Source organism: Pedobacter nyackensis, assembly GCF_032678475.1.
In the GTDB taxonomy this organism is placed as follows: domain Bacteria; phylum Bacteroidota; class Bacteroidia; order Sphingobacteriales; family Sphingobacteriaceae; genus Pedobacter; species Pedobacter nyackensis_A.
Window position 1 is genome coordinate 57672 of sequence record NZ_JAVTSF010000008.1, and the last position, 115343, is coordinate 173014.

Genomic DNA, 115343 nt, shown 5'->3' on the forward strand with positions numbered 1-115343 from the left:
AGCGCGTACTATTACACGGTGCAGTACGGTATGATTACGGGCAAATCAGGATGTTTAAATATGCAGACTGGTTTGATTCTGAATTAACGGCAGGGGGAATAACAACATCTGAAAAACTCATCAGGGCGAATGATCTGAAGCGCAGTTTCAACAGCCTGGTATGGTCGGCCGGCATCAACTACAACCACCATAAATTCCTGTTGAAGGCTAATATTGGCAAAAGTTTCAGAATGCCAATTGCCAAAGAATTAGGTGCGAATGGTGTCAATTATCATTATTTCAGTTATGAAAAGGGAGATCCTACGCTTTCGCCTGAGCAATCGTACCAGCTGGATTTAAGCTTAGGATGGAACGAAGATCGCTGGTCTGTATTGATCAGTCCTTTTTACAACTACTTTCCGAACTACATCTACCTGAACCCTACAGCAAACCATGATTTTTATTATGGCGCCGGCAATCAGATCTTCCAGTATGCCCAAAGCAAAGTAATCAGGTATGGTACTGAGTTACAACTAAAGTATAAGGTATTGAAGAATCTGAGTGCAGAATTATTAGGGGAATACTTATTTGCTAAACAAGTATCTGGAGATAAGAAAGGTTATACACTTCCCTTCTCTCCACCGGCATCTGCGTTGATTAACCTGACCTGGTCGTCCGCACCAGAGTCTGCGCTTAAACATGCTTATTTTTCCGTCGACTACCGACTTACCTCAAGGCAAAATAACATCGTTCCACCGGAAAAGAAAACACCAGGCTACGGTCTTATTAATCTTCAGGCAGGTACAAAGTTCAATATTTCCGGACACCAGTTGATGTTTAGTTTACAGGCGCAGAATCTGCTGAACACCCGTTACCTTAACCATACCAGTTTCTACAGACTCATTGAACTTCCAGAACAAGGCAGAAATATAGTCTTGTCCTTAAAAGTCCCCTTTAATATTCCATTAAAACAAAAAACCTATTAATACATCAAGAAATGAACACAAATAAAATTTCAATTAAAAATATACCACTAGCTATGAAAACAAAGAAAATCATCCTTGCGCTACTACTTTTTGGCACGGCTTTCCAGGCCTGTAAAAAAGATAAAGAAGCTGAACCAGAAAAACCTATACCTACGGCGACTAATGTAGAGATCGGATCGGGCAACAAACTGGCGTTAAGGGGAAGGGATTTCCATTTCAATGCAGATGTGGTTGCTGCCAGTAAAATAAAAGATGTTCAGGTAAGAATATTACAGAAAAGCGGCGAAAAGTATACCGCAACCTGGAAATTTGAACTGAACTGGGCAGAGTACAACAGCGCTAAAAATACCAATGTGCACAAGCACTTCACCATTCCAAAAGAGGCTCCTGAAGGCAAGTATGATTTCTTTTTTATTGTACTTGATGAAAATGGAACGAAGCTTGAAATTAAAGAAGAGCTGAGCATTATTGATCCTGCAAATGTTGCCGTTGACCCTAAATTTGACCGGGATTATGTCTTCCGTAACGATGTCATGATTTACTCCATGAATAAGTTTATCGAACCTGAACTGATTGTTAAAAAGGGTGAAGAATTGAAGCTGCATGTACAAGTGAATGACATTAAAGGTGATGGGATCTTATACTCTGTACTGATCAAGAAGAAAGCCAATTACAATCCGGAAAGTATCGATAAACTTGACCTTAGTAAAGTGATCGTGGTTACCAAAGTAGAACACACAGGACTTGCAGCGGCTTCAAAAATCACGACATTAAAAAAGATAAATGGCGTGTATGGTGGCGAAGCTATTGTCATTGGTGCCGACAAAGACAATAACGAACCGACAGCTAACTCAATTAACGGAGAGAAAACATGGGAATCGGGCAAATACAACTGGGTTATCCTTTATAAAAACACCACACATAACATCAGCTCTTACAAAGTAATACCCATCACAATCGACTACAAATAAATGAAGAGATTAAGTTTATTAAGCTTATGCCTGGCATCAATGCTGGTGCTGAGCAATTGTAGTAAAGATACTGCTAAACCGATCGATACCGCTTATCCTGAGATCAACACCAGCGCAGATGACACTTTCCCTAAACAATGCAGTATAATTAAACGGGGAGAGAAATTTATATTCCGGGCATCAGTTAGCGATAACGCTGAACTCGGATCACTCAACGTGGATATCCATCATAATTTTGATCATCATACACATAGTACCGAGTTGGAAGAATGCAATATGGAAGCCATCAAACAACCGGCGAAACCATTTTTGTTAATCCGAAACATCACTATTCCTACGGGGCAAAAAACCTTTCAGGCAAGTGCAGAAATCCAGGTACCGGCAGATATAGATCCCGGAGATTATCATTTTATGATCAGGCTAACAGACAAAGAAGGCTGGCAGACCATCAAAGGTTTAAGTATTAAAATTCAATAACAATATTCATCAATAATTAAATTCAAAAACAACAATGACAAAGCAATTTAAATCAGCAGCAATCATCCTGGTCGGTGCAGCAGTACTTTTCGTAAGTTCTTGTAAAAAAGATAATGATACACCGACAGTAAAAGAAGGTATTGAGCGCTCGGAGATCATCCTCACAGAAATGAGCGGTGCAGCGATTGAGGCACATGGTGACCATTTCCATGGATTAACAGATCTGAAAGCAGGAACACCAATTGTTATCAAATTTGATGAAAAGGGCAATGCAACTGCAAATGGACATTTACACCTGGAGGCCGATGCTGTTTATAAAATGGAGCTGAAAGCCTGGGACTACAATGGAAAAGAAGTACAGAACCAGTTCGTTGCAAACAAAGCCGTTGCTGATCAGTTTAAGGCTTTCCTTGTGGGCGGAAATCTGATTCTGAACAAAGACTCTCAGCATGAAAGCGGAGCAATCTTCCAGCCCAGAGAATCAACCTACGCAGATGGTACCGCAGTGACCGGTCAGTATGAAACTACCGGTGTACTGACTTACCTCACAATAGGGCACGACAATGAAGGACCAACAAAAGAATTAACTTTTGTAATGCGCAAACTGGAAAAAGATGTGAAAACTAAAATTACCAGGAGTGACTGGAATCATTCCGACTACGCGGCCAAGTTTGCGGGACAGGACGTGCTGAAACTGAAATTTGCGATACATGTAGAAGAAGGACACGACCATTAACTTCTTTTTAACAACTGATTTGCAGAATATATTGTAGCGTTTTGCCGAATCATTACGTTTATCTTTAAAACCAATAAACGATGAAAAAAATAGTACTTGCATTATTGCTGATCAGTGCCATGCTATCCTGTAAAAAAAAGTCAACTGATTCTGAATGTGGAAAGATGAACTGTACTTATGAATTTCGCTCAATAGGTATAAATTACGTAGACAACAAAGGTCTTCCAGCTGTAGTAAAGGACTTTAGTGCAGTTAACCAGAGAACCGGACAAAAGGTTGTACCAAATGTCACCACTATTACAACAATAAAAGGCTCGTACATTGTAATAGATGACTTGAATACGAGAACATTATCAGAAGCAGGTGACGATTTAAAAGTTACTGCAACGTCTGTTGAAACGAATCAAACTAAATCTGTTACATTTAAAGTAAAAGGTGGAAAATGTACATGCCATGTAGAGAAGGTTTCCGGACCTGAACTGGTTACATTCGACTAGCTTTCTTTTAACCTTGATCAGCCAAACAAGCTGATCAAGGTTAAATCAAATTGCAGCTCCTGTCCAGGAATTTTAGTATCGTACTGAAACTGAAATTTGCGATACATGTAGAAGAAGGACACGACCATTCACTTCTTTTTAACAACTGATTTGTAGAATATATTGTAGCGTTTTGCCGAATCATTACGTTTATCTTTAAAACCAATAAATCATGAAAAAAATAGCACTTTCATTATTACTGATCAGCGCCTTGCTATCATGTAAAAAAAAGTCAACTGATTCTGAATGTGGAAAGGTAATCTGTACTGAGGAATTTCGCTCAATAGGTATTAAATACGTAGATAACAAAGGTCTTCCAGCCCAGGTCAAGGACTTTAGTGCAGTTAACCAGAGAACCGGAGAAAAGGTTGTGCCACGTGTCACCGCTATTACAACAATAAAGGGCTCTTATATTGTAATAGATGACTTGAATACGAAAACACTATCCGAAGCAGGTGACGATTTAAAAGTTACCGGTACATCCGTAGAAACAAATCAGACTAAATCTGTTACGGTTAAAGTAAAAGGCGGAAAATGTGCCTGCCATGTAGAGAAGATCTCTGGGCCTGAAATGGTTACCTTCGACTAACTTTCTTTTAATCTTGATCAGCTTATCTGGGCTGATCAAGATTAAAAATCAAATTTCACTCTTGCACGTATACCCCAGCTTGAAACCCCAGGATTATCCAGGTAACTGAAACGTTTCACAGCATCCACCCTAAGTACTTTAAAAATGTTACCAACGCCTACACTTCCTTCCATATATGGGCCATTATCTAAAGCATAAGTAATCGGTAATCCATCGTCATTACGGACAAATTGCATGGCATCAGAATTTTTCTCCGGATTATTTTCATTTCTCAAACCTCCGTACAATGCCTTAAATGACATTACCTCTCTTAACTTCAATTTTTGAAGCAAAGGAATTTTGTTAAAAAAGAAACCATTGAAGTTCTGATCTATATTAATACTCGCATAATGATCACTTACAAACTCCATGAAGTTCATCAGGTTATAAGACTGCAGCTGATAAGCATACGTTTGGTTGGCGCGATGAATTGATAACAGTGGGAAAGGCAGTTTGCCCACATTATACCCTCCCTCAACTGTTACATCGGTATAGCCCAATTGCGATAAATAAAACCGCTTATCAACGCTACCCATAAAATTGTGGTAATTATAATCACCTCCTAAAACTCCTTTTAAGCCTGCCGTATAGCGTAGGTTAAACACCGGGTATTTATCAACCAGTGGTGTACGGTAAACTTTACCCTGATAAAATTTTTCATGTGGTGCATACCTCAAATTCACACTAACTTCAGAAGTATTAATCTGGTTTGTCCGCGAAAAGAGGTTTTGTGCAGAATTATTGAAATACAAAGACCCACCTGGAGTTTGACTCCATTTACGCAAACCTACACTATAAGAGAAATGGTTTTCATATTCATGTACGTAGTCAAATCTGTAAAAGTCGTTATACAGGAGCATGTCGTTCTCTCCCCTTTTAAAGGACAACAGAAAGTTGTCTTCCTGAACAAATTGCAGCTCCTGTCCGGGAATTTTAGTATCGCGCTGAAAACTTGCACGTAAATAATTCTGAGGAAATGCGTAAATAGATTTATTGTTTAAAGAATAAGTTCCGCTTAAAAAGTACTTCCACTTCTGATCATCAAAACCATAAGCTGCATAAGTTTCAAAATAATACCTTTTACTTAATTTAGGAGTCGTTCTTCCCCCTAACCTTGCCCTAAAGCCTTCTACACTATTAAAACTATAGAAAGTATTTACGGGTCCCATCTCAAAAGGACCAAAATCTTTATAACCCGCGAAAAATAGCGTTACGATATCCATCGTTCTTTTAAAAGATGGAATAGTTTGTAAAGTATCTAAATTATGATAAATCCTATTGCTGTTGGCACTAAGTGATTCCGGACGAATACTTGCCCAGTACTGCTCATTTTTCGTGTTCGCACCGGGAACTACAACCAATGTCTCGGAACCTTTGTACACATTTTCAGCTGGTGGTTGGTTAACTGTATAATCCTTAAAAGTTACCGTACGTTCGCCGGTAAATCCTGTGCCTCCCTTTTTCGTGATACCAAAATCAACAATCAGGTTACTTTTACTCAGGTGATAGCGACGATCAGGATTTTGCTCAAATTCAAGTTTTGCCTCCAGCCCTCTTACGAAATTCAGGTTAATATCTTTGTTAACGGTAAGGTATGCATTTTGCACAGCGTAATTGCCATCCATTGTTACATACAGCTTACCTTCAAACAACATATCCATCTTATTTCTAGGTGTAAAAGACAGCTCTATCAACTGGGGCTGATGTGTTGTAACCGTATCGGTAATAAAAAACTTATAGAACCCAGGGGCACCGTCAGCTATAGGACTCAATAAAAGGTTACTCACCACAGAGATATTGTTATCATAGATATCAATATCCTGGTACATCCTTTCGAAATACGAACTTAAACCTTTGTTGTCTATAAAACGTTCGTCAAAGTTGACTTGTTTATCGGCCACAACCACCGTTCTCATTTTCTCAGGATTTTTGCGGAAATAGTTCTCAGAAAGTTTCTCCTGCTGGTATACCGGCAAAAGGTTTTTACCTCCAATTTTACTAGAGTCCTGTTCCTGGAAAAGGAACTGATAATTGCGGAATACTTTTTTATTTTTAAACTTATCGGAAAGGTTGCTCATAGAAAAAAGCATTCTTTCATATTTTTTATACTCCACATAATCGTAGCTCTCCATCCGGTTTTTCGACTTATTAGCGATAACCTTACGGATCAGTTCTACTGCAGGATTTTCCTTATTGCGATATGGGGGCTTTTTTCCACCTTTGATAACTACTTCGTTCATCTGCATCGCTTCACTTTGCAACTGAACATTGATGACCTGGCTAGTTCCTGGCTTAATAGTCTTTACCTGCGCTTTATATCCCACATAACTAAATTTAAGCTGGGTGTAATTGCCTTCAATAGTAATATTATATTTTCCGTCAAGATCCGTTCGTCCCCCTTTACCTGTACCCACAACTACAAAAGAAGCATATGGGATGGTTTCTTTTGTAACAGCATCTGTTACCACGCCCTTTACAGCTGTTTGCTGTGCAAATGTTGGTAAGGCACCAAATATAATGATGAAAGAAAAAATATATTTTAATATAGCGTATGGATGTGATTTATACATCTGCGGTTTGCTTTAATGTTTAGCTTAAAACTGATTAAGCTCCGCAAAGTTAATACTCAACTTTTGAATATCTTAGTAATAAAGTCAGGAAAAAGTCTATAATCAAATGTTATGACACGAAAATGAAAAATGAATTTTACCTATTGATTTTTATGGAGTTATAGCGACAGAAAGCGGGTGATATTTGCCTGCACATGATCGTTCTTTTTATGCTCACCTCTATTTAGCTGAATAGCTCTTATCATTACACCATTTCTTTCCAGCAAAAGCTCCTCATAAAAGCCTTTATAATAAACATCTTTAACTTCGAAACGCCTGCTATTCCATGAACTTTTCAATTCTACCCATTCCGGATAAAATACTGCTGTACCGGTTTTTATATCCAGGCCAAGCTTCCCGGCATTGGTAGCGTTAATGGCTACCGCATTACCCAAAAGTTGTGCAGTATATATATCATCAGGATGATTGTATACATAAGCAGGTTCTCCGGACTGCAACAATTTTCCATCTTTCAGGATCAACAGTTCATTGGCAAGAAATAATCCATCTGCGGGGTCGTGAGACACCATAATTACCGTAACCCCTGTTTCTGCAGCTATTCTTTTAATATCGGCACGCAGTTGATTTTTCAATAAAGCATCTACCTGACTAAAAGGCTCATCGAGTAACAATACGGTAGTATCACTAACCATTGCCTTAGCAATGGCTACCCTTTGTTGCTCCCCACCACTCAGCTGGGTAATCTTCTTATCCTTTAAATGTTCAATATGCAGATGTCGCATTATTTCCAGGGTTTTCTCCTGTTTAGCCTGAATATTGGTATTGGAAAGCATAGATGCGATATTATCGTACACTTTAGCATAGATATTCAGAGAAAAATCCTGCGTAACCATTTTCATTTCTTTATGCCCGGGAATCAATTGTTCATCAGGGCCTAAAATACGTTTACCGTTAAAAGATACTGTTCCTTCATCAACCTTTAGCAAACCGTAGATACATTTCAACAGCGTTGATTTACCGCTTCCACTCTCACCAAGGATCGCCACCACGTTTCCTTTTTTGATGTCGAAACTAACATCACTAACGCCTGAAGCCTGTTCGGCCTGATGTTGTTTGGTTAAATGCTTTACAGATATGATTGGTTCTTCCACATCCGCAAAGATAGAAGAAAATGGGGTTTTAGTTTAATCCAAACGTCAGTCCGAATGACATATTTGTCAAGCCTTTTTGAGGAGCACTGGCAAACATATCGTTGAAATAAACTTTTGTAAACAATCCAATACCGTTGTAGCCAAATCTTAGCGATCCGCCATACCTAAAAGTCTGAAAACGATAATCATCACTAAACTTTTGCTTTCCACGCTCATCGCTCACTTGTTTAACCTTTCCATTTAAAAGGAAACTAACTTCTGGTCCTGCTATAAAATAAAAGCGGTTACCATTCTTATTTTCTGAAGTTCGAAGTTCGAAGTTTAAAGGGATGTGAACATAACTGCTGGAGAACCTGTTTTTAGAAAAATGTACATCGTCCTCTGCATAGGTCAACTCTGGTGTGTTTTTTTGAATGGTAATATCTTTACGCAAGCGAATATGCGTCCAATCAAAACCACCAGCGACATAAACTTTAAAATGCTGATTAAAACGATAGCCCATCTGTACGATATCGAAAGAGAATGTACTTGTTTTTCCGCCTTTGTAATCCAGAAATTCATTTTCAGGTGATAAAGTAAAACTACCGTTATCCACTAACTTGCTGAATCCTAAATCCACCCGTGTAAATGTAATCCCTCCAATAAATTTACCTTTGTTAGCATTAACCTGATTGGTACTGTCTTTCTTTCCACGATCGTCTCCCCCAATACTTAGAGTCATAGAGAGTGCTTTAAATTCTCTTCTCTTTTTAACATTCGTAGCAGTCGTTGTCGTGGTAACTGTATCTTGTGCAAATGCATTTTGGATTGAAGGCCAGGCTAATCCGCTTACCAAAATGGCTGTAACTATTAATCGTTTCATACTGTGGTTTATTTGTGTCGTTTTGAATTCAGTTTTATAAATCCGATGTTAATTCCTATCAAAGATGAATTATCTTCATCGGTGTTAAATTTTAAAAATTTCCTTTCTCTTTTGTCTACTTTATCTACTACATAATTTACAAGATCGCCAACGTTTCTTATTCCTTTATAGACAGCAGGATCAGCTTCTGTAATCACCCCGTTGTTCGTATCATCAGCTACATATGCCTTTGCTATCACTACACTATTATCCCCGATTACAGACGCTTCTACTGGCTTGGGATCAATGATAATGTCATCAGCTTTAACAACTGGACGTGTGGCAATTAACTTTGGTTGCTTTGCCTTAAATTCTTTTTCTGCAGCAGCCTCATCTAAGCGCGGCGCAATAACCAATGGTGTACTTTTATATGTTCTTACTTCATTTTCAACTACTGTTTTAACGCTGGAAAGAGCAGCAACTTGAGGCCCAGTTAATGCGGAAGACTCATTTACTGTTGAAGCAGTTCCCTGAAGTCTGATTTTTTCCTGGTCAGGAGCAATCAATACCACAGACAAAATCATTAAAGCCACTGCAGCTGCAGCCCAATAGAACGGGAATGCGCGCTTTTTAACCGGTTTCAGTTCGGCAGCGATATTATTCCAAAGGCCGGCAGAAGGCTGCACCTCCAGATCCTCAAACTTGTCTTTAAATAACTGATCAAACTCCTTATCCTTCATGTGTTGCATAATTTATGCCCTCCATTTTAATTATTTCTGCTCTTAATATCGATCTTGCCCTCGACAATTGTGATTTACTTGCACCTTCAGAAATCCCTAGTGTTATCGCGATTTCTTTATGAGAATAACCTTCAATAGCGTACATGTTAAATACGATCCGGTATCCATCTGCAAGTTTTTGTACTACTTTCATTAAATCCTGTATGCCCAACCTGCTAAAATCAAAACCTGTGGACGGTTGATCATAAGCATCTTCAATCGGGACGACATTCATCGTCTTAATATTTTTACGATAACTCTCAATTGCGGTATTCACCATAATTCTTCTAATCCAGCCCTCAAATGCACCATCACCGCGGTATTCTTTTAACTTTTCAAACACTTTTACATAAGCAATCTGCAATACATCTTCTGCCTCCGTTTTATCCCTGGTATAACGCATACAAACAGCCAGCATTTTAGCGGCAGTATGTTTATACAGCGCTTCCTGCATCTGCCGGTTACCAGCTTTGCATCCATTTAGTAGCTCATCGATCCTATATTGCGTCAATTCCATTGTGTGTTTGGTATATAGAAGATGAAGGTTTTAGACAAATGGTTGCATGGTGATTAAAAAAAATAAAAATAGGTATAAAATAAAAATAGCCCCTATTCAGGAGCTATTACAATATGCTTTGATTTATTTAACAATCATGTTTTTTACGGTAATGTTTGTACCATTTTACCGCCATCATAATCACAGCAGCAAAAACAATTAGGCCTATTAACCCATAAACCCAATCTACTGCACTTTTTAGAACCACAGTAAACACGATGGCAACCAACAAAATGGTAGCCACCTCGTTCCATAATCTTAACTGAAAGGAGCTGGTTCTACATTTACCCAGTTTAAGTTGGTTCATAATACGCTGACAAATAAAATGATAAACCAGCAGTGCTACTACAAATCCAAGTTTTACATGAAACCAGGGCGCCAACAACAATCCCGGTCTGATACAAACCATCGTTACACCAGCCAGCACAGTAAGTGCCATTGCCGGCGTAGTGATAATGTACCAAAGCTTTCGTTCCATTTTTTCGTATTCCTTTTGCAGGATATTACGTTCAATTTCAGGCCTGTCGTTGGCTTCCGTATGATAGATGAATAAACGTACACTATAAAACAATCCTGCCATCCAGCTTACCACAAAGATAATATGGACAGAAAGGACGTATAAATAGTATTTATCCATAACAGACTAGTATTTAAATTCCTTGATTACTTCAATTGCATACTTAACATTATCAAAAGGAATATCTGGCATAATACCATGACCAAGGTTGCATATAAAACCATTCTGACCACGCATGCGCTCAAATAACCTAAGGATTTCCTTTTTAATTACTGGTTTATCAGCATATAAGATATGTGGATCCAGGTTACCCTGAACAGCAATACCTGCCGGCAAACTATTTTTAATATTTAAAAGGTCTGCATTCCAGTCTACCGAAATAACATCTGGTTTTGCTTCGGCCATAATTGGCGCAAATACAGAACTACCTTTACAGAAAGAGATCACAGGAACATCTTTTCTATTCAGGTTAGCAATGATCTCCTGGATATAACGATGCGAAAACTCCTGGTAATCGTTCCATGATAATGCCAATGCCCAGCTATCGAAGATCTGAAGTGCATTTACACCAGCCGCAATCTGCAGATTCAGGTAATCAGCAGTCACCTTTGCAATTTTAGCCAGTAATTTATGTGCAAGCTCAGGATGGTTATGGATCAGCAATTTCGTTAATTTAAAATCTTTGGATGAACCACCTTCAACCAGGTAACTCATTACAGTAAATGGTGCACCGGCAAAACCGATTAAAGGAATGCTTCCATTTAAACGTTGCTGTATTACCTTAATTGCATCAGCAACATACTGCAACCTATCCAATACATCAACCTCCAGAGCGTCTATATCTTTCAATGTACGTACCGGATTGGCAAATTTCGGCCCAACACCTTGTGTAAAACTTAGTTCTCCCCCCATCGCTTCACCTGTAACCAGAATATCTGAAAACAGGATTGCAGCGTCAATACCTAACAAATCAACAGGTAACATGGTTACATCAGCAGCTATTTCAGGTGTTTTACACATTTCCAGAAAGGAGTATTTATTTTTAATCTCCCAATACTCTGGCATAAAACGACCTGCTTGGCGCATCATCCATACCGGTGGACGTTCTGTTTGCTTTGAAAATGCTGCATCTAAAAATAACGTGTTCATTTGTTCTTAATTTATCCTCTATTTCTTTTATAAACTGTTTACTTCTTTCTCTATCTTACTAATTATGTCCAGCGCTTTAGGGGTTACCGCAAGCTCTTTTGCTTTTTCCAGATAAGCAGTGCTACGCACCTTATCCTTCTTTTTCAGTGCCAGATTCGCCAAATGGATCATCACAAACCCCTTGTCATTTTTTCCGCCTAATGGAAATCTGCTGGCAATTTGAAAATGAAATTCCGCGGCTTCATAATCTTCTTTTTTCAAAGCGATATTTCCACGCATAAATTCATAATACCCTCTTCTGTTCCGGGCTAACCCATTAACATTCGGCACCTCATTCAACAACCGTTCGGCTTTTTCATGATCACCGTTTTTAAAGTATTTCGAGGCCAGTACTATGGAGCTCTGTTTAAAGTGGCTCCATAAAACCAAGACAAACAAAAAGCCGGCAATAGCTGCCAGCTGGTATTGATCGTAAAAAAGACATGCCAACACTGCGACGGCAAAAACCGCCATCAGGGCATACCTGCCTTTTGAATTATACATTAATGAATATCTGTGAATTTATAACCTACACCTCTGATCGAATGAAAATACACAGGGTTTTTCTGATCTGGCTCAAAGTACTTGCGGAAAGTCAAAATGAAGTTATCTATTGTTCTTGTAGATGGATAAACATCATAATTCCAAACTGTTTCCAGAATCTGCTCACGTGAAACCGCTTCGTTCTTACGCTCTATCAGCAATTTCAAAAGCATAGTTTCCTTCTTGGTCAGGGGTACAATAACCCCATCATCTTGTTTCAGCTCAAATGAGTTGAAATAAATGGTTTTGTCCCCAATTTTATAAGAATTGATTTCTTTTAAATCATCAGCTTTCATACTGCGTTTAACCAGGATACCTACTCTTAAGATCAGTTCTTCCAGGTTGAATGGTTTCACCAGGTAATCATCGGCACCTTTTTTAAGGCCCATTACGCGGTCTTCACTTGTATTTTTGGCTGTTAAGAAAAGTATCGGCACTTCAGTATTCTCGAGTCTGATGGTTTCACATACCTGGAATCCGTCCATTTCCGGAAGCATTACGTCCAGAATGATCAGGTTAAAACGTTCTTCCTTAAAAACCTTTAAGGCAGTTTTACCGTCTTTTACAGCATGTACTTTATAACCTTCAAGCTCAAGGTTTAATTTAATGGCATCTAATAAATGGTCTTCATCTTCAACCAGCAGTATTCTTAATTTCTGTTGCATAATCAACTAAATGTTATTTCAAAAATAGCACCTTGCGGTACGTTATCTCTAACGCTGATATCAGCGTCGTGGCTTTGTAATACTTCCTTAACAATAAACAGGCCTAAACCTGTTCCTTTTGATTTTCTGACATTCTCATCACCAACTCTGTAGAATTTATCGAAAATAAGCATCTTTTCTGCATCAGGAATACCAGGTCCTTTGTCAGATACCCGCAAAAAAGCATGACCATCTTTCTCTGCCAATTCCACAACTACATCCGCACAAGGTCCCGAATACTTCACTGCATTCTCGACCAGATTAGTCACTACCGATGACAATGCAAACTGATCGCCCATCACTTTAATACCTGGTTTGATTACCGGAGTAATCAATTGCTCACAACCACAAGAATGGACCTGCAGCCTGTCGGTAATTTTTGTTACCAGCTCAGAAAAGTCAAATTCCTCCTTTGGAAACGAATAAGAGCGGTTTTCGATCTTAGTAGCCAGCAACATATTTTCTACCAGATCATCTAAACGCTCAATATCTTTTAATGAATTACTCAATAAAGAAGTTTGTCGCGCTTTATCCAGATCGCGCTTTACAATCGTTTGGATAGACAACTTTATAGCAGCCAAAGGCGACTTTAATTCATGGGTTACAGACAGTAAAAAATTCTGCTGCTGTTCACGAAGTCGTTCTTCTTTCTTGATAGACTGGTGTAAAAAATAAGCTCCTATACAAAGTAAAAATAAAAACACAGACCCCTCTCCCATAACCATTGCCATTCTGGCAGGTTCCAGCCTTACTACCAAAGATCCCCATGAGATCAGTTGCACTAAAGCATACAGGAGCATGAAATAAAATATAATGATCGACTTCTTCAAGATTATCAGTATTTTACTTATAAATATACCATTATTTACTTGTTCCTGAAAACAACATCAAGGCTGTCAAAGATTGCCCTTTTAGCTTTTTCAAGTTCAATTTTTGTATGCGCAGCAGATACAAAACCTACTTCATAGCCCGAAGGCCCTAAATAAATCCCTCTGTTCAACAATTCTCTGTGCATCACTTTAAATTTCTCCATGCTGTTGTGATCAATATCCTCAGCAGTCTGGATTTTATCTTTATCCGTAAAGGCTATCCAGAAGATAGAACCTACATAAAACACCTTTACTTTATAATTCCTTGCTGTTGCAAAACGTTGGATACTCTCGGCAAATTCGCTGGTTTTATTATTCAGGTCTTTATAAAATCCTGAACGCAGCAATTCTGTCAGTTGCGCGATGCCCGCGGCCATAGCCACCGGGTTTCCTGAAAGTGTTCCAGCCTGGTAAACTCCCCCATCAGGAGAAATATGTCCCATAATCTCAGCCGAAGCGCCATACATACCTACAGGCAAACCACCACCTATGATCTTACCATAGGTAACAATATCAGGTTTAATACCATAATATGCAGCAGCTCCTTCAAAACCTATCCTGAAACCAGTAATAACCTCATCAAATATCAACAAGGTTCCATTCTCTTTACAGATACCTTGTAAAAACTCAATATAAGCAGTATCCTGCATCAACAATCCGTTATTTGCCGGTATGCCTTCTATAATAACCGCAGCCACCTGATCCTTAAATTGTTCAAAAGCCTGTTTAAGTGCTTCAGTATCATTCAATGGAAGAACAATGGTTTCCTGGGCAAAAGCTTTAGGTACACCAGCAGATGACGTCTCACCAAAAGTAACCAGGCCAGAGCCTGCTTTTACCAATAAAGAATCACTGTGACCATGATAACAGCCTTCAAACTTAACGATCTTGTCTCTACCGGTATAACCACGCGCCAACCTGATAGCAGACATAACAGCTTCTGTACCGGAGCTGGTAAAACGTATTTTTTCGACGAATTTATTATTCTTAATGATCAGTTCGGCCAATTCATTTTCCAGGGCTGTTGGCGCACCGAAGCTCATGCCATTTTGCATCACTTCTGTAACTTTCTCTCTTACCTTAGCATTGTTATGCCCCAGGATCAATGGTCCCCAGCTAGCGCAAAAATCGATAAATTGATTCCCATCGGCATCCCATACAAAACATCCATCTCCTTTTTGAATAAAAAGTGGAGTGCCATAAACAGATTTAAAAGCTCTTACCGGCGAGTTTACACCTCCGGGAAAATAGTTCTTAGCCTTTTCGTACAGTTCTGCTGATTTCTCTCTGGAAATATCCGGTTTACTGCCTGTATTTACAGGTACTTCACCTTCATTTCCTGAAAACATTTTTTTTAAAGATTCTAACATAATTTTTTATTTCAATGGAACCCGCCTCTTACATCCAATTATTTTCAACAATATCCCTTATATGGTAAGTAGTAATGATACTTGCTCCGGCACGTGCAAAAGCATGCATGGTTTCCATTACAACTTTTTGTTCATCGATCCAGCCCTTTTGCGCAGCAGCTTTCACCATTGAATACTCGCCTGAAACATTGTAACAGGCAATAGGTAAATCCGTATGCTGTTTAAGATTATGCATAATATCAAGGTAAGCCAAAGCAGGTTTAACCATTAACACATCGGCACCTTCACTTTCATCCAGCAAAGCTTCACGAAGTGCTTCATTACCATTCCTGAAATCCATCTGATAAGCTTTTCTATCCCCCTTACTTGGCGCACAGTCTGCAGCTTCCCTAAACGGTCCGTAATAAGCAGAAGCGAATTTGGTAGCGTGCGACATAATTGCTGTATTTACAAAACCAGCACCATCTAAAACACTTCTCATAGCTGCGACACGTCCGTCCATCATATCAGAAGGAGCCAACATATCAGCACCAGCCTGAGCATGTGTAAGTGCCATTTTTGCAATAACTTCTACAGTCTCGTCATTCTGCACATAATCTTCCTTCAATATACCACAATGTCCATGCGTAGTATAAGAACATACACAAACATCAGTTACAATATAAAGGTCGTCACCAAAGTTCTTTTTCAGTAAACGCACAGCTGAAGGTACCAAAGAATGGTTATGATAAGCAGAAGCTGCATTTTCACTTTTCTCATCGCCAACACCAAAAAGCATGATTTTGTTGACACCAAGTTTCAACCCTTTTTCGACATCCTTTACCAGCGTATCTTCAGAAAAATGACTGATACCAGGCATTGCTTCCAATGGATGAACCAGATCTTTTCCAGGTACAACAAAGTACGGATAAATAAACATGTCTTTAGATAACCGGGTTTCGGCTACCATCTCTCTCACAACTGGATTTTTTCTTAATCTACGCGGACGGTGTAACATATCAACCTCTTTTTTAAATATCTATTCCGAAAACAGCTTCAGCAAGGCCGATTTCGTCAGGGGCATAAGGCAAAATGCACTTAACGCCCATTTCTTCAAATTTCTTAGCTGTAGAATTGCCAATTGCAATTACTTTTTGTCCAGGTTCCAGCAAGTTGTCTACAAAATATGCATCTACATTAGACGGACTTGTAAAAATCAACACTTCTGCATACGTCTGATCAACATCTTCTTCGATCACAGTTTCATAGATCGGTAGATCTATTACTTTCGTACTTGGTTTTAACGCTTTTTGAATGCTCAATAAAGAGTCTTGCGCTCTCGGAAACAATACAGTTTTCCCATCAACCATTTCAGCAAACAGCTCACCAACTTCATCAATATCACCACCTTCACCAACATAGTCGGCCAAATGACCTGCTTTTCTCAATGAATCTTCCGAACCTTTTCCTGCTACACCAAATTTCACGTGTTTAGGTAACATCGGTTTTAGGTTAAAGAAATAATCAACACTATTTCTGCTGGCAAAAAAGATCCATTCCACATGTTTCAAATAAAACGGGTCCAATACAGTTACAATTGGAAAAGTCCGGATCAATGATCGCGCATCAATCTCTATGTCATGCTTTTCAAGCGCTTTTCTAAAATAATTGTGTTCACCAACTTCTCTGGAGATAAACACTTTAGCCGGATACTTTCTGTCAGCACTAAATTTAGCAACAATCTTTTCCGCTATTCCCTCCAGGCTATCTACACGATAAAACAAACGATCAGGAAAATCCTCATCTGTTTCAGCTTTTGAAGTCCAGATCTCATATTTTCCATCCTCCTTCTTACAGTAGCAGCCTAAAGGCATATGGCATCCCCCTTCAAAAAGGTTCAATACCTTACGTTCCACAGCTATTTCCTCGGCCGTTTCCGGATGATGTATTTTCTGAAGGACATCAAACAGTTCACTGTCATTCTCCCTGATCTGAATAGCCAACGCCCCCTGTGCAGGTGCAGGTACCAGATCAGTTGTATCAACTACTTCAACATGAAACTCAGAAAGATCAATATTCAATCTATTCACACCAGCTTTGGCGATCATGATGGCATCGTAATCCTCATCCCTTAACTTTTGAATCCGGGTAGGTACATTACCTCTTAAATCTTCAATATTTAAATCAGGACGAAGTGCAAGCAACTGGGCCTTACGCCTATTAGACGAAGTTCCAACCATAGCTCCTTTTTTCAGAGATAATTTATGGGTAATACTAACACAGTCTTTCAGGATCAATAATAACTCAGAAGGATCCTCACGTTCGGTCACTGCGGCAATAGTTAAACCAGCAGGATGAATGGTAGGCAAATCTTTATGTGAATGCACAGCAATATCAATTGTACCTCCCAAAAGTTCTTCTTCAAGCTCTTTTGTGAAAAACCCTTTGCCTTCCAGTTTGTCTAGTCTAAGATTTAAAATCTTGTCGCCCTGGGTTTTGATAATTTTCAATTCAGCTTCAACACCGATAGCTGCTAATTTATCTTTAATGAAATTGGCTTGCCATAAAGCCAGGTCGCTACCTCTTGTACCTATAATAAGTCTTTTCACGTTGATTGCTAATTTTTTGGCAAATCTAGCTATTCTTTACCAATATCTCCTTCGCCATTACCATTGGAACGCTGATGTATTTTTTTTCCATGTAATTCATCACTTTTTCCAGCACTAATCTTGAGTTTTCATCCAGATTATTGATTTCGTCGGCAAAGACACCATTGATAGCAGTATGCTTGATTTCTTTTATTTTCTCCGGAACGCAACTCATAGCGATTTCAATTTTACGCTGGCGCAATACCAGTTCAAAATCCTTGATATTTTCTTCAATAATGTGCTCGGCATTTACCAGCTCATCATAACGTTCCTGAATATTTTTACGGGCAGTCTCTTTTAAAGATTCAACCTCAATGTAGTGTATAGGGAAGTTTTTAACCACATCGGCAGCGGTATCATTAGGAATAGCCAAATCTACAACCACCTTTTTACCAGTTTCACCGTTCAGCAGTTTTTTATAAATCTCCTCTGTAACTATCGGTTCTGTTGCCCCCGTACAGGTAATGATCACATCAAAGCCCTGATTGTAGTTTTCCAGCTCCGAAAGTGGATAGGCAGTACCATTAAGTTCTTTTGCCAATACTTCTGCATTTTCCAGTGTTCTGTTAAAAACTGAAAAATTAGAGTACTTATGCTTTTTAAGGTATTGTGCTATATTTTTGTTGGTTTCTCCTGCGCCGATGATCAGTAACCTTGAATTGGCACACATTTTAAGATCACGCAGTTTGCGATAAGCCAGAGAGACAATAGAGACTGGGTTTTTAGAAATATTGGTGTGGGTATAAACCTCCTTAGCAGTTTTCACTACACGGTTCATAATCATCCGCATATAATCTCCGGTAAATCCGGCAACGCGACAAGCCTCGTAAGCCTTACGGATCTGGGCAAGAATTTCTTTCTCTCCTACCACCAGACTTTCCAGTGAGCATGAAGTACGCAGCAGATGATTAAAAGCATCTACCTGCTCATACGCAGAAACGTTTTCAACAAACTGCTCCATATACTCAGGAGGCAGTCCCATGTCAAGTACAGTTAAAAAACGAAGAATGAAATCTTTATCTAAATTATCGGAAGCGGTAAATACAAATTCTACCCTGTTACACGTTCCTACATAGAATATTTCTTTTACACCTAACTCGGATTGAATGTTCCTCAACCTATCGTCCAATGTCTGCTCACATATCACCAACTTACCCAATGATTTCAGGTCAATATGTTTATGCGTAAAAGCAATGATCTTTAAATATTCCAAAATAGTATTACCCTGTTTGTTTTTAGCGAAACAAAAGTAATAAGACAAGGCTGTTCCACTGTCATTATGCTGTAATTAAGAGCTATTTAGAAAGATTTTAAATAAAGATAATAATCTAAACAAGCTCATTTTTATTTTGTTATATAGCTTAAACACCATATAGGGAGCTACATATGATAAAAAAAGAAGTATTTACATTACAAGGTGCAGATGGAAAACCGATATTCGGCGACAGCACTTATGACGATAAAAGCACAAATTTGGACACTATAATTTTCATTCACGGCTTTAAAGGTTTTAAAGATTGGGGAGCGCACCATTTAACCACCGCTTTTTTTGCCGAAAATGGATACAGGTACGTCAAGTTTAATCTGTCGCACAGTGGTGTTAAAAAAGAACAGCTAAATGATGTGACTGACATGGAGGATTTCGCATCGAATACCTTCAGCAAAGAACTCATAGATGTTGATACAGTCATCACCTATGTATTTGACACCTATCCTTCTACATCTATACAACTTATTGGCCATAGTCGCGGCGGTGGGCTTGCCATCATACAGGCAGCAAAAGACAAGCGGATCAGCAAGCTCGTTACCTGGTCATCCATTTCCGATTTCTCTAGTTTATGGAAAAAGGAGCAGGAAGAGGAATGGAAACGCACAGGAAAAATCTATGTAGAAAATGCAAGGACTAAAGAAAAAATGCCTTTAAACAGCACTTTACTGGATGACTTTAATCAACATAAAGAGAGTTTCAACATCATTGATGCAGCAAAACGGATAAATATCCCCTGGTTAATTCTTCATGGTGACGAGGATGTCAATGTTAATTTCAGTGTAGCACAGGAACTGGCACGAAGGCAACTAACAGCACAAATACAAAAGATAGAAGGGGCAAATCACGTTTTCGGTGCATCACATCCGTACATGGATCCTCAACTTCCAGCTCATTTAGCAGATGTAGTTAAAAAGACATTGGATTTTCTACTTAAACCACACCTCTTGATTGGGCAACCTTAAGTAAAACTTCAAACATTTTTTCAGGTGCAAAAGGTTTATTAAGGATATCATAAACATGAATACTAGCGAATTTAGCTCTCACTTCCGCCATAATATCAGCTGTAAAAATTACCGGATGAATATCGGGATATTTATTACGAACAATCATTGCAAGGGCATACCCGTCGAGCACAGGCATATGCAGATCTAACATAGCCACATGGTAATTATTTTTCTCCATCAGTGCAAGTGCTTCCTTTCCATTCTCTGCACAGTCTATATCCACCCCAAAGTATTCAAGTTGCTTTTGTGCCACCATTACATTGATCAGATTATCCTCAACTAGCAATACCCGAAGTCCTGCTAACTTTTCTTTAAAAGCCGAATATACCGGGAGTACATCCTGAGGACTGCCAGCATTCTGTTCACCAGCAATTTCAAAACTCAAATCAAAATGAAACTCAGATCCCTTTCCTGCTGCGCTTTCTAAAATAACCCTGCTATTGTGTAATTCAGCTAGCTTTTGCGTAATAGTCAGGCCTAAACCTGTGCCCGCATGGTCGCGTCGCGCAGATTGCTGAATTTGTTTAAAACTTTCAAAAACACTTTCCTGGAGCTCCGGAGGAATTCCCATCCCGGTATCCTTCACCACAAAATTAATCAGCGCATGATTAGATTCGACAGAAACCAGCTTGATGATCAGTGTCACCTCTCCGCGGTCGGTAAACTTTATCGCATTGCTAATCAAGTTATTTAACATCTGACTCAGGCGAATTGGATCAGCAATCAATCGATTTGGGATCTCATCGTCCATAAAGCTTTTCAACTGTATGCCTTTAGCTTCCGCAAGTGACTTAAATTGGTTCCTAATGTTCTTTACCAATCTAAACAAATCAACTTCAGCAAGTACAAGCTCCAGTTTCTCATTCTCCATTTTAGTCAGATCCAGAATATCATTGATCAGTTGCATCAAATGATCGGCTGAAAAAATCAGATTTCCAATGTATTCTTTTTGATCCATTGTGTGGTTCAACTTGAGCAGGTTGGCAATTCCGATAATACCGTTTAATGGTGTTCTGATTTCGTGGCTCATCACCGATAGGAAATCAGATTTCGTTTTCGAGGCCTTTTCAGCGAGATTTCTCGCTTCCGTTAAAGCTACATTGTTAATCTCCAGCTGCCTTCTGGTCTCCTCAAGTGCAATATCAGCCAGCATTTTCTGTGTAATATTCTGTATGCTCAATACCAGGATATAATCTTCCGGTTGCTGCGATTTTTGCACAGTTTTTATCCTTGCCTTATACCATTCATTAAATGAAGGATTCAGATGTTTATAAATTACCTCCTGAGCTTCCCCTGTTTCAATAGCTTTATTAACAGGTTCAGTAAAAACGGCTGACTGCTCCCCCATCACTTCAGTGATTGTCTTACCCAAAAAACCTTCCCTGGGCATAAAAAGCATGCTATCATCAGAAGTCCATACATTTTTAAATGTATGATTTCCATCAATTTCAAATACAAGATCTTCCAGAGAAGTAATGAGCGATTGCAAATGAGCTGTTAATTCATGAAGCTTTATATCGCTCTTCTCATCATCAATAGATAATTTATTCATTGTTAAACAATAGGTCGTTCAAACTTACGTAAAAAGCTCGAAAAATCATTAGTTTCTCATAAGGACTGCCATAGGGTTGTCAGTGCCCCTACTTTTCTTTGTAGTAACAAACAGAAATTGTTAACAATTACAAATAAGAAAAATCTTTAAAACTTACAATTATGACAACCCAAAATTCAAACACAGCAACTATTGAAACCGCATCCTTCGTTTCTTCCGAAAATATGTTAAAGGCATGGATGGGCCACCGTCGCCTAACAAGAAGGGTAATTGAAGCCTTTCCCGAAGACAAATTGTTTAGCTACAGCATAGGAGGAATGCGGCCATTTGCAGAAATGATAAAGGAGATTATTGATATTGGTGGCCCCGGTATAAGAGGAATTGTTACGGAAGACTGGGAAAGCATAGGTGGATTTGACAACCATTCTGTAGATGAAGCACACCGTTCCAAAGAAGGATTACTGCAATTATTTGATCAGGGTACAGACGAAATCAATACTTTCTGGCCGGAAATTTCACAGGAACGTTTCCAGGAAAACACCGTGGTATTTGGTATGTACGAGGGCCAGGTCTTTTCCAGCATTCTTTATTTTATCGACAATGAAATTCATCATCGCGCACAAGGCACGGTATACCTTCGCAGCTTAGGAATTGAACCACCTGCATTCTGGAACAGAGACTAAAGAGTTTTACATCCCTATATTGAGGAATATTTTTAAGACCAACTACGATACGGTATATTCAAACCGTATCGTAGTTGGTCTTTTTTGAACTATAACTGGAAGTTCTTTCTTTACAATCAATTCAACATTTAGCTACCCTTTGCTACTAACCTTCAGGGTTTAATTTCATTTTCTTATCAAATTGATAAAAGTATAATTTTAAAGGTATTTTTTTTTGATAATGACAAAAACATAACGAAATTTGCGGCATGAATTCCAATTCCGCTAAAGACTTTATGAATTAAACCCCGAATCATTACAAGAAAATATTCGATTCGGGGGCCCAAATCTTACTACTTCAATCTATTTATCAGAGGGCTTCTTCCCTATATTATCATCATTTAAGATCACCAGTTTATTTAAGACCGCAAGGTAATTACGTCCCATTTACAAGTTATGGAAAATCAAAAAATTAGTTCAATAATTGGAAAAACATTGCTTTGGATAGCATTGTCCGGAACAGTTGCACTTATTATAGCCGCATTTTATCAGGCATCCTCTTTTTACCTTTTAATTGCACTCCCTTTAATTCTCATTACTGCGGTAGGCTACGATCGTTTTCAATCCAAACATGCAGTGTTACGCAATTACCCTATTGTTGGGCGACTTCGTTACTTCTTTGAAGCAATCAGGCCTGAAATGCGTCAGTATTTCTTTGAATCGGACCTGGATGGTAAACCTTTTAACAGGAGACAAAGGTCTATCGTTTATCAAAGAGCGAAGAACGAGCGTGAAACTGTTGCTTTTGGGATGCAGGTAGATCCCTATCAGCAAGGTTATGAATGGGTATCACATAGTATTTATCCTAAAAAACTGGATCAAAAAGATCTACGCGTAAATGTTGGCAATAAACAATGTTCACAACCTTACAGCCTAAGTATACTAAACATTGGTGCAATGAGTTTTGGTGCCTTAAGTAAGACGGCAATCATGTCTTTAAGTAACGGAGCAAAATTGAATGGCTTTGCACACAATACCGGCGAAGGGGGCATTAGTCCACACCATGTTAAAGGTGGTGGTGACCTGATCTGGCAAATTGGAACTGGTTATTTTGGTTGCAGAGACAATGATGGAAATTTTGACCCGGCCTTATTTCAAAAAAACTCCAGGCGCACTTACGTGAAAATGATTGAAATCAAACTTTCTCAAGGCGCAAAACCAGGACATGGAGGAATACTACCCGCTGCTAAAAACACTCCAGAAATTGCAGAAATAAGAAATGTACAAGCCGGAACAACAGTGATCTCTCCTCCGGCACACAGTACTTTTAACAATGCAAACGGCTTAATGCAGTTTGTTAAACAGCTCCGCGAATTATCTGATGGAAAACCTATTGGGTTCAAGCTCTGTATCGGCAGTAAACAAGAATTTACAGACATCTGTACTGCAATGGTTGCAACTGGTGTTGCGCCTGATTTTATAACCATAGACGGAGCAGAAGGCGGAACCGGTGCTGCACCACTGGAATATACGGATTATGTAGGGATGCCTTTAATGGATGCCCTTGCTTTTGTAAACCAATCTTTAATTGCCCATGGATTACGGGACCAGATTAAAGTTCTGGCATCCGGAAAAATCATTACTGGTTTCGACATTATGAAAACACTCGCACTCGGCGCTGATGCTTGTTATAGTGCAAGAGGTATGATGATGGCTTTAGGTTGTATACAAGCATTGAAATGCGATAGTGGAAAATGTCCGGTAGGTATTGCTACACAAGATAAAAGTCTATTTAAAGGCATTGATGTGACAGACAAAAAACACAGGGTTGCGAATTTCCATAAGAATACCATCCACGCAACTGTGGAACTAATGGAAGCATGCGGTTTTGATACACCTGATCATATTAAACCGGAGTCATTCCACAGAAGAATTGACACCACCAAAACCATGAATTTCAAAGAAATTTACTTTAAAACTGTCAGCGCAAATTAAGCCGATCTTTTGTCTTTTTGGTTTACCATTACACTCACACGGTAAACCAAAAAGATACAGACTATAATCAGGATAGAAACGACAACCCCTAAAGTATCGTAATGACGTAAAGGACTGCTTTTTGTTTCCTGGGTTACAATCAATCCTGCACACAATGCAGCTATTCCACCTGCCATTTGCTGTAACGATGCATTTACACTCATAAAGGCTCCTCTGTCCTTAATGTCAGGCACACTCATCGTCAATGTAGTTGCCGGAATCATCCTGCTCATGATCCCCATGAACAAAATCATATTTACCACTACAACCTGCCATAAAGGAACCGGACTTAGATTTGTATAAATCACAATCATGATAATAGCCAGTATAGATCCCCCGGCAAATACCATAAACTTATCATACCGATCACTCAACTTTCCTACCAGAGGCATAATTACAATTGACGCTATTCCAGTAAACATAAACACTAGTGGAAGTTCCTCCTGAGTAATATTAATATTATTGATTAAATAAGCACTACCAAAAGGCATAAGCATAAAGCCACCAACACTCATAAATGCAGTTGCAATAAAACCCGTTTGATATGATCGGTTGGTTACGGCATGCCATAAATGTAAAAACGGGCTCTTGTCTGATTGTAAGGCCAGGTGTTTATCTATTGGTTTTACTTTAAAAAGTATCACTAATCCTATAAGCACCGCCAATATTACAATCATTAAAAAGGCAGAATGCCAACCCCAGACATTGGCCAGATAAAGTCCAATGGGAATTCCCAGTACCTGACTCGCTGCAAATGCCATCTGCACAAATCCCATTACCCTACCACGTTGATGGACTTCAAAAATATCGGTGATGATAGTCATAGAGATGGCACCTATTACCCCACCAAATAATCCGGTAATAATCCTTGCAACTAACAACATCTCATATGTGGTGGCCAAAGCACAGAAAAGCGTACCAACGATAAAACCTGTATAAAAAAACAGCAGGATCTTTTTACGGTCAAACTTATCGGCAAAACCAGCAGCCAGAATTCCGGAAAGTCCGGCACTAAAGGCATACGAAGAAACCACAAGCCCGAATCCTTTCGGAGTCATAGACAATGATTTCATTAAAAAATCGCCCAATGGCGCGAGGACCATAAAATCCAGCACGATTGTAAACTGTAGTAAAGTCAACAGTGCAATGACCAGAATCTGATAAGGACTAAAAGGTTCGGCTATACTTTTGGTAGATTGTTGTTTCATGAGCTACTACTTTTGTACCCAGTTACCATCTTCCTTAATCAGGTCGATTAAATCATCAAGGGCACGTGCAGCATTCACATTTTTCTTTACAACCTCTTTACCGCGATAAAGCGTAATTTTATCAGGTCCTGTTCCTACATAACCATAATCAGCATCAGCCATTTCTCCCGGGCCATTCACAATACAGCCCATGATACCTATTTTAATTCCTTTCAAATGATCTGTACGTGAACGGATCATTTGCGTAGTTTCCTGTAAGTCAAATAAGGTCCGCCCACAGCTTGGGCAAGAAATGTATTCGGTTTTAGAAATCCGGGTACGTGTAGCTTGTAAAATCCCGAAACTCGTCGAATTAATAAGTGATAAGCCAATACTCTTGTTAGTATTAACCCACACACCATCACCAAAGCCATCTGTAAGCAATGCACCTAAATCAGTAGCCGCATATAGCATCAGGTGATCTGCGTCAAGATGATCATATTCTCTTTTAATGATTACAGGAATCTTAATATTGTTCTTTACAAGATCAATAAGAAATTCCCTTTGCGCTGCCATTCCGTGAGTTGCATTTGTTTCCAATACAATAATTGTGTTTTCTTTTAGCAAGGATAGGTCAACTTTATCATCGGTACTGATTTTAATAAGGTTCAAAAACTCATCTTTCTGTTCCGACTTAACATATTCATCATAATTAAGCAATGGATGACAATTATTTTTATCTTTCAATGAAAGCCATGTCCCGTAATTATACACTTGTTTTAAATTACCGGGGAAAGAAAATGAAGGCAATTGATCACCAAGGTAAACGATATCACATGCCTGATCAGCCATATTATATTTATCTAACCCGGCACTATAAGTATAGCCAACTGCGCTCAAAAAATAAGGATCTTTTAAGTTCTCGGCACTAACATCTAACATTACTACCGGATGATGATGTCCGCCTATATGCTGAACGGCCACGGTATGCCTTCTATTGTATTCGTAAGGACTATAAGGAAGATCCTTAATACAGAGTTCCGTTTCAGGGTTAAGACATTCCTGTTGTTCAGACTCAGCGACTCTTTTTTCGTATCTTGATGCTAATGCTTTTGCTACCGGTGCTTCAAATTCCGGATCCTCAGTTAATGAAACCCTAATCGTATCACCTAATCCATCTTCAAGTAAGGTTCCTATTCCAACTGCAGATTTAATCCTTCCGTCTTCACCATCACCAGCTTCTGTTACACCCAGATGCAAAGGATAATTCATCCCTTCTTTCACCATCGTTTCCACCAATAAACGGTAAGCCTGTACCATTACTTGTGTATTGCTGGCTTTCATAGAAATCACCAGGTTATAGTAATTCAGGTCTTCACACATCCTGATAAATTCCATTGCCGATTCCACCATTCCACGTGGCGTATCGCCATAATGGCTCATGATCCGGTCTGAAAGCGATCCGTGATTTGTACCAATACGCATGGCCGTACCATACTCCTTACAAATCTTCACCAAAGGAGTAAACTTCTTGTAAATACGTTCCAGTTCTGCCTGGTAGGCTTGTTGGGTATATTCTATATTTTCAAAACGTTTTTTATCGGCATAATTACCTGGATTCACCCTTACTTTTTCCACAATACGTGCAGCAGCTTCAGCCGCATTTGGTGTGAAGTGAATATCGGCAACCAATGGAACATTATAGCCTCTAAAACGAAGTTCTTTTTTAATGTTGGCCAGATTTTCGGCTTCTTTCATACTAGGCGCAGTAATACGCACATATTCGCAGCCTGAATTGACCATTCTGATGGTTTGCTCCACAGTACCAAGGGTATCCATAGTGTCTGTAGTAGTCATAGACTGAATACGGATTGGGTTAAAACCACCCATAGGTATATCACCAATAGAAACTTCTCTTGTTAAAAACCTGGAGTATCGTGTTAAACTATTGCAGTATCCACCTTTTAGTGCGTTTGTTAACGCGTTCTGACCAATTACTTCTTCCATCATTTGTAAATCTGACACAAAGATAAAGATTATGTTTAGAACTGTTAGTTTAGATCAGACGGTCTTTTATTACCAATGTGTTTGCAATCAGATCATGCAGGCACTGTTGTTTTTTATTCAAAAAACTATACAGATAACCAATAAACATGGTCAACACAGAAAAGAGTTTAGCCGAATTTCGACCAAAAGAATTCCCAAGCGTAATTCTGTTTCCTCCCAAATCTGTTACTTTAATATTTAACAGCATTTTACCAATGGTACCTTGCTTTGGAGAAGCCTCAGCAAAACTTCCATACAAAAATTTTGCAAACGGAATAAGTGGCAAACCTGAAAACGTCAACATAATACGCTCCGCCTTGTCATCAACAACCACAAAGCTAAGTAGCGTTAAAACTGCATAAGCACAGGTTAAAAAGAAATAATCAATGGCAGCCGCAAGCAAACGCTGATCAAAAGATGCGAAATATTGAGGCGTCGGAACCTCCTTTACAAAACCAAGAAGCTCACGTAGTTCTGGCAACTCGTGAGCTTCTTTATAATCATCCATTCCCGGTTTTCTAATAAATGTCCCGGATTGGATGGGTAGTGTTTTTAATTGTTCTAAAAGATATGGGCCTTCAGGTTTCCCATTTATAACAACTGTATATTCTATAATCTTATCCATTTTATTTAGCCTGTCGTAATTGCGACCAGAGGTTTAATACCTGTTCACCTCAAAGCTACTTAGTCCACCATCAAAATTTATAAATATTTTATTTTTTGAATCTTTATAACCAGGCGTCTCATAAATATTATCACTTATTTTGATAAAACCCGTGAACTCTTTCGAAGACAAGCCTGTTTTAGCCCTGATCTGACAACCGGATCCTGTAGGAATATTTATTTTTACATCTGCCATTCCCGTTTTAACATTTACATCGGTAATTGGAAGTAAACTACCAATTTTCAATTCAAGTGCAGCTGCCCCTCCATCAAAGTTAAAGGTTCTTACTTTGTAATCAGCTAAATCAAAGTCAAACGTTCCAGCGCCAATTTTAACATATATTTCCCAGTTGGGTTTAGTATTTAAATTGATATCAACATCGCCTCCTCCCCGCTTCCATTCGCCCTTGCCTTTAGGCTTCAGATTCAATGTAGTGATGCTATCTGTACTTAAATTATTGATCAACAAAAACGGTTCCCCCGTCTGATTTGAGGCTACAGTGATTAAACTATCTGTATGCCCTTTAAGGTCAAAAGATGTTCCTGCCCCCGAAATATTAAGTATTGTTTTTTTAGCAACAGAGTCTGCATCATAGGGGATCGATAAACGTTGTTCCCCAAATTCCTCTGGTACAGGACTGGTCTCCAAGCCCTGATTACCTAAACCATCATGTACGATTCTGTTCCTGTCAGGATTCCGCTGACCTTTAAAAAACAACAGGATCAGGGTAATCACCAATATAGCAATAGACACTACACCTGCAAGTTGGCTTTTACTTCTGCTAAACAGAATATTAATACCAGCGATAATTAAAAATATTGGCCAAAAACGCCATACACTACTCCAGTAAAAATCTATAATACCAAAGTTTTCTAAGAGCAGTACGCCACCGATAAAAAGCAGTACAATACCCCACATTATTCTATCCAGCTTCATGACTATCTATCTTTTTTAGTGAACCGATCATTAGTTTCCTGACCAGTATTTGGGTCAGGCGTAGCCTCTGGCGCCACTGGTGTTTCAGGAGTAACGGGTTGCTCCGGGGTAACAGGGGTATCAACGGGGGGATTCGCTGTATCTACAGGACCTTGAAAGTTCTGATCACGCCACCTTTCCCAGGCATTTTTATTTTTAGATTTAATGATAAAACTTGCACCTATTGCTACAAATACCAGCGGCCACAATTTAGTAAGCTGAAACCAAAATGGGATCATCCCAAATTCATCCATTAAAAAATACATACCAATTACGAGTAAAAACAAACCGGCAACTGTACGTCCTGTTTCATTATTTTTTTGATAAGGTTTATAACCTAATGGTTCTTTCCAGGAGTCAAAACTATCATCTTTCATTGTCGATGAAGTCCAGTTCTGATAAGATTTAGGATTTTCTGTTGTGGTTTTCTGACTACCAAATGGGTTCGACGACTGAAATGGATTATTTTGATCTTTAAAGAAATCATTGAATTTCGAGAACCTCGCTGTCGGATCGGTATTTACCGGCACTACGATCCACATAATTATATAAACCAATATACCAGTTCCTACCAAAAATATAGTCGACAACACAAACAGCAATCTGATAATGGTTACATCTACTTCCATGTATTCAGCAATTCCTGACGATACACCGGCGACTACCTTTTCATGCTCATTTCTAAATAATCTCTTTTCCATGATAATTTCCCTCCTGTTAATTTAAAACTGTAGTGGTTTCAAAACTATTTCATCAACATTTACACCTTTACTTAAGTTTAAAATGGTGTACAATGCGCTGGCGATATCTTCGGGTTGTACAAAACGTTCAGCGGGGATATCTGTTCCCTCCCACGATGACGTTAATGTAGAACCTGGCAATATTGCCGTTACTTTTACATTGTACTTTGATAGTTCCGCTCTCAATACATCATTAAGACTTAACAAAGCTGATTTAGTTACAGAATAGCTACCACCATTTTCTACTACGGCCTTGGAAGCAATGGAACAAATGTTAAAAATATGTCCTTTCTGGCACTCACGCATCATTTTACCAAAATACTTGGAAACATAATAGGCCGCATTTAGATTCAAATCCAACTGTTTTTGCAACACATCATCAGCTTCATCCAGCAGGCTACCCGGCAAATAGGTCCCAACATTATTTACCAGCACATCAACCGTCCCCATTTGTTCTTTTACAGCATTGCAAAAAGCATACACCTCTTCTTTTATACTGCAATCTGCCTGCCAGATCAATATTTTTGCTCCGGTATACCGAAGATCGTCAGCAAAACGCTCCAACTCTTGACTATTTCTTGCGCAAATAGCCAAATTATAGCCATGTTCTGCAAGCCTTATGGCAATGGCCTTTCCAATTCCTTTGGTTGCTCCGGTAATAATTGCATTCATTGTTACACCTTTTAATGAGCCGCAATAATACAAAAAAGGCCATCACTCAAAAACTTTGTGGCAAAAGATTTGTCAGAAATCCGTTTGTACAAGCAAACTCATCGGGTTTCAACTTTTTATTGTTTCTTTGTATTAATATTGCGTAAATACCACAGTTAATTTTTCATTGCATGAATTTCACCAATTTTGGCAGATACCTCCTTTTACTTAAGGCCGTATTTAGAAGACCTGAAAAATTTAAAATATACCTGCAGGCCATCTTTAAGCAAATGGACTTTATTGGTGTTGGCTCTTTAGGGCTAATTGCCATCATATCTACTTTTATTGGCGCTGTAATGACATTACAAATTGCTTTCCAATTGGTTAGTGACTTCATTCCTAAAACAATTATTGGTTCCGTTAACCGCGATTCAAGCATCCTGGAACTTAGTCCAACCATTAGTGCTATTGTACTTGCAGGTAAAATTGGCTCAGCTATTTCTTCAGAAATTGGCACCATGCGCGTAAGCGAGCAGATTGATGCGCTGGAAATTATGGGTATCAATTCACCGGGCTATCTCATCCTCCCTAAAATTATCGCAGGCATTACCATGGTACCTTTATTGGTTATTATGTCTATGTTTTTAAGTATTACAGGGGGGTATATTGGCGGAACTTTATCAGGTGCTGTTACTCCTGCTGAGTATATCCAGGGTATTACTACTGATTTTAATCCCTATACCATCGTTGTTGCTTTAGTTAAAGCTTTTGTATTTGGTTTTATTATTACCTCTGTACCTGCATACGAAGGTTTCTATGTAAAAGGAGGAGCATTAGAAGTTGCGCAGGCAAGCACAAGAGCTGTTGTAGTAAGTTGCATCTCTATCCTTGCATGTGATTACATTGTAACCCAGTTATTGCTATGATCGAAATCAAAGACATCTATAAATCTTTTGGCGACAACGAAGTACTAAAAGGTATATCTGGTAAGTTTGAAGCCGGGGTAACAAATTTGATCATTGGAGGCTCAGGTTCCGGGAAAACTACATTATTGAAATGCATGATCGGCTTACACCATCCTGAAAAAGGCAATGTAGAGTATGATGGTCGGGAATTCACTGCAATGAACTTCGAAGAAAAGATCGAAATCAGGAAAGAGATCGGCATGCTTTTTCAGGGATCAGCATTATTTGATTCCATGACTGTTGAAGAAAACATCATGTTTCCATTGAACATGTTTACCGAGCAAAGCCGTAAAGAAAAACTGGAAAGGGTAAACTTTTGTCTTGAACGGGTAAACCTGGAGGGCAAAAACAAACTATATCCTGCGGAACTTTCCGGCGGAATGAAAAAACGGGTAGGCATTGCCCGCGCCATTGCTATGAACCCGAAGTATTTATTTGTGGATGAGCCGAACTCTGGCCTCGATCCTAAGACATCAATTGTTATTGATGAGCTAATCAAGGAAATAACAGAAGAATACAATACCACTACAATTGTAGTTACCCATGATATGAACTCGGTAATGGGTATTGGCGATTACATACTTTTCCTTCACGAGGGCAAGAAATTCTGGGAAGGCTCTAATAAAGAAATCGCCCACACTGATGTTCAAGAACTAAATGACTTTGTTTTTGCGAGCCGCTTTATGAAGGCTGCAAAAGGAAAATTTTAATATATTCATTTTATGATAAGCCTGCTTACCCCCACTCACTGGAAAGATTATGAGTTAATTGATTGTGGTGATTTTGAAAAATTAGAACGCTTTGGCAATTTAATATTGTCCAGACCAGAACCTCAAGCGGTCTGGAAAAAAACATTGTCCGACCAGGAATGGAAAAAGCAAACACATATTCGCTTTAAAGGCCGCTCTGCGACGTCAGGAGAATGGATTAAGAGCGCTAACCAGATTCCTGATAGATGGAATGTAGAATACACCAATGATGATGTAACGATTAACCTGCGCTTAGGTCTTACTTCTTTTAAACATGTGGGTGTATTTCCTGAACAGGCTGTAAACTGGGACTATATTTCTTCTTGCATCAAAAAATTTAAAACACGAAGTCCAAAAGTATTAAACCTATTTGCTTATACTGGTGCAGCGTCTTTAATCGCTAAAGCAGCTGGAGCAGATACAACCCACGTAGATTCCATAAAACAGGTTGTAAACTGGGCAAATGAGAATCAGGAGCTATCTAAATTGAAAGATGTGCGCTGGGTTGTAGAAGATGCGCTTAAGTTTGTAAAAAGAGAGCTGAAAAGAGGGAAAAAATATAATGGTATTATTTTAGATCCGCCGGCATTTGGACATGGACCTAATGGCGAAAAGTGGAAACTGGAAGACCATATTCAGGAAATGATGCAGGATGTGGTTCAGTTATTGGATGAACAGGAGCATTTTTTAATTCTAAACACCTATTCACTAGGGTTCTCTTCTGTTATCGTGGAGAACTTGATCAAAACCTCTTTCCCCCAGGTAAGAAATCTGGAAACAGGTGAACTTTATTTACAGGCAACATCTGGTATTAAATTACCACTCGGTGTTTTTGGGAAATTCAACAGTTTCTAAAATAAGGTGCCGCACACTCAAACCGGCACCTTTTCTTTAAACACACTCACCCAGTAACACCTTACTGATCAAGTTTCTTTTATTGGTTGTCTTTTAAAAGGAGCTTCCGGAGGGCTCCGGAAGCATATCCTTATCAACTAAACTAAACCAAATAGTACTTTTATATCGTTTAGAAATGATTAATACATCTCTATTAAATCTTCGTTTCCTATTCTCATTTAAAATATTCCAATAGCACTGTTTAGAATCGTTTTAAATAACACTGCGAGTATAACAACTTATTTAGAATAATTCCAAACAATATTAAAATAAATTTAAAGAATACCTTTGTCCCTGCTTTTTTATTCCTTTTAAGATGGCTATACTTGCATAATTTAAATTATATACCCTATGAAAATACCTCACCTGGCAGGCATTCTTTTAATCAGTACAGCAACAATGGCCTTATTGACCAGCTGTGCTTCTGATACAAAAAACGCTAAAGGACAAGTTAAAGTAACTGCTAGCGGTGATACCGTTGCTGTTGAAACGGAAACAGCAGATACAACCAGGCAACCAGTAGACACCGCCAAGTACAACGCACTACTTACCAAACTGGCAAACGGAGATACAACTGGTAAATGGCCGGTAAAAAATCAACCTTATCCACTGGCTGGAGCAATCCTTCCTTTCAAAAGAATTGTAGTTTATTACGGAAATTTACACTCTAAAAAAATGGGTGCTCTTGGTGAGTATGCGCCTAAAGAGATGTGGAGTAAATTAAATAAAGAGATTAAACATTGGGAAAAAGTCGATCCTGCAACTCCTGTTCAGGCTGGACTGCATTATATAGCAGCTGTAGCTAGCGGAACACCAGGCAAAGATGGAAAATACATCAATCGAATGGCTAACAGTCAAATTGATTCTGTATTGGCTATTGCTAAAATGCGTCCAAACACTATCGTTTTCTTAGATTTACAGGTTGCTTTGAGCAACATTAAAGCAGAATTACCGCATATTGAAAAGTACCTGCAGTTACCCTATGTACATTTAGGTATTGACCCGGAGTTCTCTATGAAAGATGGTTCATTACCAGGTCGTAAAATTGGAACTTACGATGCTGTAGATATCAATTATGTATCTCAATACCTTGCTGATATGGTCAAGAAACATAACCTACCTCCTAAAGTATTTGTTATACACCGTTTCACAAAAAAAATGGTCAGCAATTATCAGAATATCAAACTTCGTCCGGAAGTCCAGGTTGTTATGCACATGGATGGATGGGGTGAACCAGAACTTAAAAAAGGTACATATCGTCACTTTATCTATTCTGAGCCCGTTCAGTTTACAGGATTCAAACTATTCTATAAAAATGACCTGAAGAAAGCGCCGAACAGATTAATGACACCTGAAGAGCTAATGAAGTTAAAACCGGCACCGATTTATATTCAGTACCAGTAAAACAAAATACTTTCCAGTGAAGGGGTATATCACTATCATGATATACCCCTTTTTTATTTATTGAGCAATTAAATCTGGCCTTGCCTTTGGTTAGGTTGTACCTTACATAAAGGTTTGGTGCACATTCCTTGCACCTTTCTTCGGAAAAAAGTACCTTTTTCCGAAGAAATCCCGACCAAACCTGCTCCAAATCCTTATTCAACCCAAGCCGTGTATAGATCTGAAATGGCTTTACACCAGTCCTGGATTTACTTGACATCGTCCTGAATGGAACTTATAAATCAATCGGGAAAACGCTTAGTCTGTTAATAAGTAAAAACGGCTGCTTTCTTAGGATTATCCAGCTTTGTACTTTTTCGTTTTCCGTTTACTGTGGCGTGAATCATGTTACTTTGCGATGAATGCTGTTCAAAAAGTATATCATTTTCGACCCCCAGTTGTTTAATCCCTTTTACTTTTACAGTTTCGAAATAACACCAGGCTGCATCTTCCTCTATTTCATAGCCCAGATATTTTAGATCAAGAGGCTTCCCATTTGCACTAATGTTCAAATGAGTTTTAATATAAGCAGCAATCAGCTCATCCACCTCTCTTCGGTTAGCAGGCTTCAATATGTTCACTTTTGTCTGATATTTTTTTTCGAGGGCCTTTTCAAAATCATCAAAAAAGATTCTAACACTAACTTGTACAGTGCCTGTAGTTTTATTATGTACAATATCAGTTACACTTACATAAAAAGGATGAAATATATTTAACCAAAAAAGTAAGAATAGTCGTGACATTTTGCTTTATTAATTTAAATGAGGATATTGCTGTTATAATTAGCTAATTTACTATTTTATTCAATGCAAGACTTCTCCCTTTATTTTCAATTAGGATGGCAACATATTTTAGACTGGCAGGGATACGATCACATTTTATTTGTAATTGCACTTTGTGGAACCTATACTATAGCGGATTGGAAAAAGGTTCTGATCCTCGTAACCGCTTTTACTGTAGGCCATAGTGTTACCCTTGCCTTAAGCATCTTTAAAGTGATTACCGTAAATACGTCTTTAATTGAATTTCTAATCCCGGTTACCATTGTAATTACGGCCTTATCAAACATCGTTAGTAAAAGGCAGAAACCCAAGGCCCAAAGATTTAAATATACAGCAGCTTTATTTTTTGGGTTGATACATGGTTTAGGATTTTCCAATTACCTGAAAAGCCTGTTGGGAAAAAGCAGCAGCATAACAGCCGAACTTTTTGCCTTTAATATCGGATTAGAGTTTGGTCAGGTTTTAATTGTTGCCGGAATTCTGGTTATATCGTTTTTCCTGATCTGGATTATAAAAATCAAGCAATGGGATTATAATTTCTTTCTTTCATCCGCTATATTTGGAATATCGTTTGTAATGGCTGCCGAAAGATTTCCAGCATTAATAACGTAAATAACTACAAACACCAAACTATTCATGAATAAAAGCTTCTTGTTTTTTATTGCACTAATATTTAGTGCGAATGCATTCAGCCAACATATAAACAATCCTGGTTCCAACCATGGCAATAAGTTTGAACAATTGGGCACTATCATTTCTGATCCTAATATGTATAGATCAGCATCCGGGGCCCCCGGCCCTGCCTACTGGCAACAACGTGCAGATTACGAGATTGATGCTGAACTGGATGAAAAGAACCTGCAGCTAAATGGCTCAGAAACGATCACCTATTACAATAACTCTCCTGATCCATTAAGTTATTTATGGGTACAGCTTGACGAGAACCAACACAAAGCAAGCAGCGACAACAAACTCACTGAAAGAAGTAAGTTAAATGAGCAGATGAGCGAAAAAACGTTATCTGACATTATTAACCCGGAGAACAAGCTTGGGGTTCAAATATTAAAAGTTACCGACGAGAAAGGAACAGCTTTACCATACATCATTAACAATACGATGATGCGTATAGACTTGCCTTTTGTATTACAGCCTAAACAAAAATATAAGCTTAAAATAACCTGGAATTACAATATTGCCAATCGTATGGTTGAAGGCGGCAGAGGTGGCTATGAATATTTTGCCGCAGACGACAACTACATCTTTACTATGACGCAATGGTTTCCAAGAATGGCAGTTTATTCTGACTTCCAGGGCTGGCAAAACAAGCAATTCGAAGGAAGAGGTGAATTTGCCCTTGCATTTGGCAATTATAAAGTAAACATGACTGTTCCTGCAGATCATATATTAGGTGCAACAGGCGAATGTCAGAATTATAACCAGGTATTAAATGCAGAGCATTTAAAAAGATGGAATGCGGCGCAAACAGCAAAAGAACCGATAGAGATTGTAAACCTTTCTGAGATAAAATCGGCCTTAACAACAAAATCATCCGCAAAAAAAACATGGATTTATACGGCTGAAAATGTAAGGGATTTTGCCTGGGTATCATCACGTAGATTAGTCTGGGATGCCATGGCAACCCATATCAATGGAAAAAAGATCATGTCCATGTCTTATTACGGACCAGAAGCCTACCCACTTTACAACAAGTACTCTACCAAAGTTGTGGACCACACTTTAAGAGAATATTCTAAACATACCATACCTTATCCGTATCCGGTGGCGATTTCCGTTGAGGCCGCCAATGGTATGGAATACCCTATGATTTGTTTTAATTATGGTCGTGCAGAAAAAGATGGCACCTACTCAGATGCCATTAAATATGGCATGATCAGTGTAATTATACATGAAGTAGGCCACAACTTCTTTCCAATGATTGTTAACTCCGATGAACGTCAGTGGTCATGGATGGATGAAGGCCTGAATACTTTTTGCCAATATCTGGCTGAAAAAACCTGGGACCCAAACTACCCATCACAACGTGGGCCTGCACATAAAATTACAGACTACATGAAGATGCCAAAGGATCAGTTAGAACCCATTATGACGAACTCCGAAAACATCATCAACTTTGGCCCGAATGCATATGCAAAGCCTGCCACAGCTTTAAATATTTTAAGGGAAACTGTAATGGGCAAAGAACTATTTGATTACGCATTTAAAGAATACGCAAAACGATGGGCATTCAAACACCCTACTCCTGCTGACTTTTTTAGAACTATGGAAGATGCATCAGCCGTTGACCTGGACTGGTTTTGGAGAGGCTGGTTTTTCACAACGGATCCTGTTGACATTGCGATAAATAATGTACGCTATACACAGATCAAATCGGCCGACAGTAAAGCACCAGGTAATTTTTACGAGTTGGACTTTTCTAACGTAGGTGGATTGGTGATGCCAATTGTGATTGAATGGACATTTGCTGACGGCAGCAAAGAGGTAGACCGCATTCCTGCTTATATCTGGCGGAAAGATGAAAACAAGCTAACGAAAGTGTTTGCTAAAGCTAAAGAGGTTACCTCCGTACAAATAGATCCTTATCGTGAAACTGCTGATATAGATGAAAGCAACAATATCTGGCCAAGAAAAAACCAACCTTCAAGATTTGAGTTGTTTAAACAACAACAATTGCCGCGCTAATTGTTAACAGGCACCTGTCAGAAACAATCAGCGTAGCGTTTGTAAGCTTCAAAAGTTAGGGTTAAAAGAACCCTAACTGACCTTTGTCATCTATTTTAATGTCGTCAGGATTAGTGATTTCAAAATCTACTTTCTTAACGGGTTTTTCTTCCTTTTTAGGCTCTTCTTTTTCAGGTTCTGCCTTTTCCGGTTCAACTGCAGGAGATTCAACGGGCGTAGACTCTTCAGCAGCTGGCTTAGCCGCTGGTGCAGGTGCAGCTTTCTCTGTAGCCGGACTTCCCCATGCCTTCTTAGGCTTTTCAGGCGCTAAAGGCTTCTCCACAATCGGATCTTCCCTATCCCTATCAGCTGTAGATGCTTCGATAGGCGACTGAGGCTCAGCAGGGACACCAGCAACCGCTTTTACCGAAGGCTTAACTTCAAAAGCTTTCTTTGGTTTCGGAGTAGGTTTTTCCTCAACTGATACTGGAGTTTCAGTTTCAACAGTATCGGCATCTACATTTGCTTCAGGCAAAGGAACTTCTTCTTCATCTGCGTCTTTACTTAATGCAGGATCAACGAGTTCATCTTCGTGTGCATCAGGAACTATCGTTTCCTCATCTTGAACCAACTCGTCACCAGTTTCAGCATTTGTCTCTTCAGTTTCTGAAGTGCTGGCCTTAACTTCTAATTCGGGTTCTATTTCTTTATTATTGGAAATGGTAATATTCTTCACATCGTGAGCGGTAAGCCTGTTTCCATTCGCTTTAATTCCTTTCACGTCAATAAACTCTGCCAGTACAATTTCAAGTGTCTCTGGTATCTGAGTTTTACCTTTCAATACATCAACGGTAAGAACAGCTGCCGGATTACTGGTCAGATACAAAAACTTAGAACCACTTTCTTCACTGATAAGGCTTAATTTCTTACCCACGCCAATAGTTTCGAATAGGAACCGTTTTATAAAATAGTTTTTAGCCTTACCTTCATATTGTACTACAGCAAAAGGTTTCTCAGGATCAAACTTCTGAATCAATATCAGATCTGCATCAAAGTGGTTGCTCAGTTCAAAAGTACTTAGTTCATACCAGCCATCTTTATGTACCTGTAAAATCTTGTCATCGCCGTCAAACTCACCCAGATATTTACCTCTACCGTCTACGTTCAGTCTTCTTAAAAGATCATCATACCAGATTTTTAATCCAGACAATGTAGATACTCCTTTACTTTTCAGCAGGATCTTTTTAATTGGATATTTAGAGACTATATTTCCCTGTGAGCCACGTCCTTTGATAGCGATTTCAGCAAAGTCCAGATCAAACTGCAACTTCTTTAATTTAGTATGTGGTTTAAGCTGTACCGTTACAATTTCAGCTTCCCCGTTAGGATTAGCGGTAAAATACAACACTTTCGAGCCTTTACTACCTTTTGTTAAATCGTATTCTTTATCGCGGGTAACCCCTACCACAGCAAAACGCTTGATATAGGAAACGCCACTTGCACCATCCTTGTAAATCATGTTATAAATGGTACGTTCATCTCCTTTTTTAAATACCTGGGCATGCAGAATACCTTTACCGACAAAGGTTTTATCAGCTACTTTGGTAATGATACATTTCCCATCTTCTCTAAAGACAATAACCTCGTCGATATCCGAACAATCGGCAACAAATTCATCCTTACGCAAACCGGTTCCAATAAAACCATCCTCGCGGTTCAGATATAACTTTACGTTAGCCAGTGCAACTTTAGATGCTTCTACTCTATCGAATAAACGGATCTCTGTTTTACGTTCCCTTCCTTTACCATACTTGTCTTTCAGTTTTTGAAACCAGGCAATAGCATATTCAGTAAGATGACGTAAATGGTTTTTAACCACTTTTATTTCGTCCGAAAGCGCTTTCATCTGATCATCCGCTTTTTTAACATCAAAGCGGGTAATGCTACTCATTGGTTTATCAATAAGTTTTTTAAAATCTTCCGGTAGTATTTCTCTATACAGATCTGGCTTAAATGGATCAAACAATCTATTTAAGACCTCCACAACGATCTCAAAATTACCTGAGTTTTCGTATTCGGCATTTTTGTACATACCTTCCTGGATGAAGATCTTCAACAGTGAACTGAAAAATATCTTTTCCTGAAGCTCATGCAGTTTTATTTCCAGTTCCTGCTTTAACAAAGCTTTAGTGTGCAATACATTCTGTATCAGAATATCATTTACACTCAAAAACTGTGGTTTCTCGTCTTTAATGATACAGGTATTCGGAGAAATTGAAACTTCGCAGGAGGTAAATGCATACAAAGCATCAATGGTTACATCCGGTGAAATACCCGGTGCGAGTTGAATGACAATTTCCACATGTGCAGCGGTATTGTCTTCAATCTTCTTGATTTTGATTTTACCCTTATCATTGGCAGATAAAATGCTATCAATAACTGAACCCGTGGTGGTGCTGTAAGGAATTTCGGTAATAACCAGCGTCTTCTTATCCTTTTCGGTGATTTTCGCCCTTACACGAATCTTTCCACCGCGCATCCCCTCATTATAGGCTGAAAAATCCGCCATACCACCGGTAAAGAAATCTGGCAAAATATTAGGCCTTTGCCCTTGTAACGCTTCAATAGAAGCATCCAGTAATTCAACAAAATTATGGGGCATTACCTTAGTCGCTAAACCAACGGCAATCCCTTCCGCTCCCTGCGCAAGCAACAGGGGAAATTTAACAGGTAAAGTAACGGGTTCATTGTTACGCCCGTCATAACTTAATTGCCATACTGTAGTATCTCCATTGAAGACTACTTCATTAGCAAATTTAGACAAACGGGCCTCGATATACCGGGGTGCAGCAGCGTTGTCACCAGTAATTGGATCGCCCCAGTTACCCTGACAATCAATCAATAAGTCTTTCTGACCAATTTGTACCATTGCATCGCCAATAGAAGCATCACCATGTGGATGGTACTTCATTGTATTCCCGATCACATTGGCGGCCTTATTAAAACGTCCATCATCCATCTCTTTCAGAGAATGCATAATGCGTCGCTGTACCGGTTTCAAACCATCGTTGATGTGTGGCACAGCGCGATCCAGAATTACATAGGAAGCATAATCGAGGAACCAGTTTTCGTAAAGTCCATTGATGGGAATTACAGTATGTTTGTTTTCTTCGTTTATGTTGTTTTCTATTTCTTCGCTCATCAAAAAAGGATTGTTATGCTGTAAATATAAGGGTTGAAAACGAAATTTTAAGAACAGAGTTTTGAACAGTTCTTAGTTGATGGAATATTCTTTCCGAAAGTAGAAAAATCCCTGTTTTCGACTACAAAGTTATAAAACATCCAAGTTTGTTTATACTTTTAAACAATTAATTCAATAGATTGTAGTATATTAAAGTGGACAAATTACGCTCAGATGGCATGATTTTGGTTCCCCTTAAAGATACATAAACTTTCAATCCCTATCAATTGAATAAATATATACGAAAAAGCATTAAAATTTTACTGTGGATCATAGCCAGCATAATCCTATTGGTTCTGCTGATCGCGCTTTCCTTAAATATTCCAGCTGTTCAAAATTTCGTAAAAGATAAAGCCATTACTTACCTTAAAAAGAAAACAAAAACAGAAATCAGTCTGGAAAGTATTAAAATAGGCTTACCAAAAGATATCATCCTTAACAAATTTTATATTGAAGACAAAAAGGGTGACACCTTACTTTATGCTCAAAAGTTTGCTGTTGATATCAGTCTGTTTAAATTACTCAATAACAAAGTTGAAATAAACAATATCACCTTACAAAAGATCAGGACAAATGTAACGCGTATCAATCCCGACACCTCTTTTAACTTTTCCTTTTTAGTAGACGCTTTCATGACTGAGCAAACTAAACCGGAAGAAGAAATTCAAAAAGACACCACTTCTACGCTAAAATTTTCAATCAGTAAAATTGATCTTGAGGACATCGGAATCGTGTACCGTGATGATGTGGCCGGCAATGATATGAAGCTAAATCTTGGTGATTTTAAGGCGAATATAAAAGACTTCGACCTGGACAATCAGCACTATGTAATCAAAACATTGTCTTTAAACAACACATCGGTTAAGTACCTGCAACAAAAACCATTGACACAGTTACAAGCACATATCGAGAATAGCATTGATACCGCAAAAACAGAATCTGGTAAACTTCCGCTGGTAGAAATACAAGATTTCGCTTTTAATAAAGTAAAAATAGGATTTGACGATAGGTTGTCGAAAACCAGCGCAGACGTAAATTTAAGTAACCTGGTGCTCACTAAACTCTTTATTGACTTAACCAATAGTCAATACAAAATTGAAGAAGGGAAAATTAATGACAGTAAGGTTGATTTTAAAACTGCTGCTTCCGAAATGAACGCAAATGTTAACCTAAAGGAATTCTCTTTATCAAAACTGATTGCGGATGTAAAAAACAGCAAATACCAATTGGATGATGCAAAATTAAACCGATCGGATGTAGTTTTCGCATTTAGACCCACACCACCGCCAAAAACTACAGCAAAACAAGATACCGTATCGACGACTCCGGGAATCGCATTATTACTAAACAGTGTAAGTCTGGCCGAGAACAACATTAAATTTGATAATCTGGCAGAAAAACCTGTAAAAGGAATGGACTTCAACCATCTTGTTATTAAGCAACTTGGATTGCAGGCTGAAAAGATTGCATACAGCGACGCCGGAATTCTGGTCAATGTAAAATCAGGTTCACTAAAAGAAAAAAGCGGGTTCGAATTATTGAAATTACAAGGTGATGTAGCTTATACTCAAAAACAAACCAAAATAAGCAATCTTGTGCTTAAAACGCCCAATACCACTATCGAAAATAATACGCAACTGGATTACACTTCTATGGAAGATTTAACCAAGCATCCAGAAAAGGTAAAAATATATGCGCAGGTAAAAAACACAACTATAGGGTTAAAAGATGCCGCATATTTTAGCGATGCTCTACCTCAAAATTACCAGAGTGAAAAGATTAAAGTAACTGCGTTAATGCATGGGTATATGAATAACCTGGTTATTCCGAAACTACAGGTTGACGGCTTAAAAAGTACACATATAGATGTAAGCGGAACAGCAAAAGGTCTACCTGATATTAATAAAACTATTCTCGACCTTAACATAAAAAGGTTTTCGCTAACTAAAAACGACTTACTTGTTGTAATTCCAAAAAATGCTCTCCCTGCTAATATCACGCTACCCAATAGCATTAGTGCTAATGGCAAATTTAAAGGATCCATGACCAATTTTAATACTGGCATTAACATCAATACAGATATGGGCAATGCCATGCTAGTAGCCAATATGAAAGGACCTAAGGGAAAGGAAAACTATACTGCAAATATTAATCTAAATAATTTTAACGTAGGTCGTCTATTAAAAATGGAACCGGATTTGGGTAGAATCACGGTAAAAGCGAATGTTAAAGGGACTGGTCTTGATGCTAAAAAAGCTTCAGCCACAATTAACGGACAATTAGTTAGTGCATACTACAACAAATACACTTACAAAAACTTAAGCTTAAGCGGCACATATGCAGGCCAGAAACTGGATTTAAAAAGCAGTATGGCCGACACCAATGCTAATTTTTCGCTAACGGCACATGTTGACATATCAGGAAAATATCCGGCTGTAAAAGCTAATGCTGACCTAAAACAAATAGACCTGCAAAAATTAAACTTCAGCCCTACTGAATTTAAATTAGCAGGATTAATTAAGGCCGACATACAAACCGCCGACCCCGATTATCTGAACGGCGATATTACAGTAAACGGGATGCAAATGGTTAAGGATGGCCAGAGCTTTAATGTAGATACAATTGTTATACATTCGGAAGCATCTGCGGAACACAATTTACTCACATTGAAATCTGAATTCCTGAGGGCAAAAATTGATGGAAAATATCAGCTTACCAATTTAGGAAGTGCAGTTATCAATCAAATTAACAAATATTATCAGTTTGGTACTGTAACCAAAATCCCTGATCAGCGTTTCAGGTTTTATGTGAATTTTTATAACCCAAAAATTCTTAAAAATTTAGTACCTGAACTAACCACTTTTGCGCCTTCAAGAATGGGTGGCCTCTTGGATACTAAGAAAGATAGTCTGATTGTCAACGCCGTATTCCCTCAATTGGTTTATGGCAGTTACCGGGTGGACAGCACAAGACTAAATATCAACAATAATGACCAAAAATTAAATTACAAATTAAATATCAAAAGCCTACAGAGCCCATCATTATCTTTCTTTAACAATGAAGTAAGTGGTTCCGCGGTAAACAACAATCTTGATCTAAATATCTTTTTAAGAGATAGCAAGCGTAAGGACAAGTATATTTTAGGTGGACAGTTTCAATCAATTGACAAAGACTTTAGGTTTAGCTTTGACCCTCAAAAAGTACTATTGAACTATGAGAAATGGACAGTAGCCCCAGAGAACTATCTGCAATTTGGTCAATCCGGCATTCTGGCCAATCAGTTTAATCTGAATAACGGCGGACAATTGCTAAGCATCAATAGTGAAAACAGCACGCCTAATGCACCTATTAAAATAGAATTTAAAGACTTCAGAATAGAAACACTTACAAGATTTGCAGAAGCAGATAGTGCCATGGTTGGTGGAGCAATAAATGGCACCGTAAATGTAAAAGACCTTGCAGATACTGCTAAATTTGAGGCAAATCTAACCATCGACCGGCTACGTTATGAAAAAGATATGTTGGGCACACTACGAATTGCGGTGAACAACAATACTGAAAATGCCTTTGAAACAAATATTGCGTTATCGGGTGTACATGAGTTAAGGGCCAGTGGTTTTTATTACACCGCTCCTGAAAGTGCATTAGACTTAACGCTAAATATTGATAAGATTGACTTAAAAGCTATCGAAAGTCTTTCAATGGGGCAAATTAGAAATGGAACCGGGACTGTTAGTGGCCAACTCTCTGTCAAAGGCAGTTTAGATGCGCCTAAAGTTTTAGGCGACATGAAGTTTAACCAGGCCGGCTTTAATGTAGCCTATGTGAACTCTTTTTTCAGAATGCCGGATGAATCCATAAGCTTCACCGATACCGGCATCAATTTCAATAAGTTTACAATCCTGGATTCTCTTAACCAGAAAGCTGTAATTACCGGAGGTATCTTAACAACTGACTATAAAGACTTCAGGTTTAACATGGATATCCGGACCAATAATTTCAGGGCCTTAAATTCCACTGCTGAAGACAACGAAATGATTTATGGCACAGTATACTTAACAAGTACAATCAAGGTGCGAGGTGATATGAATCAGCCTAGTGTAGACATGAATATTAGAGTTGAGGATAAAACCAAATTTTTCTTCGCTATGCCTGCCGACGACCCTACTGTAATTGAGCAGGAAGGCATTGTACAATTTGTAGATTTTGATGCTCCTCCTCTTAATGGAAGAAAAGCCCTTACCGCAGCTGATTCTATTAGCAAAGCACCCATTAAGGGCTTTAATTTAAGTGCGACGATAAACATAGATGAGAATGCAGAATTGAACGTTGTGGTTGACCCAACTAATGGTGATGCCTTAAAGGTAAAAGGACAAGCAACCTTAGCTGCAACTATGGATCCAAGTGGAAAAACGAGCTTAACAGGTCGTTATGAGATTTCAGACGGAAGTTATAATTTAACTGTTGGCCCGGTAAAAAGGTCCTTCAAATTACAACAGGGAAGCAATATTGTGTGGACAGGCGAGCCTACCGAGGCCAACGTTGACCTTACTGCCCTGTATGAAGTAAATGCTGCGCCTATCGACCTTTTGAACCAGCCAGATCTGGTAACAGCTAAAACAAAGCTACCATTTCAGGTATATCTGATGATGACCGGTGAACTCATGAAGCCAATCATCAAATTTAAACTAGATTTACCTGAAAACGAGCGTGGTGCTTTAGGCGGACAAGTTTATACAAAATTACAACAGGTAAACACTGATGATGGCGAATTAAACAAACAAGTTTTTGCGCTATTAGTACTGGAACGCTTTATCGCAGATAATCCATTCCAAAGTCTGGCAGGAGGTGGAACCAATATTTCAAGTATTGCGAGGTCAAGTGTAAGCAAATTACTCACCGAACAACTCAACAACCTTACTTCGAGCCTGGTTAAAGGAGTAGACATTAATTTCAACCTCAATTCGTCAGAAGATTATTCGAGTGGCCAGATGCAGCAAAAAACAGATCTGGAAATCGGATTATCTAAAAAACTACTGAGCGACAGATTGATTGTGACTGTTGGTAGCTCTTTTGGTTTGGAAGGCACTCAACCGCAGGGAGAGAGCTCCAGTAATATTGCCGGGAATGTAAATATTGAATACCTACTTTCCAGAGATGGCAGATACAGGTTAAGGGCCTATCGCCGTAATCAAAATGAAGGCGTAATAGAAGGGCAAATTATTGAAACCGGATTGGGTTTTGCCCTGGTGGTTGATTACAATAAATTCAGAGAGGTATTTCAGAAATTCTCAAAAAAGAAAAGATTAAGACTAGAACAGAGGGCTAAAGATGAAACAACTAACTAGATCCGGATTATTTATCCTTGCATGTTTAACCTGGGCAGGCTGTAGCACCACGAAAAGTCTTAAACCAGGACAATACCTCTATACAGGTGCAGACATTAAGATTAACCCCGATTCGTCGACAAAAATTGACAACCAAAAAGACGTAAAGGAAATACTAGAAAGTAAAACCAGACCGAGACCAAATAAATCACTTCTTGGTATAAAGTTTAAACTTGGCATCTATAATCTGGCAGGTGAACCTACAAAGCCAAAAGGAGGATTGCGAAACTGGCTTAGAAAAAATGGAGAACCTCCTGTATTGTTAAGCGAGGTTAAAATCCCATATAACAATGCAGTCCTGAAAAGCTACCTGCTCAGCCAGGGTTATCTTCAATCTGAAGTGACCGGAGATACTGTTATAAATGGCAAAAAAGGTAAAGCTGTTTATACAGCAGAGACTGGTCCCAGGTATAAAATTAACAGTGTCACATTTCCCTCAGACAGCTCACAGTTAGCTATTATTGTGAATAAAAACAAAGATAAGACTTTGTTAAAACAGGGAGACAATTACGACCTGGACATCTTTAAAGATGAACGTGTAAGAATTGACAATGACTTAAAAGAGCACGGTTATTTCTATTTCAGCCCAGATTATCTCATTCTGCAGGTAGATAGCACAATTGGAAAACAGCTGGTAGACATTAGAATAATTGTAAAGGACATTGCACCAGACGCGGCTTTAAAACCCTTTGCAATAGAAAATATCAATATATATCCGAATTACAGCCTGAGAAGAGACAGCGTACTGAGACGAACAACTCCAGAAGCATATAATGATTTCAAGATCTATGATCCGAGACATATGTTTAAACCTGGTTTGTTCGACCGCCTGGTTTTCTTTAAAAAAGGCGAATATTATAACCGGACAGACCATAATAAATCACTGAACAGAATGGTCAACATAGGGGTTTTTCAAGCAGTAAAAGCAGAATTCCTACCAGTGGACAGTTTTAAAAACAATCAGTTGAATCTTAATATCTATCTAACCCCACTGAAAAAAAACTCCTTAACTTTCTCAGCCACAGGAACCAGCAAATCCAATAACTTTGTTGGGTCCGAAATAAAACTAACCCAAACTACCCGTAATTTATTCAGAGGAGCTGAACAGCTGGATGTAAGTGCCAGCGGCGGCTTTGAAACCCAGGTAAGCGGTGTTTCAAAGGGATTGAATTCCTATTCGTTTACTGCGGAGGCTAAGTTGAGTTTCCCAAGGTTTCTTACACCGTTTAAGGGTTTAAACAGCACCAACAATTTCATTCCAAAAACGATAGGTTCCCTCTCCTATCAATTATTAAGCAGAGGTTCTTTGTATAATCTCAATTCTTTTAAAGCTGAATTTGGATACAATTGGAAAGAAAATCAGTATAAAGAACACACGTTTAATCCTATATCGATTAACTATGTAACCTCTAACGTAACCGATCCGGAAGGTGAAGATCATCTATATCAGCAAAATCCAGGCCTCGAAAAAAACCTGGAAAAACAGTTCATTATTGGCAGCAATTACAATTTTACCTATACCGACCAAACTAATCAATCGAAAAGGAATAACATCTATTTTAACGGGAGTCTGGAGACAGGAGGAAACGTTTGGGGACTATTTGCTTCAAACAACAACAATGGTAAAAAATCTCTTTTTGGGATTCCAATAAATCAGTTTGTACGTGTTGAAGCTGACTTTAGGAACTATTATAAAGTCACTAAAAACATCACCTGGGCAAACCGCTTAAACTTAGGATATGGGTATGCTTATGGCAACAACACTTCAATACCATTTGTCCGCCAGTTTTTTGCTGGTGGGACGAATGATATAAGGGCCTTTGCAGCAAGATCACTGGGCCCTGGAACTTACAACTACAAAGATCACTTAAAACCAGGACAAGACGCCAGTTATACCGATCAAAGTGGAGATATTAAAGCGATGCTAAATACAGAACTTCGTTTTAAACTGGTCAGCATCTTGTACGGTGCTTTATTTGTCGATGCTGGAAACGTATGGCTTAGAAAAGAAGACATGGGTACTCCTGGTACAGGCAATTCACCTGGTTCAGATCCACGTCCGGGTTCAGGCTTTAAATTTCAAAATGCTTTAAAAGAAATGGCGGTTGGTACAGGCGCCGGACTTCGTCTGGATGCCACCATCTTTGTGATCCGTTTAGACGTTGCCTTTCCTGTGCGTAAGCCTTACCTTCCAGAGGGTAAACGATGGGTGATTGACCAGGTTGATTTTGGAGACAAAACCTGGCGTAAAGAGAATTTAATTTATAACATTGGAATAGGATATCCTTTTTAATATGACAATATTCAAGAAAGCTAAACATTTTGTAAAGGCTACTATTCATTTATTTATAGCCGCAGGCAAGGGTTTTATGGAAGACCGGGTAATGAAACTTAGTGCTGCTTTAGCCTACTATACCATTTTCTCTCTTACCCCACTTATCATTATTGTAATTTCAGCAGCCAGTTTATTTTTGGGTAACAACCCTGATCCAAATGGTGTAGACATTAATCCAAGAGAAGAGTTATTCTCCGAAATCGGCGACCTTGTTGGCCCGGATGCAGCAGCACAAATTCAAACATTCGTCACCAATGCAAACACTACCGGAAAAAGTACCATAGGATTAATTATTGGTATTGTAACTTTAGTCGTTGGTGCCACAGCTATATTTATTGAAATCCAGGATAGCATCAACCTAATCTGGAAAGTAAAAGCAGTCCCCAAAAAGGGATGGAAGAAATTACTCATCAACAGACTGCTTTCCTTTTCCCTTATTGTATCATTAGGCTTTCTATTATTGGTTTCACTGGTTATCAACAGTGTTGTAGTCGCCATTGGTGATAAACTTGGCTACCTCATCTCTTCCAGTAAAATCAGCGAATATCTGCCCGTAGTAGATGACACAACTACATTACTAATTAATATTCTAAACAATGCAATAACACTAGCGGCAGTAACCGCTGTATTTACCATTATCTTTAAAGTATTGCCAGATGTTAAATTAAAATGGAAACCTGCAATTATCGGAGCATTATTTACAGCATTACTGTTTAGTCTAGGTAAATATGTTATTGGAATCTATATTGAAAAAGGAGATCCTGGATCTGCTTTTGGTGCAGCAAGTTCACTAATAGTCATCTTACTTTGGGTATACTACACTGCTATTATTCTTTACTTTGGTGCCGAATTCACACAGGCTTACGCAGAACGTTATGCAAAAGGGATTATGCCAAGCAAATACGCCGTGCATACCAAGATTGTAGTGGTAGAAAAAGATGTTACCGTATTACCTCCACAGCATCCTGAAGATACAAAAATATAGATTTATATATATTTGGTAATCTTATCAATCAGCTCCTGTTCTAGAAAGGGCTTTAATACCAGGTCATTCATTCCTGCTTTTAAGTAAGCTTCTCTATCTTCCTGCAAAACATGCGCTGTAATACCTAATATAGGAATTCTGGATTTTGTAAAGTCCCCATTGTAACGGACTTCATGCGTAAGCTCTACCCCACCCATTACCGGCATTTGAATATCCGTGAGAATGAGATCATATTCGTTCTTTTTAAACAATTCCAGTGCTTCTTTACCATCATAAGCACAATCAAATCCCATCTCCCACTTTTTCAAGACCGTCTGCGCTAAAAGCACATTCATTTTATTATCGTCAACTAGCAGAATATGCTTTCCAGTCAATTTACCTTTCACTGGTGGCTCTTTTTCTTCAACAACAACCTCTTCTTTTAATTTAGTCAGCTCATAAGGAATTTCGAAACTGAATACTGAACCTTTTCCGAGCACACTTGTCACATCAATTTTCCCACCTTGTAGTTCTACAATTTTTTTGCAAATCGCCAAGCCCAGGCCCGTCCCCTGCTTAGTAGTAGAATATACCTGCGCAAATTCATCAAAAATAAACTCCAGGTCCTCAGCTGCAATACCGATACCAGTATCCTCAACATGAACTTTCAAAACCCCTTGCTTTTTACCGTGATGAGCTAGATTGACTTTTAAAGTTACTTTACCACTTGAAGTAAACTTAATGGCATTTGTCAGCAAGTTCATCACCAACTGCTTTAATCGTAAACGATCACCCAATAAACAAATCCCTTTTTCTAATGTAACTTTATTCTCCAACAAAAGATTTTTGTTGACGGCCAGCACATTCATGCTGTTAAATACCTCCATAATTTCATCTTCAGGAGAGAATGGTACTTTTTCCAGGTTAATTTTTCCGATTTCATACTTAGAGAAATCAAGAATTTCATTTACAAGCGCCAGCAACATCACGGAAGAGTTACGAATCGCATTAACCTGATCATTTTGCTCAATTGTCAAATTACTTTTACTCAATTGCTCAGAAAATCCCACCACTGAGTTTAGTGGAGTACGTATTTCATGACTCATATTCGCCAAAAAACGGCTCTTCGAATGAGAATCCTGAGCCGCACGCTTACCTAGTGTAATGAGCACTTTTTCATTTTTGTAAAGCTTAGCAATGTTGTATAAAATAATAGCGACAAGGCTAACCAACAAAAGGATATTAATCATTGTAATCCAATCCAGTGATTTAACATCTGTCAGTAATTCATTTCCTAGCAAAGCCCTGGCTTCGATCATATAGGCGATCTCATCTCTCTTAAATGTTTGTAAGATGGAGATGATTTCGTTTACCAATTTATTATTTAACAATAGAATTGCTTTTTCATCATTTTTTAGTTTATTGGCATTTGCGTACAGATTTTTGTAGTAGCTTTCTATCTTTTTCAGCTGCTGCTTATTAAAACTTTTTACATCCTGATTAACAACAACATTTTTTTCAGTTTTGATGATCGTTAGAGAAGTATCTTTATTTTTCTTTGAGGAAAAAGCATCAGCCAGTCTGCCAAAGAATTTTTTTGTCGGGACCGGCTGATGTTTAATAGTATCAAAACTCGTAATTGTCTTAATCTGCTTTTTTGCTTCAGGGAGCTTGATTTCCGCCTCAGCCTCTCTTTCAACAAGTCCGAGTTGAGAAAATCCAATAACCAGACTATCTGTAAGTTTTCTCAGTTTTAAATAGTTCTCTGTTTTCGTTTTCTTCTGTCTGAGTAGTCTCTGAATATCGGGAGTCAGGACTTCCCCTTCTAGATTGATGTTTAATTCACTTAAAAAGGAGGAGACTTTCTGAATTTGTAAAGAGAAATTTTTAATATACGCTCTGTCTGCAGTTACAGCATACAAGCGTGAATTGTTCTCTGCCTGATATAAAATATAAAGACAACTATCTATTTTTGAGTAATCTTCCTTCAGTTGTACAAGAGCCGCAGCATTACGTTTCAACTCATTCATCTTATTATACCGCAGGTATAAAAAAAAGACAAAAAGAGCTAGAATCAATATTAAAAATACGATCAGGTAATAACGTATAGGCGACCTTTTTGTGGCGTTAAGAAGCATAAAATTTTTAATTGACTACAGTTGACTGCAGAACTTATCAAACTATTGCATCAAGAGGGATCGATCACAATACAAGTATAAATCAAAAATTTTACAATTCGTCTATATATAACACGAAATATTACGCAACATCCAAAGAGTCGTCAACCTCTTCATCAACAGTAGAATTAACAATGGCATCTTCTTTACCAACTTCATCCTTTTCTATTCGTAGGTTTCTAATGATATGTTGTTGCCTGTCTGGGGTATTTTTACCCATATAGTATTCTAACAAACTTTTAATAGTTTGATCTTTAAGAATTACCGGATCGAGCCTGATATCTTTTCCGATGAATAATCCAAACTCATCTGGAGAGATCTCCCCTAAACCTTTAAACCTGGTTATTTCCGGCTTATTACCTAGTTTTTCGATTGCTCTTTTACGCTCATCATCACTGTAGCAATAAATGGTTTCTTTCTTATTACGTACCCTAAACAGAGGTGTTTGCAAAATGTAAACATGCCCAGAACGAACCAGATCAGGAAAAAATTGCAGGAAAAAAGTCATCATCAGCAATCGGATGTGCATCCCGTCCACATCAGCATCAGTAGCAATTACAATATTATTGTAATGCAAACCTTCCAACCCATCTTCAATATTTAAAGCATGCTGTAAAAGATTAAACTCTTCATTTTCGTAAACCACTTTTTTTGTTAGCTCGTAACAGTTCAATGGTTTTCCTTTTAAACTAAATACAGCCTGACAATCTACATCTCTTGATTTGGTAATCGAACCAGAAGCCGAGTCCCCTTCGGTAATGAACAATGTAGTTTCGTACCGTTTTTCATGGGTACTGTTAAAATGGACTTTGCAGTCTCTTAATTTTTTATTGTGCAATGATGCTTTTTTCGCTCTATCATTTGCCAATTTCTTTATACCAGCAATATCTTTACGTTCCCTTTCGGATTGTAGAATCCGCTTCAATAAAGCTTCAGCCACATCAGAGTGTTTGTGAAGATAATCGTCTAGTTCTTTTTTAACAAAATCATTAATAAAGGTCCTCACAGATGGTCCATCAGGTCCCATATTTTGTGAGCCCAACTTGGTTTTGGTTTGAGATTCAAATACAGGTTCCTGCACACGTACCGAAATCGCGGCAATAATAGATGACCTGATATCAGAAGCATCATATTCCTTTTTATAAAACTCACGGATTGTTTTTACAACGGCCTCTCTAAAGGCTGCCTGGTGTGTACCTCCCTGAGTTGTATGTTGTCCATTTACAAATGAATGGTAATCTTCACCATACTGCTGACCATGGGTCATGGCAATCTCTATATCACTCCCAACGAGGTGAATAATCGGATAACGCACACTTTCTACATCAGCATGCTTATGTAGTAAATCATAAAGTCCCCTTTCTGAAAAATATTTCTGATTATTAAAATTAATAGTCAAACCTGCATTTAGGAATACATAATTCCAGATCATGCTTTCCACAAAATCAGGGATATAATGGTAATTCCTAAAAATTGTTTCATCGGGATAAAATGTAATTGCAGTTCCATTACGTTGGGTCGTATCGATGATATCATTTTCAAGAACGATTTCACCCTTAGAAAATTCGACCTTCTTTGTTTTATTATCCCTATAAGATTGGACAACAAAATTGGTTGACAATGCGTTTACAGCTTTGGTACCTACCCCATTCAAACCAACAGATTTCTGGAAAGCTTTACTATCGTATTTACCTCCGGTATTGATTTTAGATACACAATCAATCACCTTACCTAATGGAATACCACGGCCATAATCCCGAACATTTACTTTCTGATCGGAAACTGTAATTTCTATTGTACGACCAGAGCCCATTACAAACTCATCGATAGAATTATCGACAATCTCCTTAAGTAATACATAGATACCATCATCCTGGGCTGAACCATCGCCTAGTTTTCCAATATACATACCGGGACGTAATCTGATGTGTTCCTTCCAATCAAGAGAGCGTATACTATCTTCGTTATAATTCGGTTCTGCCATGATGTAATTGAGTAGAATTACAAATTTAAGCTAATATGCGTGTCAATCAACCACAAAGTTTCAACAAATGCACATTTTTACGTAAATTATGCCAATAAGCAAAAGCCGAAAGTTATGTGTACCTTTGTAGCAAAACAATATTCTTTTGTTTCTATATATTTTACATTAAAATACAAACACATTGTTATTCAAAGAATTAAACCTGATTGAGCCAATTCTAAATGCGCTGCAAACAGAAGGTTATACGCAACCTACCCCCATACAAGAACAATCCATTCCATCTATATTACAAGGCAGAGACTTACTAGGCTGCGCACAAACAGGCACAGGAAAAACTGCCGCCTTTGCCATACCTATGCTACAGCTGCTGAGTAAGCCTCATACGAACACAAAGGTTCATAAAGCGATTAAAGCACTTATTTTAACCCCAACCCGTGAATTAGCCATACAAATAGAAGAAAGTTTTAAAGCCTATGGCAAAAATCTTCCGCTAAAACACCTGGTGATATTTGGCGGTGTTGGACAAAAAGCACAGACCGATGCATTGCATAGAGGTATAGATATCCTTGTTGCGACACCCGGAAGACTATTAGATCTTATGAACCAGGGCTTTATAAACCTAAAGGATATAGAGATCTTTGTACTTGATGAGGCCGACCGTATGCTTGATATGGGGTTCATTCATGATGTAAAGAAAGTAATTGCAAAGCTACCTGCTAAAAGACAAACATTGTTTTTCTCGGCTACTATGCCTAAAGAAATACAGACACTTGCTAATACGATCCTTACTGATCCGGTTAAAGTTGAAGTCACCCCTGTATCTTCAACTGCGGAAAAAATCCAGCAAGAGATATTCTTTGTTGATAAAAATGACAAAAGAGGATTACTGCTTCATATTCTTAAAGATAAAACCATAGAAACGGCATTGGTATTCGCCAGAACCAAACATGGATCTGATCGAATCGTTAAAGAGCTAATCAAAGCTGGTATAAGAGCAGAAGCCATTCATGGCAATAAATCACAAAACGCCAGACAAAGGGCATTGACAAATTTCAAAGCTAAAACAACACGCGTTTTGGTTGCTACAGACATTGCTGCACGTGGCATCGACGTAGATGAGCTTGCTCATGTAATCAACTATGAACTACCTAATATCCCAGAAACTTATGTACACCGTATTGGTCGTACCGGCCGTGCAGGATTAAGTGGTACAGCGTTTTCGTTCTGTGATCCTGAAGAAAAAGAATTTCTTGATGATATCGAAAAACTGATCGGCTTAAAGATTCCTGTAAGTGAAGATCATCCATATGCAATGAGCTGGCAAAGTCTGATGTCAGGTGCTGCAGCTGCAAAATCTAAAGGAAAAGCAAAACCTTCAAGAGGTGCCCGTCCTGAAAGAGGCCCACGCCATGAAAAAACTGAGCGCCAACCTAATCTTAGCGGAGCCAAGAAAACTCCAAATGGAGGAAACAGAAGATGGTCTAAAAAATAAAGTACTTTATTTTTAGTCAAAAAAAAAACCGCAGGTTTATTACCTGCGGTTTTTTTATACCATTTTTTAATCTGTAGTATCTGGAGCTTTACCAATCAATTCCATAAACTGATCAAGTTTTGGAGTAATGATAATTTGGGTTCTCCTGTTTTTACTTCGTCCTGCGTCTGTACTGTTAGTCGCTACCGGGTTATATTCTCCCCGACCTCCGGCAGTCAAACGCTTAGGATCCACCCCATAAGCACTTTGCAAGGCCTGAACAACTGAAGATGCCCTCAAAGCACTTAAGTCCCAATTGTTCCGAATGTTAGTTTGAGAAATTGGCACATTATCCGTGTTCCCCTCAATAAGCACATCGTAGTCTTTATAATCTTTAATGATCTTAGCGATCTTGCTCAGAGTTTCACCAGCTGTTGAAGATATCTCATAACTACCAGACTTATAAAGCATATTATCTGAGAGCGATATATATACCACCCCTTTTAACACCTTAACATCAACATCTCTTAACTCTTCCCTGCTTAATGAACGTGTAAGGTTATTTGTTAGCACCATGTTTAGTGAATCACTCTTATTTTTTGTATTTACCAGGTGCTGAATGTATTTATTTGAAGAATTAATCTCATCCACAAGCTTAGAAATATTAACATTTCCCTGGTTAGATGTTGCCAGGCATTTGTCTAATGCAGCCTGTAATGAGATTACATTTTGTCTTTGGGCTTCAATTTGTTCTTCCAGACTCTTCACCCTTGTTGTGGAGCCTGCCAATTCTTGTTGGCTAGTTTGATATTTTTTATTCAGATCTTTTCCCCGTTGCTGTAAATCATCGTATTTAGTTTGTAATTCATTGTACTTCTTATTACTTACACATCCCTGAAACAGTAAAAATGTGACTAGTATCCCCATAAAAAAGAAAGGTCTCATAATTTTTATTATTTAAATAATTCAATAGCGTCGCTTTTATAACAAAACAATGTTCATAAGGTTTTAATCCTTTCAGTATTTATTTAATAGTAAAATAATCGCTCATTATATCATTTTTGCACAGTTTCACTAAGGTACCAATAGCTTTCCCCCTTAATTGCCTTACCCGTTCTGAGGTCAGGCCCACTTTAAACCCTATATCTTCATGAGTTAATTGAGGATAATTGTCAATCCCGTAGAAATATTTTAAAATTCGCTGTTGTTTTTCAGGTAGCTTGCTCAGAATCCTTTTTAGATCCGTAGAAAGAGACTCTCGAAGCAATGGATCGACGGGACATAGTGAATCCTGATTAATCAAAATATCGAGCAGGGACATCTCAGTGTGTGTCTGATTTTGTACATCTACCGATACGGAAACAAGGGTGTTAGAAAAAACATCAGCAATTTTTCTCTCCGGGACTTCCAGTGCCTCGGCTATTTCAAATAAAGCAGGTGCGCGTTCGAGCTCTTGTTCCAGTTTAAGCGTAATTTTAGAAATCCTATTCATATCATTGATTTGATTACCAGGTAATCTTACAATTCGTTTTTGCTCAGATATCGCCTGAATAATACATTGTCTGATCCAGTATACTGCAAACGAAATAAACTTGAACCCTTTTGTATAATCATATCGGGATGCAGCTTTAATTAAACCCAAATTCCCTTCACTAATCAGATCAGCCAGACCCATCCCTTTATTTTGATATTGTTTTGCTACGGAGACTACAAACCGAAGATTGGTTTTGATTAATCTTTCCAAGGCAATATGGTCACCATTTTTTGCCCTCATAGCCAGATTCATTTCTTCATCCTGCTGAAGTAAATCTATTTGGGCAATTTCAGTAAGATATCTCGAAATGCTATCTTCTTTCCGGTTGGTTATACTTTGAGCTATTTTTAATTGTCTCATATTGAATTCTGCTACGTTAATTCATACTTACCAGTTCAAAACTAGACAGAGAAGTTGACAAATTATCTAATTAATTAACAATCAATTAACAACACGGTCGCAACAATTAAAATCAATATAATATTTTGTCTGTCGACTTAAACATCCTTCAAACAAAATATAATTTCTCAAACCATCAGATTCTTTTCGACTATCAACATCAAAGAGTTCACGCCTATTATTTAATCAAATTTTAATATAACGTCTTATTTTTTTCGATAACTTGTAGTAGATTAATTAATTAACATTAATAAAACCTACTCAACTATGAAAAAAACGATTAACAATCTGATGGCTACTATAATGGTAGTTGCCATTATGACTATCGCTTTTACTGGCTGCAAAAGCAAACCTAAAGATGCTGACCTAAAGGCGGCAATTGAAACAGCCCTACAAGCCAATCCGGCAGCTTCGGGCACAACCGTCAGTGTTGACAAAGGGGTTGCTACTTTAAATGGTCAGGTTGCTGACGAAGCAAGTAAAGAGGATCTTGGTAAAGCTGCCGCAGGTATTATGGGGGTAAAATCTGTAGTCAATAACCTTAGCATTGCAGCCGCTTCCGTACCAGTCGCAATTACCCAGGATGATCCATTAGCGGCGGCGGTTAAAGACGCGACCAAAGACTTCCCTACTGTTACTGCTACTGTATTTGACGGCATTATTACCTTAAAAGGGGAAATTCAGAAAGCCAACCTCCAAAAACTGATGATGGCCCTACAGGCATTAAAACCTAAAAAAGTAGATAACACACAATTGGTGATTAAATAATAAAGGAGGAATAAAAATGGCATTACAAGATAAATATAAAGAACTTATTGATACCGCCACTGCAGCTGGCGTAAATGGGTTAAACGTACGTGAGCAAGATGGTGTACTCTACATAGATGGTGCAACTAGTGGCACAGTAAAGCAGCAGCTATGGGATACTTACGAACGCCTGGATCCTAATTATTCATCTGGAGATTTAGTGATGAACATTAATAGCGTAGCAGGTATCTCTGACGGGGCAAAACTAAAAGTAACCACTAATAGTTCTAACCTGAATATTAGAAAGGGACCGAGTACCGATGACGAAATCGTTGGAAAAGCAGCAAGACATGAAGTGGTTACCCTTGTTAGTAAAGCAAACGATCAGTGGTGGCTAATTAAAACAGACAATGGTGAAGAAGGTTACTCCTTTACGCAGTACTTAACACCACTTAGTTAAACATAAAAAAGAGAGCACCATTTTGGTGCTCTCTTTTTTATGTTTTCCTTATTTTGATAATCCTCATCCAATGCATTACTTTCATCAGCGGATAAGTTGGGTCAAACTCAAACCAGCGTGAAGCGAAATTAGGACTATTTGGCTTTTTATGATGATTATTCTGAAACAGCTCACCTAACATTAAGAAATCAAGAGGCAAGGAATTTTTACTATGATCATTATTGTCATGATTAGCGTAGCCGTATTTATGTCCACACCAATTTACAATTGCACCATGTAAAGGCCCCATTAAAAAATGAATTGGGAGCAATAAAAACATCCACCATGCCGTCGCAAAAGTTACATAGAACCACACATAAAAGCTTATAAAAACAAAGCGGGTAATCCATGAATCACCAATCTTATCAATAAGCGGCCAGGACGGATAATTATCTCTAAACTGCTCTTCAGGTTCTACATTGTATTTAGAATAATTCAGGTAAATATTTTTAGTCTGGATCATCATACCCCAAACATCTTTAACAAAATGTGGAGAATGCGGATCCTTCTCCGTATCGCTAAATGCGTGGTGCATACGATGCAATATAGCATAGGCTCTTGGATTTAAAAAAGATGATCCCTGAGACAAAAAAGTAACGAGGTAAAAAAACTTTTCCCAAAAAGTATTCATTTTAAACATTTTATGCGAAGCATACCGATGCAAAAAAAATGTTTGAGAAAAAAGTGACAAAAACCAATGTAAAAGGAAAAAGATTAAAATAATCATATAAGGGTTTAACGAATATTGTATGTAAATAGTTCTGTAAGTAGACAAAAATGTCTTTTAGATGCCTTAACGTCCAAAATCATCCTGTACTCTAACAATATCGTCCTCATCAGAAGGCATATTTAAATCTGTATGCTGCCATATTTCCGAAACAATCCCCCAATCGTCTAATCCGATTAAACGATGACGCTCACCTTGTTTTAGCTTTATTGTCTGACCCGGTACAAGTTGTTGCACTTCACCTTGTTCATCTGTATCGCTGATACTTACACCAACAGTTCCATTCACTACTCTCCAAATTTCGGCGCGGCGATGGTGATATTGCCACGAAAGCCTTGTATTGGGAGCAACAATTAAAATTTTCGGGCTTAGTTTACCTGAAATTTTTAATTCATCAACATTTAATTTATCAAAATATATATTAGCAAATTGTTGTGCCTGTTCTTCATCAATTACGAAAAACCCACCCCATGGACGGGTTTCATCACGGTTAACAACGTTAAAACCTTCAATTTTTAAACGCTGAGCGACACTATCAAATATTTCTTTTTTCTGTTCTGACATTTATTTTTGGTATTTAGAATCACCAAAGATAATAATATCAATTTAATTGAAGACTCATTAAGATAATCGATCTATATCTAGCAAATCCATATTTAAATCTGCAATAAGGTCGTACAACAATGTTACATTCTTATCATCGTCGTAAATCTTCTGATCTAAGAGATCTCCATATTTATCCAGAAACTCGTCATCATAAAACTCATCAGGCAATTCAATCTGATGCCTTCTTAATTGAGAAGCGGTATGATAAAGCAACCGCGCTATAGTAAAATAAACAGCATTTAAGTTGATCAGGACATCCTGGTAATCTTTACTCTCCCACTCAATGATATAAAGGTAATAGTTATCTGAGGCTAGCTGACAATATTCTTCATTTTCCATGACTTCAAATTCATCAAGGTTATTAATCAGAAAAAAAGTTTTTGAACAGTTAATCACCTTATCTATAGACCGCAACAGCAATTTAACGACCGGATCATCTACAGCTTCCAATAATTCAAAATCCTCCGCAGCAATGGAATCCGGTTCTATAAGACCTTTTAAATCGGACAAGTCTTTTTCATAGGCCAATAAAAAGCCGTATTTGCAATATTCACTGACGATAAAACTCAATACATGAGGTACAAGTCCTTTTATAGCATCTTCCAAATTCTCCGTAGATTAATATACTTATATTAGAATTGAAGTTAATTACATAGACCGACTTTACAAAATGGAATCACGAATTGACGATTACTATCATAAAACGGCTGAATAAATAAGTTCTAAACTTATTTATTCAGCCGTTTTATGATAAACTATATCCCTTATTGAAAGGCTAAGCCAGGCTACTACTTCAAAGGCGCCATTCCAAACATCAATACCAGTTTATTATTCTGATAAAGATTTAAGGTTTGATCTGCGACGTCATACTTAAAAGTCTTGTCTCCTATTAAAGATAAAAACTGATGTTCCAATTTGTTCAGCTCTTCGCTACAAGCCATCCTTGTTCCCGCCATTTGTTTAAAGGTAAGCTTATCATCACTTTTATCGTACCCACCAAAAAATGTATTGCAACCTGATTTTCCACCTACACGTTTCTTCGTCCCATCAAATGTCATGTATACCGGAGAAGCAGTTTGGGTAACGCCATTCATTTGAATCAATTTCCACTTATGCTTTAGCACAAAATCCCACGCAGTAGTTGTATTCTCTTTCATTTTCACCCTCTTCAATACTTTTTTAAGCTTATACTCATAAGCAGAGGCGTCGGCCGGAACATTTGTTCTTTTGGTACGGTTAACAAGCAACACGTAGCGATAACCTGATTTGTAGTTAAAGCCTGAGATCTTGCTGTAAAACAACTCCCAGTTTTTACTATTTTTATATTTAACCTGCATACAAGTCATAGGGGCGACACCCGTACAACTGGCTAAATCTTCCTTAATTACCATTCTAATTTCTTCTGCCCTGGTGAACAAAGAAACTCCAAAGATTAAAGCGAGCATTAAAATCAATTTTGTACTGATACTTTTAAACATATTAAATTCATTTATGTGTGATATAACAACAGGATGCAGTAATTGTTTTTTTCCATAAATTACTATCAGTATTTTCCTGATTTTTCCTTTTTCAGAGAACCTATTTTAACGGGGAATGTTATTAACTTTATAAAAACTGAACGAACATGAGCAAATATCAGCAGGAATGGAAACTAATGCTTCAGAAAAACGAGGAGTTTGAACAATGGAAAATCAGGACAAGCGGTGGGGACATTTTGATTCGTGTACCGGAAGAAACAGATATGGATATCTTAAAGGTGCAATTCTCAGATTTGATATCTCCAATTGCACCTTTAATAAAATCACCTAAATCCACCCTGAAATTTTACGTAGGCAATTCTGATGAAGTGGACTTCATATTTACATTAAACTAGTTTACTACTTTTTAAAAATCTCCGCAAGCTTTTTCTCCAGGTTTAGACCTCTCAAATCGTAAGCAATGATCTCCCCCTCGGGATTAATCAGTAGACTAGAAGGAATTCCCTGAATGTTATAGATTTTGGCAGCGTCATTTTCAAACCCTTTAAGTGCACTAATTTGTGTCCAGGGCATACCATCTTCCTCAACCGCTTTTAACCAGGCTTCTTTCTTGTCATCAAATGATACTCCAAGGATATCCAAGCCAGCACTTTTGTACATGTTATAAGCTCTTAACACATTGGGATTTTCACCACGACAAGGGCCACACCAGGATGCCCAGAAATCTACAAATACATATTTGCCTTTAAAATCCGTTAAACCTACAGCCTTTCCGTCAGCTGTATGCTGCACAAAATTAGTCGCTTTTATATTTACTTTCTTTTTTTGCAATGTCTCCGTATAGTTGTATCTGATGGCTTCAGCAGGCCTTAACTTTTTTACATCAGGTGATAGTCCTGCATAAGCCGCCTTAACAAGCTGCGCATCTCTAAATAAGCGTTCATCTTCAATCCTGCCCGATCGACCGTCAGCCCCTATGAATACATTTCGCAAAGCCACACCAGCATAAAATTTAGCCGGATATTTTTTAGCAAAAAGTATACATTGCTCGCTGTACTCTTTTTCTGCTTCAAAAAGTAGATTCAATGTTTGTATGTATTTTGTCTCATCAATATCTTCGTCAGCCCTTTTTGCTTTAGACAAATTTTTCCATTCATCATTAAGCTTTATCATCTGATCTTTTGTAGTTTTTACAAAATCAACAAACAGCCTTCTTTCCCGTTCAATATTCGACAAACCAATTACAGCATTATTTAACGAGTCCTTTGATGTGAGTATATTAACTCCATTTTCTACATAGATATTTAGCTTGTCCATATGATCCAACGTTTCATCAATAGCATACGACTTATCGCTCAAGGTTCTCATTGTAGATCCATCATGACTCAGTACAAGTTCCACCGTAAGCGGCTCCTTTACCGCAATTCCTTTAAAATTAAACGAACCATTTTTTAATGGTACGGAATCACGTACCATCTTTTGTTTTTCATATAGATAATAGCTTAGGTACAATTTTGCCGGACGGTTTAAGTTTCCAATCTTACCCGATATGGTAAAAACTTGCTGGGCAAAGCCCATTGTTGGGAAAAAACAGGCAAAAGCAAGCCCTATCCATTTCATTTTTATGGTTTTCATAGTTGTTATTTTATGATTTTAAATTTATCTTTTATTCAAGGGCATGTCCGCATTGAAGCTCTGTACCATTAAAGGGATCTGGAAAGTGTAAGCCAAACTTCCAGGCATGAGCGTTGCCAAAACGGTAGTTCCATCTTTCGCTACACGTTTTACAGCAGGCATGCGTCCGTCCTTATCCAATCGTTTCATATCTATCCATCGCAAACCTTTAAAGGCAAGTTCTCTTCTCCGTTCCTCCAATACAGCTTTAATTCCTGTTTCTGTGTTGGTCGCTGCAAGCGGAGTATATTTCGAAGGAGTAAACCTGTTTTTCCTTATGGTATTGTTTACGATGTCCAAGGCTCCGTTAAAATCTCCTGCCCTCGCCAGGCATTCAGCTTTGTCGAGATAAATTTCAGCATAGGTGATTCCCCGGTTAGGGTTATAAGTCTGACTACCATAATAGATCCCATCAGCTTTTGTAGTTGCCAGAAACGTGATACGTAAATCATTCGCCCTGTCATATTGAGATAAAAGTTCGTCCGAATAGCGAAAACTTGAATTGTTACAATATTTTACCCAAAGTTCTTCAGCATTGCTATTGGTTGCCGGAAGTTTTCCACCTACATAATTATTGTAATTTAATATTGTCGCTTTATCAGAACCAAGTACCAGATCAGCGTATTTCGAAGCGTTAACATAGTCTCCCATACTCATATAAATTCTGGTCAACATACCATAGGCCGCACTTTTTGTAACCCGGGTATTGTTTAAATTCTCTTCGGGTAAATCAGGAATAGCGTTAACAACATCTTTTATCAACTGGTCGTAGCAAGCCTGTAAGGACAATCTTTCCGGTACAGTGGCACTGACATCTGTACTGGTAATATAAGGTACACCATAGTCACTTCCAGCAGTACTTTTACTATATGCGGGGGAAAAGAATGACAATAAGTGCACATAGTTAAATACTTTGGCAACCATTGCTTCTGCATAGAGCTGTCGTTTTTGAAGTGGCGTGCCATCTATAGCCGAAAGTACCCCCTCAGTAACTACGTTTAAATTTGCAATACTACTATACATATCTGCCCATAAATCGGGTCGTACACTGGAATTGTTGATATATGCTGTCCAGAAATACATATTACCTTTTGGGGAAGTCTGACTTTGCAGGTTAAAAGTAGGATCCATTATGTCATCTGTCGGAAAAATGATTGGTGTATTTAATCCAAAAGAGTTTAGCACAAACTGGGAGTTTAAAAGTCCCTGATAATCATTAATAGTTTCCGCGATGATTACCCCTTTAGGTTTCACATCTAAAAACTTTTTACAAGATACCGAAAACATTGCCGGTATCATTATGGTATATATTAAGCTGCTTAGTTTCATTTTCGGTTCGTTTTATAAGATCAATACTAAAAGTTTGTAGAAAGAGAGAAAGTATAAGATGGCACTACAGGTAAACCCCTCGTTCCCGAGATGTAATCAAGTGTCTCCGGATCAATATCATTTCCACTAAATACATATTTAGCTGGGTTCTGTACCTGCAAAATAAACTTAGTATTGCTCAGCCCCAGCTTTTGAGCAATTTTGTTATTCACATTATAAGTCAACGTTACATTTCTAAGCGCTATATAATCCATCTTACGTACAAATTGCTGTGCATATTGATACCCGGCTCTGGTTTGAATGTACTCAGGAGTACCATAAGCCCCGCCAAATCCTGGTATATTGGTTGTATTCTCGTCTCCAGCCTTTTTCCAAAGATTTTGAATCCCATTTAACGGGCGTTCACCATACACTGAAGGTGGCGCAATGAGCGCTACGTGTCCGCCGTAATACATCATTAAAGCAGACAAACTAAAATTCCCAAATCCAAACTGATTGTTAAACCCTAATGCATATTTAGGATCATTCGTACCTGCAAATTTTAAAGCACTGAATGGGATATCCACCTGAGGGGTATAACCTAATACAACCAGGTTACCATTTCCATCTCTAACCATAGGCTGTCCCAGTTCATTCAACCCAGCATAATCCAATGTAAGTACAGAATTCATCGGATGTCCCTCAATATTTTCAGCACCTCCCGCACGAGTAAAGTTGTAAAATCCTCTGTATGTATTTTTTACTTTAAGTACTTTACTGGAATTAAAAGATCCTGTAACCTGTGTTTTCCAGAAAAACTTTCTAGTCCGGATATTTAAAGAAGATAAACTTAGATCAATTCCTCTATTTTCTACAGACGCGTTATTTGTCAGCAAATTACTAACACCCAATGTCGGATCAGATTCAATTGCTGAAAAAATGTCTTCACCACGTTTAATATAATAGTCTACCGTACCAGAAAGTTTTCCAGCGAAGAGTCCAAAATCAACCCCTGTATTAAAGTTAAGTGTTTTCTCCCATCTCAACTGGTTATTGCGGGGTGCAGAAATTGTATAACCTACAACAGGATTAGGCACATAGCTGTTAATGGAACTTTGAAGAATATTAAATGGGCCGCTACCTTTCTTTATATTCCCATTATATCCCGCTGCCACACGTATCTTTAATTCATCAATCCAGTTAACATTCTTTAAAAATTCCTCGTTTCTCATATTCCAGGCAAAACCTGCAGACCATAGTGGTGTGTAACGGAATTTACTATCTGTACCAAACAGGTTCGACTGATCAATTCTTAAACTTCCCGTGAGACTATATTTATCATTATAAGTATAAGCTCCATTTGCATAGTAAGACAGGAATCGGTCATCTCCATACCTTTCATTAAAAAATTGCTCAAAGGTAGTTTGATCAAAAACGATACCGCTTAACCCGGAAACAATGATATCATTGTACTCTGGATAATAATTATAATTCCCCAACAGACTTAAATCCGTAGGTTTAATGGTTAAAGTATTCCCGTTATAACCAAACACCGTATTCAGACGGCTGGAACTTAGATTTTTTCTTTGTTCCACACCTGCCAAAAATGACAGGTCATGTTTTTCAGACAGCAGCTTGTTATAGGTTAGCTGAGCTCTTAAGGTATATGCAGAAACGTCACTATCTGTAGCCCTTTTTACACCACCCTGAGGAATTCCAAATACCGGCCTTCCTGTGGAAGGGTCTGCACTTGCGAAATAATTCAACATAATTCGGGTTTGGTAAGCATTTTCGGAAGCCAGATCAACAAACTTTGTTACTTGCTTTTCAAATGCTCCACCCATTTCCAGATTTACCCCTTCAATTAACTTCACCTTTAGATTTGCCTGAGCGCGGTAATTACTGTTGTCGGTCTTGCTGCTGGATTCAAACATTTCCTGGTATGGATAATACATTTCATCATACAAACCCAAAGTCATATTTTCTTCATTCCTTGCGGCACTAATGGTACCAGTACTCTCACCTATCCCAAAATAAGATTCATTATATGGGGCGAAATAACTTGATATAGATTTACCAGCTCCATCAAGAAAATGTTGATATGGCTTAAATGACTTAAAATCAGGAATAGGTACACGCTTACTTTTACTATTTGAGTAAATCGTCTGCACATCCAGATTTACGCGCTTTGAAAATTCAAAAGTCCCCCTGTAATTGATATTCGTCTTATTGTAACCGGAAAATTTATCAGACCCTTGATTATTCTGATGGTTTATACCAAAAAAATAAGTTGAAGCTACACCACCCCCGCTTACGTTGAAATCATAAGTTTGGTACAACTGATTTTGAATAAACAGCTTTTTATAATCCTCGGTATTATCATATGCGGCAACTTCGTTAAACAACCGGTCCGCTTCCTCCTGGCTAATCTTCCCACTATACAAATCATCCGTAATGCTAAAAACCGGTGTATAAGTTCCATTTACCATATCGATGTAATCCTTAGAATAGAATTGATTTTCGATATTATTTATTCCCTGAGCTTGCTCAAAAGCTACATAATCACGCCCTTTTGCAAGGTTTAATTTATTAAAATTTGGTTTGGGCCTAAATGTAAAAGCCGTAGTGAAATGAACTTTAGGTTTTCCAAGCGTTCCTTTACGCGTATTGATCACAACAACACCATTGGATGCACGAACCCCATAAATTGCTGCAGACGCAGCGTCCTTAAGGATTGTGACAGACTCGATGTCATAGGGATTTATAGATTCAATATCCACTTCCGTAGGGTAACCATTTAATACAATAAGCGGCTTTTTAATCGCTTGAAAAGTGGAAACACCTCTGATTACAAATGGGCTGGTGTTACCGGGATCAGACCAGGAGTTTCTGGACTGATTGATGTTTAACATTAATCCCGACAAACGCCCTTCCAGGTTATCGACAATATTTCCCGCCACAGGAACACTTTGTTGATAAGTATCTCTGTCAACACTAGCATACGCACCTGTCAATTGCGATTTTTTCAGTGTCTGATATCCTGTAGAAATAATGGAAACCTGCACCAGACTTTGAGAAGCGGGTATTAAACGAACAGAAAGACTACCTCCAGTAGCAGCGACTTCCTTTCCTTCATATCCCAGATAGGAAACCACCAAAACAGCATTTTCCGGTACACCCTGTAATACAAACTCGCCGTTCGCATTGGTCAAAGCTATTTTAGTACCTCCTTTTACTTTTACTGTAGCTCCAGGAAGCGGCCTGTCATTTTCATCCAGAACCTTTCCTCTGATATCGATCACAGTAAGGTAGTCCATTACTTTATCGATAATCGACTTCTCCTTTTTCTGGATTACAATGGTATTATCCTGAATCGTAAAAGTAAGCGCTCTACCTTCCAGGCATTTATCCATTACCTGATCTAATGAAGCATTCTTAAATTCTGCATTAACCGTTGCCGATCCTTTTAAAACATCACGTTCCCAGAATACATTATAACCAGTTTGCTTTCGGATTTCTCTGAACACCTGGTTAAGCGTAGTGTTTTTTTGGCTTAAAGTAACCTTTTGCGCAAAACTAGTTGCGCTAACCTGCATTACAGTAAGTAGTATTAAAATGGTAGTTAACCGCATAACAAGCAGAATTTTAGGTACGCAATGCTGCACACCATTTAAGGTTCTGATATAATTTTTATACATTTGATTGGTTTGGTAAAGTTGATAATCCTTAAAATTTATTAATAACATTCCAGACTATTTACCAGCATCGGATGGCCGTCTGATGCTGGTTTTTTATGGAAATCTGATGCATTCACATCATGGGTCTTTTTTGTAGTTTTTCCTCATATTGGTTATTGGTTTAGTTGATTAGTTTATCTCCGAAAAGCTTAAAGCAGTTCCTATTAATATTTATACAATGTGATTACGCCGTCTTTAACATCAAATCTGGCCGCACGTGTTAATTCAATTTTTTGCAAAACTTTTGAAACATTAGTAAAACGTGAAAAACTGCCACTAAATACCTTACTTTTTAAAGCATCATCATCAAATCTTATGTCCACGTTATACCATCTGGCAATTTTCTGCATGATACTTTCCAGATTTTCTTCATTAAACATAAAAAGACCAGATTTCCATGCGACAGTCTCTTCGACATCAACTTCAGACACCTGCAACTTCTTATCTATTAATACCGACTGCTGATTGGGTTTTAAAATCACAGTATTTCCCGGTGAGGTATTTAAGGCAGAAACCTGAACAGCTCCCTCCAGTAAAGTCGTTTTTATAAGCTTTTGATCTGAATAATTCTGAATGTTAAAATGAGTGCCCATTACTTCAACTAGTTGTCTTCGGCTTTTAACAATGAATGGCATTCTATGTTCTTTGTCTTTCTCATTGATCATCATTACCTTTGCAACTTCAAAATACGCTTCTCCATTCAACTCAACGATCCTTTCCTTTAACCCCGAAAACGATGAAGGGAACTTAATAGTCGATTCAGCATTTAACCAAACCATTGTTCCATCAGCAAATCTTACCTGATACTGACCTCCCCTCGGAGTACTAATGGTATTTAATCCAGAAGAATTATTACCTTTCACATCTGCAGACACACTATAAACCAATTCTCCTGATTTATTTTTGGAAATGATTATTCCAGATTGCAACGCAACCTCTCCTTCGGATACATCAGCAAGCATGATTTTTTTTCCATCGGCTAATGTTAATATTGCTTTATTAGTGCCTGGGGCAATATCATTCTTTGCTTGTATGTGCATTGCACTATATTTTGCCGACTGACCAAGGTAAAAATACAAACCCACACTCATTGAGATCAACAAAACCGCAGCAGCAGAAATCCGATACCACATTTTCGTAATGCTGGTTACAGTCTTCCTTTCAGGGATAGCTTCCAGTTCTTCTATTCTGTTGCGAATTCCCTGTTTTATTTTTTGTTCAACAGGAGTAAGACCAAATGTCTCTATCCTTTCCATTATTTCTGGTTGGTCGGAAAAAAGCTCGTAATAAGCTTCAATGATCCTAGCTTCGTCTTTTGAAGTAGTTCCTTCCAGGTATCTACCAGTTAGTTCAAGAAATTCCTTTTTTGTAGGATGAGCCATAAAATAAAATCCTTTTATATACAGTATAGTATAAAAGCAAAATCTCCTATGCCATTTAAAAATATTTTTTTAATGTTGTTTTAATGCCATAACAATTGCAGAGATCGTTACAACTTTTCCCAGAGCATTACGCAAACTGGCAGTAGCTGTAAGTAATTGATTTTGCACTGTCTTTTGAGAAATCCCCAGGATTTCAGCAATCTCTTTAGTACTTAAGTCTTGCATAAATCGCATGTTGAATATTTCCCTACGTTTTTCGGGCTGTAAATCAAGCCAGACATTTATACTTTCTTTAAGTTCCTTCTCATAAAATAAGGAATCTGCCTGTAAAGACTCCTGAGCCATATGTTCCAATGGTTCTTCAAATACCGGCATAGATTTTCCTTTTTTATAAAGCATATATACCTGGTAGCGCACAGCCGTAACAAGGTAAGGAAATAATTGTTCAATTTCTTTCTGTTCTCGCTTTACCCAAAAATCTGCAAAAACATCCTGAATTACTTCCTCACATAACTCCGCGTTTCTCAATCGCTTATAAGCTTCACTGTACAATTTCCTCCAATACCTTTTATAAGTTTCATCAAATGCCATTTCATCGCCTGATTTAATCAGGTTGATGAGTTTTAAATCGGCAAGTGATTCATACGAAATCATATATTGTTACTTTCTATTATACTATTTAAATTGACAAATCAGATCTCCAGCTTAAACGGACATATTTTCTGTGCATCACTATTTAGCAGCTCCTTACTAAAGTAAGATCAGGTAAAGTTAATCAACAATTCTAAACATCTGGCACAAGCGATTGTTAATGAAGTATTCCAAAACTAAAAAGCCCGACTATTCGCCGGGCTATATCTATAGATCAAGAAAGTTTTAGTTCACTAACAGCTTATTAATCCGGTTCACGATATAATCAATATCAAACGGTTTGCTAATGTAATCGTCTGCCCCTGCCGCTATACTCTTAGCTTTATTTTTATCATTTGCAGACATCACGATGATTGGAATATGTTTAGTAAACACATCCGTTTTCAAATCTGTGCAAATGTCTGTACCATCGCCATCAGGTAACATTACATCTAAAATAAACAAGTCAGGAACGGAATCTTTCAGCTTACTTTTCAGTTCATCAAATGACGATGAAAGCTGAAGTTCATAACCTTCATCCTTTAGTAAAACCCCAATAATGTATCTGATATCTTCATCATCTTCAAGAACATGCACCCTTTTAATCATAACTAATTTTGTTTTACGTTTAAATTCAGCTTGTTAACAGCAACAATTTTGCCATAAATTCATTAAACAACAATTTACGGATGGATTACGGCCCAACCTTGTTGCTGTCTGATGATCATTTCGCCATTTCCACTTGGAACAAAATTCACAAAATCATACAATGTGCTTTTATCAATCTTACGTTCTTTGAGTGTATTTTCACACTGAGCCAATAGCACACCTCTGGATTCTAAATCCTTTAGTTTTTCCTGATAAGCACTGTTTTTATCATACAATACAACGCCATCACCAAAAACAATAAGTTCAATTTCCAGCTTGCCTTTTAAGCGGGGATCTTCCAATGCGTTTTTGATGTTACGTAGAAGGCCGTTGATTCTCTTTTCATCACCATTATTGAGCACATACAAAGCTTTATAATGCTTCAATATAGCTTTCGCCCCGGTAAAAGTGGTTTTTGTTTGAGACTGAGCATTTGAATAAATACTACTCAGGAAAAGGAAAGAAAGAGCGAAAAGAAGTTGTTTTATATATTTAAAAATCATAGCCCTGCAATATAACCGATTTTATTAAAAGTTCTTCATCCAGTCCGAACGCTGCCCAGTTTCGAGGTTGAGATATTCAAAACGTCTGTAATCACAATATGAGCCCATATCTTTATCTCCATTGATAAAAATTCCACCCGCAACAATCAAGTGCCTGCACGGATAATCAGTTTTAGAAATCAAGATATTGACGCGTTGTTCAATAGCTTCGTACATAACTTCTGTAGCTTCAAAAAGTGGATTTTCCGCTTCCTTAATCCGCTTTTCATTACGTAAAAAGATTTGCTCTATGGCATTCATTTGATAATCCAGCGCAGTAATGTCATCCTGTAAAATCTCATTTTTCAACAATTTATCCAATGCTCCCCTTGCTGCACCACAACAGGGAGAATTAGTCGATTGTCCAATACGATGAATTTCGCCGATTTTACCGTCCTTGGTAATCCCAATGTGCGGAGCATAAAAAATAACTACTGCCCCGTCCTCAGGTACGTGGTTTGCAAAAGCATTCATACCAGTAATTCCGGCAAAAGGGAACCCACTTAATCCACCCATCTTAAAAGGCCCAAGCATCTCATATGCCCTAGCTGGATATTGGATAATGTTTACATCATCACAACATATACTGTCGGCATACATCAACTGCCCTGCTTTTAAGCCTAATTTTGACTCTACCGCGTCCAATAATCTATCCATTGCAACCTCAGTAGCATATGCTGAGGGGTAAAATTTACGTACGGTATTTAAATACTGTCTATTCATTACTATTTTACATTTTTACTTAAACACCTCAAAACTATGTTGTGCATCATTCCAAAATTCATCGAGCGCAATCATCCTGGGTTTAAAAAATGAAATAAGCGCGGGCCAGTCTTCTTTTCGAAAGATACTGACATCGGGCAATACTTTATAAATCCTGCTAATACTTTTACCATACTCGTCGTTTGCAGAAAGCTCCCAATCCCATTCTTCATCCATTTGGCTTTCAAACAGCTTTTTAAACTCCGTAAATTGTTCAAATAGAAGCTCCCGTACACCTGCATCTGCATGTGTAAGCTCTATCGCTATTGACGCCCGTTTGTTATCGACCTGCATTTTAAAATACAAGTTCTTTATTCCTGTTTTATAATTTATCCAGTTAATTTTTAAACCTTCCGCAGATAGCTGTGGAGCAATGTACTGACCAAATGTTGTCCAGAATTCCTGCTTTATTTGTGATGCCTGATCTTTTGAGTACAATATAAATCGTATTGAAAATAGTTAAACCTACTCATCTACTTATGAAATGAGTATAATGCCCCAAAAATACGCAACAATTAAAGTACTACCTGTTTTTTTTATAACTTTAAATTAACCAAAAATCTAAATTATGTCCTTACTCCCATTCTTCGCCTTTTTACCAATTCTATTAGGAATAGCAGTGCTTGTCTTATTTTTCGTCTTATTTAACAATATGTATAAGGCATCCGTTAAAAGAAATGAGATATTAACAAACATTCTTTCCGAATTAAGATCAGGAAAGAAATAAAATCATCTTTGACAACCCACTTAAAACGTGACGGTTAAAACATTAATTAAAACTCATAAAGCAATATTTCAATATTTAGTTTGCAGGGTTTCTAAAATTAATTACTTTTGCCCCATGCTGGTACTGACTACCAGTAGCAATAAGGGGGATTAGCTCATTTGGCTAGAGCGCTTCGCTGGCAGTGAAGAGGTGATCGGTTCGAATCCGATATTCTCCACCCTGAAAAGCTTCAGAAAAACCTGAAGCTTTTTTATTTGAAATTGTGAATGGGGGGATACCAGAGTGGCCAAATGGGACAGACTGTAACTCTGTTGTCGCAAGACTTCGAAGGTTCGAATCCTTCTCCCCCCACTACAAAGCCCTTAGAATTCAATCCTATAATTAATCGTCGGAATAATACCACTCCACTTTTCAGGCTCTATAATTCGCTTACTGAAATTGTAATGCATTCCTACTGTATTTTCACGGTTTAAAAGGTTCTGAATATCAAGGATAATCAAATGACTCACTCTTTTACTGTTGATGCGATAACTCGAAGAAAAATCAACTCTCACATAAGGGTCTGCAGTTAATGTATTGACCTTATTCTGATCAATAACCTCCTCGTCTAAACGGAAAGACTCATCAACAAGAATCGGAGAATACTTTCTTCCTCCCGCATATATCAGTTTTGCGTTCAATCCAAATATGTTGTTCTTTTTCTTTCCAGCAATCCATTCCTTTCCCGCCAATAAATTACCTACATAACGGGTATTAAAAGTTGTATTAAACTCCTTTCCACTCAAGGCCTTAAACTTAGAATCAAACAAAGAAGAAGTAGCAATAAAGTAATAACCTTTACTCAACGATTTTTCAAGTGAAAACTCCAGTCCATAGTTTTTACCAGTTCCCTTATTAACCAGTTGACGGTAAGCAGAAGAGCCAATCGCCGAATTATCGGAAACATTGAGCAAAGAGAAATTGATATCAGGATCTACGGATACCGGAACATCATACAAATGTTGGTAATACACTTCTGTTTTAAATTTAAAGTTTCCACCAAACAATTTTTCATAGCCTAACACTGCCTGCGCAGACTTTGTTGGCGACAATGAATTTGCTGGTTGTTCGCCCCCAGAACCATCCGCACTCTTCGCAAAATAATAAGAAAGCGGTTCAAGACGATTATACAAACCGGCTCCGAAAGATACCAATTGATCTGGAGAAGCCTGCCAGTTTAACCCTAATCGGGGTTCTACACTCCAGGTCTTACTCAGAATAAAATAATTAGCGTGGACACCCGTGTTTAAAGTTAGCTTACTTGTCAATTCAGCTTTATGCTGAATAAATGCATCATAGCTACTCGTACTACCCTTTTGGTTGATTAATTCTTTTAACCCCTGTAACTCCATATCGTAACTTAAAGCGTATAAATTGTATTTCAGTAAACTTGCATTTACCCCAGCCCTAATGGTGTTAGTACTGTTCATCTTGTAATTTAAACTTCCCGCATATCGGATTGCAGTATTGGTATATTCGTCTTTATGGTCACGACCCGGCACATAACTTTTAGTCAGGGTGTCTGTAGTATTGAAACTCTGGCTGGCCGACATAGAAATGATATTGTTAAAATAAAGTTTATTACTTGCAATGTAAAGATGTTTTAATCCTGCACTTCCTGCATTAAAACCTAATTTCATATCGAAACCATCAAATCTTTCTTCCCATTTTGTATAATCTCTTTCGGCGATCTTATCAATTTTACCTAACCCACCTATACCAAACAAAGAAAAAGTACCTGCTTTTTGTGTGGGAAACACAAAATTAAATGACAAATCCTGATATTTTGGGGTACCGGCGTCCGAAACCTCTACGCCCACTTTTTCCAATAAACTAAGTGAAGAATACCTATAACTAACCAGATATGATGCATTTCCACCTTTTTTAAATGGCCCCTCCAGTGTGGCTCCGGCTCCCAACACACCGATATTAAAAGCATATTCGCGTTTATCAGTATTACCTTTTCTAAATTTTAAATCGAAAACACCTGAAATAGCATTACCATATTCAGCGGCCAGCCCTCCGGTGTAAAAATCAGAAGTGCTTAACACCGTCGTATTGATCATGCTTATACCTCCACCAGACGCGCCCTCACTCCCAAAATGATTAGGGTTTACAATTTCTATACCCTCCAGTCGCCATTGCAAACTTTTCGGTGAGTTCCCTCTTACTATAATTTCATTATCATCACCACCAGCAACTACTCCCGGAAAACTTTGCGCCATTCTAGCCGGATCGAAAAAGGCACCTGCATAACGGTTCGTTTCCTCCGGAGAAAAAGAACGTCCGCTAGTCATCGCCATCTGATTCAGCGGTTTCTTTCCTGAATTGGCATTAACAACCACCTCGTTGAGGTTATTCGTTTGTGGTTCCATTTCCAGGCTCAAGACATTTTCCTTTCCACTGCTAATCAACAGTTCTGAAAGCACAACTTGTTTATAACCTGTAATACTAGCTTGTAATACCTGGCGCCCCAAAGGTACTCCTGTTAAACGAAATACTCCATTATGGTCAGTACTAGAGGGCATAACGGCCGGATTTGAAATTAGCCTGATGGTTACACCAGACAATGGCAATCTGGTACCTTTATCTATCACTGTACCTTTAAGTACTTCGGTGAGTACCCGGTTATTTAAATTCGTTGAATCTTTATGCTGAGCCTGAACACGCATACCTTGTAGTAAAAATACGAGGATAAGAATCGGGAAAACTTTTATATTCATGAGATTTGGTTTTCCATTATGACAACCAGTTTTAGGTTTACCCCTACGCTCAGGAATAATTTTAACTCAACACCCCCTTCTTCTTTACGTAGTCTGAAGGCCTTATCCCAAGGATTTTATAAAACGTAGTACTGAAAGTAGGTATACTATTGTAACCTACACGGGCAGCAACCTCTTTCACAGACAATTTATCTTCCAATAAAAGTTTTAGCGCCCGCATCATCCGCTGCAAGGTATAGTATTGAATAAAAGACATACCAACATCATTCTGAAACAGCCGGGACAAACTTCGTTCGCTGAAACCAAATCTCTTCGCCAGTTCAGGAAATACAATGGTATCATCAAGACTCAATTCCATAAACTGGATTACTAACCCTAATCTTCTATCTTGTGGATATGGCAAAGCCAAAGGAAGGTTATACTTGCTGATATCAGGCAAAACAGACTTTAATGCAAGTGCAAAACGGAACGAATTCAACTGATCAGGACTGATATCTCCTGTCCATCGATTGCTATAAATGATCATCTGCAAAAGCAGTTCATTTACAGGATAAATAGCAGTATTACTGAAAAAAGAGTTTTCATCTGCTTCAACAGGAAAATAAAGGTTCCTCATGATTACATCTGCCGACCCAGGATGTATGCTGTGCGCTATGCCCGGGGCAATCCACATATAATGCCTGGCTGGCAAAAAGAAAGTCTTTTCATCAGTAAGCACATGTACCAACCCTCCTTCAGTATATAAAAACTGTCCTTTGTTATGTTGATGATACGAAATTCCTTGTTCCCCCATCAGATCATGCATACAATAAATTGATTCGGGACACTTATCTACCTCAGTTAAATAGTAATCATTGGAATTGTTGGGCATGGCTGAAATGAATAATCATTTAACAAACAAAGATAATCATGCCAGAATTAATGTCCGCAAATTTGCATTGAAAATTCAAAACAGATTAACATCCCTCCCTTACTATCAAGAGACTAGTTATTTTAATTGTTGTTTCCTTAAAAAAGAATAAAAAGAAAGAACAATTTATTGTTATTTTTAAAATATGATTCATGCTAACCTGCTTTTAATATTGGCTTTATTTTTTGCCATGGCTTTGCTTTTTTTACTGAGTCAGCGCTGGAAAATATCTTATCCCATTTTTCTTGTTATCGGTGGTCTGGGAATAAGCTTTATTCCAGGTATGCCAGTGATCAATATCAATCCTGATATTGTATTCCTTATTTTTCTACCTCCCCTTTTGTTTGAAGCAGCCTGGTACACTTCCTGGCATGAGTTCTGGAAATGGAGACGATCTATCTTTTCCCTGGGTTTTGCCCTGGTCTTAATCACATCACTGGCTATCGCCTATTTTTCTGTCAGTATTATTCCAGGATTTACATTAGCATTTGGTTTTTTACTTGGAGGTATTATATCCCCTCCAGATGCTGTTGCTGCAACATCAGTATTAAAAGGTGTGAATATGCCAAAGAGAGGATTAACTATACTAGAGGGAGAAAGCCTGGTAAATGACGCAGCATCCTTAACAGTCTTTAGATTTGCTCTGGCCGCTATACTAACCGGCAAATTTGTATTACAGGACGCAGCTACTGACTTCTTAATTCTGGCTGTAATGGGGGTAGTAGTGGGCCTTGTAATTGCACACCTACTCTATTTTGTACTCAGATACTGGGCTAAATCGTCGAGCATTACCACGCCTATTACACTCATTGCTCCTTACCTCATGTACATTGTTGCAGAGGAATTTCATTGGTCAGGTGTACTGGCGGTAGTTAGCGGCGGATTATTTTTGTCATTCCGGTCCGGAGATTTTCTCGACTATCATACCCGTATACAAGGAAAAGAAGTATGGGCGACTGTAGGTTTTCTCTTGAATGGTTTTGTATTTATCCTTATTGGTCTGGAACTACCTGTCATTGTAGCTGGGCTTGAAGGCTATTCAATGGAGGAAGCAATTAAATATGCATTAATTATCAGTGCAATTGTAATTATACTCCGTATCATATTAGTTTATGCCTCGGCTTTTATTCCCCGAATTTTAAGCCCACGGATTAGAAAAAAAGAAAAAAGCCCAGGTTTAAAACTTCCTTTCATTATCGGCTGGGCCGGTATGCGCGGTGTTGTTTCGCTTGCTTCTGCATTGGCAATTCCCTTAACATTAAACACTGGTGAACCTTTTCCTCATCGTAACATGATTCTTTTTATCACTTTTATTGTGATACTGGTAACATTGGTATTCCAGGGCTTAACCCTACCTATTTTTCTAAAATTATTAAAAGTAGAAGAGGTAGATGAACATATCCCTGAAGACGAACAGATAGAATCGATCCGCTTACAACTAGCCAAAGAATGTGTGAGCTATCTCAATGACAAGTATAGTACGGAAATGAGCCAGTACGAGACAATTTCACGTATTAAAGAACAACTTGAACGAAGTATAAAAGCAACAGAAAGGACCTTAATAGAACAAACACAAAAAGAAGAGGTCGTTTCTGTCCGAAAACTTTACAGAAAAATCATGCTTGAGCTAATTGCACTTAGAAGAAAAGGGCTAAAGAAAATGAAAGCGGCAAAAAAATATGATCATGAAGTGATGAGGGACATGGAGGACAATCTTGATCTTGAAGAAGCCAGGCTAAATAAACATTAATATTTCCAATAGTTCACCTACAATATGAACAAAACCGACCAACCAAGCTCCACAAGTAATTACAAACCTGTCAGTTACTCTGAAACCGTTTTAACAGAACTAATGATACCTGCGTATGCAAATTTCGGCGGAAAAATACATGGTGGTACACTGCTCTCATTAATGGATAAAGTAGCTTACGTTTGCGCAGCCAAACATGCTGGGAATTATTGTGTGACCGCCTCTATTGATACTGTAAACTTCCTGGCTCCTGTTGAAGTAGGAGAATTGGTTTCTTTAATGGCTTCTATTAATTACGTTGGAAATACATCTGTTGTGGTTGGCATAAGAGTTGTTTCAGAGAACATTAAAACCAACAAGCTTAAACATACTAATACCTGCTACTTTACCATGGTTGCCAAAGATGAACAAAACCTACCTGTACAGGTTCCCGGATTAATTCTGGAAAATAAAGAACAGGTAAGACGCTTTATTGAGGCTAAAGAACGAAAAGATATCAGACGCCAATATCGGAAAGAGCTGGAACAAGTCAATATTCCTGAAAAAGATGAGCAATGCAGAAATTTACTTGCAGGTGAACGGTGTATAATGGTTTAAAAGATTTAATTTTTCAGATAGGACTGGATAAGCTTAGCAGTTCGTTCAGAGGCTCCGGCCGTTCCCATTTTACCTGACAATTCTTTGTAGTCGTTCATCATCTGAGTTCTTCCCTCGCCACTTAAAACATGACTTAATTCCTGGGTGATGTTCCCGGTATTGCAATCGTTTTGAATAAGCTCAGTCACAACTTTCCTATCCATAATTAAATTAACCAGTGATATAAACCTGATTTTCACCAATGCTCTTGCGATGGCTACAGAAATAGCTCCACCACGATACACCACTACCTGGGGCACATGAAACAAAGCGGTTTCCAGCGTTGCAGTACCAGAAGCCACAATTGCAGCTTTTGCTATTGTGAGCAGATTATAAGTCTGTGCAAATACCAGGGTAACATTATCAGTCTTGATAAATTGCCGGTAATAACTTTCATCAAAACTCGGTGCTGCAGCTACTACAAAATGGTAATCAGGAAAATTAGTGGTAACACTCAACATATCGGGTAATAAACGCTCAATTTCCTGCTTACGACTACCTGGCAGCAAGGCAACAACTTCCTTTTGTAAATTGTATTTTGTACGAAAATCTAAATCCGATGTAAATTGTGCAATTTCGTCTAGCAACGGATTACCTACGTAATCTACGGCCATGCCCCATTCTTTATAAAAGTCTACTTCAAAAGGTAAAATACAGAACATTTTGTCAACGATCCGTTTTATCTTAAGTACTCTTTTCTGGTTCCACGCCCACACCTTCGGCGAGATATAGTAACAAACTTTAATACCATTTGCTTTTGCAAACTCCGCAATCTTCAGGTTAAAACCGGGGAAATCAATAAGAATCAGTACATCTGGTTGATAAGCCAGTACTGCAGCCTTACAAGCCTTCATATTTTTAAGAATGGTCCTCAGATTTAACAATACCTCTGTAAATCCCATAAAGGCCATCTCAGAATAGTGCTTATCTAATATACCACCCTGACTTTGCATTTTATCGCCGCCGTAATACCTAAATTCAGCATTTTGATCTTCTACTTTTAATGCTTTCATTAAATTAGCACCATGCAAATCTCCAGATGCTTCTCCTGCAACCAAATAATACTTCATTATTGCTTTATTTTATAAAAAAAGAATGCAAAGGCCCACAAAAAAGTGGCACTGATAATACCTCTTCCAATATTATCTTTATTTAGCTTAAAAAAGTAGTGCATAAACACAGCATTTACAGCGATGCATCCGATCAGCAATAGATCAGCTTTTGCTAAAAATGCAAACCGATGCATTAAATACCATACTACTGAAAGCAAAACACCGGGAACAAATACACCAATACCCAATCCTATGAACACAGAGTTCTTGATCTCCGTTAATCGATTTCTTTCCATCCTGATTAGCCAAGTGAAGGTCCATCTGGAGCCGCCGTTCTTTTACCTTCCTCTATTATTGGCGAAACTACCCCTGGCACATCAAAAGTCCAACTGTTCAGCACCGGGATAGCATGATGAGCAGTAAGGTCAAACTGAACAGGAACTACAGATACAAATCCATGTTCCAAAGCCCATACATCGGTATCCTCACCTTTGTCGTAGTTCTGAAAAACCCCCGTAAGCCAGTAATATGGACGCTCGTACGGATCCTTACGTTCATCAAACTCTTCAGCCCATTTGGCATTGGCTTGCCTGCAAATCTTTATACCCTTCAGGTTATCACCTTTTGGGAAGTTCACATTCAGTAATGTTGCCTGCGGCAGTCCATTTTCCAATACTTGTTCAGAAATCACTTTAATGTATTTCTTACAATGGCTAAAATCGGCCTGATGAGAAAAATCATCCAATGAAAACCCAATGGAAGGAATATTTTCTATTGCACCTTCAACTGCCGCTGACATGGTACCGGAGTAAATCACATTGATAGAGTTATTTAAACCATGGTTAATCCCAGACACACACAAATCCGGCTTTTTCCCTTTAAAAATTTTGTTAACAGCAAGTTTAACACAATCGACCGGAGTTCCCGAGCATTTGTACATTTCAACACCTGGATATAAGTCTACACGATCAAAACGCAAAGGCTTACCAATTGTGATGGCGTGCCCCATACCAGACTGAGGGCCATCTGGAGCAACAACTACCACATTACCTATCTCCATCATTACTTCCAGCAGGTTTTTAATACCTGGTGCTGTAATTCCATCATCATTCACTACTAAAATATTGGGTCTTGTGTTTTGATTCTTCATGTACTTCTTATTTTATACCACAACGGGTGAATTTGTAGTCTGATTAGCAAAATCAATATGCCAAAATCACCTGTTTTAAGAACAATTACCTCCTATGGCATTTGTAGCAGTAAAAGTACAAGAATTCATTTATAAAACTTAAGCAATCAACTTATATTTGACGGTCAATTATAGTTACTCATCATAAGTAACTGTAACTTATTAGTCAGAAAGATGTCAATACATTAGCCATCTCACGACTATGGCAATATTAAAAACTAACTAATTAATTCTACATGAAGAACAAACTATTGCTGCTGATCGGATTCCTTATATCCGGTTCAAGCTTAATGGCCCAATCTACTTATCAGTGGAAAACAGCCTCATCCGGTGGATATACTTACAAGTATGTAACCAACGATCCGACAAAAGCTCGTTTTTACACCTTAAAAAATGGTCTCACCGTAGTGTTATCACCAAATACGAAAGAACCAATTATTGAATTTCGTCTGGCTGTAAGAGCAGGTAGTAATACTGATCCGAAAAATGCAACAGGTCTGGCACATTACCTTGAACATATGTTGTTTAAAGGAACAGAAAAATTCGGCACATTGGATTATGCTAAGGAAAAACCATTGCTGGATAAAATATCTGCACTTTACGAGCAATACCGGGGAACTACTGATCCTGAAAAACGCAAAGCGATTTATGCTGAAATAGACAAAACATCAGGAGAAGCATCCAACTACTCTATTGCCAATGAGTATGATAAAATGATGAAATCGATAGGTGGACAGTCGACCAATGCACATACCTGGTATGAAGAAACTGTGTATAAAGAAGATTTCCCTTCAAATGCTACAGATCAATTCCTGGCGCTACAAGCAGAAAGATTCCGCAGCCCTGTTTTTCGTATTTTTCATACAGAGCTCGAAGCTGTTTATGAGGAAAAGAACCGAGGCTTAGATAATGACACCTGGAAAGTGGAAGAAAAAACATCTGAAAAACTTTTTCCTACACACAACTATGGTCAGCAAACTACCATCGGCACCATCGATCATTTAAAAAATCCTTCACTGGTTGAGATCAGAAAATATTACAACAAGTATTATGTACCAAATAATATGATCCTGGCTTTTGCCGGCGACTTTAATCCGGATGAACTGATTAAAAAAGTTGATCAATCATTTGCCTACATGAAGCCAAAACCTTTTGAACTTTACAATCCGGCACCAGAAAAACCATTGACATCAATTCAGAAAATTGATGTTTACGGACCAAGCGCAGAGAGTGTAAAGATTTCATACAGAGGTTATGCAGAAAGCACAACTCAAAGCATGTTACTTGACCTTATATCCAGCATTTTATCAAATGGAAAAGCGGGTTTAATAGACATCAACTTGAAACAACAACAAAAAGTACAGGCAGCTGGAACCGGTTATCAACAAATGAAAGATTATGGAATCTTTTATTTGTATGCGCAACCTAAACAAGGTCAGACACTGGAACAGGCACAACAATTATTACTAGATCAAATCAGTATCCTTAAAAAAGGTAATTTTGATGAAAGCCTGATTAAAGCCACTGTTGCCAACAGCAAATTAGGTTTACTAGAAGCATTTGAAAAAAACAGTTTCCGTGTTGAAGCAATTACCAATGAGTTCATTTTAAATCGTGGTGTAAACTGGAACAAGAGTCTAAACACACCTGATGCAATGGCAAAAGTAACCAAAAAACAAATTATTGATTTTGCTAATCAGTTCTTTAAGGATAATTATGTGGTAACTTATAAGCATAAAGGCGAAGACAAGAGCATCGCAAAAGTTGAAAAACCTGCAATTACGCCGGTAAACACCAACGCTTCTGAAACCTCTACCTTTGCAAAAAACTTATATGCAATGCCGGTAAAACCAATTGCGCCTAAATTTTTAGACTACAAAAAAGACCTTAGTTTCGGTAAAGAAGGTATTGCAGAAATCATTACTGTTCAAAATAAAGACAATAGTATTTTTAGTCTGACTTATAAGTTTGACCTGGGGGCCTGGAACTATCAGTTGCTACCTTATGCAGCTCAATACCTTACTTTTTTAAGTACAGATAAATACAGCGCAGAAGACATCAACAAACAGTTTTACAACATTGCCTGTAATTATAGCTTTAGTGTTGGAAACGAAACGGCAGCCATCACTGTTAGCGGACTACAGGAAAATTTTGATAAAGCCGTAAGCCTTGTAGAGCATATTTTTGCAAACTGTAAACCTAATGAACAGGCTTTAGTTGAGCTTAAAAACCGAATCCTAAAAGGAAGAGAAAACAACAAGCTAAACAAATCCACTATATTAAGTGGTTTAACTACCTATGCACAATATGGTGCGAACAATCCATTTAACTACACCTTAAGTAATGAGGCCGTTAAAAACATTACTTCAGAACAGTTATTAGATTTGATTCACAACATAGGAAATTACAAACATACCATTGCTTATTTTGGTCCTAAAACGTTAAGTACTTTTACAGCAGACATTGGCAAACTTCATAAATTACCAAAAGAATTTACGCCAGAAGCTCCTGCTAAAAAATTCAGCTATACCAGCACCAATACAAACCAGGTATTTTTTGCGGATTATGACATGGTACAATCTGAAGTAAGGTGGTTGCGCAATAGTGGAACTTACGACCCTGCACTAGCTTCAAAAATAAACTTGTTCAACAGTTATTTCGGTGGCGGTATGGGATCCATTGTATTTCAAACGATTAGAGAATCTAAAGCCCTTGCCTATTCTACATTTGCGGTTTTCTCCTCACCAGATAGAAAGGACAAAGAATATGCAATGGTGGCATATGTTGGTAGCCAGGCCGATAAAATGAATGATGCTGTAGTTGGAATGAATGAATTATTAAATGAACTTCCAAGAGCTGATAAATCTTTTGAGGTATCAAAAGCGAACGCATTAAACGCAATTGAGACAACCAGAATCACGAAAGGTGACATTATTGGTGCTTATTTTTCAGATCAGAAGCTGGGTTTCGACCGCGATTCAAGAATCGACGAATACCTGGGATTAAAACCATTAACTTTTGCTGATATTAAAACATTCCATGAGCAAAAAGTTGCGAACAAAACTTACAACTATTGTATTGTTGCTTCTGAAAAGAATGTAAAAACCGAAGACATGCAGAAATTTGGTGCAGTTACCAAATTAACACTAGAACAGATTTTTGGTTACTAAGTATAATAAATAGCATAAAAAAAGCGACTACAAATTTGTAGTCGCTTTTTTTATGCTATTTACTTCAATAACAACCGACTCCCCAAATTATTTACTAAACGAAAATTGCGGAATCAAAATTGGAAGCCTAACTTTATTAGATGAATTACCGGACTCAACTCTTCATTAGCGTTTTACTATTGTTTAACCAGCTTGTATCCGGACAGCAGAGACCACATCTACTTACAGATCCACTAGAGAAACAGTTTTATTTAAATAGGCTCGCCAAATCGTCAGCAATGCTTTTTGTTCATTTCGACAAAAACATTTACACCAACAATGAATCAGTATGGTTTACCGGATATTTATTAAACGAACTGGAAGAAAACAGCGCAAAACACAATATTTTGTCTGTAGCACTCATCAGAGATGCCGACAGTACAATTATTAAACAACAGAAATTCATCATGAGCAATAGCCTGGCCTACGGCAGTATGACGCTCCCGGACTCTTTGCTTGCCGGAAACTATCATTTCATGGCCAGCACCAATAGGGTAACCCAGGGCCTACCTGATGTTAGTTTTATACAACCTATCCTTATAAAAACAAATACCAGTCTTGCCTTTAATGCCAATGTTAAAATACTGGAACCAGGAATTGCAGGAAAAAAGCCCAGTCATGTATTACTGAGCGCCACCACTCCTGATGCACGTTTTTTACCTGGCCCCGTTAATGTAACCTATCGTTACGGAAACCTTAACAAGAAAGCGGCAACTAATACTTCAGGTGAACTAATCTTAAAAATTGATGAACAAGTAAACCTAAGGGATCCAAACCTGTATCTCAAATTAATATATAGAAAAGACAGCAGTTTTTTAAACCTTGCTTTACCGGTTACCAAACAACGAGCCCAGGTACATTTTTATCCTGAGGGAGGAAATCTGATCAATGGAAACCTGGGACGAATAGGCTGGGAAGCCAGAGACCAGCAACTTGCAGTTGTAGCACTTAAAGCACAACTCTATAAAAATGATCAGGTTATAGACACCATTGAAACAAACAGTAATGGAATCGGCAGTTTTTTCCTCATCCCTGAAATGGGAAGTACTTATAAAGTTAAATTACTTCACACTAACTTTACCGACAGCACCTACAATTTACCCCTCGCTTTAAACAGTGGCTTGGGGATTTATGTGCCTAAAGCCCTGGTAAAAGACACATTATCGGTCCAGTTGAAAACAAAAGAAAAAGGACCTATCTTCATCAGGGTACACAACTTCCGAGAAACTTTCATTTATAACGAAACCATTTTAACAGGTACAGACCTTCGATTGAAAATTCCACTGGAAACTGTCCCTAAAGGGCTTCATACGATAACTATATCCGATAGCGTAGGCCGCCCTTTAACTGACCGTATGTTTTTTGCTCATTATGATCCGGATCAAAAAATCACAATAAATACCGATCAAAAGCTATATGGACAAAGAGAAAAAGTAACCTTAAAAATAAAATTAAATGAGCGGGATAGCCTGGGTTTCGTATCTATTGCATGTATTCAGGATGCCCGACTGTCATCAAAACTCAATTCAGACATCGAGAGTTACACTTATTTAACCAGTGAGCTCAATAACCTCCCCCCTTACAACAATATCCGGGGATATGAGGATCCGGTATACATGGAAGATATATTACTCATAAAGGGTTGGAGCAGATATACCTGGACTGATTTTCTTAAAACAACCGCTACTGATACGATAAAAAGTCTTAACAATACGAATTTAACAATTCAAGTCACAGGTAAGAAAAAACCGATAGTTGAGCCGGTGCAGATTGGACTATTAAAATCAAATGGCTTCGCGATATATACTACAGATAATTTTGGAAAATTTGAATTTCCAGTCAATGATCTGGTTCTCGATAAAGAAAAATCCATATTTGTATTCGTTAACGATAAAGACAAAGAGAAATATCGTCTTCAAATCAACGATCCCTATTTAAACCTAAATAAAAGCTATCTAAAAGTATTTGCACCGAACTTCCGGTCGGTTCCCTCAGCTATTCAAAACAATAGGGTTCTTTCGATAAAAAGCAATGAAAGTGCTTTTCAATTAAAGGAAGTAAACATTACATCTGGCAATCGTCCTGAAATAAGAAGCAGATTATCGGGATCAAACAGATGTGGTGACTATGTCTGTCGTTACAACATCCTAAACTGTATAAATCATTTTGGAGATTTTGAGAATACACAGCCCATACCTGGAAAGTTGTATCATAGTAACGGAGGCATGGTAGTTTACCAAGCCTGCACCGAGCCTGACATTAGTCCGGGAATGATCATGATGGATGGAATCTATACTAAAAAGGAATTTTACATCAATGACTATGCTGAGCCTCTCGAACCTGCATTTCCATCTACCATTTACTGGAACTATGGAACGTTACTAAACAATGAAAATAAAGAGTTTACATTTTACACCAGCGATATTACCGGCAAATTCAAAGTTATTGTACAAGGAATAAGTGAGCGAGAGGTATTGTATAGCGACTATACATTTGAAGTAAAAGGGAAATAGTATGGTTTGCCGGTAAACCGGCATGCATTTGTATCGGTAAACACAGATACTTAAATACCTACTAAAAGATTGAGATATCCTTTAGTAGGTATGATTTGATATTTACTTTAGCTGTTCAGCTTTTTCGATGATCTCTGTCACTACTGCAGGATCAAGTAAAGTCGACACATCACCGATTTGTTGCGTTTCACCCTCAGCAATTTTACGCAGTATACGGCGCATAATTTTTCCTGAACGTGTTTTAGGCAAGCCCGATACAAATAATATTTTATCTGGTTTAGCAATTGCACCAATCACACGGGTTACCGTCTGCAGAATATCCCTACGCGTAAGATCCTCATCACTATGTACATTAGGATTAATTACGAAAGCATAAATACCCTGGCCCTTTACGTCATGTGGATAGCCAACAACAGCACTTTCTACCACACCAGCATGCATATTAATTGCATTTTCCACTTCAGCGGTACCAATTCTATGCCCAGATACATTAATCACGTCATCTACCCTTCCGGTTATTCTGTAATAACCATCCTCGTCTCTTAAGCAACCGTCACCAGTAAAATAAAGGTCTTTATAAGTCGAGAAATAAGTTAGTTTGCACCGCTCATGATCACCATAAGTGGTACGTAACATTCCTGGCCATGGGAATTTGATGCAGAGATTCCCGTTTACACCATTACCTTCAATCTCTACACCTTGTTCATCTACCAGAATCGGCTGTATACCTGGTAATGGTAGTGTGGCAAAGCTTGGTTTTGTCGGTGTAACATAAGCAATTGGCGAGATCATAATACCTCCCGTTTCTGTCTGCCACCAGGTATCTACTATTGGGCATTTACTTTTTCCAATATTCTCATCAAACCAATGCCAGGCTTCTTCATTTATTGGCTCACCTACCGAACCTAAAACCCTTAAGGAGCTCAAATCGATCCCTTCAAGAGGTTGCTCTCCAAAGCTCATTAGAGAACGGATAGCAGTAGGTGCAGTATATAGAATGTTTACTTTATGTTTTTCTACCACCTGCCACATTCTTGATGCATCTGGAAAAGTTGGAATACCTTCAAACATTAATGTTGTTGCCCCCTGAGACAAAGGTCCATATACAATATAAGAGTGACCTGTGATCCAGCCGATATCAGCTGTACAGAAGAATACCTCATCCGGCTGGTAATTAAATACATTGGAGAAAGTATATCCGGCATAAACCATATATCCACCAATGGTATGTACCACACCTTTAGGCTTGCCTGTCGACCCTGATGTATATAAAATGAACAATAGATCTTCTGCATCCATTTCTTCAGCAGGACAATTGGTATCTACCAATTTAATTTCATCTTCCCACCATACATCCCTGCCTTTCAACATGGATACGGCCATACGCGTATGCGTTAAAACAATTACACGTTCTACTGTCGGGCAACCAATCAGGGCATCATCAATAACTTCTTTTAATTGTATTTGTTTATTACCTCTAAATGCACCATCGGCAGTGATAACCACTTTACATTCTGCATCATTAATACGATCAGCAATTGATTTAGCCGAAAAACCGCCAAATACAACAGAGTGTACAGCACCAATACGGGCACATGCCAGTACAGCTACAGCAAGTTCAGGTACCATAGGCATGTAAATACACACCCTATCCCCCTTTTTTACCCCGTTCTTTTTTAACACGTTACCAAATCGGCAAACCTGTTCGTGTAATATTTTATAACTTAATGTAATACTTTCTTTTTGCGGGTCATTTGGTTCCCAGATAATGGCCGGTTTATCTCCATTCTCTGCTAAATGCCTATCCAAACAGTTCTCAGTAATGTTTAGCTTTGCTCCCTCAAACCATTTAATATTTGGTTCAGAAAAATTCCAGGACAAAACATTGTTCCATTTCTTCTTCCATTGGAAATTATTGGCAATGCCTTCCCAAAATTGCTCGGGGTAATCTACACTATACTGATATGTTTTTTGATACTCTTCAAATGATTTAATTTGCATGGTTTAATTTGTTTCGGTACTAAAGTTCAAATATAACTTTATTAAAAAGCTATCAAAACTTTTATAAAATCTTTTGCTCAAGAATACTTTCCATTGCGGATTTAAGAAAACACTTCTATTAATCCCCCCTTTCTTTGGCTGAATTAACTTTTTAAGTATCTTAGCAAGACTTTCTATTTTGTTATAGGCAAGTTTACCACAGTTTTACTTTTAGGGAAATACAATAAAGGACGTCATGGAAACCACAATAAACAAACAGAGGGCCTTTCGTCCGTCCGCCAAAACACGCGAAATTATAGTTGACATCATAACTTATTCGTTCATTATACTTTTTATGTATACCGCAACGGATAAACTGCTAACCATAAAGTCTTTTACTTCCACATTGGCCAAATCCCCATTAATCGCTGGTTACCATATGATCATAGCCTGGGCAATTCCGATCATTGAAATTGTCATCAGTATTATACTGATTATTCCATCCGCCAGAAAAGCGGGCCTACAAGCTTCGTTTTTACTAATGACCACATTTACCCTTTACCTGATTTACATGGTTCTTTCCGGAAGCAAATTACCTTGTCATTGTGGAGGTGTAATCAGCGCCATGACCTGGCAGCAACATATCTGGTTTAACGTAGCTTTTGTGACGCTGGCAATTTTTGGCCTTATTATAAGCCGAAAAAAATAAATACATCAACAGCCTCAATCAATTAATTAATATATAAAATGAACAACATCAAAAAAGGAGCAATTGGCGTTCTCGCGGCTGTGCTTGCTTTAGGGGCCGGTCTTTATTCGATAAAAACACAATCTGTTTTTACCTATTATAAGACAGACATGACCTATCCTTCACCTAATGATCCCAGGGGCTACAAATATTATTCCGAAGATATGTGCCTCCCCGGTGGGACTCTATGTACTGCAAATTGGGAATTAGGGAGTAATCCGGCCCCAAGCACTGATGGACAGAGTCTGCCAACCACAGGTGTTACCTTCCAGTCAGGCACTGTTACATCTGGTCATTTTGAATAAAAATAAAGAGGTTGCCTTAGCGAGGCAACCTCCCATTCTACCTAGCGTGGGTTTTGCTCAATTTCACTTAAGCGAAGTTCTTCTTCGTCAATAGGAAAAACATACCTTCCATCATTTGGTTGCAAAGTATAAGTATTAGCATTCAAAGTCCTGTTTAAAGTGACAGCAAATCTATTGTCCCTGTTTAGCCTTCGCAAATCAGACCAGCGAAGCCCTCTAAACAGAAGCTCTTTTCTACGCTCCTTTAATACATATCCCAGTACGACCTCTGGATCAATACTCTCTAAATCCTGATAATTCCCTTTCCAGCGATTTCGCCGTAGAAGATTCAGATCAGCTAAAGCAAGCGATGTTTTATCCTTTCTTGCATTACACTCTGCACGAATCAGATACAATTCATCAGTGGCCAATCCAGCAAATAAGTTTCGATCTCCTGTATAGTTACCTCTAAAGGTCATACCATTTGCATTCGTTGTAAAAAATAACGACTTCCGACAATCCAAAGGCGCATAATCTGCATATAAAGCAGAAACCACAGTCTGTCTAGAGGTGATGAATATGCCATAACTAAAAGTACTGTGAAAAATTACCTCACTATTGAATCTTGAAATGGGATAGGTGCCTACATTGTTTATCTTAGCATAATCCATCAGATCAGATTGGATTTGCAAAGCCAGATTTGCATATACCTCAGCTTCGTCATAATTTTCCATTGAAAGAAAAGTTCTGGACATTAAAGCATATACAGCCTCTTTAGATGGTCTTGTTTTATACAATGGCCTGGTACCTAACAAACCTGCTGCTATTTTCAAATCTGCAATGATCTGGTCATACGTTCGCTGAAGGTTACTTCGCTTCATGTTTACATTTACATCAGATTCCAGTCGCAAAGGCAATCCCAAATCCTTAATCCCCGTACCTGGCCGATAAACCATGCAATATTCCTGCGCAAGGTTATAAAAATCAAAGGCACGGAAGAATAAAGCACTCCCTTTAACATTATTCCATTCCTGTTGTTCATTTCCAGCAGGTTTTACTTTTTCAATCCCTTCCAGAATAATATTAGCATTTAGGATACGCTTATAACCATTTTCCCAATCAAGGCTACGTTCTCCTTTATAAAAATTAGCAGTCTCTTCCCATATATATGCCGATCTTTCCTGAACATTAAATAAGGCATCCCATGCCGAGGGCGTAATGTAAAAATCCCCGGCAGCTATTTCCCCTAAACCAACAGCCTGAAAGGTATTAAATAATACAGAGTTATCAAGAAGAGCCTGATAATCTTTTATACTACCGGCAACAATCAAACTCTTGTCGGGTTTAGCCTCCAACCAGTCTTTACTACATGACTGGAAGGTCAGCAGTAGACTTACAATGTATAAATACCTCAATTTTCCAATTATCTTCATAAACACTCCCTGTTAAAACCCTGTCTTAATTCCTACAGAAAAACTTATCGGTAATGGGTAAAATAAACGGTCGCCTGTATAGGGAACAACATCCGGATCTAATCCAAAATCATTAGCCTTCCAAATTATACCCAAATTATTAACATAAGCATACAATTGCATATGTTTCATCGGGATATTCTTCCAATTGGAACGATCCAGATCAAAACTGAAACTGATATCCTGCAACCTGATGTGATCACCCCTTGTAACCCTTACAGAGGAATCGTAATAAAACCTATCTCTTGCTGTACCGTCTTCATATTTACTCATTGAAGGTATATTGGTTATTTTTTCATCACCACTTTTTTGCCAGCGTTGCGTAAAATCACCATTCATGGCATTAGTTAAAAGCGATTGATACATATTGGAATAATTTACCGTGGGTTTCTTGAAATAATAGCCCAATTTATAGCTGATGTTAAAACCTAAAGTAAATCTGCGATAAGAAATGGTATTATTTAATCCTCCGAATACAGTAGGACGGGCAGCCCCATGGTACTCCAGTTCATCCAATTTTGTTTCTGCTATAATTCGGCTATATTCTGTACTAATTTCTCCCTGTAAATAACCACGGGGGTCACCTGTCAAAGGATCTAATCCGGCCCATTTGTAACTGTAGATGCCATTAACGGGCTTACCCACTACAGGCCTTAGACTAGATTCTCCTACATAGTAGGTATTATCTCGTTCAACAACATCATACAGTGTAATTCTATCCTGCATCGCTGAAAGTAAAAAGTTCGTTTGCCACTTAACTTTGCCTTTTAAGTTCTGCGCTGTTAGCGTAAGATCAATACCACTACCCTCCATTTTTGAGTAGTTCCCTCTTAAGAACATTACCCCTGAACTAGCCGGAAAAGTTTTATCACCTAACATATCAGTCCCTCTTTTAAAATAATACTCAAACCTGCCAGAAACTACCTGATCTTTAAAGCCGAAATCAACACCAAAATTCGCTATCGCTATTTTCTCCCACCGCAATTGCGGATTCCCAACACTAAGTAAAGTAGCAATTGGAAGGTTAGTATATATAGCAGAGCCTATATTTTTGATGGTTGCGATGCCCGTATTCGTCTTATCCAGATTCCCATTATAACCATAAGAGGCCCGTAACTTCAAAACAGGTAACCAATTAACCTTATAAAAAGGCTCTCTATCCAACTGCCATAAAGCCCCTGCAGACCAAAGCGGCACTTCTTTTTGATTGGTTTTCACACCAAAATAATTAGATCCGTCCATCCTGGCACTAATTGACCCTGTGTATTTCCGATCATAAGTGTAGGATGCGTTTGCGAAGGCGGAACGGATTCTATCTAACTTTCCAAAGAAATTATTTTGGGTGCTTATCTTTCCAGTTCCGGAAGGATAAAGATTAAATACGCTTAAAGTATCTACCACAGCTGCTTGTCCTGATGCTGAGTTAAGGCCATAACTCCAATAACGATTAGACTGACTATCATATTCAGAAAACTCATACCCCGCCAGTGCAGACACCGCATGCTTGTCCCAGTCTTTTTCATAATTGAGCTGCGCCCTGAAGTTTTTTGATTCATATTTCATTTTACGCTGAACCAGAATACCTCCTAATGGGACATTATAACCAGTAACCTGCCCTCCATTTACAATGGAAAACCTGTTAATTGAATTTCTGGTCGAATAGGTTTCAATTCCATCAAAACTATCAGAACCAAAAGTAGCGCGATTATACAGCGCCTTAACCATGGCGCTTAATCCCGGAACAAGCGTATACTTTAATCCTCCGTCTAAACGCAAATTATTACTTTTCAAAATATCAGGAGATTTTCCCAATTCATCCAGAGGCCGGTAAGACCAATCTAAAAAACCCTTGGAAAGCGCTTCTGTTGTAAAATCTGTATTGTGATCCAATTCAAAAACTGAGGCTTTACCATCAGCATCTTTAAATTGAAAATAAGGTTGAAAAATCCCTCCCTGTATTAACACTGTACTATCTGACTTTCCACTTGTCCTTACATAGTAAAGACCTGCTGTTAATTCCAGGTTTTTCAACAATTTCACCGAATGTTGCGTATTGATAGTGACGCGGTTCTCTTCATTATTGACAAAACTAAACTGTTGCCGATCGTACCCCGCAGAAAGATAATGATTGGATCGGCTTGTCCCTTTACTCAGGTTTAAAAAATATTGCTGAGAAACCGGATTCCGGTAATAATACTTAAGCTCTTCATTCCTAATGTCATTTCCACGCAGCGCATCGATTTGCTCAGCCGTTGCTGCTGCTGACAACTGCCCTTTCCTTTGTCGATCTAAAAGTTCCACCACCGGAGAAACCGCCGGATAATTAATTTTATCCCCTAAGGCCACATCATACCGGCCTTTATTAAATAAAAAAGTCTCGATATCAATAAAATCTGAGGAAGATAAATAATTTGGATTGTAAAAGACATCAGGCTTAGCCGCAACCGTTAAATTACTATTGAAACTTACATTTAATGACTGGTTAAATTTGGCTTTTTTGGTCGTGATTACAATTACACCATTACCAGCCCTTACACCCCAAATAGATGCAGCAGCTGCATCCTTTAATACGGTAACGCTGGCCACATCATGAGGGTTAATGGAATTAATGTTGCCATAAAAAGGGAAATTATCTAAAATAACCAATGGCTGGTCATTCGCGTAAATGGTGCTTCTCGCTCTGATGGATAGATCTAAACCACCGCCAAGACTTGCGACGGTATTTTTGTTGAACATCAAACCACTGGTAATTCCCTCCAACCTGGTAAAAATATCGGGGCCCACTTTCCGGTTCAGCTGCGCACTATCAACCAACACAAAACTACCAGTCGTGCGTTCCTTAGGTATCCGCTGATAACCTGTACTTACAATGTCAACCTGCCTAAGGTTAAATTCCTTTGTATTCTTAACTGATTCCGCTTTATCCTCAATTGGTAACTTCGTAGCCTGAACTTCCTTTCCAATAACGGGACGTTCTTTTACTACAATTATTTTCCCCAGCAAAGTATAGGTAATGGGAATTTTCGAAGAAATATCGTCCATTACCAGTTTAAGCTCAACGTTTTTAAAGTCAGCATCTATCTTCTGACTAACGTTAAGTTCATTTTCGTTCCATACTACATTAACTCCGGTTTGTTTTCTTATCTCCTTAAAAAGCCTTTCCAGCGAAATTTTCTTCTGTACATAATTTAATTTCTGCGCAGAAGCGACTATACTAAATAAGGATAATATTAAAATAACTCCAGCCCCTTTTAACCACATTATTCTATTACAGTAATTCTCTTTCCTTCTATTTTAAAGTGAACATTTGCGGTTAATTCCAACATTTTTAAAACATCTTTTATATTCGAAGATTTCGAAATGGCACCACCTAAAAGCGCTGAGCGGACTTTTTTATTCTGATAAATTACATCCACATTATACCATCTGGTCACCATACGCATGATGCTTTCCATTGGCATATTTCTAAAGATGTATTCTCCATCTTTCCAGGCAAAAGCTTCAGTCGCATCAACAGTATTAACGGTCACATTCCTCCCTTTTAATACGGCTTCTTCATTAGGTTTAAGCATAACTGCTTTCCCGTACACTTTGTCTCCTTCAACAATTAAAGGATCTAAAGAGGAAGGATCAAATCCGCTCAACTTTTTATCATTTATCATAAGTGGTCGCACACGAACACTTCCCTCAACCAGCGTAGTTTTTCCAATTTTTTCATCCTGATAAGCATTCACATTAAAATGTGTCCCCAAAACTTCTATTTCCTGCTTATCAGTTACGACTATAAATGGCATTCTCCGTTCTTTGTTCCCAATATCCTGCGATTTAAGCATTACTTTTGCAATTTCAAAATAAGCTTCCCCATTTAATTCCACACGGCGCTTTGTCGCGCCATCAAAAGTTGCAGGAAATTTCAATGTACTGGCGGAGTTCAGCCAAACTTTACTACCATCAGGCAATACAACATGGTACATACCGGTACGCGGCACACTCAAAACCATAGCATTATTGTGAACCGATGCATTCCCATGTCTTTTCACATAATCAGAAGAATCTCCTGAAACAGCTATAACATTCTGAACAGCAATCTTACTGCCATCACTATAATTCAAATTTGAACCAGCAACTACCAATCCTTTCTTTGCCTCGTTTAGTGCAACATTTTTCCCATTGATTAATGTTAAAACAACTTTTTCAGTATCGCCAGCAGCAAGTGTATTGGTCGTTGTCGGTTCTGTGGCATCCTGTTTAAAAAATACCTGGGTTAAACCTATTAAAAGCAATGCAACAGCAGCTACAGAACTTAAACCGATAACAAGCGATTTAAACAAATTACTCTTTTGATCCTTTTTATCGTAAGCAGGATTTATTCTTTTTATAGTATGTAATGCGGTACCGATATCAAAATTCAATTTATGAGCTTCTACATTGCCCGTTTTTTTGTTATGATTTAAAAAAGACGTCAGTTCTTCATACGTTATCCGGCCAATAAACTGGCCTTTATCGTACACTGGCAGGCTATAAACCTCAGTGGTACGCATTTGTGACAACACTTCGGCAACCAGTTGATGGGTGTATATTTTTTTCTGATCCAACTTATTATGATAGGTTAATTTAGTTCTTCTACTTCAATTTCCGTTCCAAAAGTAAGTATTTTTACGCCTCAATCATATTGTTTGCCTGTGCAGCTTAGCAGTTTGTAAGTTTGACAGTCAGCGTTTTAAGAGAAAAGAGTGCTTTAATAGGCAAAAGGTCGGAATAATAATCGAAAAATCAAAACATTGTTCTTTTCGTTCATTTCAAAAATTATTTAAACCCAACGGTTTTATAGTAACTATTAGACAAAATGTCCACTGCCCCCTGAAGTAGCTTTACACCTGTTCATATCCGTATTTTACTATTCATCCTTTAAACTCATTGAGGATTTAGAGCAGGTTTGTTCGAGGTTTGTTAAGAAATACGGCCTCTTTTCCGAACAAACCTCGAACAAACCTTCAGCAAATCTACAGGCAATCCCTTAAAAACTTAAATTAAACACCAAAAATCGACAGTCAAAAAATTAACTTGCCGTATCTCTGTTTGATTTTCAATAAAAAAAGCAAATAACCAAACGCTCCTTTATTCTAAATCTGCAACCTGCTGAAAATAAATTAAAAATATTTCTGACAGTCCCTTGTTGATTACAAATATTATATAGATATTTGCAAACTCTTAAAAAAATTAAGAAAGTATATTTAACACTATAAATAAAGGCATGTCTAGAGTTTGTGATCTAACCGGAAAAATGGCAATGACAGGTTTTAATGTTTCTCACTCGAACGTTAAAACTAAGCGTAAGTTTTATCCCAACTTACAACTTCAGAAATTTTATATTCCTGAAGAAGATCGTTGGATAACACTGAAGGTATCTACTTCAGCTATCAAAACCATCAATAAAATTGGTATTACTGAAGCGATCAGTCGTTTCGTGAAAAAAGGATATTTGTAAATAACATTGGTTGATATGAATCAACCTTAATAGTATATAAAATGGCAAAAAAAGGTAACAGAGTACAAGTTATTCTAGAGTGTACAGAGCATAAGACTAGCGGCATGCCTGGTATGTCTAGATATATCTCTACTAAAAACCGTAAAAACACTACTGAGCGTTTAGAATTGAAAAAATTCAACCCTGTATTGAGAAAAGTAACGGTTCACAAAGAAATTAAGTAATATCATTTAGTATATAACTAAATAAATCCTATTAAATCATGGCAAAAAAGGTAGTTGCTACCCTTAAAACGGGTAAAGGAAAAGAATATTCGAAAGTTATTACAATGACTAAATCACCTAAAGGTGCTTATTCTTTCAAAGAAGTTATTGTTCACAACGATCACGTTCAAGATGCTATTGCTGCATCTAAAAAATAATTTTAATATTTTATAATATTAAAGCCGTCCCTTTTTACCGGGAGGGCTTTTTTTGTTTTGTTATACATTCGTATGGGTTTATTCGATTTTTTCAAGAAAAAAGAAACTGCGCCTGAAGCGCAAGAGGCTCTGGATAAGGGATTAGAAAAAACTAAAGAAGGCTTTTTTAGTAAGATTACTAAAGCTGTTGCTGGTAAATCTACCATTGATGACGATGTACTCGACAACCTGGAAGAAGTACTGGTTACTTCTGACGTTGGAGTCAGCACAACTTTAAAAATTATAGACCGTATACAGCAACGTGTAAGCAAAGACAAATACCTGTCTACTTCAGAACTGAATCACTTACTTCGTGATGAGATCCAATTGTTACTGGCAGAAAACAACAGTAATGATTTCCGTCAGTTTGAGTACGGACAACACAAGCCCTATGTAATTATGGTAGTAGGTGTAAATGGTGTAGGTAAAACTACCACCATTGGAAAACTTGCCCATAAACTGAAAGCTGAAAACTTAAAAGTTGTTTTAGGAGCAGCCGACACTTTTAGGGCCGCTGCCGTAGAACAAATTAAACTATGGGGTGAACGGGTTGGTGTGCGTGTTGTTGCCCAGGCAATGGGCTCAGATCCTGCTTCCGTAGCTTACGATACTTTACAGTCGGCCGTAGCCAATGGTGAAGATGTAGTGATTATTGATACTGCGGGCCGCTTACACAATAAGATCGGACTGATGAACGAATTGGCTAAGATCAAAAACGTGATGGAGAAGGTTATCCCTTCTGCTCCACATGAAATATTACTTGTTTTGGATGGCTCTACCGGACAAAACGCGTTTGAACAATGTAAACAGTTTACAGAAGCTACAGACGTAAATGCCCTGGCCATAACCAAACTTGATGGTACAGCAAAAGGTGGCGTAGTTATCGGCATATCCGATCAGTTTAAAATCCCAGTGAAATACATAGGCGTTGGCGAAAGTATGAACGACCTGCAATTGTTTGATAAAAAAGCATTTGTTGACAGCTTATTTAAATAATTACTTTTCATTATTAATGCGCTCGTCATCCTGAATTTATTTCAGGATCTCAAAAGAGAAAAACAAAATCGTACATATACGGATTCCTGAAGTAAATTCAGTACGATGTAGATGTATAAACAAAAGAATACCCCAATATTAAAACATGAATACAAAAACCGTTTCCAAAATAATCCCTGTTAAAAAACCAAAAATCAATGTTATTACTTTAGGCTGTTCTAAAAACACCTACGATTCTGAAGTTTTAATGGGACAACTACGAGGCAATAGCATGGATGTAGTTCATGAAGCTAATAAAATGGGTAAAGATGATATTGTAGTGATCAATACCTGTGGCTTTATCGACAATGCTAAACAGGAATCAATCGATACCATATTACAATACAGTCAGCTAAAAGATGCTGGAAAAGTAGGAAAAGTATATGTAACAGGATGTTTATCGGAACGTTACAAACCTGAACTGGAAGCTGAGATCACCAACGTTGATGCCTACTTTGGCACCAACGATTTAAATAACTTATTGCACTCCCTTGGTGCAAATTATAAACATGAACTGATTGGCGAGCGCTTGCTGACCACTCCTTCTCATTTTGCCTATTTTAAAATTGCAGAAGGCTGCAACCGTCCCTGCTCATTCTGTGCTATTCCTTTAATGCGTGGTAAACACGTTTCCAGAGATATGCAGGAACTCGTAAACGAGGCTAAAATTCTTGCGGCCGGTGGCACCAAGGAACTGATATTAATTGCGCAGGATCTGACTTACTACGGGCTTGACATTTATGGCAAACGTAACCTTGACGAATTGTTACGCAGGTTATCTGATGTTAACGGTATTGAATGGATCAGACTCCAATACGCCTACCCTTCTGGCTTCCCAATGGAAATTTTAGATGCCATGAATGAACGTGAAAATATCTGCAAGTATCTGGACATGCCTTTACAGCACATCACTGATAATATGCTAAAATCTATGCGTCGTGGTATTACCAAACAGAAAACAATTGACATTGTAAACCAAATCAGAGACAAGGTGCCGGGCATTGCAATGCGCACTACTTTAATTTGTGGCTACCCGGGCGAAACTGAACAGGACTTTGAAGAAATGATAGACTGGGTGGAAGAAACCCGTTTTGACAGATTAGGTTGTTTTACATATTCACATGAAGAAAAAACACATGCACATAGTCTTGTTGACGATGTACCTGATGAAGTAAAGCAAGAACGTGTTGATGCCATTATGGAATTGCAGCAAGGAATATCTTTCGACATCAACCAGGAAAAAGTTGGCCATACCTATAAAGTTCTGGTGGATAGAAAAGAAGGTGATTACTTTATTGGCCGTACTCAATTCGACTCTCCGGAAGTAGACAATGAGGTTTTAATTGATGCCAGTACAGGTTATGCCGCAAATGGAAGCTTCGTACAGGTTAAAATAGACCGTGCGGAAGACTTTGATCTATATGGACAAATTGTAAAATAAAAGCGGCAAATTAAGAATTACGGTTTATTAATTTAAATTCGTAGCAATGCAGGCAAAATACATCTCTTATCAGGAAACGAATGCCTTCTCTGCTGCTGTACTGGATTACATCAGCGGAAAAGACCAGTTAAAGTCTTTTTATAAATATTCTCCAGATTTTAATGGCTTCCGTGAGGCCATTAAAAATCGTAATTTTAATGTAGACAGATCTCTATTGGTAGATACTTTACAACAACAATATGCTGCTGTAAAAACTACCCCGATGGTTACCGAACACATTAAACGACTGGAAGATAGCCGGACCTTTACCATTACTACGGGGCATCAACTAAATATTTTTACAGGCCCACTCTATTTTATTTATAAAATAGTTACTGCTATAAACCTGGCCAGGGAATTAAAACAAGAATTTCCGGAGTACAACTTTGTGCCTGTTTACTGGATGGCAACCGAAGATCATGATTTCGAAGAAATCAATCATGTGAAAGTGGAAGACAAAATGCTAAGCTGGAATAAGCAGGCTGCAGGGGCAACTGGTCGCCTGGATACTAAAGATATCATTGAAACGCTTACTGCTTATAAAGGTTATTTGGGTATTGGTCAAAAAGGCCTCATGCTGTCCCGCCTGGTTGAGGCTGCTTATACTAACAATACTAAATTAAGTGATGCAACCAGAGAACTGGTTGATGCATTGTTTGGTGAATACGGGTTGGTTTGTGTAGATGCGGATGACCATCAGCTGAAAAAGCAATTTTCTGAAATTATATACAAAGACGTTACTGAACAAAATAGTTTTAAGTTCATTTCTGAAAGTAATGCAAAACTCGAAGAGATTGGGCATAAGCCACAGGTAAACCCGAGAGAGGTTAATTTCTTTTACATGACGGACCAATTGAGAGAACGCATTGTAGAGGAAGATGGGATTTATAAAATAATGCATACTGATATCAGCTTTACTAAAACAGAGCTTAAAACAGAAATCCATAATTTCCCTGAAAGGTTTAGTCCGAATGTGGTGATGCGTCCATTATACCAGGAAGTGATTTTACCCAACCTGGCCTACATAGGCGGAGGGGCTGAGCTGACTTACTGGCTACAGCTAAAATCGAATTTTGATCATTACAAAGTGGATTTTCCTGTGCTTCTGTTACGGAACTCGGCATTGGTAATTGATAGCAGAAGCGAAGTAAGAATGCAGATCCTGGGTATTAGTCATAAGCATCTTTTTGCCAATACGGAAACTATAAAAAATGAATGGGTACGCGCCCATGTTAATCTCCACCTTTCACTAAATGACGAAGAACGGGCGATCAGCGCAATCTTTGATCAGATCAAGCTGAATGCTTATAAGATTGACAAAACGTTATCTCAATCTACAGATGCCGCAAAAACCAAAGCCTTAAAGTTGATCACCAACTTAGAGACAAAAATGTTGAGGGCTGAAAAGCGCAAACATAAAACTTCCCTTGCCCAAATAGAGAGCCTAAAAGAAAAATTATTTCCAAACGGGGTACTACAGGAACGCGTATTAAATATCGCACCGATGTACGTGCTATACGGTGATGAATTTATTGATTCTTTAGTTGCCTTTTTTAAACCGTTAGACCACCAGTTTACCGTATTATTTACTTGATTACCATGAAATTTCACACTTTCACAGAGAATAACCTTCGCCATTTTACCGAAAATGTATTTTTAACTATGGGCTGTCCTGAAACAGATGCAAAGTTGGCTGCAGATGTTTTGCTACGCTCAGATTTAAGAGGGATTGACTCTCATGGCGTTGCCCGTTTAAGCGGCTATGTAAGACTCTGGGAAAAGAAAAGGATCAATGCGACACCAAACGTGAAAGTAGTTCATGAAACTGCCACTACGGCCACTGTAGATGGTGATGGTGGACTAGGTCTTGTGGTAGCTCCTTTTGCTATGAAAATTGCAATCGAAAAAGCACAAACTTACGGGAGTGGATGGGTTTCTGTAAAAAACTCCAATCATTTTGGAATAGCGGGCTATCATGCCTTAATGGCTGTTGAACAGGATATGATCGGAATCAGTATGACGAATGCCAGTCCCCTGGTTGCACCTACTTATGCCAATGAACGATTACTAGGTACAAACCCCATGTGTTATGCTTTCCCTGCTGGAAAGTACCCCCCAGTAGTAGTTGATATGGCAACTGCTGCCGCTGCAAATGGCAAACTGGAAATTGCACAAAGAGCGAATCAGCCTATACCCGAAGGTTGGGTACAAAACAAAGAAGGAAAAGTCGCAACTAATCCACACGAACTAAAAGAAGGTGGTTCATTACTACCTTTAGGTAGTGATAAAGATCATGGAAGCCATAAAGGATATGGATTAGGTGCTACAGTAGACATTTTATCTGCTGTACTATCCGGAGCAAATTATGGTCCTTGGGTGCCTCCGTTTGTTGCTTTTCTTGAACCACCTACAGATCCGGTTGGAGAAGGAATAGGTCACTTTTTTGGTGCCATGCGTATAGATGGTTTCCGTCCGGCACAAGAGTTCAAAGATCATCTCGACAACTGGATTGAACGTTTTAAAGGTGCTAAAACCGTTGACCCTGAGAAAAAGGTAATCATTCCCGGGGAGCCTGAATATTTGGCTGAAGACGAACGCAAAAAAAACGGCATCCCTTTAATAGATGCCGTTGTAAATGATTTAAATGAACTGGCTCAAAAGCTTGGTATAGCTACTTTGTAACTATTACTTAATTCCGTTTAACAACCTGTTCCATCTGATCTTACTAAAGAACGAACCATTCGTATCGTAGCTCATCCAGATGAACAATGCTTTTCCGACAATATGATCTTCGGGAACAAATCCCCAATAACGTGAATCAGCAGAACGGTGTCTGTTATCTCCCATCATCCAGAAATAGTCCATTTTAAATGTATAACTATCAGCAGGCTTACCATTGATTAACCAACCATTACCAGATTTTTCAAGCTTATTCCCCTCATAAATCCTTATACTTCTTTCGTAAAGTGGCATGGTAGCGCTATCTAACTTAACCGTCCAACCCTTCTTAGGAACAATGATTGGCCCGAAATTATCAACGTTCCAGTTTCTGTTTTTATCATAAGGGAATATGTCGCCTTCCCGCTCAGTTGCAGGAGCCGTAAACTCTTTTACAGATTGTACGAAATCCAGCTTTTTAACGTCCTCCATCATAGCTGCAGTTCCGTTAAAAGTATATACATTCGGCGTCATCGTACTTCTGATATCTTCAGAAATATTGAAGCCTAAATCTTCAAAAACACTAGGATTTACATCAGGTGTTTTAAATACCACTTCATAACTGATTTCTCCCGTATTTTTTAATTTTTCAGGTTTCCCATTCACATACACAAGACCATTTACTGAGCTGATGGTATCACCACCGATACCTATACAGCGTTTGATGTAATTTTCTCGTTTATCAACAGGCCTACTTACAATCGTATATCTGCTATTGATCGCTGCCCAGCCTTCTGCTCTTACCATTTGGTAGTAATCTACATCCTGCTGTTCTAAGGCAACTGTATCACCCTGTGGGTAATTGAAAACAACCACATCGTTTCTCTTGATTTCAGACAATCCAGGTAATCTTCTAAATTTCCATTGTACCCCATCCCAATAAGCTTTAGTACCAGTTATCGGCATAGTGTGGTGTGCAAAAGGAAAAGCTACAGGTGTCATCGGTATCCTGGCACCATAGTTCACCTTACTTACAAACAGGAAATCGCCTACCAGCAAAGATCTTTCCATTGAAGCAGTTGGGATGGTATAGGCCTCAATAAAGAACACCCTGATGATCGTTGCTGCTACGACAGCAAAAATGATGGCATCAACCCATTCTCTTGTTCTTGTTTTTACCTTCTTTGGCTTGTCGTCTTTACTCTTTTGCCAGAATTTCCAACTCATATATTGTTATTTAAAATTAAATATATCGGCTATATTATAAAAGCCCTGTTTATTTTGTAACCATTCCGCAGCAACCACAGCCCCAAGCGCAAAGCCAGAACGGTTATGAGCAGTATGTTTTAATTCTATCTCGTCTACTTCTGAACTATACAACACCGTATGCGTTCCAGGAACATTCTCAATCCGGTGAGACTCAATCAGCAACTGTTCTTTTTTGATCACATCATCAAATGGAGTACCCACCAGTTCATTTACCCATTCACTTTTTCTATCCATCTGCTCAATAATACCTTCAGCAAGTGTCATGGCTGTACCACTTGGGGAATCCAGTTTCTGTGTATGGTGAATCTCTTCAACCTGAACTTCGTAAGCAGGAAAATCGTTCATTAGTTTAGCCATCAATTTACTGATATGAAAAAAGAGGTTTACCCCTATACTAAAGTTCGACCCATAAAGTAAGGTATTGTTACGGCTCAGGCAATCATTTTTCACTTGTTGCAACTCGCCATACCATCCCGTAGTACCAACTACAACAGGTAAATTTGCATCAAAACAAGCATAAATATTGCTGAGAGCGGCATCTGGTGCACTAAAGTCAATAGCGACATCGGCCTTAGATAAGTTAGCAGTTGTTAAATCCGCTGTATTGTCAATATTAATCTTTAAGACAACCTCATGGCCTCTTTCTAAGGCAAATCTTTCGATGATCTGCCCCATTTTTCCGTAACCAAGTAAAGCTATTTTCATATGTTATACTTTTTTAATTGGTATAAAAGCCACGCATAGCTTGGCTTCATTTTATATTTTTATTTTAAAAACTAACTGCAATTTTCATCCCAGGCGCAAAGGAGTTAAACCCATACATCTGATTTGAATTCATCAGATCCGGACTAATCTTTATCCTTGCCACATCACCGACATCAAAATTAGCCAATCGGGCATCAATATAGGCTTCAACGATATTGAATAAATATAAACCTACATAAGAAAAAATAATAACCTGACGATTTCTTCTATAAATATCTTTTGCAGCAATTAGACGGTCTGTTGGCGTATTCGCGTACAGTGGATTTTGAGTTTCTTTCGGATTCTCGGCTCTGAATTCTAACTCCTTAATAAAGATGTTATACTGTTTCGTGTTGTCGATATATGACAGGGTTAATAAAGTTGCACCGGTGTATATACCTGCAACTTTTAAACCTCGGTAAAGATTAAAGCCGTTCCTGATTTGTCCCAAACCAGGCAACATCGCCGATCTAATAGCGGCCCTTCGCCCTGCTATTTTTCCTTTATTTACATATACATAAGGCTTTACAGAGTCTGTAGGTTGAGTATTAGTGGCTGTACTATCCTTTTTTATAGTCAGTTTTTCCTGAGCCATTGCTATATGAGCAAAGAACAAGCAAACCGATAACAGCAGAATCTTATACATTACCAATCCAATAACTCCAAAATCCTGTTTAAGTCATCATCAGACATAAAAGGGATTTCTATAGCTCCTTTGCCGTTGTCTCCTACCTTTAATTTCACTTTAGTTGCGAATTTGGAGGTCAGATCTTTCTGCAGTTTCTGATATTCAAAAGGTACAGCTTTAGATTTCAGCTTAAACTTTGGCTTTACTTCTACACTATTGATACTCCTTACCAGCTCTTCTACTTTTCTAACGGAAAGTCCTTTATCAATAATTTCCTGATGGATAAAAAGCTGTTTATCTTCCTGCTCCACATTGATCAGTGCACGGGCATGTCCCATTGAGATCTTCTGGTCGCGAATAGAAATCTGAATAACCGGAGGTAACTTTAGCAAACGTAAATAGTTGGTCACCGTAGTACGATTTTTACCAACACGCTCGCCCAGCTGTTCTTGCTTCAGGTTACACTCATCCAGCATACGCTGAAAACTTAAAGCCACCTCGATAGCGTTAAGGTTCTCACGCTGTATGTTCTCAATAAGTGCCATTTCCAGCATTTGCTGATCATTGGCACTACGCACATACGCAGGAATTTCAGTTAATCCGGCCAATTTAGAAGCCCTTAACCTACGTTCACCAGATATCAGCTGATATTGATTTGCACTTTGTTTTCTAACCGTAATAGGCTGAATAAGCCCTTGCACCTTGATAGACTCAGCTAACTCAAGTAGCGCTACCTGATCAAATTCCGTACGTGGCTGATATGGATTGGTCTCAATCTCACTGATATTGATCAATCCGATACTATTATTGTTATTCTGGCCGCTATCCTGTCTGGTTTCACTTACCGGGTTAACCTCGCTTTTAGGCGGATTAACAGATTCGCTATCATCCAAAAGTGCACTTAATCCTCTACCTAAACCTGTTTTTCGCTGAAAAGATGTCATTAAAAAATAATTATATAATTGCCGTGTTTACATCCTGCACTTCTTTAACCAATCCGTTTTTACGAACGATCTCACGTGCCAGGTTCAGATAATTGATTGCTCCTTTACAGTTTGCATCGTGCATAATTACAGATACACCATAACTTGGGGCCTCACTTAAGCGGGTATTTCTTTGAATAATCGTTTCAAAAACCAATTCCTGAAAATGCGTTTTCACTTCTTCAACAACCTGGTTTGATAAACGTAAACGCACATCATACATCGTTAGCAAAATACCTTCAATTTCCAATTCAGGATTTAAACGATTTTGTACAATTTTAATTGTGTTTAACAACTTGCCCAAACCTTCCAATGCAAAATATTCGCATTGTACCGGTATAATCACAGAATCAGCTGCAGTAAGTGCGTTGATGGTAATTAAACCTAATGATGGCGAACAATCAACGATGATAAAATCATACTGGTCCTTGATTTTCTCCATCACAGCCTTCATTTTATATTCCCTGTTGGCCAGGTTTATCATCTCGATTTCAGCACCAACCAGATCGATGTGCGCGGGTAACAGGTCCAGATTAGGGGTTTCTGTTTTTTGTATCGCGTCCATCGGCTCTATATCATTGATGATACATTCGTAGATGCTGTTTTTGATATTTCTTGGATCAAAACCAATACCGGAGGTAGAGTTTGCCTGAGGGTCTGCGTCAACCAATAATGTCCTGTATTCCAGTACGGCTAAACTTGCGGCTAAGTTTATAGATGAAGTCGTTTTACCTACACCACCTTTTTGATTTGCCAATGCAATAATTTTACTCATTTATCTTTTTAATAATTACCAATTATTTACTTAAGGCTTAATTTACATTGAAGTAAATCTATAAAAAATGCTATTTTTGTATTGTTTTAGGCATATTTTAACGATTAGCTAAGATACAAACTAAATGGCAAAAGTAGCACTAATGCTTTAAGTGTTTTACACATCTTATTAACAATTTACGCATGATAACCATCATATCAGGAACAAACAGGCCTGCAAGTAACACCTTAAAAGTCGCAAAATATTATCAGAAAACACTGGCAGAAAAAGGGTTACAGACTCATCTTTTCAACCTGGAGGATCTTCCGGGAAGCCTGATTTCCTCAGATTTGTATGGAAAAAGAAGTGCGGAATTCGCTCCTGTCCAGCAGCTAATTGCCAATACCAGTAAGTTCCTTTTTATCATTCCTGAATACAACGGAAGCTTCCCTGGTGTGTTAAAAACATTTGTAGATGCCTGCAATTTTCCGGAAAGCTTTTACGATAAAAAAGCGGCACTGGTAGGTATTTCTTCGGGAAAATATGGGAATATCAGGGGAATAGACCACTTTGGCGGTGTTTGCAGTTACCTGCACCTCCATGTCCTTCCACTAAGAATTCATATTTCCGCTATAAAAGCAGAACTTGATGAAAATGGCGACTTGTTTAGGGAAGATACCATAAAATTCACCAACCAGCAGATGGATAAATTTATTGCGTTTTAAAACTCAACCAATCGATTCCTTCGTTACCAAAAACGAAAAACCCTGGGTATAACATTTCCGCAACATCCTCCAGAGCCTCCACCATATCTTCCGCATCATCGATATCCAGGTCTTGTCCGTTCATTAAATAAACCCTGTTAAACTCAACAGCAGGCCAGCTTTGGTCTAACAAAGACGGTACAAGCCCCATCAGTTCCAACATGCTTTTCCCTTTTTCCATATAGATGATTACCCTGGATGTATCTACAAAATCATGCAGTATTCCTCCAGCACTTATAATCACTTCCTCCAAGGCAAAATTTGAATTATTTTGGCTATCCAGACAGGCAACGGGTACCTTATCCATGAACTTTATTTTATGCTTGATTATATCTACACGCTCCTGAAGCTCCTCACGCAGCGCCTCATCCTTAACTTTATTTATAACCCCGTTTAAAAAAGACATATCAATTTATTTATTACTTTGTACAAAATTACTATTCCTGACGCGATGCACCGTATGATAAACAACTTTTTTTACGTGTTGTTCACTTTAACAATGATATCATGTAACCACAAATCTCCCAACGCGGAGAAAAAAGTGTTTAATATGAATCTTGATCAGAATGTAACTTCATTAGACCCGGCATTCGCACGCAATCAGAATGCCATATGGATGATGAACCAGATTTATAATGGACTGGTGCAGGTAGATAGTACCTTAACTCCGTTACCCTGCATTGCAAAAACATGGCAGGTTTCTAAAGATCACTTAACTTATACTTTTAATTTGCGGAATGATGTCTATTTTCATGATCATCCGGTCTTTCCTGAAGGTAAAGGCAGAAAAGTTGTGGCTGCAGATTTTAAATATAGCTTTTACCGACTAATAGATCCTAAAGTTGCGTCCTCTGGTGGGTGGATTTTTAACGACAAAGTTAAAGACATCAATAGCTTCATAGCAGTCAACGACACCACATTAAAGATCAGACTAAATACACCTTTTCCTGCCTTTATCAATCTGCTCACAACGCTCTATTGTTCGGTTGTACCACATGAAATTGTTGAACACTATGGCAAAGATTTCAGAAATCACCCCATTGGCACCGGCCCCTTTAAATTTAAATACTGGAAAGAAGACGAGATACTGGTCTTATTGAAGAATGAGCATTACTGGGAAAAAATAAATGGAATACAGTTACCTTATCTTGATGCAGTGAAAGTGACCTTTATCAGTGATAAACAAAGTGCTTTCATGAATTTTATAAAAAAAGACCTGGATTACTTTGACAAGGTAGATGGTAGTTACCGGGACGACATTTTAACAAAAAGCGGCAAAATGGCAAGTAAGTACAAGGGCAAATTTCAGTTAAGGAAAGGGCCTTATTTATGCACGGAATATGTTGGCATTCTTGTAGACACCAGTAAATACATTACCAAAAATTCCCCTTTAAGATTCAAAAAAGTGCGCCAGGCCATTAATTACGCTATCGACAAACCCAAACTCATTAAATATTTACGAAACAGTATTGGTATGCCTGCCACTTCGGGCTTTATCCCACACGGCATGCCCGGCTTTGATAGCGTTGCCGTTAAAGGTTATCATTATGATCCAGATAAAGCTGCACAACTGCTCGCTGAAGCAGGTTTCCCAAATGGCAAAGGTATGCCACAAATTACCCTGAGTACATCAACAACTTATAAAGACCTGATTGAATTCATACAGGGAGAACTGAATGCGATAGGCATCAGCGTAAAAGTGGATGTAAGTCCGAGTGCAAGCTTACGTGACCTTATTGCCAAAAATAGTGTAAACTTCTTTCGTGGTTCATGGATAGCCGATTACCCTGATGGGGAGAATTACCTCGCAATGTTCTATTCAAAAAACAAAGTACCAAACGGACCAAACTACACAGGCTATTTCAACGATGATTTTGACCGCTTGTTTGAACAGAGCTATTATGAAAGCGACAACAAAAAACGCTTCCTGCTTTATCAGAAAATGGACAGGATGATTGTAGAATATGCAAACGTAGTTCCTATCCTATACGACCAGTCATTGATCATGACACAAAACAACATTAGCGGCTATTCGCTTAACGCATTAAACTTAATGATATTGAAAACAGTTAAAAAGCAATAAGACCATGATTTACCATCCTATTGCTTTCTAACCGCTTTTCTTCATGAAAAATTATGGATACTAATAATTACTTCGCACTTAGTGCTTCATTAAGCTTTGCAGGAGTTTTATCGTCACTAGGTCTTGTCGCATCATTATCAAAGATCTTTCCATCACGTCCAATGATCACATAACGGGGAACCCCTTGAATATTAAAAGCCTTACCAACAACGCTCTTCATCCCTCCCTTAGAAAGTAGGTGAATACCTTTTATCTGGTCATCTGCAATAGCCTTTTTCCATAAATCTTCTCTATCGTCAATACTGATGTACAGGAATATAACATCTTTATTGTCTTTAAATTTTTCATGTAGTTTAGGGCTTCCGTTCTTCATTTCATAACGGCAAGGTTTGCACCAGCTGGCCCAAAAATCCATATATACGACCTTGCCGGCAAAATCCTTCAACGTTACATCCTTTCCATTCAGATCTTTTAACGTAAAAGCGGGAGGTGTTTTTCCAACCGCCAGGCTGGCCATCTTTGCATAGGTTTCGCGTAGGGCTTTCGCATCTTCAGTACTGGCATATTGGGCCAGGTATTCATCCATCATTGGTTTCAACGTACTCGCATCTTTCGAATATTCAAACAGCACAATAAACGTTGCGTTCATGGCCATACTCCGCACTTTTCCCGTATATAACTTTTTGATCAGGCCATAACGGTATATAAACCGTTCATCTATAGGGCTATTTATCATGCTATCAACTTTCCCTTCTTTAGACAGTTCTTTCAAATTCAAAAACAAAGGATAAGCCCCTCTCATAAATCCGGTATATGTTTCATTAGCCAATAAGTTATCATCCATTTTGACCTCCTTTTCTAAATCCCAGTAATCATCCGGAATAATTGTCGAGATGTCCTTTTTAAAGCCTTGACTATAATATACGGGTGCCATAACCCGGTTATTCAACATTTGATACTTAAGCGTTACTGATGCATCGTTATAAAAAGCTGATGTTACCTTCGTTTTACTCTTTTCCAGAATATCTATTGAAGCCTGGTCCATCCCCCTACCCAAAGCATAATATTGTGCTGGTGACATCGCACTCGCATCAGCGTTCTTGCTAGCTTCTGTGTAAAGCGTCGTATACTCATCCAGAACTCTGTTATTTTCTGCACCACCACCAGAAAAAACAGCCTTCTGGTTGAAATCTGTCTGAATGTTCAGATTGTTTCCCTTTTCCAGAAACAAAGACTTATTTCCTTTTACCGGATGATCTACACCAAATGCCACAGATTTAGGAAAACTACCACTAAAACGATGAACAAATTTCCCTTCTTTATTCGGTACCATAAATATAGTTTCACCGTCCACAGCCAGCCATATAGAATCAATTTTTAAAGGCTTTGTGTCTATCACTATACTAGCCTCATTTTTCTGTGCAAAGGTCACACCTGCACATAGGCAACATAAAATTGCCATGATTATTTTTTTCATTTTGTTGTTTTTAAATTCTATTTGCTTAAAGCATCATTAATACGTCCAACCGTCTTATCCTCACTTGGTCTGGGTGCATTATTGTCGAATATCTTTCCGTCCCGGCCAATGATTACGTAATGTGGAATCCCTGTAATGTTAAAGGCTTTTGCTACGGGGCTATTTGTTCCGCCAAGCGATAGTAAGTGTATGCCTTCTATTTTATCATCGGCAATAGCTTTTTTCCATGGTTCTTCTTTACTGTCTATACTGATATACAGAAAGACCACATCCTTATTGTCTTTAAATTTCGCATGTAGTTTAGGACTGCCATTTTTCATTTCATACCTGCAGGGCGAGCACCAGCTTGCCCAAAAATCCATATAAACTACCTTACCTGTAAAGTCTTTTAGGGTCACATCTTTACCGTTCAGGTCTTTCAAAATAAAAGGCGGAGGCATTTTTCCGGCCGATAGTTTATCAACTTTGAGATAATTAGCCCTTAATTCCTTTGTCTGGGCCTCAGTGGCATATTTAGTTATAAAATTATCCATTAATGGCCTCACCAGCGACAGCTCTTTGCTACTACTTACAGCGGCATTTACAATCCCAAACAGCGCAGCACGTTTTAACTTTTCCGGATATATTTTTTCAATAAGTGCAACCTTAAAATTCACCTCTGCTTCAGGCGATAAGGTTTTATCTAAAGTTCCTTGCTTGAACTTTTCCCGATTGCTTAAAAAAACCGGAAAAATATTTGTCATAAATCCCACATATTCAGGATTTGTGCTGAGCTGGTCATCTATTTTGATATCTTTTTCCAGGTCCCAATAGCTATCTGGAATACATTCAGAGAATTTTTTCTCCGGTGACACATAGTATTTTGGGAGCAAAATCGGCAGTCCCAACTTCTCACATGAAAAAGAAATAAAACAGTCCTTATAAAATGTTGTACTAACTTTTTGTCTGTTAGCTTCCAGCGTATTCAATTTCAATTGTCCAAGTTCATAATAAGTTTTAATCGCATCTGCCGGGCTCAGTATTTTATCACCAATTTCCTTTCCCTTCTTTTCGTATGCTAATGCATATACCTTGGTACATTCGTTGAATACTCTGGCATTTTCAGCACCTTTGCCCGAAAACGAAGTGTTTTCATCAAAATCAGTAACTATATTCAACTGGTCTCCCTGTTCCAGATATAAAGTCATATTCCTTTTTTCCGGTTTGTCAAATCCCATTCTAACCTTTAAAGGCTTATCGTGTTTAAAATGCAATACATATTTATTGTCTTTGTCTGGTTTGGCAAAGAAAACATCGCCATAATCGGCCACCCAGATAGAATCGGGCTTTATAGCGGTAATCTCAATACTGACTTTTGTTTCTTCTTTTTGTCCGAATACTATGCCTCCGTAAAGGCACAGTATGGACAGCATGATTAATTTTTTCATGTGCTGTTTATTAAATGTTTTAATTTTTTATCCTTGCTTTTATGGGTTTTGCTGCCAACCCGGGTTCGCGGTCATAATGTATTGAGGAAAACGAAAAGTAAGCCTCTCCGACTTTAATGGGTATGATTTTGTAATATTCCCCGATGCATCGTACACATGGTGCACCATGCCGACTGTGGATTTATAAGTATCATCTACAGAAAGACGACGCATATCCCACCAACGTTCACCCGTAGTCGCAAACTCTCGGATTCTTTCCTCTAAAATGTATTTGGTAAGTGCTATTTTATCTGAAGCAATATTTGCCGGAACATCTGCCGCGTTTGCCACATTGTTTTGCATTCTCGTTTTACGGAAGGCTACCAGACCTGCCACTGCCTCCCCAAGATTACCAGTACGTGACTCACATTCAGCCTTTAACAAATAAATATCAGGAACATTTACGCCCATATTGCCATATCTCCCATAACATCTCATCATTTTATTCGGATATACCGCCCCTGTTGGCGGGAAAGGAGAAGCAGTGAAAAAATTAAGGCGTAAATCGGATGCGGTATACAATTCTGCAGTTTGTTTGCTTACTGGAATACCGGACAGTATGTAACTGTAATAATTGATAAACATTTTTAAGTACAATACTTCTTTGTCGATTTGCATATTAGTCCTGTTCGGGCCGGTAAAAGGATTAACAGGAAAAAAGGCCCCACCCGTACTAAAAGCCCCGTTAAAATCATGTAAGCCAACTGAAATACTGGCGCCAGAAAGATTTGCGATGGAAGAAGTCAATATGGGTAATGCTTTATCAAATTGCTGCATATACACATATACTTTTCCAAGAATCGCCTCTGCAGCTGCTTTTGACATACGATGCCTGCTGATAATTCGACCAGGCATATCAGGTATGGCTTCGTTTAAATCGGCTATGATCAGATCATAAGCAGCTTGAACAGAAGAACGCGTAAAGGTATTCTGGGTTACATCCGCTACTTTTACCAGAGGAACTCCAAGATCCGAAGCTGCCGTAGCAGCATTATAGGGTTTACCATAATAGTTAACCAGCATAAAATGTACCCATGCCCTTCCGGCAAGCGCTTCAGCACGTAAGGCCTTTTTCTGAATATCATTACCTTCTTTTGAATTCATCACCTCATTAATAATTTTATTGTAGGTATACAACTGTTTTTCCAGTTGGCTCAGTTCAGATGTATTTTCAGTTGGCAAGTAAATGTCGTCCTGATATTCAAAAGCTTTTTGGTCGCTTATATTAAGAATACCTAATCCCGGTCCATACAACGGTGCATATCCTGCCAGTTCATCCGACATTGCAATTTGTGAGACCGATCCTAGTAAGTTTAGATTAAGGTCGTTCAACAACCGTTCATAATCTGTTGTTTTGGTTGCAATGGCAACGCCTTTTGGAACAACCTCAAGAAAGTCCTTTTTACACGAGCCAAAACTTAATGTTAATATTGCAACAACAGCTATTTTGATTTTATATTTATTGTAAAACATGGCTAGTATTTATAAGGTTAAATGAATACCTACATTAAATGCGTTTTGCCCCGTAGGCAGGGACCTTGACCCATAACGTGCATCCTGGAATTCAGGATCAATGCCGTAATCATTAGCCTTCCAAAGCATAATGTTAGACATACCTGCCCTCAGGCTCAATCCTTCAATTTTCAATTTACCAGTAACAGTTTTTGGGAAGGCGTAACTGAAACCCAAATCTCTTATTTTCATATAAGAAGCGCTAACTGCATTCAGATTACCATACCTGTAGTAAGCAGTATTTCTTTCAAAATCCTTGGCTGGTGGCTGATATCCGGGAATATTGGTCCAGGCCTCATCTCCTGGCTTTTGCCAGCGATTGGCAAAATCAGCATGTAGGTTTCCACTTTGAAAATCCTGGTTTCCTATAAAGCCATAACCCTGGGTTGATTCGCTATATACACTATTTACATCCCTAAACATCATATGTCCCAGATTGTAAACGATATTGATATTGAGGGAGAAACCTTTATAACCAAACGTATTGGACAGTCCTCCGCTCCATGCTGGTTGAAACACCCCCATAAACAATACATCATTTGTTTTAGGCAGCTCCGCATCTGCCATGCCCAGCGACGCAGTACCATTCGCAAGTCTAACCAATGGGTTACCGGCAGCATCAAGGCCCGCATAATCGTAAGCAAACATTGAAAACGCCGGATAATCCTTTAAATACTGTGCCTCTATTTTATCTTTTCCAGTTGCTACAGCAGTCAGCAAATTGATCTTGGTAATTTTGTTTTTATTATAAGA

Annotated in this window: 96 protein-coding genes and 2 tRNA genes (2 of these 98 cut by a window edge); 39 read left to right on the forward strand and 59 right to left on the reverse strand. The window is 38.2% G+C overall.

Annotated features, from left to right (window positions below; translation table 11 throughout):
• The 6 genes from R2Q84_RS21845 to R2Q84_RS21870 all read left to right on the forward strand — a co-directional run.
• A protein-coding gene (locus R2Q84_RS21845; RefSeq protein WP_316818729.1) for a TonB-dependent receptor crosses the window boundary here: on the forward strand, positions 1-965 show its 3' portion. 1270 nt of this gene lie to the left of the window's left edge; 965 of the gene's 2235 nt are visible here — the last part of the coding sequence; its start codon lies beyond the left edge, outside the window; the stop codon is at positions 963-965.
• Positions 966-1018: 53 nt separating this feature from the next.
• Positions 1019-1936 carry a DUF4625 domain-containing protein gene (locus tag R2Q84_RS21850; protein WP_316818730.1) on the forward strand — a complete coding sequence of 306 codons (918 nt, stop codon included), beginning with the start codon at positions 1019-1021 and terminating at the stop codon, positions 1934-1936.
• Positions 1937-2413 carry a DUF4625 domain-containing protein gene (locus R2Q84_RS21855; RefSeq protein WP_316818731.1) on the forward strand — a complete coding sequence of 159 codons (477 nt, stop codon included), beginning with the start codon at positions 1937-1939 and terminating at the stop codon, positions 2411-2413.
• 34 nt (positions 2414-2447) lie between these two features.
• Positions 2448-3149, forward strand: coding sequence for a hypothetical protein (locus R2Q84_RS21860; protein ID WP_316818732.1), 702 nt, complete (start codon positions 2448-2450; stop codon positions 3147-3149).
• 80 nt (positions 3150-3229) lie between these two features.
• The gene (locus tag R2Q84_RS21865) at positions 3230-3646 is read left to right on the forward strand and encodes a hypothetical protein (protein ID WP_316818733.1); all 417 of its coding nucleotides are present in this window, start codon (positions 3230-3232) and stop codon (positions 3644-3646) included.
• A gap of 211 nt (positions 3647-3857) precedes the next feature.
• Positions 3858-4274 (forward strand): hypothetical protein, encoded by a 417-nt coding sequence (locus R2Q84_RS21870; RefSeq protein ID WP_316818734.1) that lies wholly within the window; start codon positions 3858-3860, stop codon positions 4272-4274.
• A 41-nt stretch (positions 4275-4315) separates the two neighbouring features.
• Here the strand turns inward: R2Q84_RS21870 and R2Q84_RS21875 are convergent, their stop codons facing one another.
• The 14 genes from R2Q84_RS21875 to hemA all read right to left on the reverse strand — a co-directional run bounded on the left by R2Q84_RS21875 (position 4316) and on the right by hemA (position 19241).
• Positions 4316-6883: a DUF5686 and carboxypeptidase-like regulatory domain-containing protein gene (locus tag R2Q84_RS21875; RefSeq protein ID WP_316818735.1), complete on the reverse strand. Its 2568-nt coding sequence runs from the start codon at positions 6881-6883 to the stop codon at positions 4316-4318.
• Between the two features lie 158 nt (positions 6884-7041).
• A complete protein-coding gene (locus R2Q84_RS21880; RefSeq protein ID WP_316818736.1) occupies positions 7042-8034 on the reverse strand; it encodes an ABC transporter ATP-binding protein in 993 nt (330 codons plus the stop codon).
• 28 nt (positions 8035-8062) lie between these two features.
• On the reverse strand, positions 8063-8896 hold the full coding sequence (locus tag R2Q84_RS21885) for an outer membrane beta-barrel protein (protein ID WP_316818737.1): 834 nt from the start codon (positions 8894-8896) through the stop codon (positions 8063-8065).
• Positions 8897-8904: 8 nt separating this feature from the next.
• Positions 8905-9615, reverse strand: coding sequence for a hypothetical protein (locus tag R2Q84_RS21890; protein WP_316818738.1), 711 nt, complete (start codon positions 9613-9615; stop codon positions 8905-8907).
• Positions 9605-10171: an RNA polymerase sigma factor gene (locus tag R2Q84_RS21895; RefSeq protein ID WP_316818739.1), complete on the reverse strand. Its 567-nt coding sequence runs from the start codon at positions 10169-10171 to the stop codon at positions 9605-9607. The genes R2Q84_RS21890 and R2Q84_RS21895 overlap by 11 nt, the downstream gene beginning before the upstream one ends.
• Positions 10172-10298: 127 nt before the next feature.
• Entirely contained in the window at positions 10299-10847 is a 549-nt protein-coding gene (hemJ, locus tag R2Q84_RS21900; protein ID WP_316818740.1) for a protoporphyrinogen oxidase HemJ, read from the reverse strand.
• A gap of 6 nt (positions 10848-10853) precedes the next feature.
• The gene (gene hemE, locus R2Q84_RS21905; protein ID WP_316818741.1) at positions 10854-11876 is read right to left on the reverse strand and encodes a uroporphyrinogen decarboxylase; all 1023 of its coding nucleotides are present in this window, start codon (positions 11874-11876) and stop codon (positions 10854-10856) included.
• Positions 11877-11903: 27 nt separating this feature from the next.
• The gene (locus R2Q84_RS21910) at positions 11904-12419 is read right to left on the reverse strand and encodes a hypothetical protein (RefSeq protein WP_316818742.1); all 516 of its coding nucleotides are present in this window, start codon (positions 12417-12419) and stop codon (positions 11904-11906) included.
• Positions 12419-13123, reverse strand: a complete 705-nt coding sequence (locus R2Q84_RS21915; RefSeq protein ID WP_015809248.1) for a response regulator transcription factor — start codon at positions 13121-13123, stop codon at positions 12419-12421. The genes R2Q84_RS21910 and R2Q84_RS21915 overlap by 1 nt, the downstream gene beginning before the upstream one ends.
• 2 nt (positions 13124-13125) lie before the next feature.
• Positions 13126-13992: a HAMP domain-containing sensor histidine kinase gene (locus tag R2Q84_RS21920; RefSeq protein WP_316818743.1), complete on the reverse strand. Its 867-nt coding sequence runs from the start codon at positions 13990-13992 to the stop codon at positions 13126-13128.
• Positions 13993-14027: 35 nt separating this feature from the next.
• Positions 14028-15401 carry a glutamate-1-semialdehyde 2,1-aminomutase gene (gene hemL, locus R2Q84_RS21925; protein WP_316818744.1) on the reverse strand — a complete coding sequence of 458 codons (1374 nt, stop codon included), beginning with the start codon at positions 15399-15401 and terminating at the stop codon, positions 14028-14030.
• Positions 15402-15429: 28 nt separating this feature from the next.
• Entirely contained in the window at positions 15430-16398 is a 969-nt protein-coding gene (gene hemB, locus R2Q84_RS21930; RefSeq protein ID WP_316818745.1) for a porphobilinogen synthase, read from the reverse strand.
• A gap of 13 nt (positions 16399-16411) precedes the next feature.
• Positions 16412-17989 carry a hydroxymethylbilane synthase gene (hemC, locus tag R2Q84_RS21935; RefSeq protein WP_316818746.1) on the reverse strand — a complete coding sequence of 526 codons (1578 nt, stop codon included), beginning with the start codon at positions 17987-17989 and terminating at the stop codon, positions 16412-16414.
• A gap of 25 nt (positions 17990-18014) precedes the next feature.
• Positions 18015-19241 (reverse strand): glutamyl-tRNA reductase, encoded by a 1227-nt coding sequence (hemA, locus tag R2Q84_RS21940; protein ID WP_316818747.1) that lies wholly within the window; start codon positions 19239-19241, stop codon positions 18015-18017.
• A 173-nt stretch (positions 19242-19414) separates the two neighbouring features.
• On the opposite strand from hemA, the gene R2Q84_RS21945 reads away from it, so the two are divergent.
• On the forward strand, positions 19415-20260 hold the full coding sequence (locus R2Q84_RS21945; protein ID WP_316818748.1) for an alpha/beta hydrolase: 846 nt from the start codon (positions 19415-19417) through the stop codon (positions 20258-20260).
• Here R2Q84_RS21945 and R2Q84_RS21950 read toward each other — a convergent pair.
• Entirely contained in the window at positions 20229-21854 is a 1626-nt protein-coding gene (locus R2Q84_RS21950; RefSeq protein ID WP_316818749.1) for an ATP-binding protein, read from the reverse strand. The genes R2Q84_RS21945 and R2Q84_RS21950 overlap by 32 nt on opposite strands.
• A 161-nt stretch (positions 21855-22015) precedes the next feature.
• Here R2Q84_RS21950 and R2Q84_RS21955 point away from each other — a divergent pair, with 161 nt between their 5' ends.
• Both R2Q84_RS21955 and R2Q84_RS21960 read left to right on the forward strand, forming a co-directional pair.
• Positions 22016-22537: a DinB family protein gene (locus tag R2Q84_RS21955; RefSeq protein WP_316818750.1), complete on the forward strand. Its 522-nt coding sequence runs from the start codon at positions 22016-22018 to the stop codon at positions 22535-22537.
• A gap of 435 nt (positions 22538-22972) precedes the next feature.
• Positions 22973-24511, forward strand: a complete 1539-nt coding sequence (locus R2Q84_RS21960) for an FMN-binding glutamate synthase family protein (RefSeq protein ID WP_316818751.1) — start codon at positions 22973-22975, stop codon at positions 24509-24511.
• On the opposite strand, the gene R2Q84_RS21965 is transcribed toward R2Q84_RS21960, so the two are convergent.
• From R2Q84_RS21965 to R2Q84_RS21990, 6 genes are read right to left on the reverse strand one after another with little or no spacing between them, the layout of a single operon-like run.
• Positions 24508-25758 (reverse strand): MFS transporter, encoded by a 1251-nt coding sequence (locus tag R2Q84_RS21965; RefSeq protein ID WP_316818752.1) that lies wholly within the window; start codon positions 25756-25758, stop codon positions 24508-24510. The genes R2Q84_RS21960 and R2Q84_RS21965 overlap by 4 nt on opposite strands.
• A gap of 6 nt (positions 25759-25764) precedes the next feature.
• Complete coding sequence (gene ispG, locus R2Q84_RS21970) at positions 25765-27744, reverse strand: (E)-4-hydroxy-3-methylbut-2-enyl-diphosphate synthase (protein ID WP_316818892.1); 1980 nt, start codon at positions 27742-27744, stop codon at positions 25765-25767.
• A 49-nt stretch (positions 27745-27793) separates the two neighbouring features.
• On the reverse strand, positions 27794-28408 hold the full coding sequence (locus R2Q84_RS21975; RefSeq protein ID WP_316818753.1) for an RDD family protein: 615 nt from the start codon (positions 28406-28408) through the stop codon (positions 27794-27796).
• 33 nt (positions 28409-28441) lie between these two features.
• Entirely contained in the window at positions 28442-29383 is a 942-nt protein-coding gene (locus R2Q84_RS21980) for a LiaF transmembrane domain-containing protein (protein ID WP_316818754.1), read from the reverse strand.
• 2 nt (positions 29384-29385) lie between these two features.
• Positions 29386-30123, reverse strand: coding sequence for a PspC domain-containing protein (locus R2Q84_RS21985; protein ID WP_316818755.1), 738 nt, complete (start codon positions 30121-30123; stop codon positions 29386-29388).
• A gap of 21 nt (positions 30124-30144) precedes the next feature.
• Entirely contained in the window at positions 30145-30834 is a 690-nt protein-coding gene (locus tag R2Q84_RS21990) for an SDR family oxidoreductase (protein WP_316818756.1), read from the reverse strand.
• A gap of 170 nt (positions 30835-31004) precedes the next feature.
• Between R2Q84_RS21990 and R2Q84_RS21995 the strand changes: the two genes are divergently transcribed.
• The 4 genes from R2Q84_RS21995 to R2Q84_RS22010 all read left to right on the forward strand — a co-directional run bounded on the left by R2Q84_RS21995 (position 31005) and on the right by R2Q84_RS22010 (position 34825).
• Positions 31005-31739, forward strand: coding sequence for an ABC transporter permease (locus R2Q84_RS21995; RefSeq protein WP_316818757.1), 735 nt, complete (start codon positions 31005-31007; stop codon positions 31737-31739).
• Entirely contained in the window at positions 31736-32488 is a 753-nt protein-coding gene (locus R2Q84_RS22000) for an ABC transporter ATP-binding protein (protein ID WP_316818758.1), read from the forward strand. Before R2Q84_RS21995 ends, R2Q84_RS22000 begins: the two co-directional genes overlap by 4 nt.
• Positions 32489-32500: 12 nt before the next feature.
• Complete coding sequence (locus tag R2Q84_RS22005) at positions 32501-33382, forward strand: class I SAM-dependent methyltransferase (RefSeq protein ID WP_316818759.1); 882 nt, start codon at positions 32501-32503, stop codon at positions 33380-33382.
• 390 nt (positions 33383-33772) lie between these two features.
• The gene (locus R2Q84_RS22010) at positions 33773-34825 is read left to right on the forward strand and encodes a hypothetical protein (protein WP_316818760.1); all 1053 of its coding nucleotides are present in this window, start codon (positions 33773-33775) and stop codon (positions 34823-34825) included.
• A gap of 305 nt (positions 34826-35130) precedes the next feature.
• Here the strand turns inward: R2Q84_RS22010 and R2Q84_RS22015 are convergent, their stop codons facing one another.
• A complete protein-coding gene (locus R2Q84_RS22015) occupies positions 35131-35607 on the reverse strand; it encodes a DUF6702 family protein (protein WP_316818761.1) in 477 nt (158 codons plus the stop codon).
• A 63-nt stretch (positions 35608-35670) separates the two neighbouring features.
• Between R2Q84_RS22015 and R2Q84_RS22020 the strand changes: the two genes are divergently transcribed.
• Entirely contained in the window at positions 35671-36258 is a 588-nt protein-coding gene (locus tag R2Q84_RS22020) for a HupE/UreJ family protein (protein ID WP_316818762.1), read from the forward strand.
• Between the two features lie 24 nt (positions 36259-36282).
• Positions 36283-38346 (forward strand): M1 family metallopeptidase, encoded by a 2064-nt coding sequence (locus R2Q84_RS22025; RefSeq protein WP_316818763.1) that lies wholly within the window; start codon positions 36283-36285, stop codon positions 38344-38346.
• 61 nt (positions 38347-38407) lie between these two features.
• Here the strand turns inward: R2Q84_RS22025 and R2Q84_RS22030 are convergent, their stop codons facing one another.
• On the reverse strand, positions 38408-41527 hold the full coding sequence (locus R2Q84_RS22030; protein WP_316818764.1) for a DNA gyrase/topoisomerase IV subunit A: 3120 nt from the start codon (positions 41525-41527) through the stop codon (positions 38408-38410).
• A 266-nt stretch (positions 41528-41793) separates the two neighbouring features.
• On the opposite strand from R2Q84_RS22030, the gene R2Q84_RS22035 reads away from it, so the two are divergent.
• From R2Q84_RS22035 to R2Q84_RS22045, 3 genes are read left to right on the forward strand one after another with little or no spacing between them, the layout of a single operon-like run.
• Positions 41794-46914: a translocation/assembly module TamB domain-containing protein gene (locus tag R2Q84_RS22035; RefSeq protein ID WP_316818765.1), complete on the forward strand. Its 5121-nt coding sequence runs from the start codon at positions 41794-41796 to the stop codon at positions 46912-46914.
• Positions 46898-49246 carry a BamA/TamA family outer membrane protein gene (locus tag R2Q84_RS22040; protein ID WP_316818766.1) on the forward strand — a complete coding sequence of 783 codons (2349 nt, stop codon included), beginning with the start codon at positions 46898-46900 and terminating at the stop codon, positions 49244-49246. Before R2Q84_RS22035 ends, R2Q84_RS22040 begins: the two co-directional genes overlap by 17 nt.
• A 1-nt stretch (position 49247) precedes the next feature.
• Entirely contained in the window at positions 49248-50273 is a 1026-nt protein-coding gene (locus R2Q84_RS22045) for a YihY/virulence factor BrkB family protein (protein WP_316818767.1), read from the forward strand.
• Positions 50274-50275: 2 nt separating this feature from the next.
• On the opposite strand, the gene R2Q84_RS22050 is transcribed toward R2Q84_RS22045, so the two are convergent.
• Together R2Q84_RS22050 and R2Q84_RS22055 are read right to left on the reverse strand one after the other, a co-directional pair.
• Positions 50276-52282 (reverse strand): ATP-binding protein, encoded by a 2007-nt coding sequence (locus R2Q84_RS22050; RefSeq protein WP_316818768.1) that lies wholly within the window; start codon positions 52280-52282, stop codon positions 50276-50278.
• Between the two features lie 229 nt (positions 52283-52511).
• Positions 52512-54413: a DNA topoisomerase IV subunit B gene (locus tag R2Q84_RS22055; RefSeq protein ID WP_316818769.1), complete on the reverse strand. Its 1902-nt coding sequence runs from the start codon at positions 54411-54413 to the stop codon at positions 52512-52514.
• A gap of 181 nt (positions 54414-54594) precedes the next feature.
• On the opposite strand from R2Q84_RS22055, the gene R2Q84_RS22060 reads away from it, so the two are divergent.
• Entirely contained in the window at positions 54595-55905 is a 1311-nt protein-coding gene (locus R2Q84_RS22060) for a DEAD/DEAH box helicase (protein ID WP_316818770.1), read from the forward strand.
• A 66-nt stretch (positions 55906-55971) separates the two neighbouring features.
• On the opposite strand, the gene R2Q84_RS22065 is transcribed toward R2Q84_RS22060, so the two are convergent.
• Complete coding sequence (locus tag R2Q84_RS22065; RefSeq protein WP_316818771.1) at positions 55972-56829, reverse strand: OmpA family protein; 858 nt, start codon at positions 56827-56829, stop codon at positions 55972-55974.
• Positions 56830-56908: 79 nt separating this feature from the next.
• Positions 56909-57778: an RNA polymerase sigma factor RpoD/SigA gene (locus R2Q84_RS22070; RefSeq protein WP_316818772.1), complete on the reverse strand. Its 870-nt coding sequence runs from the start codon at positions 57776-57778 to the stop codon at positions 56909-56911.
• 306 nt (positions 57779-58084) lie between these two features.
• Here R2Q84_RS22070 and R2Q84_RS22075 point away from each other — a divergent pair, with 306 nt between their 5' ends.
• Positions 58085-58585: a BON domain-containing protein gene (locus R2Q84_RS22075; protein ID WP_316818773.1), complete on the forward strand. Its 501-nt coding sequence runs from the start codon at positions 58085-58087 to the stop codon at positions 58583-58585.
• A 16-nt stretch (positions 58586-58601) separates the two neighbouring features.
• Positions 58602-59024, forward strand: coding sequence for an SH3 domain-containing protein (locus R2Q84_RS22080; protein WP_316818774.1), 423 nt, complete (start codon positions 58602-58604; stop codon positions 59022-59024).
• Between the two features lie 37 nt (positions 59025-59061).
• Here the strand turns inward: R2Q84_RS22080 and R2Q84_RS22085 are convergent, their stop codons facing one another.
• The 4 genes from R2Q84_RS22085 to R2Q84_RS22100 all read right to left on the reverse strand — a co-directional run bounded on the left by R2Q84_RS22085 (position 59062) and on the right by R2Q84_RS22100 (position 61874).
• Complete coding sequence (locus tag R2Q84_RS22085) at positions 59062-59790, reverse strand: acyl-CoA desaturase (protein WP_316818775.1); 729 nt, start codon at positions 59788-59790, stop codon at positions 59062-59064.
• A 66-nt stretch (positions 59791-59856) separates the two neighbouring features.
• A complete protein-coding gene (locus tag R2Q84_RS22090) occupies positions 59857-60354 on the reverse strand; it encodes a phosphoheptose isomerase (RefSeq protein WP_316818776.1) in 498 nt (165 codons plus the stop codon).
• Between the two features lie 57 nt (positions 60355-60411).
• On the reverse strand, positions 60412-61002 hold the full coding sequence (locus R2Q84_RS22095; protein ID WP_316818777.1) for a hypothetical protein: 591 nt from the start codon (positions 61000-61002) through the stop codon (positions 60412-60414).
• A gap of 182 nt (positions 61003-61184) precedes the next feature.
• The gene (locus tag R2Q84_RS22100; RefSeq protein WP_316818778.1) at positions 61185-61874 is read right to left on the reverse strand and encodes a DUF4377 domain-containing protein; all 690 of its coding nucleotides are present in this window, start codon (positions 61872-61874) and stop codon (positions 61185-61187) included.
• A 146-nt stretch (positions 61875-62020) separates the two neighbouring features.
• Here R2Q84_RS22100 and R2Q84_RS22105 point away from each other — a divergent pair, with 146 nt between their 5' ends.
• On the forward strand, positions 62021-62269 hold the full coding sequence (locus tag R2Q84_RS22105; RefSeq protein WP_316818779.1) for a hypothetical protein: 249 nt from the start codon (positions 62021-62023) through the stop codon (positions 62267-62269).
• A gap of 4 nt (positions 62270-62273) precedes the next feature.
• On the opposite strand, the gene R2Q84_RS22110 is transcribed toward R2Q84_RS22105, so the two are convergent.
• The 9 genes from R2Q84_RS22110 to R2Q84_RS22150 all read right to left on the reverse strand — a co-directional run bounded on the left by R2Q84_RS22110 (position 62274) and on the right by R2Q84_RS22150 (position 72995).
• Positions 62274-63509 carry a TlpA disulfide reductase family protein gene (locus R2Q84_RS22110; RefSeq protein ID WP_316818780.1) on the reverse strand — a complete coding sequence of 412 codons (1236 nt, stop codon included), beginning with the start codon at positions 63507-63509 and terminating at the stop codon, positions 62274-62276.
• A gap of 24 nt (positions 63510-63533) precedes the next feature.
• Positions 63534-64877 carry a RagB/SusD family nutrient uptake outer membrane protein gene (locus R2Q84_RS22115; RefSeq protein WP_316818781.1) on the reverse strand — a complete coding sequence of 448 codons (1344 nt, stop codon included), beginning with the start codon at positions 64875-64877 and terminating at the stop codon, positions 63534-63536.
• A gap of 26 nt (positions 64878-64903) precedes the next feature.
• The gene (locus R2Q84_RS22120) at positions 64904-68554 is read right to left on the reverse strand and encodes a SusC/RagA family TonB-linked outer membrane protein (protein WP_316818782.1); all 3651 of its coding nucleotides are present in this window, start codon (positions 68552-68554) and stop codon (positions 64904-64906) included.
• Positions 68555-68757: 203 nt separating this feature from the next.
• On the reverse strand, positions 68758-69975 hold the full coding sequence (locus R2Q84_RS22125) for a FecR family protein (RefSeq protein ID WP_316818783.1): 1218 nt from the start codon (positions 69973-69975) through the stop codon (positions 68758-68760).
• A 69-nt stretch (positions 69976-70044) separates the two neighbouring features.
• Positions 70045-70629, reverse strand: a complete 585-nt coding sequence (locus R2Q84_RS22130) for an RNA polymerase sigma factor (RefSeq protein WP_316818784.1) — start codon at positions 70627-70629, stop codon at positions 70045-70047.
• Between the two features lie 222 nt (positions 70630-70851).
• Positions 70852-71214, reverse strand: coding sequence for a response regulator transcription factor (locus R2Q84_RS22135; RefSeq protein WP_316818785.1), 363 nt, complete (start codon positions 71212-71214; stop codon positions 70852-70854).
• A 74-nt stretch (positions 71215-71288) separates the two neighbouring features.
• Positions 71289-71756 carry a DsrE family protein gene (locus R2Q84_RS22140; RefSeq protein WP_316818786.1) on the reverse strand — a complete coding sequence of 156 codons (468 nt, stop codon included), beginning with the start codon at positions 71754-71756 and terminating at the stop codon, positions 71289-71291.
• Positions 71757-71780: 24 nt separating this feature from the next.
• Positions 71781-72518, reverse strand: coding sequence for a hypothetical protein (locus tag R2Q84_RS22145; protein WP_316818787.1), 738 nt, complete (start codon positions 72516-72518; stop codon positions 71781-71783).
• Positions 72519-72533: 15 nt separating this feature from the next.
• The gene (locus R2Q84_RS22150; RefSeq protein WP_316818788.1) at positions 72534-72995 is read right to left on the reverse strand and encodes a DUF4268 domain-containing protein; all 462 of its coding nucleotides are present in this window, start codon (positions 72993-72995) and stop codon (positions 72534-72536) included.
• Between the two features lie 432 nt (positions 72996-73427).
• Here R2Q84_RS22150 and R2Q84_RS22155 point away from each other — a divergent pair.
• Together R2Q84_RS22155 and R2Q84_RS22160 are read left to right on the forward strand one after the other, a co-directional pair.
• Positions 73428-73501, forward strand: a tRNA-Ala gene (locus R2Q84_RS22155).
• Between the two features lie 51 nt (positions 73502-73552).
• Positions 73553-73635, forward strand: a tRNA-Tyr gene (locus tag R2Q84_RS22160).
• Between the two features lie 11 nt (positions 73636-73646).
• On the opposite strand, the gene R2Q84_RS22165 is transcribed toward R2Q84_RS22160, so the two are convergent.
• Positions 73647-76046 carry a TonB-dependent receptor gene (locus R2Q84_RS22165; RefSeq protein WP_316818789.1) on the reverse strand — a complete coding sequence of 800 codons (2400 nt, stop codon included), beginning with the start codon at positions 76044-76046 and terminating at the stop codon, positions 73647-73649.
• A 61-nt stretch (positions 76047-76107) separates the two neighbouring features.
• Complete coding sequence (locus R2Q84_RS22170; protein ID WP_316818790.1) at positions 76108-76917, reverse strand: helix-turn-helix transcriptional regulator; 810 nt, start codon at positions 76915-76917, stop codon at positions 76108-76110.
• Between the two features lie 184 nt (positions 76918-77101).
• On the opposite strand from R2Q84_RS22170, the gene R2Q84_RS22175 reads away from it, so the two are divergent.
• A complete protein-coding gene (locus R2Q84_RS22175) occupies positions 77102-78706 on the forward strand; it encodes a Na+/H+ antiporter (protein ID WP_316818791.1) in 1605 nt (534 codons plus the stop codon).
• Positions 78707-78808: 102 nt separating this feature from the next.
• Positions 78809-79303: an acyl-CoA thioesterase gene (locus R2Q84_RS22180; RefSeq protein WP_410478434.1), complete on the forward strand. Its 495-nt coding sequence runs from the start codon at positions 78809-78811 to the stop codon at positions 79301-79303.
• A gap of 5 nt (positions 79304-79308) precedes the next feature.
• Here the strand turns inward: R2Q84_RS22180 and lpxB are convergent, their stop codons facing one another.
• From lpxB to surE, 3 genes are read right to left on the reverse strand one after another with little or no spacing between them, the layout of a single operon-like run.
• Positions 79309-80412, reverse strand: coding sequence for a lipid-A-disaccharide synthase (gene lpxB / locus R2Q84_RS22185; protein ID WP_316818793.1), 1104 nt, complete (start codon positions 80410-80412; stop codon positions 79309-79311).
• The gene (locus tag R2Q84_RS22190) at positions 80412-80690 is read right to left on the reverse strand and encodes a stationary phase survival protein SurE (protein ID WP_316818794.1); all 279 of its coding nucleotides are present in this window, start codon (positions 80688-80690) and stop codon (positions 80412-80414) included. The genes lpxB and R2Q84_RS22190 overlap by 1 nt, the downstream gene beginning before the upstream one ends.
• A gap of 5 nt (positions 80691-80695) precedes the next feature.
• Entirely contained in the window at positions 80696-81544 is an 849-nt protein-coding gene (gene surE / locus R2Q84_RS22195) for a 5'/3'-nucleotidase SurE (RefSeq protein WP_316818795.1), read from the reverse strand.
• Positions 81545-81819: 275 nt separating this feature from the next.
• Between surE and R2Q84_RS22200 the strand changes: the two genes are divergently transcribed.
• Together R2Q84_RS22200 and R2Q84_RS22205 are read left to right on the forward strand one after the other, a co-directional pair.
• Positions 81820-84753 (forward strand): M16 family metallopeptidase, encoded by a 2934-nt coding sequence (locus R2Q84_RS22200; RefSeq protein ID WP_316818796.1) that lies wholly within the window; start codon positions 81820-81822, stop codon positions 84751-84753.
• A 140-nt stretch (positions 84754-84893) separates the two neighbouring features.
• Positions 84894-87305, forward strand: coding sequence for a hypothetical protein (locus R2Q84_RS22205; protein ID WP_316818797.1), 2412 nt, complete (start codon positions 84894-84896; stop codon positions 87303-87305).
• Positions 87306-87407: 102 nt separating this feature from the next.
• Here R2Q84_RS22205 and acs read toward each other — a convergent pair whose 3' ends face one another.
• Complete coding sequence (gene acs, locus R2Q84_RS22210) at positions 87408-89306, reverse strand: acetate--CoA ligase (protein WP_316818798.1); 1899 nt, start codon at positions 89304-89306, stop codon at positions 87408-87410.
• A 235-nt stretch (positions 89307-89541) separates the two neighbouring features.
• On the opposite strand from acs, the gene R2Q84_RS22215 reads away from it, so the two are divergent.
• Together R2Q84_RS22215 and R2Q84_RS22220 are read left to right on the forward strand one after the other, a co-directional pair.
• On the forward strand, positions 89542-89994 hold the full coding sequence (locus tag R2Q84_RS22215) for a MauE/DoxX family redox-associated membrane protein (RefSeq protein ID WP_316818799.1): 453 nt from the start codon (positions 89542-89544) through the stop codon (positions 89992-89994).
• Positions 89995-90032: 38 nt separating this feature from the next.
• Complete coding sequence (locus R2Q84_RS22220; RefSeq protein ID WP_316818800.1) at positions 90033-90338, forward strand: hypothetical protein; 306 nt, start codon at positions 90033-90035, stop codon at positions 90336-90338.
• A 41-nt stretch (positions 90339-90379) separates the two neighbouring features.
• Here R2Q84_RS22220 and R2Q84_RS22225 read toward each other — a convergent pair whose 3' ends face one another.
• From R2Q84_RS22225 to R2Q84_RS22235, 3 genes are read right to left on the reverse strand one after another with little or no spacing between them, the layout of a single operon-like run.
• Complete coding sequence (locus R2Q84_RS22225) at positions 90380-91750, reverse strand: RagB/SusD family nutrient uptake outer membrane protein (RefSeq protein ID WP_316818801.1); 1371 nt, start codon at positions 91748-91750, stop codon at positions 90380-90382.
• Positions 91751-91762: 12 nt separating this feature from the next.
• A complete protein-coding gene (locus R2Q84_RS22230; protein WP_316818802.1) occupies positions 91763-95050 on the reverse strand; it encodes a SusC/RagA family TonB-linked outer membrane protein in 3288 nt (1095 codons plus the stop codon).
• Positions 95050-96384, reverse strand: coding sequence for a FecR family protein (locus tag R2Q84_RS22235; RefSeq protein ID WP_316818803.1), 1335 nt, complete (start codon positions 96382-96384; stop codon positions 95050-95052). The genes R2Q84_RS22230 and R2Q84_RS22235 overlap by 1 nt, the downstream gene beginning before the upstream one ends.
• A 659-nt stretch (positions 96385-97043) precedes the next feature.
• Here R2Q84_RS22235 and rpmB point away from each other — a divergent pair.
• From rpmB to R2Q84_RS22270, 7 genes are all read left to right on the forward strand, one after another.
• Positions 97044-97277: a 50S ribosomal protein L28 gene (rpmB, locus tag R2Q84_RS22240; protein WP_084289430.1), complete on the forward strand. Its 234-nt coding sequence runs from the start codon at positions 97044-97046 to the stop codon at positions 97275-97277.
• A 41-nt stretch (positions 97278-97318) separates the two neighbouring features.
• Positions 97319-97501 carry a 50S ribosomal protein L33 gene (gene rpmG, locus R2Q84_RS22245; protein ID WP_015809322.1) on the forward strand — a complete coding sequence of 61 codons (183 nt, stop codon included), beginning with the start codon at positions 97319-97321 and terminating at the stop codon, positions 97499-97501.
• Positions 97502-97539: 38 nt separating this feature from the next.
• The gene (locus R2Q84_RS22250; protein ID WP_316818804.1) at positions 97540-97698 is read left to right on the forward strand and encodes a DUF4295 domain-containing protein; all 159 of its coding nucleotides are present in this window, start codon (positions 97540-97542) and stop codon (positions 97696-97698) included.
• A 72-nt stretch (positions 97699-97770) separates the two neighbouring features.
• Positions 97771-98733 (forward strand): signal recognition particle-docking protein FtsY, encoded by a 963-nt coding sequence (ftsY, locus tag R2Q84_RS22255; protein ID WP_316818805.1) that lies wholly within the window; start codon positions 97771-97773, stop codon positions 98731-98733.
• A gap of 145 nt (positions 98734-98878) precedes the next feature.
• Entirely contained in the window at positions 98879-100213 is a 1335-nt protein-coding gene (gene rimO, locus R2Q84_RS22260; RefSeq protein ID WP_316818806.1) for a 30S ribosomal protein S12 methylthiotransferase RimO, read from the forward strand.
• 46 nt (positions 100214-100259) lie between these two features.
• Positions 100260-101846: a bacillithiol biosynthesis cysteine-adding enzyme BshC gene (bshC, locus tag R2Q84_RS22265; protein WP_316818807.1), complete on the forward strand. Its 1587-nt coding sequence runs from the start codon at positions 100260-100262 to the stop codon at positions 101844-101846.
• A 5-nt stretch (positions 101847-101851) separates the two neighbouring features.
• On the forward strand, positions 101852-102934 hold the full coding sequence (locus tag R2Q84_RS22270) for an Ldh family oxidoreductase (RefSeq protein ID WP_316818808.1): 1083 nt from the start codon (positions 101852-101854) through the stop codon (positions 102932-102934).
• Between the two features lie 3 nt (positions 102935-102937).
• Here R2Q84_RS22270 and lepB read toward each other — a convergent pair whose 3' ends face one another.
• The 5 genes from lepB to R2Q84_RS22295 form a co-directional block, all read right to left on the reverse strand.
• On the reverse strand, positions 102938-104137 hold the full coding sequence (lepB, locus tag R2Q84_RS22275) for a signal peptidase I (protein WP_316818809.1): 1200 nt from the start codon (positions 104135-104137) through the stop codon (positions 102938-102940).
• Between the two features lie 6 nt (positions 104138-104143).
• Positions 104144-104884, reverse strand: coding sequence for a 4-hydroxy-tetrahydrodipicolinate reductase (gene dapB / locus R2Q84_RS22280; protein ID WP_316818810.1), 741 nt, complete (start codon positions 104882-104884; stop codon positions 104144-104146).
• A 64-nt stretch (positions 104885-104948) separates the two neighbouring features.
• The gene (locus R2Q84_RS22285; RefSeq protein WP_316818811.1) at positions 104949-105569 is read right to left on the reverse strand and encodes a DUF5683 domain-containing protein; all 621 of its coding nucleotides are present in this window, start codon (positions 105567-105569) and stop codon (positions 104949-104951) included.
• Positions 105569-106495: a ParB/RepB/Spo0J family partition protein gene (locus tag R2Q84_RS22290; RefSeq protein ID WP_316818812.1), complete on the reverse strand. Its 927-nt coding sequence runs from the start codon at positions 106493-106495 to the stop codon at positions 105569-105571. Before R2Q84_RS22290 ends, R2Q84_RS22285 begins: the two co-directional genes overlap by 1 nt.
• A gap of 10 nt (positions 106496-106505) precedes the next feature.
• Positions 106506-107309: an AAA family ATPase gene (locus R2Q84_RS22295; RefSeq protein WP_316818813.1), complete on the reverse strand. Its 804-nt coding sequence runs from the start codon at positions 107307-107309 to the stop codon at positions 106506-106508.
• A gap of 182 nt (positions 107310-107491) precedes the next feature.
• Here R2Q84_RS22295 and R2Q84_RS22300 point away from each other — a divergent pair, with 182 nt between their 5' ends.
• The gene (locus R2Q84_RS22300) at positions 107492-108013 is read left to right on the forward strand and encodes an NAD(P)H-dependent oxidoreductase (RefSeq protein WP_316818814.1); all 522 of its coding nucleotides are present in this window, start codon (positions 107492-107494) and stop codon (positions 108011-108013) included.
• On the opposite strand, the gene R2Q84_RS22305 is transcribed toward R2Q84_RS22300, so the two are convergent.
• The gene (locus R2Q84_RS22305; RefSeq protein ID WP_316818815.1) at positions 108000-108458 is read right to left on the reverse strand and encodes a hypothetical protein; all 459 of its coding nucleotides are present in this window, start codon (positions 108456-108458) and stop codon (positions 108000-108002) included. The two genes, R2Q84_RS22300 and R2Q84_RS22305, sit on opposite strands and share 14 nt — an antisense overlap.
• 144 nt (positions 108459-108602) lie before the next feature.
• Between R2Q84_RS22305 and R2Q84_RS22310 the strand changes: the two genes are divergently transcribed.
• Positions 108603-110135, forward strand: coding sequence for an ABC transporter substrate-binding protein (locus R2Q84_RS22310; RefSeq protein WP_316818816.1), 1533 nt, complete (start codon positions 108603-108605; stop codon positions 110133-110135).
• Positions 110136-110202: 67 nt separating this feature from the next.
• Here the strand turns inward: R2Q84_RS22310 and R2Q84_RS22315 are convergent, their stop codons facing one another.
• The 4 genes in view from R2Q84_RS22315 to R2Q84_RS22330 are tightly spaced (at most 39 nt apart) and all read right to left on the reverse strand, a layout consistent with a single transcriptional unit that may run on beyond the window.
• Positions 110203-111612, reverse strand: a complete 1410-nt coding sequence (locus tag R2Q84_RS22315) for a TlpA disulfide reductase family protein (protein ID WP_316818817.1) — start codon at positions 111610-111612, stop codon at positions 110203-110205.
• 17 nt (positions 111613-111629) lie between these two features.
• Positions 111630-113039, reverse strand: a complete 1410-nt coding sequence (locus tag R2Q84_RS22320) for a TlpA disulfide reductase family protein (protein WP_316818818.1) — start codon at positions 113037-113039, stop codon at positions 111630-111632.
• A 39-nt stretch (positions 113040-113078) separates the two neighbouring features.
• On the reverse strand, positions 113079-114551 hold the full coding sequence (locus R2Q84_RS22325) for a RagB/SusD family nutrient uptake outer membrane protein (protein WP_316818819.1): 1473 nt from the start codon (positions 114549-114551) through the stop codon (positions 113079-113081).
• A gap of 9 nt (positions 114552-114560) precedes the next feature.
• A protein-coding gene (locus tag R2Q84_RS22330; RefSeq protein WP_316818820.1) for a SusC/RagA family TonB-linked outer membrane protein crosses the window boundary here: on the reverse strand, positions 114561-115343 show its end. The gene runs 2841 nt beyond the window's last position; 783 of the gene's 3624 nt are visible here — the last part of the coding sequence; its start codon lies beyond the right edge, outside the window; the stop codon is at positions 114561-114563.

Coding starts and splice junctions, on each gene's coding strand:
- R2Q84_RS21850 (WP_316818730.1), top strand. CDS start 1,019: ATGAAAACAAAGAAAATCATCCTTGCGCTACTACTTTTTGGCACGGCT.
- R2Q84_RS21855 (WP_316818731.1), top strand. CDS start 1,937: ATGAAGAGATTAAGTTTATTAAGCTTATGCCTGGCATCAATGCTGGTG.
- R2Q84_RS21860 (WP_316818732.1), top strand. CDS start 2,448: ATGACAAAGCAATTTAAATCAGCAGCAATCATCCTGGTCGGTGCAGCA.
- R2Q84_RS21865 (WP_316818733.1), top strand. CDS start 3,230: ATGAAAAAAATAGTACTTGCATTATTGCTGATCAGTGCCATGCTATCC.
- R2Q84_RS21870 (WP_316818734.1), top strand. CDS start 3,858: ATGAAAAAAATAGCACTTTCATTATTACTGATCAGCGCCTTGCTATCA.
- R2Q84_RS21875 (WP_316818735.1), bottom strand. CDS start 6,883: ATGTATAAATCACATCCATACGCTATATTAAAATATATTTTTTCTTTC.
- R2Q84_RS21885 (WP_316818737.1), bottom strand. CDS start 8,896: ATGAAACGATTAATAGTTACAGCCATTTTGGTAAGCGGATTAGCCTGG.
- R2Q84_RS21890 (WP_316818738.1), bottom strand. CDS start 9,615: ATGAAGGATAAGGAGTTTGATCAGTTATTTAAAGACAAGTTTGAGGAT.
- R2Q84_RS21895 (WP_316818739.1), bottom strand. CDS start 10,171: ATGGAATTGACGCAATATAGGATCGATGAGCTACTAAATGGATGCAAA.
- hemJ (WP_316818740.1), bottom strand. CDS start 10,847: ATGGATAAATACTATTTATACGTCCTTTCTGTCCATATTATCTTTGTG.
- hemE (WP_316818741.1), bottom strand. CDS start 11,876: ATGAACACGTTATTTTTAGATGCAGCATTTTCAAAGCAAACAGAACGT.
- R2Q84_RS21910 (WP_316818742.1), bottom strand. CDS start 12,419: ATGTATAATTCAAAAGGCAGGTATGCCCTGATGGCGGTTTTTGCCGTC.
- R2Q84_RS21915 (WP_015809248.1), bottom strand. CDS start 13,123: ATGCAACAGAAATTAAGAATACTGCTGGTTGAAGATGAAGACCATTTA.
- hemL (WP_316818744.1), bottom strand. CDS start 15,401: ATGTTAGAATCTTTAAAAAAAATGTTTTCAGGAAATGAAGGTGAAGTA.
- hemB (WP_316818745.1), bottom strand. CDS start 16,398: ATGTTACACCGTCCGCGTAGATTAAGAAAAAATCCAGTTGTGAGAGAG.
- R2Q84_RS21945 (WP_316818748.1), top strand. CDS start 19,415: ATGATAAAAAAAGAAGTATTTACATTACAAGGTGCAGATGGAAAACCG.
- R2Q84_RS21950 (WP_316818749.1), bottom strand. CDS start 21,854: ATGAATAAATTATCTATTGATGATGAGAAGAGCGATATAAAGCTTCAT.
- R2Q84_RS21955 (WP_316818750.1), top strand. CDS start 22,016: ATGACAACCCAAAATTCAAACACAGCAACTATTGAAACCGCATCCTTC.
- R2Q84_RS21960 (WP_316818751.1), top strand. CDS start 22,973: ATGGAAAATCAAAAAATTAGTTCAATAATTGGAAAAACATTGCTTTGG.
- R2Q84_RS21965 (WP_316818752.1), bottom strand. CDS start 25,758: ATGAAACAACAATCTACCAAAAGTATAGCCGAACCTTTTAGTCCTTAT.
- ispG (WP_316818892.1), bottom strand. CDS start 27,744: ATGGAAGAAGTAATTGGTCAGAACGCGTTAACAAACGCACTAAAAGGT.
- R2Q84_RS21975 (WP_316818753.1), bottom strand. CDS start 28,408: ATGGATAAGATTATAGAATATACAGTTGTTATAAATGGGAAACCTGAA.
- R2Q84_RS21980 (WP_316818754.1), bottom strand. CDS start 29,383: ATGAAGCTGGATAGAATAATGTGGGGTATTGTACTGCTTTTTATCGGT.
- R2Q84_RS21985 (WP_316818755.1), bottom strand. CDS start 30,123: ATGGAAAAGAGATTATTTAGAAATGAGCATGAAAAGGTAGTCGCCGGT.
- R2Q84_RS21990 (WP_316818756.1), bottom strand. CDS start 30,834: ATGAATGCAATTATTACCGGAGCAACCAAAGGAATTGGAAAGGCCATT.
- R2Q84_RS21995 (WP_316818757.1), top strand. CDS start 31,005: ATGAATTTCACCAATTTTGGCAGATACCTCCTTTTACTTAAGGCCGTA.
- R2Q84_RS22000 (WP_316818758.1), top strand. CDS start 31,736: ATGATCGAAATCAAAGACATCTATAAATCTTTTGGCGACAACGAAGTA.
- R2Q84_RS22005 (WP_316818759.1), top strand. CDS start 32,501: ATGATAAGCCTGCTTACCCCCACTCACTGGAAAGATTATGAGTTAATT.
- R2Q84_RS22010 (WP_316818760.1), top strand. CDS start 33,773: ATGAAAATACCTCACCTGGCAGGCATTCTTTTAATCAGTACAGCAACA.
- R2Q84_RS22015 (WP_316818761.1), bottom strand. CDS start 35,607: ATGTCACGACTATTCTTACTTTTTTGGTTAAATATATTTCATCCTTTT.
- R2Q84_RS22020 (WP_316818762.1), top strand. CDS start 35,671: ATGCAAGACTTCTCCCTTTATTTTCAATTAGGATGGCAACATATTTTA.
- R2Q84_RS22025 (WP_316818763.1), top strand. CDS start 36,283: ATGAATAAAAGCTTCTTGTTTTTTATTGCACTAATATTTAGTGCGAAT.
- R2Q84_RS22030 (WP_316818764.1), bottom strand. CDS start 41,527: ATGAGCGAAGAAATAGAAAACAACATAAACGAAGAAAACAAACATACT.
- R2Q84_RS22040 (WP_316818766.1), top strand. CDS start 46,898: ATGAAACAACTAACTAGATCCGGATTATTTATCCTTGCATGTTTAACC.
- R2Q84_RS22045 (WP_316818767.1), top strand. CDS start 49,248: ATGACAATATTCAAGAAAGCTAAACATTTTGTAAAGGCTACTATTCAT.
- R2Q84_RS22050 (WP_316818768.1), bottom strand. CDS start 52,282: ATGAATGAGTTGAAACGTAATGCTGCGGCTCTTGTACAACTGAAGGAA.
- R2Q84_RS22055 (WP_316818769.1), bottom strand. CDS start 54,413: ATGGCAGAACCGAATTATAACGAAGATAGTATACGCTCTCTTGATTGG.
- R2Q84_RS22065 (WP_316818771.1), bottom strand. CDS start 56,829: ATGAGACCTTTCTTTTTTATGGGGATACTAGTCACATTTTTACTGTTT.
- R2Q84_RS22070 (WP_316818772.1), bottom strand. CDS start 57,778: ATGAGACAATTAAAAATAGCTCAAAGTATAACCAACCGGAAAGAAGAT.
- R2Q84_RS22075 (WP_316818773.1), top strand. CDS start 58,085: ATGAAAAAAACGATTAACAATCTGATGGCTACTATAATGGTAGTTGCC.
- R2Q84_RS22080 (WP_316818774.1), top strand. CDS start 58,602: ATGGCATTACAAGATAAATATAAAGAACTTATTGATACCGCCACTGCA.
- R2Q84_RS22085 (WP_316818775.1), bottom strand. CDS start 59,790: ATGATTATTTTAATCTTTTTCCTTTTACATTGGTTTTTGTCACTTTTT.
- R2Q84_RS22090 (WP_316818776.1), bottom strand. CDS start 60,354: ATGTCAGAACAGAAAAAAGAAATATTTGATAGTGTCGCTCAGCGTTTA.
- R2Q84_RS22100 (WP_316818778.1), bottom strand. CDS start 61,874: ATGTTTAAAAGTATCAGTACAAAATTGATTTTAATGCTCGCTTTAATC.
- R2Q84_RS22105 (WP_316818779.1), top strand. CDS start 62,021: ATGAGCAAATATCAGCAGGAATGGAAACTAATGCTTCAGAAAAACGAG.
- R2Q84_RS22110 (WP_316818780.1), bottom strand. CDS start 63,509: ATGAAAACCATAAAAATGAAATGGATAGGGCTTGCTTTTGCCTGTTTT.
- R2Q84_RS22115 (WP_316818781.1), bottom strand. CDS start 64,877: ATGAAACTAAGCAGCTTAATATATACCATAATGATACCGGCAATGTTT.
- R2Q84_RS22120 (WP_316818782.1), bottom strand. CDS start 68,554: ATGTATAAAAATTATATCAGAACCTTAAATGGTGTGCAGCATTGCGTA.
- R2Q84_RS22125 (WP_316818783.1), bottom strand. CDS start 69,975: ATGGCTCATCCTACAAAAAAGGAATTTCTTGAACTAACTGGTAGATAC.
- R2Q84_RS22130 (WP_316818784.1), bottom strand. CDS start 70,629: ATGATTTCGTATGAATCACTTGCCGATTTAAAACTCATCAACCTGATT.
- R2Q84_RS22135 (WP_316818785.1), bottom strand. CDS start 71,214: ATGATTAAAAGGGTGCATGTTCTTGAAGATGATGAAGATATCAGATAC.
- R2Q84_RS22140 (WP_316818786.1), bottom strand. CDS start 71,756: ATGATTTTTAAATATATAAAACAACTTCTTTTCGCTCTTTCTTTCCTT.
- R2Q84_RS22145 (WP_316818787.1), bottom strand. CDS start 72,518: ATGAATAGACAGTATTTAAATACCGTACGTAAATTTTACCCCTCAGCA.
- R2Q84_RS22165 (WP_316818789.1), bottom strand. CDS start 76,046: ATGAATATAAAAGTTTTCCCGATTCTTATCCTCGTATTTTTACTACAA.
- R2Q84_RS22170 (WP_316818790.1), bottom strand. CDS start 76,917: ATGCCCAACAATTCCAATGATTACTATTTAACTGAGGTAGATAAGTGT.
- R2Q84_RS22175 (WP_316818791.1), top strand. CDS start 77,102: ATGATTCATGCTAACCTGCTTTTAATATTGGCTTTATTTTTTGCCATG.
- R2Q84_RS22180 (WP_410478434.1), top strand. CDS start 78,809: ATGATACCTGCGTATGCAAATTTCGGCGGAAAAATACATGGTGGTACA.
- lpxB (WP_316818793.1), bottom strand. CDS start 80,412: ATGAAGTATTATTTGGTTGCAGGAGAAGCATCTGGAGATTTGCATGGT.
- R2Q84_RS22190 (WP_316818794.1), bottom strand. CDS start 80,690: ATGGAAAGAAATCGATTAACGGAGATCAAGAACTCTGTGTTCATAGGA.
- surE (WP_316818795.1), bottom strand. CDS start 81,544: ATGAAGAATCAAAACACAAGACCCAATATTTTAGTAGTGAATGATGAT.
- R2Q84_RS22200 (WP_316818796.1), top strand. CDS start 81,820: ATGAAGAACAAACTATTGCTGCTGATCGGATTCCTTATATCCGGTTCA.
- R2Q84_RS22205 (WP_316818797.1), top strand. CDS start 84,894: ATGAATTACCGGACTCAACTCTTCATTAGCGTTTTACTATTGTTTAAC.
- acs (WP_316818798.1), bottom strand. CDS start 89,306: ATGCAAATTAAATCATTTGAAGAGTATCAAAAAACATATCAGTATAGT.
- R2Q84_RS22215 (WP_316818799.1), top strand. CDS start 89,542: ATGGAAACCACAATAAACAAACAGAGGGCCTTTCGTCCGTCCGCCAAA.
- R2Q84_RS22220 (WP_316818800.1), top strand. CDS start 90,033: ATGAACAACATCAAAAAAGGAGCAATTGGCGTTCTCGCGGCTGTGCTT.
- R2Q84_RS22225 (WP_316818801.1), bottom strand. CDS start 91,750: ATGAAGATAATTGGAAAATTGAGGTATTTATACATTGTAAGTCTACTG.
- R2Q84_RS22230 (WP_316818802.1), bottom strand. CDS start 95,050: ATGTGGTTAAAAGGGGCTGGAGTTATTTTAATATTATCCTTATTTAGT.
- rpmB (WP_084289430.1), top strand. CDS start 97,044: ATGTCTAGAGTTTGTGATCTAACCGGAAAAATGGCAATGACAGGTTTT.
- rpmG (WP_015809322.1), top strand. CDS start 97,319: ATGGCAAAAAAAGGTAACAGAGTACAAGTTATTCTAGAGTGTACAGAG.
- R2Q84_RS22250 (WP_316818804.1), top strand. CDS start 97,540: ATGGCAAAAAAGGTAGTTGCTACCCTTAAAACGGGTAAAGGAAAAGAA.
- ftsY (WP_316818805.1), top strand. CDS start 97,771: ATGGGTTTATTCGATTTTTTCAAGAAAAAAGAAACTGCGCCTGAAGCG.
- rimO (WP_316818806.1), top strand. CDS start 98,879: ATGAATACAAAAACCGTTTCCAAAATAATCCCTGTTAAAAAACCAAAA.
- bshC (WP_316818807.1), top strand. CDS start 100,260: ATGCAGGCAAAATACATCTCTTATCAGGAAACGAATGCCTTCTCTGCT.
- R2Q84_RS22270 (WP_316818808.1), top strand. CDS start 101,852: ATGAAATTTCACACTTTCACAGAGAATAACCTTCGCCATTTTACCGAA.
- lepB (WP_316818809.1), bottom strand. CDS start 104,137: ATGAGTTGGAAATTCTGGCAAAAGAGTAAAGACGACAAGCCAAAGAAG.
- dapB (WP_316818810.1), bottom strand. CDS start 104,884: ATGAAAATAGCTTTACTTGGTTACGGAAAAATGGGGCAGATCATCGAA.
- R2Q84_RS22285 (WP_316818811.1), bottom strand. CDS start 105,569: ATGTATAAGATTCTGCTGTTATCGGTTTGCTTGTTCTTTGCTCATATA.
- R2Q84_RS22290 (WP_316818812.1), bottom strand. CDS start 106,495: ATGACATCTTTTCAGCGAAAAACAGGTTTAGGTAGAGGATTAAGTGCA.
- R2Q84_RS22295 (WP_316818813.1), bottom strand. CDS start 107,309: ATGAGTAAAATTATTGCATTGGCAAATCAAAAAGGTGGTGTAGGTAAA.
- R2Q84_RS22300 (WP_316818814.1), top strand. CDS start 107,492: ATGATAACCATCATATCAGGAACAAACAGGCCTGCAAGTAACACCTTA.
- R2Q84_RS22305 (WP_316818815.1), bottom strand. CDS start 108,458: ATGTCTTTTTTAAACGGGGTTATAAATAAAGTTAAGGATGAGGCGCTG.
- R2Q84_RS22310 (WP_316818816.1), top strand. CDS start 108,603: ATGAATCTTGATCAGAATGTAACTTCATTAGACCCGGCATTCGCACGC.
- R2Q84_RS22315 (WP_316818817.1), bottom strand. CDS start 111,612: ATGAAAAAAATAATCATGGCAATTTTATGTTGCCTATGTGCAGGTGTG.
- R2Q84_RS22320 (WP_316818818.1), bottom strand. CDS start 113,039: ATGAAAAAATTAATCATGCTGTCCATACTGTGCCTTTACGGAGGCATA.
- R2Q84_RS22325 (WP_316818819.1), bottom strand. CDS start 114,551: ATGTTTTACAATAAATATAAAATCAAAATAGCTGTTGTTGCAATATTA.